Raw genomic sequence first — 107526 nt, 5'->3', positions numbered from 1 at the left:
TCTGGCTGACTCCGATGACGACAACGGTGGAGGAGGCCTGCGACAGCCTGTTCTTGTACCGATTCCTGTCCGTCATCACCAACGCTGAACACGTCGACAGCTCTTACTTAATCCCCCACTGAGATGGGGGATTTTTTATGACCATGCGCGGCTACCGGTACGGCCGCTCCTCAGCTCAGCTCACGTCGGCATGCGGAAGCAACGTGACTCTGGCCCCATCCCGGAACGTGAGCCGGCAACGGGTTTGTGGAGGATGCTCCTGATCAATCGGACAGTGGGCACGGACCAATACATCGGCGATTCGGATTCGGTATTCCCATGCATCGCCCAGAAATTCACGCCCCAGAACACTGGCCTCTCCTTCGGCATCAGCGATGACATTGATGTCGTGAGGGTCTACCAGAACACAACAATCACCGGATGCTCGGCGGTCAGCCAACACCATGGGCTTCGCTTCATCCAGATCGCCCAGCAGACAGGACAACTGCCCTCGCTCCCGCGACTGAACGGGAATCAAGTTGCGTTGAAGCACGAAGGACCCCACAAACGGCGTCGCCGGTGATCGCACAATGTCTTGTGGAGAGGCGCACTGATGCAAAACGCCATCCCTCATGACAGCGACGCGATCGCAGATCGCCAAGGCTTCTCCCGGATCATGGGTGACGATCACGCCGCTGGCGCCACAGGCGTCCAGCACAGAAGCGAGCTCACTTCGCAGCCGCAGCCTCACCTCCACATCCAGACTGGAAAAGGGCTCATCCAGGAGCACAACCCTTGGAGCTGGGGCCAGGGCCCGCGCCAAGGCCAGCCGTTGACGCTGACCACCGGATAGCTGGTGCGGATAGCGCTGCTCCAATCCATGCAACCCCAGCAACTCAAACAGCCAGGCCACCCGCTCAGGGTTGGGGTGCCGCTGGGGCAGACCAAAACTGGCGTTCTGCCAGGCATTCAGATGAGGAAACAGCGCATAGTCCTGAAAGACCATGCCAACACCCCTGCGTTCTGGCTCCATCCATGCCCCTTCCCCAGCCACGGTGCGCTGGGCCAGCTTCACCGTGCCCCGCTGGGGGCGTTCAAAGCCAGCAATTAATCGCAGCAAGGTGGTTTTACCGCAACCGGAGGGGCCGAGTAAACCCAGCAGCTCCCCTTGCGCCACTTGAAGATCGACCCCCTGAAGGGTCCAGCCCTCGGAAGCATTGCCGTAGCAATGCCAGACACCGTTCAACTCAACCGTCGGCTCCATCGGGAGCAGCTGTTCCACAGGTTCAGGCAGCTTGGGAACGGACAGAGCATATGAGTGTGCCAAATGATCGATGCTGGTGTGCGTTTTGCACGTCCTGGGCTGACCAGCCATCAACGCCTTGTCCGCCATCGGACGCACTGATCGCTGGGATGAATGGTTTGCTGATCGTCTGCTTGACCCACCCCCTTTATCGCCAGACTCACTTCAGGGCAATGTCGCAACGACGGTGTCCGGCCCATTGCTGAATTGACGTTGCTGACCAACCGGATTGTTCCAAGCCCGAGCCGGCTGGCCCTCTTTCTGCTCGCTTCGATCACAGCCCTGATTGCCATCTGGCCGGTGCTCACGTTGGTGCAGGAGGCCATCAAAACCCTGCAGAGCGGCTTCACCGATCTTGGCCCTGATGGGATGCGCCAGGTGCTGGGCACGATCAAGCTGCTCCTAGGAACAGCCACATTTGGCACCGTGCTGGGCACGACCAATGGATGGCTGCTGTGCAACTGCCGTTTTCCTGGCCGCCAATGGCTGCGGATTGCCCAGCTAATTCCGCTGGCAACACCGGCCTATCTGCTCTCAGCAACACTGATCGATCTGGGGAGTCGCCACAGCTGGACCATTCACGGCATGGGCTGGGGCATCACTGTCATGGCCTTGACGACCTACCCCTACGTGTTTCTGCTGAGCACAGAAAATTTCTCCGTCAGCGGCCGGCGTCAGCTGGAGGCGTGTCGCAGCCTGGGGGTCGGCCCGTGGTCAGCCTTCGGTCGCGTTGCCTTGCCGATCGCTCTTCCCGCGATCGGGGCCGGTGTCGCCCTGATGGGGATGGAAGTTGTCAATGAGCTCGGTGCTGTTCAGCTCCTCGGGATACCAAGCCTCTCCGCAGGCATCCTCGAAACCTGGCAATCCGACGGCAATCCTTCTGGAGCCATCAGCTTGGCCTTGATCACGTTGGTGATCGTGCTGGGTTTGGTGATCTGTGAACGCAGCCTGCGCAGCCGCAGTCGGCGCTGGTGTGATGGGGTGGCAGGTGGAGATTCAACGGCCTGGCCCCTGAATGGAACACGGGCAGTGGTGGCTCAACTGCTGGCGATCATCCCTCCTGTGTTGAGCCTGGGAACCCCACTGCTGTGGGCCGCCACAAACCTGGATCAGCTCCAAAACGGCTGGAACGACGATCTGATCAGCCTGAGTGCGCGCAGTCTCCTACTGGCCCTGGCTGCCGCCGTTCTGGCGGTTGCGGCAGCTCTGGTGCTGGCCATCGCCAAACGCTGGTCTGATGCCCGATGGCTGAAAAGCCTCACCTTCCTGGCGGGAACGGGCTACGCCATCCCCGGCACCGTGCTGGCTCTAGCCCTGCTGCTCACCGGAGCCCCCTGGCAGGTCGCCCCGTTGCTTCTGCTCCTATGGGGATACAGCGACCGTTTTCTGGCAGTAGCAAAAGGGGGGTTAGACGCTGCACTCGAGCGGATCAGCCCAAGCCTCGATGAAGCGGCCACGGGGATGGGTTCCCCGTGGCAAAGCGTGCTCCAACGGGTGCACTTGCCTCTGCTGCGCGGGCCTATCACCGTCGGCTTGTTGCTGGTCTTTGTTGACACAGTGAAAGAGCTTCCCCTGACCTTTGCCCTGCGGCCGTTCGACTTCGACACCCTCTCAGTGCGGGTGTTCCAATACGCCGGCGATGAACGGTTGGCCGAAGCACTGTTGCCGGCCCTGATGATCCTCGTGCTGGGGCTGATCGCCGCAATGGCTCTGGTGCCGACGCTGGATCACGCCTCCAGCAGGGACGGGTCGTCATCCCCGCAGCAACCTCTCTGAGGAATTGCGCTGGAGCTCCCCGGCACGGGTGTTGAGACGGAGAGGGAGTGTCGACCAGGACAGCGGCTGTCCCGTGGAAACGGCATAGGTGGTTTCTTTGATGTCACCCCTCAACCCATCCATCTCCAACAACGTGAAGGTCTGCTGAGCTGAAGTTCCACCGTCCAGCAAGCGCCGAGGGCCACTGCCGAGCGCACCGAGCTGGATGAGATCGAGCTGGCCACGGCGACCGGAGAACCAAGCGTGATGGTGACCACTGATGTAGCCCTGCACTCCTGCGTTCTCCATCAGGGCCTGGAGCGCGCTCCCCCTGTCCAATACCTCACCAGGGCGATCCTTACCCTGACCAACACCGACCAAGGGCAGATGACCAACCACGAACCGTGCACGAGCGGTTTGTGCCTTCGTACTGGCCAACTGTTGTTGTGCCCAAACCAGCTGGTCCTCAGGAACACGGGCTGAGCTGGCATCCCAGACCAGCCAGAAGATCCCGTCCTGCACCACCGTGTAGCGAAATGGGAACTGAGAGGCATCCACAAACGCCAATCCCAAGCGTGAACGGGTCGGGGTCCAGAACCGGGAAACAGCGGCACGATCAGCCGGAAAACCCGGTGAACCGTCATGGTTCCCGATCGCCGGCAGCAGCGGGATGCCTGCCATCTGAAGCGGCTGCAGCACAGCAGCCTCGAACCCCCGCCACATCGCATCGAGCTGAAGGCCCGTGAGGCCTCGCATCTGGCCCGCGACCATGTCCCCTGCACACACGACCAGATCCGGCTGAAGTGCAATCAACTGGTCCAGCCCCTGATGAACGGCAGGGATGTAGCTGGTGGCTCCATAACTGCTGTTGAGATCACTGATCAAACCGACCCGTAGCGCCGCCCGCCTGGCAGCGTTCAAGGGCAGGGCCACGGCACTGAGACCGGTTCCAAGCACTAGCTGCAGCATCCGGCGACGACTCAGCACCACAACAGCCAGGGGGTCAGCATGAACGTTTCAAACGTTGCTCCACCAGCCGATCCGCCACAAGTGCCGCGCTGGCAACAACATCCGCAAGGGTGGACAAGAGCCGATAACTGAGCACGACGGCCAGCAACTGCGCTTCCGGCACGGCAGGACCCAACCGAAGCAACAAGGTGGCTTCAAAGACCCCCAGACCACCAGGGGCACCGGGGACCACCAGCCCAACGGCATAGGCCAGTCCAAATGCTGCCAGCCAGGTGAATGGCGCCGGGCTGCGAAGGCCAAAAGCCTGCACGCTGCACCAGAACCCGGCAAAGCGGCAGAGCACAAACAGCAGCTGAAGGGTGAGTGGCCACCAGGGGTAGCCGCCGCGGCCGCTCCCCTCACTCTCCAGTGGCCCGCCGCCAGCAGACTGCAACTGCGCCGCCTTCGAACGCTCCAGCCGACGCAGGAGCGGCTCCCGCCACCGCGGAATCATCAGAAGCGCTGGCAAGGGAGCGAGCAGTGCGAGGCCCTGCTGCCATCCACCAGCAACCACAACAAGAACGGACGCCGCCACGATCAGGAGCGGATCAAGAATCACACCGGCCAGGGCCGGTCCACCGCCAATCACCGGGCGCAGCACCCGGACCCGCTCCACCAGATGCCAGATTCCACCTGGCAGGTACTTCAGCAGGTTGCTGCGCACAAACAGCGGCACCACCGCGAGGCCCTGGGGAGGGTGCTTCAACCAGACCAGCAGGTCGCGCCAGGCCAGACCATTGATCAGGATGCTGAGCCAAGTCAGGCCCAGACCCAACAACAGCCACCACCAACCATGGGCCACCAGGCTCAGCTGGCGAAGCTGGTCAGCCTGCTGGGCCATGGCCACAGCGATGAACACCAGGCTGGCAAGCGTGATCCAGAGCTTGGGTTGGCGGAGAATTCTGCCCATCAGGTCCAGTCTTCCGTGCTGACAAACGGTGCAGCAGCTGCGGCAGCCCTCAGCTCATCAAGACCACACCCAGTGCTGGTCTGAAGAGCCTCCAGGGCATCAGCTTCGGCTTTGACAGTGCAACGACCATCCGGGCGTCGCACTTGTTTGGCGGCGAGGGGACCCCAGGGGGTGTCGAGCACACCATGGCGCCTCGGTAACACCCAGCGTCCCTGGCACCGCTCCCGCAAACCAATGCTGCTGCCAGCACTGAGCCAAAGCCGACGCATCTCGTCGGCATCACCATCCCGCACCAACGCAGTGATGGCCTGACCACTGCGGCCCTTTTTCATCAACAACGGCTGCACCGCCACATCAATCGCCCCCGCATCTCGCAACCGATTGGCCAATGCAGCAACCTCCTCAGGGGTGGCGTCATCAATCCAGGCTTCCTGAACGACCAGCGACTCCCAGCGGGGACCTGCAACTGCATCCACCGACGGGGTGTTGAGCACCAAGCGCACCAGGTTGGGGCGATCCAGCTGGCGATGGCCGAGGCCGACGCCGATTTTTTCGGCCACCAGAACATCAGGGGCCACAAAGCGATCCGCCAGCACCGACACCAAGGCCAGACCCGTGGGAGTCACCAATTCCCCCGTGGGCAGGTCACCACCCTGTAGAAGCGGAATGCGGTGACGACGCGCCAGTTCAAGCACTGCAGGAACGGGGACGGGCAACAGGCCATGGGCTGTTGACACCGTCCCGCTCCCGGCAGGCAACGGGGAACAGACCACCTCTGCCGGGTTGAGATCTTGCATCGCGGCACAGACCCCCACCACATCCACAAGGGCATCGATGGCCCCCACTTCATGGAAGTGAACGGCCTCCGCCGAGGTCCCATGCACCGTGGCTTCGGCTTCCGCCAGGCGGGTGAACACGGCAAGAACGGTTTGCTTCAGCGATGGAGCCAAGGCAGCTGCATGGATCTGATCGCGGATCTCCGACCACTGGCGGTGGGGAGGCTGATCCTCGAGCCCCTGCACATCAACGCGGATCCCCCGTAGTCCGCCGCTGCGCGCCTCGTGCTGGATGAGGCGGTAGTGCCCTGCCAAACCGAGGGCCGCCAGAGGCGACTCCACAACGGCCTGATCCACACCGAGATCCAACAGGGCGGCAAGGAGCATGTCCCCCGCCAAACCCGTTGGCGCATCAATCCAGAGCGCGCTCATCGCCCCAGACGCGGGGCCGCCTCCAACAGCGCAACCGCCTCACGGTCAAGCGCCTGACGCTGCTGACGCAGTTGCTGCTCGATCTCCCGACGGGCCCGACGCTGCTCCCGCTGAGCGGTGGCAACGTCATGGCCGGACAGTCCCCAGAGCCGTCCCAGCAAAGCGCGGTCATCTGCACCACCACGGGCCTGACCGAAGACCACGGTCTCCGCCGCGATGCCGGCCTGGAGCACCCGGCTCCAACGCCGCAGATCCTCGAGGGGCATCCGAACACTATCCGGCACGGTGAACTCAGTGGCACCACTGCTGCGCAGCCCAGCACGCACACAGGCAAGGGTTCCAACCAGCACCTGCTGCACCGGAAGTTGCTCCTCTTCCGCAATCAGCACATGGCCCGCCTCATGCACCGCAATCCGACGCAGACGCTCCTGACCACCGGGCAAGGCTTCCGCCAGGATGTGGCCACCCATGCCCTGCCAGGTGGCGGCATCAACACTGAGGGTGACCAGAGCACCCCCGACAGCCACCACAATCCAAGCGGAGGACAGACCCAAGGCAGGGCCAAAGGCTCCGAGAACGGTGATGCCGGCAACAGCGACACCAGCGCGCAATACCCCCGTGGAGCCCTGCCCCTCCTCCGCCATCAGCTCCGAACGCGCGAGGTGGCACGACCGCGGCCTCCCTTGGATTTGCCACCACGCGTCGGCATCGGGGCAATCACCTCGTGCTGTTCCAGATGAAGTTCCTGTCCCTGCCGGCGCAGGTCGAGGCTGACGAAGTGGCGCAGGTTTTCCAGGGGAAGCTCGCCCTTGATCTGGAGCTTGAAGGGGAGCGGCCGGTGGCCGTCAGCCCGGGCCTGCTGCCGCACCTTCACCACCATTTCGCCGGTCTCGGGCTTGGTGAAGATCAACTCTCCTCTGATGGAGAAGTAGTCGTCTCCCTCGGGCAAGGTATCTGAGGCATCCGCTTGCTCCGGCGAAAGAGTGCTGGGTTCCCAGACACCAGCAATTTGAAGATGGAGATGATCACTTTCGCGGCTTCTGGGGTACACCACCCAGAGGTGCGGTTGGTCCAAAGGCAGATGCCGCCGGATCAGGGTGAGCACTCGACCGAGCACAACGGTTTCCAGGGGGACCCCCTGGGCATCGGTCAACGTGCCGCGGGTGAGTTGTTCGGGATCGGTAGGGGCGTAGGTGCCCCGAACGAGACCGATGGCCCGGTACTGCAACGGCTCTGTGACCGGGGGAATCGGATGGGCGCGCATTGATCCAGATCCGGGCGGAGTCAAAAGCCCTTGTGAAGACTGTAGCCAGCCCACCGCAATCCCCTCAGACTGAAATAGCTGATTCGTGATCGGATGCAGAGCCCGCGCCGGATCCTGTTGCTGCTGGTGTCCATGGTTGGGGCTGCACTGGTCGGTTGGATCACTGCTGCCTCCATGGCCCCTGAAACCCGCGCCCGCGGAAGTCGTCTGGCTGAAGATCCTCAGGTCGAATCGCTGATGCAGCAACTCCAGCTCCAGGAGGAGCTCAGCGAGGCAGAACGTGTTCTCCTTCTGGAACGTTTGATTGCTCTGGAACGCCTTCAGGAAGCCGAAGTGGCGCTGCAACCGTGGATCACGGCTCGTTCTACCCCCCGCGAACTCAGCTTGTTCAAAGCGGAGCTGCAACGCCTCAATGGCCAGCCCGAGGCAGCCCGACGCAGCCTCAATCAATTGATGCTCTTGCATCCGAATGATCCGCAGGTTTTGCAATTGCTGGTGCTGCTGGATCAGCAGCGGGGACGCCAAATTCAGGCCAAGACTGAACTCACCACCCGTTTCAAGGGCTTGGAACCGGGACAACGTCTGGAGATCGGTCTGCTTCTTGCCGATCTCTTACGTCAAAGCGGATCCCACAAGGAAGCGGTCAACCTGTATCGCCAACTGGCTTCAGAGGAGCCGAGCAACACAAGACCCTTGCTGGCCCTTGCGCTGTTGCAGCAGGACCAAGGCCATACAAATGATGTGGAAGCTCTGCTGAAGCAGGCCCGCCAACGGCGGGATTCAAACGGACAGATCGATCCATTGATCGATGTTCTGGCAGGACGGCTCGGATTGAGCGCTGCACGCTATGCCGCCTCGGAACAACCTGGACCTACGGCGATGCGGGCTGATTCTGGAAGGCCTTGAGGGCCTCATCAATGGCGTCGGAAGGTGGCGTGGCGTCATCCATGGCCGTCGACCGCCGGATCCTGTTCATCAGATCCATGGGGTTGGCGGCGTCGAGAACGGACCCGTTGTCATTGGTGTTTCCGTAAATCTCTCGTTCTTCGCGGTTCTGATAAGGCGCATCCACCTGGGCATTTGCGCCAACCGGGATGGCCGCTGCGATCAGGCAGGGCAGAACAAGTTGTGCGACAGCCGCAAGACGGGAGGACATCAGCGGATTTCGGGGTGGGCTGATGCTAAGGGTCTTTTTCACCACCGGATCAACCGTGCAGATCGCCACCTGGAACGTGAATTCCGTTCGCATGCGACTCGATCAGGTGCTCAGTTGGCTGGAGAACGAGCAACCGGATCTTCTCTGTCTGCAGGAAACCAAGGTTGATGACCCGCTGTTTCCTTTGCAGGACTTCAAAAATGCTGGCTGGCACGTGCACATCCATGGCCAGAAGGCTTACAACGGCGTCGCCCTGATCAGCCGCAACCCCTTGGAGGATGTGCGCTGCGGATTCGTTGGGGAGCTCCCTGACGAGGCTGAAGCTGCGGATCTCGGCGAACAGAAACGCGTGATCAGCGCACTGCTGAATGGCGTCCGCGTGCTCAACCTCTATGTGCCGAATGGATCAAGCTTGAAATCAGAAAAATATCCCTACAAACTGACCTGGCTTGGTTGCCTCAAGCGTTACCTCGAGGCCCAGCAGGAGCGCGGCGAACCGCTGTGCATGGTCGGCGACTTCAACATCGGGCTTGAAGCACGCGATCTTCCCGACCCAGACCGACAAACCGGCGGCATCATGGCCAGCGATGCTGAACGCAGTGCTCTTCGTGCCGCCCTTGGGGAGCGGCTTCAGGACGTGTTCAGGGTCTTCGAGCCAGATTCCGGCCACTGGAGCTGGTGGGATTACCGCAGCGGCGCCTGGGACCGGGACCGCGGCTGGCGCATCGATCACATTTATCTCTGCGAGGAACTGCTGGGCCTCGCCCGGAGCTGCATCATCCACAAAGGTATGCGCGGCAACCTGCAACCCAGTGACCACGCACCGGTCAGCGTTGACCTCGACTGGCCTCCATCCGATGACGACAACGATGACCTGCTGTTCTGATCGCAGTCAGTAGAGCTCCACGCCTGCTGGCAGCGTCACCATGCGTTTGGCCGATTCACCACAGGTGCGCGGCGTGGGAAGCACCTTGCCGGGATTGGCGCGGTTGTCGGGGTCGAAGGCAGAGCGCAATAGACCCATCGTTTCCAGATCATCCGGGCCGAACATCCAGTCGAGATAGCAACGCTTGTCGGCCCCGACGCCATGCTCACCGCTGATGCTGCCCCCGGCGTCGAGACACACCCGCAGAATGGCGGCACCGAGTTCCTTCACGCTCCGCTCCACATCCGGCTGGTCCAGGGAATAGAGGATCAGCGGATGAAGGTTGCCATCGCCGGCATGAAACACATTGGCCACGGGCAGGCCGTGCTCCTGGCTGAGCCGTTCAATCGCGGCCAGCACCGAGGGAAGGCTGCTGCGAGGCACCACACCGTCTTGCACGTAATAGGTCGGCGTGATTTTGCCCACCGCTGAAAAGGCAGATTTACGTCCTTTCCAAAGCACCGCGCACTCCGTGGGGTCTTGGGCCCGTCGCAGGCCACGGGCCCCTGCGGCACGACACAGCACATCGGCCCGTTCTGCGGATGCCTGAACTTCGGCATCCTGCCCATCCAGCTCGATCAACAGCACCGCCGCCGCATCGCGGGGGTATTCGTCGTAGCCGAAGAAATCATTCACGGCGTTGATGGTGACGTTGTCCATGATTTCCATCCCCGCCGGCAGCAGGCCGCTCGCGGTCACAGATCGCACCGCTTCCCCTGCCGCTTCCATCGTGGCGAAATCAGCCAACAGCACGTTCACGCACTCCGGCGCCCGGAGCAAGCGCAGGGTGATGGCGGTCGCGATGCCCAGGGTGCCTTCACTGCCGATGAAGGCACCACGAAGATCCAACTCGCACGATTCCGCCAGGCCATTCCCCAGCTGCGTGGTGGTTCCATCGGGCAACACCACCTCAAGCCCCAGCACGTGATTGCTGGTCACGCCGTACTTAAGGCAGTGCACCCCGCCTGAATTTTCCGCCACATTGCCGCCGATGCTGCAGACCACTTGACTGGACGGGTCCGGGGCGTAATAGAAGCCGTCACCGGCCACGGCCCGTGTCACCCAGCTGTTGATGACCCCGGGCTGGACCGTGACCCGTTGATTGGCCAGATCAAGCTCGAGCACGCGACGCATCCGACTGGTCACAACGAGGAGCGCCTGCTGATCCACAAGCGCTCCCCCCGAGAGGCCGGTGCCGCTACCGCGGGCCACGAAAGGCACACCGCGTTGATGACAGCACTGCAGCACCGCGGCGACCTGTTCAGTGGTTTCTGGCAGCACCGCGAGGGGTGGGCAATGACGCTCAAGCGTCAGTCCGTCACAGTCGTAACTCAGCAGTTCCTGACGCTTCGCCACGATGGCCCGAGGGGGCAGACAGCGGCGCAGATCCCTCTCCAGAACTGACCAGTCGTGGCTCACAGCGATCTCGATCTGACCCAAGACTACGCATCAAAAAGCTTGCGAAGTGGGCAATTAAGAAACACAGCAAACAGAACTGGACGTTCCTGAGTCAGGATGTTGCACGGTTTGCATCAGCCCTTTGGCGTCGGTTCCAGTGACAGCTCCCGCGTTGAACACCAGCCATTCCGAAGCCATCTTCGGAGCAGCACAGACCCTGATGCCAGGAGGTGTCAGCTCCCCTGTGCGGGCGTTCAAGTCGGTCGGCGGTCAGCCGATCGTGTTCGATCGGGTCAAGGGTCCCTACGCCTGGGACGTGGATGGGAATAAATACATCGACTACATCGGCAGCTGGGGGCCTGCAATCTGCGGCCACGCCCACCCCGAGGTGATCGCAGCACTGCAGGAGGCGGTCGAGAAGGGCACCAGCTTCGGAGCTCCCTGTGCCCTGGAGAACACCCTGGCCGAGATGGTGATCGACGCTGTTCCCAGCGTTGAGATGGTGCGGTTCGTTAACAGCGGCACGGAAGCCTGCATGGCTGTGCTGCGCCTGATGCGCGCCTACACCGGCCGCGACAAGGTGATCAAGTTCGAGGGCTGCTACCACGGCCATGCGGACATGTTCCTGGTGAAGGCTGGCTCCGGGGTGGCAACCCTTGGGCTGCCCGATTCTCCAGGCGTGCCCCGCAGCACCACCGCCAACACCCTGACGGCTCCATACAACGATCTAGAGGCCGTTAAAGCTCTGTTTGCTGAGAACCCCGACGCCATCTCGGGCGTCATTCTCGAGCCGATCGTCGGCAATGCTGGTTTCATTCAGCCGGAACCAGGCTTCCTCGAGGGGCTACGCGAACTCACCAAGGAGAACGGAGCTCTGCTCGTGTTCGACGAAGTGATGACGGGATTCCGGATCAGCTACGGCGGCGCCCAAGCCCACTTCGGTGTCACCCCAGACCTCACGACCATGGGCAAGGTGATTGGTGGTGGTCTGCCCGTTGGCGCCTATGGCGGCCGCGCCGACATCATGGGAATGGTCGCGCCTGCAGGCCCCATGTATCAGGCCGGAACCCTCAGCGGTAATCCCTTAGCGATGACTGCAGGCATCAAGACCCTTGAATTGCTGAAGCAGCCCGGTACCTACGACAAGCTGACCGCCACCACCCAGAAGCTCGTGGCGGGCATCAAGGAAGCAGCACAAGCCGCCGGCGTGCCGATTACAACCGCCAGCGTGAGCGCCATGTTCGGCTTCTTCCTCTGCGAAGGCCCGGTGCGTAACTTCGAGGAAGCCAAGGCCACGGATTCGGAACGCTTCGGCAGGCTGCACCGCGCCATGCTCGAGCGGGGCGTCTATCTCGCACCTTCCGCCTTCGAAGCCGGCTTCACCTCCCTGGCGCACTCCGACGCCGACATCGAAGCCACGATCAATGCCTTCCGCGAAAGCTTCGCGGCCGTGGCCTGATCCCGCCGTGCTGGCCTCAGCACCTCCTCCCCCTCCACTGGTCTGCACCATCCAGACCGTGGAGAGCCGGTGGTCAGGCCAACCCATTCCTGGCATTCGTCAGCTTGAACAACAGCAATTCCAGATTGATCGGGATGGTGGCAAACCCAGCATCGATCCGGCCACGGTGATCGAGAGCAGGCTCACACCTCTGGTGGAACGATTCAGCAGTTCCGGTGTTGAGCAGATTGAACGCTCAGGGATGACCTATCACTGGTCCTACGAAGCCCCCTTGGGTCCTCTCCAATTCAGCAATGGCGTGGGATCAACAAGCCCAGCCCGCGAAAGTCGTGTCGACGTGAGCGGCGATCTGATTATCGACGTGCAAAACGGTTTCAAACTCAGTCAGCAATCCCGCCTAACCCAATCCGGTGGGACACAAACCCTGAGCAGCCTTCTTGAAACAGCCCATGGCTCCTGTCGCGAACAACGCTGAGTCGCTTCTGGTGCAGGCTCGGCAAGCAGCCAAGCGTGCCCATTGCCCTTATTCGAACTTCCATGTGGGTGCCGCCGTGCGGTGTGAAGACGGAAGCGTGATCGACGGCTGCAACGTTGAAAATGCGAGCTATGGGCTGAGCATCTGCGCGGAGCGCGTCGCACTGTTTACCGCAATCAGTCTGGGCAAACGACCAATTGCACTGGCCGTGAGCTGTATCGACGCCCAGACCGATGCCTCGCCTAGCTCACGCATGCCATGCGGCGCATGCCGTCAGGTAATGCAAGAACTCCTGCCGAGCGATGCCCATGTCAGCATCGACGGGGTTGGCACGATGCAGCTTGACCAACTTCTCCCAGCACCATTTCAGCTTGGTGCGCCAAAAAGCAATCGATGATTACAGAAATAAATTCGAAACAACTGACCAACAGGGCAACATTTTGATCAAAATCATGAATCAGACAATTAAGCCATTGGCCTGATCACAGAGTGAGGGCACAGATCAGGGCATTGCATGTCAATACACACCCAAACAAGCCTCTCAAAGTCGAATCAAAAGACACATATAAACACCTCAACCAAAATCTCATCACTCCCATGAACACCACAACAAGCTTCCAGAAAAACAATATTTCCATTAATTTTTACCATCCAGCCAAAAAATAAAACACAGAGCTACGCTGTTGATTCGCAGACAAAAATCAAGATTGAGCCCAGCGCGCTAAGGCTTTCTTAGGATCACTAATTTCAGACAAGTCGCTATAAACGTACTGCGGCCATTCAACCTCTGGAAGACCTGCAAATAACATCAAATTGAGTGGATATTCTTCCGAATCCGTACAGCGACGAAAGTCATCCCGAAACAGGAATGTTGGCTTACCAAGAGCAATCGCGGCACCAAGCTCCACCATCACCCCTTCATCGGGTGGCGTTCCATTCACGATCGCGAATAGGGCATCGGCATCACGCACATCCTGCAAGTCCCGCTGGGCAACGCGATAGGCCCAACCGGGTTCCGCCAAATTCACCTGACCATTTCGAGCAAAGGGCTCCCACACCTCTAACCCCAGGGCTTCCAACGCCCCGATGAACTCTGGCAACAACAGCCGCTTCCACTGGGCGGAAAAGCCGTAAGGAGACGCCAAATAAATCGTGCGCAAGGACGTCATCACAGCCCACGCGAGGAGCGATAGGCCTGCTCATCCGCACGAGCCTTTTCGAGGTTTTCCCAGGGGAACACCACCCATTCCGATGACTCTGCAACAACGGCTGCCGTCCACCAGTCAGGACAGCTCTTGCTAACCCACACGGCAAAGGAGGCCTGAGGCACCTCAGCTTTCAACGCTTTCAACGTGCGCCCGGTTTCATAGACATCATCCACAATCAACGCCGATTGTTCTGGTGATGACAGCATGGGGCGATCCATGGCATGACTCAGTGCAACCGCGAGGCACAGCCCCCCTCTCGGGACCCCGTAAACCCCGGTCACCGTTGAATTTGCAAACCGTGAAGCCAACAGCTGCACAGCCTGATCAAACTGGGCCCAGCTAAGGATCTGCATAGCCGGAGAATGACACATCCACGCTATGTAGCCCCTTGAACCGAGACATCCCACCCCAAGAGCAAACCCGCAAATGGTTTCGCAGCCATCTGCTCAACCGGGAGCTGGAATTGCAGGAGCTGTATGACCTGCCACAGGGCGAACTGGATCTGTTGATGGCTGAAACCGCTGAGATCCGCTCGGATCCTGAAAACCGGTCCCGCAGTCACGGTCGCTGGTGCACAGCGGGCTATGTGCTTGAACTTGCCCGGATCATCGATACGCGACGCGCCCGAGACCATGACACTTTCAGATAAATCATTCGATCATGCCGTGAACGATGACTCTCACCACCAGGTTGAGATGCAGGCCTACAACCACAATTCAGGCTTACGAACCATCTCTAAACATCAACAACGAATCCCGAGCATTTTCAAAAAATCCAAGCCATGACCGACGAAATTCAAAATCACCACGAAGCAATTTCAGCACTCTTTTCTGATAGCTGACCTTATGTGGGCCAGAGGCAAGCAGCTGTTGCGTCGCCCTAATCTCTCGATCAATCGTGCGATGCCGATACACCTTTTGGATCTTCACAACGCTATCGCGAAGCTTTTGTTTGGCCGCCTCTGGGTCACCATCAACGTTGTCCCGAAGATGATCCAACATGGAACGGTCTAACGACATCCGGTAGGGGTCAGGCTGCTCAGGGATGGACTTGAGCACTTTCAAAAGGAACGCCACCCGGGCATGACGGCTAGGAAAATCCATCGAATCCGCTGCAGCGTCCAAATTCACCTGCTTCCGCCCTGAGCTCTGCGCCAAGGTTCGCTTCACCACACCACCCTCTTTCAGCAGCAGGTCATCGAGCCCGCGAAGGTAGTAGTGCTGAACAGGAAATTGTTGACCCTGATCAACACCAAGGCAACGACCTGATCCATGGGTGTTAGAGGCATGAAGACGAAGCCGCTTGAGTGCAGATGTTTTGACGATTGATTTCACCTGGGGGAAAACAAAAAATCTCTTTTGAGCAGACTCAAAGAAATCATCGTCCATGGATGCTGTCAGCCTCCATGGCATCAGGAGAGACTCAACATTTTCCTCTTCAAGGAATTGGAACAAACCTGGATGCAAATATTCATCAGCATCAATAACAGCAACATAATCCTCTCGAATCAAATCCTGAACACTGGAAATCCTCTGCCCTTCAGACTCATGGAATTGAATCGCATTTTTTGCAAATATCTCTCTGCACAATGGTGCCGCTCCTGGAGCAATCACAGGATAAAAAGCGTCAACACCCAGGCGACGATGATGATCAATAAAAGACTGGAGATAAGGGGCTTCACCATCAAAAACGCGAACTACGATGGCGAAACTGCTCACTCAATCCAGAGAATTTTATTCAAATTACCACAACATGTCCTTTAAAAACATGTTGCCTGCAGGGCTTGCAACAGAGAACACGACTAACACTGAAGCCAGTAATCTCTCCCTGCAATGGCCCATCTTCAACGGCGCGAGGTTTTGGGCCTGGGCGGGCTAAGCGCAGCGGGGTTGCTGCTGCAAGCCGCATCTACACCTCAGGGGCCCTCTTCCGTTCAACAGCAGCCCCTCAAAAAGATTGCCCTCGAGGAGCACTTTTCCATCAAAGCCCTGCTTCCCACAGAGCAGGAAGTGAGCTTCTTTGCGCCCGAAATCCTTGCCGCGATCGAACCGCGACTCCCCGAACTCGGGGAAGCCCGATTGAAAGCCATGGATGCCGCAGGCATCGACATCGCCGTGCTTTCACAAACAGCGCCTGGCATTCAAGGCATCAGCAGCCCAACAGAAGCATCAGGCCTTGCCATTGAGGCGAACAATGCACTGCACAGCGCCATTGCCATGCACATGACGCGATTCAAAGGCTTTGCAGCCCTGAATATGCAGAATGTCGACCATGCCTGCGACGAACTCAAGCGTTGCGTCCTTGAGCTCGGTTTTGTAGGCGCACTGGTCAACGGCAGCAGCCAAGGCATCTATCTCGACGACCCCTCTATGGCCCCACTGTGGTCATGCCTTGAGGATCTGGATGTTCCGCTCTACCTGCATCCAGGCATCCCGACGGATCAACCGTCGTCCATGGTGAAAGAGCTGGATGGCGCCATCTGGGGATGGTCCTTTGATACAGCCACCCATGCCCTGCGCTTGATCGTGAATGGAGTGTTTGAAAAGCACCCAGGCGCAAAAGTCATTCTCGGCCACATGGGCGAAAACCTTCCGTTCTATCTCTGGAGACTGGACAGTCGCTTCGCCACAACGCGTTATCGCGACAGCATCAGCATGTCCCCTGGTGATTGTTTCCGAAAGCACTTCTGGATCACAACATCGGGCGTTTGCGACAACGCTGCTTTGCAGTGTTCGATCGACTCCCTCGGGGACGATCGCGTCATGTTTTCAACAGACTATCCCTACGAAGACATTGAACTTGCGGGGCATTGGATTGAACAGGCCACCGTCAGCAATGCAATCAAAAAGAAAATATGCCGCGACAATGCTCGACAACTACTAAAGCTAACTTGAAAGATGATTACAACTCAAAATACCCTGAGATACGGGTACTTAGAACCTTGGCTTCTGATCAGCGATAATTCTCAAACTGGAGGGGAACATCGAGCTCATCTTCCTTACTCTTGACGAGCTGAATTGCGACCTGAAGATCATCCTTGCTTTTGCCCGTGATTCGCACACTTTCCCCCTGGATCGCCACCGTCACTTTCTTGAGTTCGTCACGCACCATCTTGCTTAGTTTTTTGGCAATCTCCTGACTCAGCCCCTTGCGCAGCTTCACCACCTGCCTGACTCGATTTCCCCCCGCCGTTTCAGGAGTTTGAAAATCAAAAATCTTGAGTGAAAGATTGCGTTTGGTCGCTTTGGTTCGAAGCACATCCTCCACAGCTTGAAGCGTCATATCACTGGCCGTGGTGATCACCAGCTCTGTTTCTTCCAGATCAATCTCAGTGTTGGAATCCTTGAGGTCATAACGGTTGCCCACATCGCGACGCACCTGATCGAGGGTGTTCACCAGCTCCTGACGGTCAAAGTCAGAGACCACGTCGAAGGAATACGTACTGGCCATGTCGCGAGCGTGTCGATCGTTCAGCTTAGAAAGCCACCGCCCCTTTCAAGGTTGCAGTCATCCCAGGCCCGTTATGGTCGCCGGACCTAATCGAAATCGATGACTCCTGCGTTTGCCTGGGCCCTCTGTCTGATGGGAGCCGTCGTGATGGTGAGCATCGTGCTTACCGGAGCCGGAAGGGCCAAAGCAGACTTCACCATGGCTGACCTGCAGGCACCACGGGCGATGTTTGAACGGCTGCCCGCCTTCGGTCAGCGCGCGGTCTGGGCACAGGAGAACAGCTGGGAAGCTCTAACCCTGGGGAGCCCCGCGATGCTGTTGTGTCTGATCAGTGGTGTCAGCAGCACCAGTGCCATCGTTGCAGCGTGGATCTGGCCAGGCATCCGTTTCGTCTATCTGTTCGCCTACGTCGGCAATGTGCCTCCCCTGAGGGGACTGTGTTGGGCAACTGGGGTGACGGCCGTCGGCGTCTGCTACGTCGAGGGGCTACGGGCCGTGATCAGCGCCGCTGGCTGATCAGTCGAAATAAAGAAGACTCACCACCTTCCCCATATCTTCTGCCGTTCGCGCACTTGCAAGCAGCGTTTCACTGTCATGAAACGCGAGGCAGATCAACTGATCACAGCGGTTGATGATCTCCTGATTGCACAAACTGCTGGCCATGGGCAAAGGCAGATCGTCCTGCTCGGGCTTATCAACAAGGTGCAGCACACGATCCAGGAGATCACGGATTTCAGGCACCTGCCGATCGAGGCTCTGGGGCAACAAGACCGTGAGCTTGGAGGGATCCACCTCCAGACATCCGCGAATCACCGCAGCGTTTACCCCTTGGGATCCTGATGTGACCAGGGAATGCCCTTCCTGAACGAGAGAGCGTGCCACCAACTCGATCAGATGAACCGCAACAACGGGGACATGGCGGCTACCAAGGATGGCGATCCTTCGCTGACTTTTGTCCTGCAACAGTGCAAGTTCCTGCGCCAGGGTGTCAACCCGATCGAGAGCTGGCAGATCCAGTGACTGACCCAAGGAAAACCCGCCGCCTGATTTCATCGGAAGCTAGCAACCATCAGGCGTGTTGAACCGTCAGATTCAATGCACTGAAGAGCTGATCCAGCTTGCAGTGCTCTTCCACAAGACGGAAGGCATAGGTCGCCTTCACGGCTTCATGCAGCCGCACATGTCCGAAGGCCTGCTCAATCACTTCCACCGTGGCGAGCGTGTCGTGCTCCACCTTGAGGAGGGGCACATCCAGCTCTTCAGCGCGGTTGATCAATTGAGGGAGAGGTTCCCCCGCTCCAGTCAGGATCAGGCACTGGGTTGAAGCCTCCAGAGCAGCCAACTGGATATCAGTGCGATCCGCACCCGTGACCACAGCCATGTTGCGTCGTTTGCGGAAGAACTCCATGGCTGAATTCACATTCATCGCGCCAATACTCAAGGTTTCCACCAGCAGTTCTTGCCGTTCTGGGCAGCAAATCACCCGCGCATTCAGCCGTCTTACCAACTCACCGACGGTGACGCTGCGCAGCAATGGGGAACGCGGCATGACCCCGAACACCTGCAAGCCAAGGCCCTGCAAGGCAGGAACCACCTGACGCTCCAAGCTCTCGACCTCCTCGGGGGTGACAGCATTCAGGACGACACCGACCAGGCGATCTCCAAGGGTCTGCTTGGCCGCCAGAAGAGCATCCACGCTGCGACTGTCCTGCCACAGGTGCACCAGCACGACCTTGGCATCAAGACCTGTCGCCAATTGCGGCAGGCTGAGGCCATACAGCAGCCCCTCCTGCAGGCTTCCCGCGCACTCCAAAAGGGTGAGTCCTTCGCCGGCCTCTATTTGCTGCCGCAGTTCATCGAAACCTTCGCCTGCATCCAGCTCGCCCAGGCCAAGGCGCTGGGCAGCTGTTGTCGGAGACAGCAGATGCATCGATGGAATCAGACGCTCCGACGGCAGATTCAGCGTTTCACCAACAAAGCGAACGTCATCGTCGATGAGGGGTTCAGGCAACGGCCCCTGGTTTGGATCCCAATCCAGGCTGGTGGCCAAGGGCTTTCCGAAGCGGATCTGCTGTCCGGCTCGCGCAAGCTGCTGGGCAATTCCCAGAACTAGGGCCGACTTTCCACTGAACGGCTCGCACGATCCGATCAACAGTGTCGTTCCCATAGAGGTGATGCCTGTCATCAATGAATCTAGGCCTGCTCAGGAGCATCACTGCGCTCAATCAACAGCCACTGCCAGAACCCATCGGGGAGGTCCGGCTCCGATCGCTGCGGATGAGAGCGATCCATCAACCAGGCCACCAGTTGATGAGTCACCAGAGAGAAATCAACGTCCCCCTCGGTATGACCAGGAAAACGGAGTTCGCATTCCAGCCTCTCCAGGGGCGCAGCGACCCCTTTCCAGCGGAGTTCATAGGGGTATCCATCCATTCCGGCAACGGGACGCCGCCCCTCCAATTCACCGCGACGCAGGATCTGCAGGGCTGCGGCCAGATCCTGCTCACGACTGACACCACCGCAATAGGGAGCAAACAGAACCAGTTGGGCAGCATCTGACACAGCTGTTGTTGGGTTCCTGGTTCAGTCGTTTCAAGGATGCCCCAAGCTGGCCCCATGGCCCAGTCCCCCTTCCACGGCCGAACCATCGGCATCACAGGCGCGCGCGGAGCTCTGGGCGTAGCCCTTTCCCGTTGCTTCCGTGGCGCAGGCGCCCACGTGATCGGTTTCACGCACGGTGCGACACCTCAAGAGCAAACGGATGGCCCCCACCGCTGGGTGAGCTGGAGCTGCGGCAACGAAGCCAGCCTGGACGCCGATCTGGCGGACATCGATGTTCTAGTTCTCAACCATGGAATCAATCCTCAGGGCGACCAAAGCCCTGACGTGATCAATCAAGCCCTGGAGATCAACACCCTGAGCAGCTGGCGGCTGATGCAGCGTTTTGAGGCCATCAGCAGAACCTCAACCCGGGGTTGTCCAAAAGAAGTGTGGATCAACACCTCGGAAGCGGAAATTCAGCCTGCCGTCAGTCCGGTGTACGAACTCACCAAACGAATGTTGGGTCAGCTGGTGAGCATCCGTGGTGCTGTGCTCGATCGATCAGGGCGCGAAGCCCTGATCCTGCGCAAGCTTGTGCTCGGCCCCTTCCGCTCATCGCTCAATCCCATTGGGGTCATGGGAGCCGATTTCGTTGCTGAACAGGTGCTGCGACAAGCCGGCTGGGGGTTTCGCCTCGTGATCGTGACCCCAAACCCACTGACCTATGTCTTAATGCCCCTGACCGAGCTCGGACGGAGGATCTACAGCCAGATCCTCAGTCGCCCCGATCCGTGAGGATCTCGCACCCGTCGCTGGTGACCAGAACAGTGTGTTCCCACTGCGCGGAAAGCGATCCGTCGCGGGTGACGACAGTCCACTGATCTCGGAGTGTGCGGCATGCCTTGCTGCCAGCATTGAGGATTGGCTCAATGGCCAGGGTCATGCCGGGACGCAGGGTGACGTTAGGAAGCTCATCGGTGCGGAAGTTGAACACGGAGGGTTCTTCGTGCAGGTTCCGGCCCACACCGTGGCCGGTGTAATCCTCCACGACACTGAAACCGTTGGCCTTGACGTGGTCTTCAACCGCTCCAGCGATATCCAGCAGGGTGTTCCCGGCTTTGACTTGGCTGAGACCAGCCATCAAGGACTCCTTGGCAACACGGCTCAACGTCTGAGCTTCCTCGGGGGCATCACCCACGCAGATCGTGATGCAGCTGTCTCCGTGGTAGCCCTCGAAGTACGCGCCGGTGTCAACTTTCAGCAGATCGCCCTGCCGGATCACCCGCTTCGCACTGGGAATGCCATGCACCACCTCGTTGTTGATGCTGGCGCAGATGCTCGCTGGAAACCCGTGATATCCCTTAAAGCTCGGGGTCGCGCCCATTTCCCGAATGCGTTTTTCAGCGTAGGCATCGATATCCCCAGTGGTCTGACCGGGCTCCACCATTCCCATCACTTCCCGGAGCACGGTTGCAACGATGTGACTGGCCTGGCGCATGATCTTCACCTCGCGCGCCGATTTGATCTCAACACCTCGACGCTTCTGGATCCGCGGCCCGGTTGCTGTCACCTGCCCCTGCGCAGCCTGGGTGGATGCCAGAAGATCAGCAAAGAGATTCATGGCTCAACCGAATATCCGTCACGCTATCAACAGCAACCGAATTGATGCCGGTCATGACGCTGCTTGTGCGCTTGCGCGAACTGCACCGAAGCGTTGCACCATTCGTTCTGGCGCCACTTCTAGTGACGGTGTTCTCCGGCGTCAGTTATCGCTTGGCCCGTGATTGGTTCGGAGCGAGCCGCGAGCAGGTGCACTGGTTGATGGTGGTGCATGAAGGGGAATGGCTTGGATCCACACTGGAACCGCTCGTCGTGCTTCTCAACGCAGTTGGCCTGTTGTGGATGCTGATCACAGGCGCGGTGCTCCTGATCGAACGATGGCGCCGGAAGGTACACTCATAGTTTGGCGATTCAACGCGGAGCTGGGATGGCAGCCGATTCGAAGGACACAGTGGTGACCGACGAGAACACCGAAGCGGCTGTGGATACAGCACCTGAGGCCTCAGAGGCAAAGCCCAACAAGGCTGCTAGCGCTCCTACAAAGAGGCTGAGCGCCGAGGCTCTAATTCGCAGCTTTGAGACGGCTCAGCAGAAGGATGATCTTCCTGAGATCTACGTGGGTGACACGGTTCGTGTTGGCGTGCGGATCAGTGAGGGCAACAAAGAACGTGTGCAGCCCTACGAGGGCGTGGTGATCTCCAAACGCCATGGAGGCCTCAATCAGACCATCACGGTGCGGCGGATTTTCCAAGGCATCGGTGTTGAGCGGGTGTTCATGGTTCATAGCCCCCAGGTGGCTTCCATCAAGGTGGAGCGGCGCGGTAAAGTGCGCAGGGCGAAGCTTTTCTATCTGCGGGAACGGGTGGGCAAGGCCACCCGCGTGAAGCAGCGCTTCGATCGCTGAGGTTTCGACCTCGTTCAATCAGTTGCCAACAACGTTGGCTTAGGGGTTCATCGCCTTGCGCCGTTAGTTCAGTTGGTAGAACGCAGGTCTCCAAAACCTGATGTCGGGGGTTCGAGTCCTCCACGGCGCGTCCGATGTTCCCCTCGTGCAGTTTCCCGGTTCTGAGCATGGAGTTGGATCTTCAACCTGGTGATGTTGTGAAGGTGTTGGAGTCAGCCGCCCTTGGCTGGGTCCGAGCCCGAGTGATACGCGTCAAATCTGGCGGCCGTGTGGTCGTTCAAAGTGATCAAGGTCGTGAGTTCACCGCTCGTGGCAATCAGGTTCGGCTGATTGAACCAGCTGGATTCCGCCCCTGAACTTTGTTCTGTCGGTTTTCAACCGATGTGAACTGCTTTGTCCCGACGACTGTGTCGTCGGGATTTTTTTAATGGCAGCGATCTGGTGACAAATCAAGCTTGTTCGTCGCTTCAGTTGTTGACGGAGGGCAGGGCGACGGTTGATACTGATCGGGTCGTCAAGGCGACACAGATCAAGCTGTTCTGAGGAACACTCCTAAAAGCTTGCTTTGATCTGGGACCGTAGTTCAACCGGTTAGAGCACCGCCCTGTCACGGCGGAAGTTGCGGGTTCGAATCCCGTCGGTCCCGTTCTCACCACCAAGAGCATCGATGGTGCGCGTTCGATTGGCCCCTAGCCCAACGGGCACGCTTCATATCGGAACGGCACGCACAGCTGTTTTCAACTGGCTTTACGCCAAGCATGAGCAGGGAAAATTCGTGCTCCGCATTGAAGACACCGATAAAGAGCGGTCAAAACCGGAGTTCACCCAGAACATCCTTGAGGGCTTGCAATGGCTCGGGCTCAACTGGGATGAGGAACCCGTCATCCAGAGCGAACGGGTCTCCCAGCATCGTGAGGCGATTCAGTCCCTGCTCGATCAAGGATTGGCCTACCGCTGCTACGCCAGCGAATCGGAACTCACGGCCATGCGCGATGCGCAAAAAGCCTCTAACCAGGCTCCGCGCTACGACAACCGTCACAGGAATCTGACACCGGATCAGGAGCAAGCCTTTCAGGCGGAAGGGCGTGAAGCGGTGATCCGCTTTCGGATTGATGACGCCGCCGAGATCCGCTGGAACGATCTGGTGCGTGGAGCCATGAGCTGGAGTGGCTCTGACCTCGGTGGTGACATGGTCATTGCCCGTCGCGCGCCGGCGGATCAGATCGGGGACCCTCTTTACAACCTTGTGGTGGTGGTGGATGACGCCGCAATGGAGATCACCCACGTGATCCGCGGTGAAGACCACATTGCCAACACGGCCAAGCAACTGCTCCTTTACGAGGCGCTGGGTCTGCCCTTACCCACCTTTGCCCACGCCCCTCTCATCCTCAATTCTGAGGGACGCAAACTCTCCAAACGAGATGGGGTGACGTCCATCAATGACTTCCGCGCCATGGGATACACCCCTGACGCCATTGCCAACTACATGACCCTTTTGGGTTGGTCCGTTCCGGAGGGCATGGAGGAACGATTCAGCTTGAGCGAGGCCGCTGCCGTCTTCAGCTTCGAGCGTGTCAACAAAGCAGGTGCCCGCTTCGACTGGGACAAGCTCAACTGGCTCAACGCCCAGGTTTTGCATGGCTGGACATCGGAGCATCTCCTGAAAGAGCTGACACCACTTTGGGCTGGGCGCGGTTGGGAGCAACCCAACAGCAACAGTTGGAGCCTCGACCTCTGTGCCTTGCTGGGCCCGTCGCTCACCCTGCTGAACGATGGCGTCGATCAGGCGGCACCGTTCTTTGAATGTCCGGAACTCCAGGAGGATGCTCTTGAGCAACTGGCTGTAGACGGAGCGAAAGCGGCCGTCACCAACCTGATTGAGCGCCTTGAGAGCAAACCATGGGATGGAATGGATACCGATCAAGCCAAGGCCTGGTTGGGGGATGCCGCCAAAGCAGCCGGTGTGAAAAAAGGAGTGGTGATGAAATCCCTGCGCGCCGCATTGCTTGGGCGTCTTCAAGGACCGGATTTGATCACAACATGGTCACTGCTGGCCCGAATCGGTGAGGACCTGCCGCGTCTGCGGCGCTGCCTCAGCTGACATTGGTTCAACGTCATCGCCTTTGACCAGACCGAGAGCCCGAGCTAACGGTTGAGCAGTAAGGCCCTGCAGACCAACGGTCATCAGGATTGTCAGAAACACCAGCCCCTGAAGACGTCCAGCCCCCAAGATGCCGGCCTGTTCGAGACGTATGGCGAACAGTGAGGCCACTGATGCAGTAACGATTCCTCGAGGAGCGAGCCAACCCAGAAACAGGCGTTGTTCAAGGTTGTAGGGCAGGCCAATTGTGGCCACACCTACGCCGATCGGGCGCACCACCAGCATCAACGACAGCACACACAGAATCCCGCCCCAACCGAGCGGACTGAGTTCAGCCCAAGACACGTCAGCCGCCAGAAGCGGAAAGAGCATGGTGATCGCCAACTGCGCCAGTTCCTGAATCAGACCATCCAGTTCGGCGGTGTGCGGTCCTGGACGGCGACCGACGACGATGCCTGCTGCCACCGAAGCGGGAAGGGCTGATTCAGGCAGCAGCCACTCACTGACGCCGTACATCAGAAACAGCAAACCCAGGCTGAGCTGAAGCGGTAACCCCTTCAACTGATCGGGATTGAGTCGTCTCAGGACCTCTGACAAGAGCCAGCCGACGCTCCCGCCGATCAGCACACCGCCACCCAATCGATACAACAGGCCGAGCATGACCTCACGCCAGCCATGCAGATTGCCAATGGCAAGCTCCAACAGCAACAGAGCTAAAACAGCACCGATGGGCTCAAGGACCAGTCCTTCAGCCTCAAGAACTTCACCCAGAGGCGGTGCGAGCCGAATCTGACGCACCAACGGGGTGACCACCGTTGGCCCCGTGGCCAGCACGATGGCGCTGAAAACGGCGGCAAGCGACCAGCTGAGGCCAGCAAGCCAATGGGCCGCCACCAGACCACCTCCAAGGGAGATCAACAGGCGTAGGGCTGCGATGCGCTGCACCGTGGCCTTGATCGTGTCACCGGGCAGGCGGAGATTGAGTCCGCCGTCGAACAGCACCAGGCTGACCAGCAGACCCACCACAGTCCCAAGCCCGGAGCCAAGGTCGAGGGGTTCCACCCAACCCAAACCCGAGCGACCGATCAGCAGCCCAGACAGGAGCAGCAAAACAACTCCAGGCAATCCAGACGTGGCCGCCAGAAGGCGCGCCGAAGCACCCGAGAACACAGTGACGCCCCAGAGGAGGCCCAGACGCTCAGGCGTCATCGACGGAGGAGAACTGAGGTTCCACGCGCACGCCAATCACAGCCTGGGGCCGAACGACCAGATATTCACCCTCCAGATCGCTGATGGGAACGTTGACGAAGCCGCCCTGCGTCTCGGCATTGACCAAACCTTGGTACCACTCCTGAAAGGTCTTGAGTTTCGGGAAGAACACGCGCTCGGTCTGCCCTCCCACAAGGTGGAGATGGACGGCATAACGGCGAGGCGTACGGGACATCAGTGCGGAAGGACATCCGTCATGGTTTTCACAGGATGACGGATCGGTTCAGGGTCTGCCCATAGAAAAGGGTGAAGACCTGCCCGTCGCGGGGCATAAAGCGGATGGCGTGGCTGTCCCGAGGCCGTCAACCCCAACATCAAAGGGTGAGGAGAATCGGGAACAGATCGTTTGCGCTCAGCAAGCAACTTTTGAATCCCGTCAAGAACGGCCTGAGCCCGATCCAGTCGCGCCCCATTCACCCCCCAACCGCACCAGAGATCGACCCCAGGCATCAGGGACCAGTGGTTGAGCCATCGCATCAGGAAGTAGTCGTTCCGAACACCAATTGGATCCTTCACCCTGAGCAGCGCCGCAGGCGATGGCGAGATGCGAGCAAACAAATTGAGAACGACCAATTCCCGATATCCCCATTCCCTTGTGAAGCCAATCAATCGACGCAGGGTCGGGTCATCGCGCTGTCCATCAGCCCTTGAGGGGTTCAGTCCGATGAAAAGCAGGCAACCCTCCCCAGCGCCCAGGCAACGCCTCAGCCACCAGCGATAGCAGCCATCGCTGCTCAGCAGCGCCTCAGACTCCGAGGTGGCGGCAACACCGCTCAAGAATGCGTTCGCTGGCGTGACCATCGCCGAAGGGATTAACGGCGCGGGACATCTCTTCATAGGCCGTGGGATCCCCAAGCAGGCGCGAGGTCTCTTCCACAATCACATCGGGATCGGTGCCCACCAGCCGAGCCGTTCCCGCATCAACGGCCTCCGGCCGCTCCGTGGTTCGCCGCAAAACCAGAACAGGTTTGCCGAGCGCAGGAGCTTCCTCCTGGAGACCGCCGGAATCGGTCAGCAGCAGGCAGCAGCCTTTCATCGCCGCAACAAGCCGGTCGTAATCCAAAGGTTCGGTCAGAACGACACGGGGATGACTCCCCAGAAGAGCCTGCAATGGCTCACGCACCGTCGGATTGCGATGCATGGGCAGCAGGAGGGCGGTGTCGGGGTATCGATCCAGCACCTGCAGCATGCCTGCAGCGATGTCATGGAGACGATCACCCCAATTCTCCCGCCGATGCACGGTGGCCAGGATCACCCTCTGTTGGGCCCAGTCGAGTCCATCGAACTGGATATCCGGCGCCGATTCCGCCATCAGCAACAACGCATCGATCACTGTGTTTCCAGTCACGGAGATCTCCCCGACAACACCGGATGCCTTCAAATTGGTTTCCGCCTTAGCCGTAGGCGCGAAGTGAAGTGTCGCAATCTGGGAGAGCAGTCGACGATTGGCTTCTTCAGGGAAGGGGTCCAGAAGATTGTCGGTCCGCAGACCAGCCTCCACATGCCCAACCGGGATCTGCTCGTAAAACGCTGCCAGGCCAGCGGCAAAGGCCGTGGTGGTATCCCCTTGAACCAGGACCAACTGCGGGGGATAGGCCTGAAAGTCTTCACGCAGCCCTTGAAGCGCTGCACAGGTGACGTGCGTCAGGGTTTGGCGGGGCGCCATCAGGTTGAGATCCTGATCAGCTTGGAGATGAAATAGATCCATCACCTGGGCCACCATTTCACGGTGCTGCCCGGTCAGGACGACCCGAGTCTTCAGCGCATTACAGGCCTGGAACATCCGGATCACCGGAGCAAGCTTGATCGCCTCCGGACGCGTTCCCAGAACGATCGTGACACGGGGCTGTTCAGCCATTCCATCCAGACGGACCGCTGGAGTTTACGGGCGTCAACCCGGAGAGAACAGTGAGAAAACCTTGCCAGCCTCAGCATCGGGACGATCCTGAAGGGGAATCTCTCGCCATCACCGTGGCTCAGCCGGTTTCCCCCCCCAGCTTCCCGCCGCGCCCGACGCCAGACCGGACCTCTAAGACGTCAGTACGGAGCCCTGCAGTGACTCCGGTCATCCAGAGCGCCGGGCCGAAAGCGGCAAAGGATGGTTCTCCAAGCCTGGAAGAGATCGTTCACATCGCCCATGAAGCCGGCCATTCCGATGTGCACCTGGGGGTTGGAGAAGTCCCGCGCTACCGAGCCCGAGGGGACATCCAGGGCACGGAATGGCCCGTGACCGATGCCGATGTTTTTCAAGGATGGCTCCATGAAATCCTGACGCCTCAGCAAATCGATGCCTTCATCAGCGACAAGGAATTTGACGGCTCCCATGCTTTTGCCTTCGTGCGCGTGCGAATCAACCTGATGGATTCGCTGCGGGGGCCGGCAATGGTGCTGCGCCTGATTCCGCAGACAATCCTCAGCATGGAGCAGCTGAATCTCCCAAGCGTGCTGGAAGGTCTCGCGGCCCGTCCGAAGGGACTGATCCTGGTGACTGGACCGACAGGGTCTGGCAAGAGCACAACGCTGGCGGCCATGATCGACTGGATCAACCGCAACGAAGCTCGACACATCCTCACGATCGAGGACCCCGTGGAATTCGTGCACGAAAGTCGTAAGTCCCTCATCCGCCATCGCGAAGTGGGGTTGCACACGCTGAAGTTCCACAACGCATTACGGGCTGCCTTACGGGAAGACCCGGATGTGATCTTGGTGGGCGAAATTAGGGATCAAGAAACACTATCCACAGCGCTCGAAGCCGCGCAGACCGGCCATTTGGTTTTCGGAACGCTGCACACCAATTCAGCGGTCAAGACCGTGGAACGGGTCCTTGGCATGTATCCCGCTGAAGAGCAAGAGAGCGTGCGCCGGTCGTTGTCAGAGGCACTGATCGGGGTGATTGCCCAGGGACTGATCAAGACCACCGATGGGAAGCGGGCGGCTTATCACGACATCCTGATCAACACAGACGCCTGCAAGGACTACATCCAGCGGGGGGCCCTCGATGAGGTGGAGGAAATCATGGAACGCAGCGGCTTCGACGGGATGGTGACGACCAATCAATCCCTTCTGGCCCTGGTGGAGTCGGATCGCATCGAGGGAGATCAGGCTGTTGCCGTGAGCCTCAAACCCAATGAGCTGGCTCAAGCCCTACGGGGCCGAAGCTGATCAGCCTCCGCTGAACACACGCACCAGCAGAACGACAGCGATCCCGGCAGACAGGCCGATCATCGCCAGGCGACCGTTCCAGATCTCAGCCTGAGGAGTGAAGCCCCGCTTCCAAGCATTCAGTTCTTCAGCCTCCACTGGCGCCGGGGAATCTGATCTGGATTCGAGTTGGTCCACGACGCTGGTGCCGAAGAGTGGGCACAAGCCTAAAAGGCTTTCTTAAAAGGGTGGATCTGTTGCGTAAAGAGCATTGGCCTGGTCCAAGGGCCAGCGAGGGGCGACCCCGGATTCAAGAGACGTCGAGCCTGTGTTCTGGCTCAGGCGCATCAAGGCCGCTGCACCGATCATCGCGGCGTTGTCTGTGCAGTACGCGAGAGGAGCGATTGAGACAGCAATTCCCCGCTCCTGCCCGCGTTCAAGCATGCACTGGCGCAGGCGGCGGTTCGCCGCGACGCCGCCCACCATCACCAGTTGGCCAACACCATGGTCTTCAGCACAGCGGAGGCTGCGCTGCACAAGAACATCGGCCACCACCTGTTCGAAGCTGGCGGCCAGGTCTGCAAGAGGCAGTGGATCCGTTGTCTGTCGGAGTGTTTCGACCGTGCGGAGCATGGCGGTCTTGAGCCCACTAAACGAAAAGTCGTAGGGATGGAACCCCCCGCCCGGCAATGAAATCCGACCCTTAGGCAACTTGAAACATGTTGGATCACCCGTTTCAGCAACGGCCTGAATAGCTGGGCCTCCGGGATAACCAAGATCCAGTAAGCGAGCCACCTTGTCGAAGGCTTCGCCAGCGGCATCGTCATGACTTCGACCAAGACGCTTCATGCCCCCGTCAACGGCCACAAAAATCAGTTCGGTGTGACCTCCACTGACCAGCAGCACCAGATAGGGAGCCTGAGGAGGGTCCTCTCCAAGCATCACCGAGGCCAGATGGCCCTCCAGATGGTGGATGCCAAGAAAGGGACGCCGGTGCAATGCCGCAAGAGTGCGGCCGGTCACCGACGCCACCATCAGAGCCCCGGCCAACCCCGGCGTGATCGTGGCTGCAATGGCATCCAGCTGACCCAAGGCCAGACCAGCCTCATCAACAACCGCCGCAATCAACCCAGGCAGGGCCTCAACATGGCGACGGGAGGCGATTTCTGGCACAACGCCACCCCAGCGAGCGTGCTCCTCCACCTGGGATGCAATCTGTGAGGCCAGCACTTCAATGCGACCGTGGTCATCACGACGAAGAACCGCAGCAGCGGACTCGTCACAACTTGTTTCGAGGGCAAGCACCGCATGCATCGAAGTGATGCCCCTCCCCTACTCTCCGACTTGTGACATCTTGCCCTTTCGGGGCACCGTTCAGAGGAATCGTTCCGATGCGTCGTCTCTTCGCCGTCGTGCTTTCAGCACTCCTGGTGTTCGGCTTCGCCCCCGTCGCGAAGGCGGATGTGGCTGGCCTCACACCTTGCTCAGAAAGTGCTCGCTTCCAGCAGCGTGCCGCTGCTGCCACAACGCCTCAGGCCAAAGCTCGCTTCGAGATGTACAGCAAAGCATCTTGTGGAGCAGATGGACTTCCCCATCTGATCGTTGATGGCCGCTGGAGCCATGCCGGGGATTTTGTCTATCCCGGGATCATGTTCCTGTACATCACCGGATGCATTGGTTGGGCTGGTCGTGAGTACCTGAAAGCCACCCGCGGCAAAAATGCCGCCAACTACGAAATTTTCATCGATCGCAGCATCGCCATCAAGAGCCTTTTGGCAGCAGCCACTTGGCCGCTGGCTGCTTTTGGTGAATTCACCAGCGGCAAGCTGCTCGAAGACGACAGCAAGGTGACTGTTTCACCTCGCTGATTAAGACGACTTCAAACATTGCCTTCTCAAGAATGAACAAATTTCTTACAGCCGCACCTGTTGTTGCAGCCATCTGGTTCACAGCCACTGCTGGAATCCTGATCGAGTGGAATCGCTTCTTCCCCGATCTTCTGTTTCACCCCATGTGATTCACCTGGTGAATTTCACCTACGCAGGGAACCTTCGGGTTCCCTTTTTTATTGCCAATCACAATCAATATCGCTAAAAGTAAGATCTCATCCTTGAACATCATGACGCCGTTCCCCTCACGTCCATATACCAAGTTGCTTGCCGGTTGTTTCTCTGTGTCTGCCGTTGCTCTTGGCAGCACGATTTCTCTACCGACAGCAGCCCAGGTAGAGGTTCAGTTTTTTGACAACCAAATCACAATTAAGGAAGTCAAAGCAGCTCAGAAGGGCTGGTGTGATGCACTGTTGACCATCAGCCAGGCATATCAAAAGGGTGGACATACTGCCGCAAAGGCCAAAGCATCAGCCATCATTGATGCCGCCTACGGCTACCAATACGGCCCAGTCGCATTCAAGCCGACCTATGCCGTAGGCGAAACGACCTTCCGCCCAACCCGCCAAGGAGCTTTGGCCTATTTTGTTGGGCCTGATCCAGACGTGAAGCAGTTTGGGCCCAAACAAGGTTTCGCGACCTATAGAAATTGGAAGACGTGCACGATTAAAAACGACACGATTCAGTTGATCGGAAATACAGCCAACACAATGGGCACTGTTACGTTGACTGACTCCAATGGAGTCCAAGGCTCGGTCGAAAAAACCTGGACGTTTTGGCAGCCAACACCCGGCACAGTGCGCATTGTTCTTCATCACTCATCTGCACCATTTGATGCGCGCTGAGTCCCCGTCTCAATTGAGATCCCCAGAGCTGAGCCCCATATAGCGCTCGAGCTGTTGCAGGGCCGAATCAAGGTTGTCGTTGACAACGACAACATCAAATTCGGCCTGGGCCTTGAGTTCATCCCGTGCTCGTGAAAGACGAAGTTGGATGGCTGCCTCAGAATCTGTTCCACGACCGCGGATCCGGCGCTCCAATTCCTCAAAACTGGGGGGAGCCAGAAAAATCTGAAAGCCATCCGGGAAACTTCGACGCACCTGGCGCGCACCTTCCAACTCGATCTCCAGGAGCACAGGACGGCCCCCGGCCAACTGTTCTTCAACTGGACGTCTGGGAGTGCCGTAGCAATTCCCCGCGAATTCCGCCCACTCCAAAAAACCCCCTTCAGCCACCAAGGCCTCAAAACCAGCACGGCTGTGGAAGAAGTAGTTGATGCCGTCCTGCTCGCCCTGACGCGGGGAACGCGTGGTTGCCGAGACAGACAACCAGATCTTGGGATGGCGTTCCAGAAGCTGGTTCACCAGCGTTCCCTTGCCGACACCGCTCGGCCCCGTGATCAAGGTGAGCTTTCCACTGGTGGACATCGCGGCGTCTGCGTGGGTCAGCAGAGTAGGAAGCTCCACTGCCGCACCCGGTGCACCCGGTGATCGCCTCCACCAGCCTTCAGCCCATGGATCTCACCACGCTTCGCGCGGTGCTCTGGGATCTGCGTCCAAGGCTGGTGCCCAGCCGTTTCGAAAAGGCCCAACAACCTGACCCGGGAACGATTCAACTGGGCTGTCGCAGCCTGAAAGGGATGGTATGGCTGGAACTCAGCTGGCAAGCCGAGGCCCCTCGGCTGGTCGAGGTCAACCCTCCCCCGCGCAGCGGCAGCGGCAGCACCTTCGCGCAACAGTTGCAGCACAGCCTCCGCCAGCTGGCTCTCGTCGAACTCCACCAAAGCGGATTTGAGCGAGTCGTGGAATTCCGTTTCGCCCAGCGGCCGGGTGAACCGATTCACAGGATCCTCGTGCTTGAGCTGATGGGACGGCACAGCAACCTGCTGCTCCTCGATGAGCAACGCCGCATCATTGCTCTGGGAAGACAGGTTCGTGAGCATCAATCCCGTGTGCGCCCTCTCTCAACCGGCGATTCCTACAGCCCACCACCGACCCTTCAGGGCTTGGCACCCGATCGAACGGAAAGCTTTGAACGCTGGCAGGCTCGACTCTCTCTCGTCCCGATCCCCCTCCGCAAGGCCTTTCAGCAGACCTACCAGGGCATAAGTCCAGCCCTGGCAGCACAGCTCGCCGGTGACAACCTGAACAAACCCGTGGACACCCTGGAGACCAACCAGTGGCGAGACCTCTATGAACGCTGGTGTCTCTGGTTGGACCAACTCCACCTTGAACAGTTCGTCCTCGTGGTTGAAAACGACGGGCGCTACAGGGTATGGGGATCTCCCGATGCTGGTGTCAACCCACAACCCTCCCTAGCTCTCAAGCTGGGTTGTCTCCACCAGCAGTGCCTGGAACATCGCGCCTTGGCCAGGGTCAGCCATGAGCTACGACAACGCTTAGAGCGATGGCGCAGCAAAGAACAAACTGCCCACGATGACCAACGCCATCGCCTCGAGGCCACCGACGGACACGGGGTCCTTCAGAGCCAGGCGGATGCTCTCCTCTGCCTTGGCAACCCAAGCCGAGACCAGGTGGATGAAGCCCAATCGCTGTATCGCCGTGCCAAAAAACTGCGACGATCACGCCCAATCCTCGAGCAACGGATTGAGCACCATCAGCAACGTCTTCAACTGATCACTGAGAGCGAAACGTTTATCGAGGATCAACTGAGCGCGGAATGGCAGGACTACAAAGCACGACTCTCCGCCCTGAATGATCTGCAGGAGGAGCTCGAACAACTGTTGAAGCCCAAGGAGCGCCGTCGCGACGCGCGACTGCAGCGTCGACAAGATCAGCCCAGTCCTCTGGAACTGATCACCCCAGGACGGCTCACGGTTCAGGTGGGGCGAAACCATCGCCAGAACGACTGGATTTCTCTTCGCCAGGCCCGAAGCGGTGACCTCTGGTTCCATGCCCAGGAATGTCCAGGGAGTCATGTGGTGCTGAAGAGCTCCAACGGACTTGCCGACGAAGCAGATCTGGCCATGGCGACGGATCTGGCCGCCTATTTCAGTCGAGCTCGTGGCAACAAGCAGGTGGCGGTGGTGATGGTTCCAACCGATCAACTGCAACGGATTCCCGGTGCCGCCCCAGGCACAGTGCGCCATGGTCAAGCTGAAATCCGCTGGGGTGAGCCCCAGCGAGCGGAACAACGGCTGCTTGCCCCTAGCCTGAGCCCACAATCGGGCTGACCTGTTGCGCCGCCCGACCCGCGTCCGTGTCTGAGCGCCCCGACGGTCCCCCAGCCTTGCAGCCACCACCACCCATTCGCATTGGGAGGGCTCCTGGTGATGCTGATCTGCCGAATGAGGTGGAGATGCCCCTGGTGGACCACCTGGAAGAACTGCGTCAACGCGTGCTGCGCAGCCTGTTGGCCGTAGTGATCGGTGCGCTGGCCTGCCTACTGGGCGTCAAGCCGCTGGTGCGGCTGCTCGAGGCGCCAGCCAGCGGCATTCATTTCCTCCAGCTCGCCCCAGGCGAGTTTCTGTTCGTCTCGCTCAAGGTGGCCGGTTATGCCGGACTCACCTTGGCCCTTCCCTATGTGCTGTTCCAAATCCTGGCTTTCGTTCTGCCAGGCCTGACAGTCCGGGAACGGCGCCTGATCGCCCCCGCCGTTGCTGGGTCAGCGGTTCTCTTCATGGCGGGCTTGGCTTTCGCCTGGTGGGCCCTCGTGCCGGCCGCACTGCGTTTTCTAGTGAGCTACGGCGCCGATGTCGTTGAGCCGCTTTGGTCGATCGAGCGCTACTTGGACTTTGTTCTTCTGCTGATGCTGGCGACCGGGCTGGCGTTTCAGCTGCCGGTGCTGCAGCTGCTCCTGGGTGCCCTGAGGCTGGTGCGCTGGCGGCCGATGCTTGGTGCCTGGCGCTGGGTTGTGCTGGGGTCCGCCCTTGCTGGAGCCGTGCTGACACCGTCCACGGATCCCATCACGATGTTGCTACTCGCTGGAGCCATCACGGCGCTGTTTCTAATCGGAGTTGGCCTGGTGGCTCTGACCGAATCGCTCAGACCAGAAACTCCTTGATCAGCGTTTCCGCCTCTGGTCCTGACGCCTGCAGCGGAAGACTCAGCGCCTTCCCCAGACGCGGCTTATCACGGGTGGAAGCGAGCCAATCCCGCACCTCACCCGCCAAACCAAGACGATTCACAACATCCAGCACTTCACCGAGATGCTGCCGATAGGCCTCGAGGTCCATTTGAAACGACTGTTGCTCCAGATAGGCCCACATCACCTGGAGGTACAAACGGCGGCGTCGAACCACCAGTTGAAGGTCGTAGGTAGCCCGCCAGCGCTGGCGTAGACAGCCAATCACCTCATCGACGCTGATTGGCGGCTGGGGCACGGCGTTGGTGATTTCAAGCACAGAAGCTGATGCGGCAGGTACAGGAAGACACCAGTCGTTGCAAAGCTTGACAGGCACTTAAGCATCCATAATGGTCGGCAATCCGAGCTGGATGAACGTCCGCCATGACCCAACTCTCCTCGAGCGATGTGCCCGGAATGGGTCGTCGGCAGTTCATGAATCTGCTGACGTTTGGCTCCGTGACCGGTGTGGCCCTTGGAGCCCTTTATCCGGTAGCGAACTACTTCATCCCCCCCAAGGCCGCTGGCAGCGGTGGTGGCACCAGCGCCAAGGATGAGCTGGGCAATGCAATCACAGCCAGTGGCTGGCTTGCCAGCCACCCCGAAGGTGATCGCAGCCTTGTTCAGGGACTGAAAGGCGATCCGACCTACCTCATTGTCGAAGGTGAAGACGCCATCGGCAGCTATGGCATCAATGCCATCTGCACCCACCTCGGCTGTGTCGTTCCTTGGAACAGTGGTGCAAATAAGTTCATGTGTCCATGCCATGGCAGCCAATACGACGCCACCGGCAAGGTGGTCCGTGGCCCTGCCCCTCTCTCCTTGGCCCTGGCCAACGTCAGCGTTGAGAACGACAACGTATTCATGAGCCAGTGGACCGAAACCGATTTCCGAACTGGTGATAAGCCCTGGTGGGCCTGATCTTTCCCTCCCCTACGCCTGCATCCCCTCACCGTCCCATGCGTCGTCACCTCTCGCTTCTCCTTGGATCGCTGGTCATCGGACTGGCTCTGCTAATTGCCCCGTCTGCCAGCTGGGCATATCCCTTCTGGGCTCAACAAAACTACGAAAGCCCCCGGGAAGCCACCGGTAAAATTGTTTGCGCCAACTGCCACCTGGCCAAAAAGCTGACCCAGGCCGAAGTTCCCCAATCAGTTCTGCCTGACAGCGTCTTCACCGCCAGCGTCAAGATTCCCTATGAGCAGGGTCTTCAGGAAATCGGAGCCGACGGAAGCGACGTAGGCCTCCAGGTCGGCGCCGTTGTGATGCTTCCCGATGGCTTCACCCTCGCCCCTCAGGACCGCTGGACCGATGAGATCAAGGAGGAAACGGAAGGGGTCTACTTCACTCAATACAGCGACGACCAGCCGAACATCCTGCTGGTGGGCCCGATTCCTGGTGACCAGCACCAGGAAGTTGTCTTCCCTGTTCTCTCTCCTGATCCAGCCACCGACAGCAACATCCACTTCGGTAAGTACCAGATCCACGTCGGTGGCAACCGCGGTCGCGGCCAGGTTTATCCCACCGGTGAAAAGAGCAACAACACCATCTTCACGGCACCAGCAACCGGCACTATCGCCTCTATCGAACCTGGTGACAACGGCGCGAGCGTGGTCAGCATCACCACGGCTGACGGTGAAAGCGTGAACGAAACCATTCCCGTCGGGCCCCAAGTTCTGGTCAAGGCTGGCGACAGCATCGAGGCCGGCGCTGCTCTGACCGATGACCCCAATGTGGGCGGCTTCGGTCAAGTGGATGCAGAAATTGTTCTCCAGAACCCCGTTCGCATCTACGGATTGCTTGCTTTCTTCGCCGCTGTGGCTCTCGCACAGATCATGTTGGTGCTGAAGAAAAGGCAGATTGAGAAAGTTCAGGCAGCTGAAGCCAACTTCTGATTTCTATGGCTGTTGAAGCCCTATTTCCCCTGGCGACATTTCAGTCGCCAGGGGAATTTTTGCCTCAAACCGAAAACTGGTTTCTGCCGCTTCGGTGGTACGGCGTGCTCATTGCCACGGCAGTGCTGATCGGCTTGAACCTCTCCAGTCGCCTGGCAAAGCTCCGACATCTTGAGAACGGCCTAATCAGCGATCTGCTGCCCGTGCTCGTGCTGTTTTCCGTCATCGGGGCACGCATCTACTACGTGGCATTTGAGTGGCACAACTACGCATCGCAGCCGCTCAAGGCCCTTGCCATTTGGGAGGGAGGGATCGCCATCCACGGCGCTTTGCTTGCAGGAACGCTCACGCTGATCCTGTTCTGCCGCTGGCGCAAGCAACCCTTCTGGGATGTCCTTGACGTTCTGGTTCCTTCTGTGGCCTTGGGGCAGGCCATCGGTCGCTGGGGGAACTTCTTCAATTCTGAGGCATTTGGCGTTCCAACAGATCTGCCGTGGAAGCTGTTCATACCAGCGCAGAGCCGACCGGTTACTTACAGCACTTCGGAATTTTTCCACCCGACATTTCTCTATGAATCGGTGTGGAATCTGCTGCTCTTCGCAGTCCTGCTGCTGCTCTTCCGCCGCGGATTGAAGTCCCCCGGGATCCTCCCGGCGGGAGCTATGAGCTGCGTTTACTTGGTCGGTTACAGCCTTGGCCGCGTCTGGATTGAAGGTCTTCGCATCGATCCCCTCTGCATCGGCTCACTTCCCCCCGCATGCGAAGGGGGCATCCGCATCGCCCAACTGATGAGTTGCACGTTGGTCGCTCTCGGCGGGATCGGGCTTTGGTGGCTATATGGACGAAAGCGATCCCTGCCTGATCCATCAGGCCAACGCAGTTGAGTCACGTTGTCAGTTTCGTTGGAGCAGGCCCAGGTGCTCCAGACCTGCTTACCCTTCGCGCTGCTGAACGGCTCAAACGGGCTGAGATTCTGGTCTGGACGGATTCCTTGGTCTGTCCTGCAATCACCGATCTAGCTCCAGCCGATTGCGAACGGATCCGCACCAGCACGACAACGCTCGAAGAGCTGATCCCTTTGCTCATCGATCGCTACCGCCAGGGCAAACGGGTGGTCCGGCTCCATGACGGCGATACGGCGCTCTACAGCGCCATCAATGAACAGATCTGTGCCTTGAGTGACGCGGACATCCCCGTGGAGGTGGTACCTGGAATCAGTGCCTACCAAGCCGCAGCAGCTGGACTCGCTAGCGAACTCACGCTTCCAGGAGTGGTGCAGACCATCGTGCTCAGTCGGGCCGGAGGACGCACCGGTGTGCCGGCACGGGAGGAGCTCGGCAGGTTGGCAACCCTGCGCGCCAGCCTTTGCATCTACCTCAGTGCAAGACATGTCGAGGAGGTGCAAACCACCCTTCTGGATCACTACCCAGACGACACTCCCGTGGCGATCGGACATCGGGTGAGCTGGCCTGATCAAATGCTCACGGTGGTCCCTTTGAGGGAGATGGCTGCGGCCAGTCGAGAACGCAATCTGATTCGAACCACGCTTTATGTGGTGAGTCCTGCTCTCGCCGGTGGCCCTCAACGCTCACGTCTGTACTCCCCTAACCACGACCACCTATTCCGTCCGAAAACCCAATAGGCGGTGGTTTAGGATCAATTTGTGCGGGCGATTAGCACAGTGGTAGCGCACTTCCTTCACACGGAAGGGGTCACTGGTTCGAATCCAGTATCGCCCATATTTTTTGGTGCCATCGACTCTTGGGGTTCACCAAGGGGGCTGACTGAATGATCAATTGGGCCTAAATTTCGACAGGTACTAGGTCGACTTACTCATCCATGCACGAGCGGAGTCTTACGGAAGACCAGAGCAAAGATGCGGGCCTGGTCCAAGTAGGGCGACAGTTGGCTGAAGCACGGGCTGGAGCCGGCCTGACAAGGGACCAGCTGGCCAGCCAGATGCACATGGGAGTGGAGCAACTCACCGCACTGGAACGAGGCGATCAAGACGCACTGCCAGAACCTGTCTTTATTAAAGCCATGGTGCGTCGGCTCAGCTCCCATCTTGGTTTAGATGCCGACGCCATGGTGCAGGCCATCGGCCCCCTCTCCACCAGCAAGACCAAACAGCCGGCTCCTGGACCCACAACTCGGGGAATCGCCCCGCAGAAACCGGCAAGACTCAACCCGCTCTCTCTTCTTGCCCTAGCCGGTTTGACAGGCCTGGGGGTGGTTGTATGGAGCAACGCTTCAGAACTTTCGCGCTTCGCCCAAGGGTTGAGACCTGCGAGCCGAACGCCCGTCATGAACGAGCCGGCTTCGCCTCCTGAAGCCAAAACAGATGTCGCATTGGCGGTTGAGCTGGAGTCACTCATCGTCCCAGCGCCGCCGACAGCACAAAAAGCTCTCACGATCAGCAGCAGCGAACCGAGCTGGATCGCCCTGCGTCGTGAGGGGATTGTGGAATTCGAAGGGCTTCTGAACGGTGAACGCAGGATTGAAGATCCAGAGCTGGTTGAGATCTACGCCGGCCGGCCCGATCTCGTGCAGCTGACGTCGCCAGACGCTGAAACAAGAACCCTTGGAGCTGTTGACGACATCCGCTGGATCCGACTCAATCCTGAACTCTGACGCGCAGATCGACTCCGACGGCCTCCCGTACGACCTCAGCGCAGCTCTGCAAACTCCACTGCTCAAGACTGACGTTCTGGTTCACCCGCTCGCGAACGATCTCCAGATGCAGGACTCCTCTCACTGCTTGAATGCGCAGTGCTGAGATCACTGGTTCTGGCCTGCGATCCAGAGCAGCGGCCAAGCGCAGCAAAATGGCCATCTGATGAACGCAACGACGATTTTCTCGGTTGGCCAGGAGCTGCCAGGACTCATGACGCTTCTTGGGCAAGCTGCGGCGGTGATAGCGAGCAATCGCCGCCACCATCAGATGTTCCGCTTCTGAATAGCCGAGCAGTTCGCCATGGCGAATCAAATACCAAGAATGCTTGTGGTACGCGCTGATGTTGATGTGCTGGCCACAGGTATGCAGCATTGCTGCAGCCCAAAGCAGTTCGCGACCTTCGCCACTGTCGTCATGCATCACCCCGTGCGTGGCGTCGAACAGCTGGAGGGCATGGCTGGCGACCCGTTCTGCCCTGCTCTGATTCACCGCAAACCGCTGCACCTGATGAATCACGGTGCGTTGTCGAATGCTGCTCTGAAAGCTGAAGCGATCCTCAAGAAGACCGTGGCGAAGCATCCAATCGACGATGAGACCTTCCCTGAGGGCCCGCTCACTGAGGACTAGCTCGTCAACACCAAGCATTTGCATAGTGGTTTGCAGAATCAGCGCACCGGGAACAATGATTTCGGCCCGCCGGTCATTGATGGGAGCCAAATTCCGCCGTTGAGCGGGGGTCATCGTGATTAAGCGATCGACCACCCGGTCCAGACGCTGCCGGGGGAGTCGATACCCGTGCAGCTTGCGCGGTGGACGCTCCTCTTCACTCGCCGCAAGAGAACCAATAGCCATCGCCGTGCCGCTGGTTGCCACCAGCACAGGTGTTTCACCGGGTTTGATCCTGCGACGCACTTTGTCGACCGCAGGTTCGAGCGATCCCTGAATGAACGCCTGCAGAAACGATCGACGTTTGGGGGGCATCGGATCGTCTTTGACGAAGTCCCGCTGGAGACGCACAGCACCGACACGGGTGCTGGTGAGGGCGCGGGCATCGCGACCATCCGCAAGGATCAGTTCAGTGGAGCCTCCGCCGATATCGAGCAAAAGATGCGGACGATCTCCAAAAGGCATTCCTGAAAGCACACCCAGATAGATCAGCCGGGCCTCTTCAGGGCCACTGACCAGATCCACCTCCATCTCGAGGTCATCCAGGATGGTTTGGAGAAAATCGCGGCCATTGGGGGCTTCTCGAACGGCACTCGTCGCCGCGGTAACGATCTGCTCAACTTGATGGCTAGCGGAGAGATCCTTGAACTGGCGAAGGGTTTCATACCCTCGTTGCATCGCCGCTGCGGTCAGTTCACCGGTCTCGGGATCACGCTCCCCCAGACGCGTGGTGACCTTTTCAGCCTGGATGATGCGGAAGGTGCGCAGCTTTGGATCAATGGCTGCGACCAGTAGATGGAAGGAATTCGTTCCGATATCGATCGCTGCAATCCGACGCAGATCTGGATTCGCCGGCTGGGGCAAACCGTTGTTCTGTTCCGTTGGCTTGGCTGGGGCCTCGGCATCCAGCATCAACGTCAGGAAGGGAGGTGAATCCACTCTGCCACTCACAGCCGGAGCCATAAGACCCTGACTAGGGTTCTTCAAATCTCGTTGATTGTGATCAGCAGCTCTGCCCGTCTTCAGCCCTGGATTGAACTGCTCCGCTGGAACAAACCCACCGGACGGCTGATCCTGTTGATCCCAGCGGGCTGGGCCCTCTGGCTGAATCCAACAGCCCCGCCCGGCCTTGGACTGATCCTGCAGATCCTTGTGGGAGGCCTGGCCGTGAGCGGTGCAGGCTGCATCGCCAATGACCTATGGGACCAGCGGTTCGACGGCAAAGTGGAACGCACGAAAAGCCGTCCTCTGGCCAGGGGTGCGCTGCAGCGAGGACCAGCCTTCGCTTTGCTGCTGACCTTGCTGGTCGTCAGCCTGGCTGTCGTGCTGAGTCTTCCGGCCGACAGTCTCAGGCTCTGTCTCGCGTTGGCCTGCACGGCCGTGCTGCCGATCCTCGGGTATCCATCAGCAAAGCGGTGGTTCGCCTTCCCCCAGGTGATCTTGGCGCTGTGCTGGGGCTTCGCGGTGCTGATCCCCTGGGCCGCCGCAACGGCCTCCTTGAGCTGGAGTCCTGCCCTGGTATGCAGTTGGCTCGCGACCGTGGTCTGGACCTTCGGTTTCGACACGGTCTATGCCATGGCCGATCGACGTGACGATGCCAGCCTCGGCCTGCACAGCAGCGCCTTGAGCCTCGGATCCCGCGTGGTGCCTGTGGTGCGTGGCTGCTACCTCGTGACAGCCATCACCCTTGCCATTGCGGCCTGGTCGGCTCAGATCCCAGCACCGTTCTGGCCTCTCTGGTTGCTTGCCACAGTCTTCATGCAGCTCAGCTGCAACCCCTTAAACAAGCAAGATGCCTCCATGGGCACCTACGGGAAGCACTTTGCCCAGCAGGTGCAGGCGGGGATACTGCTCTGGCTCGGCCTGGTTCTGGCCAGGGGATGGGGCGTCTGATGCGCATCACCCCGGCTCCACCGCTCCAGACTGAAGACCGTGTGGCCTGCGTGGCCGCCAGCTCAGCCCTGCAGGACGACATCAAGCTGCAACAGGGCATTGCTGTTCTGCAGAGCTGGGGCCTGGATGTTCAACCCCAGGCCTTGGCCACCCGACGTTGGGGCTACTTCGCAGGGCGCGATGACGCGCGCCATGCCGATCTGCATCCAGACGAACCCGCAGCGCTGCTCGCCTGTGCCCGCGGGGGATGGGGGGCTGCTCGGCTGCTGGAGCAGCCCATCCGCTGGCAGAGCGGCTGGTTGCTGGGCTTTTCCGACGTGACAGCTCTGCTCTGGGCCCGCCAGGCAGCAGGGTTCGCTGGCGGCATCCATGGTCCCTTGCTCACAACGCTTGCAGATGAGCCGCAATGGAGCCGTGACCGATTGCGCAACCTGCTCTTCGGTCAAACCGTCCCCTCACTACAAGGACGAGGTGGTGGTGGAGGGGTGGGGACAGGCCCCCTACTCGTGGCCAATCTGACCGTCGCCACCCACCTGCTGGGGAGCCGCTTCGTCCCCCCCCTCGAGGGAGCCATTTTGGTGCTGGAAGATGTCGGGGAGGCCCCCTACCGGATTGATCGGATGCTGACCCAATGGAGGCTCAATGGCAGTCTGCAAGGCTTGGCAGGTCTCGGGTTTGGCAATTTCGAAGGGTGCGGAGATGAACCGCGAGATGCCTCGGAATGCTTCAACCTCGAGCAGGTCCTTGAGGATCGAACTGCCGACCTCGGCATTCCCAGAGTGATGGACCTGCCCGTTGGTCACCGAGCAGGCAACGCTGCCCTGCCCATAGGAGAGATGGCACGCCTCGACGGCCAGACAGGCCTGCTCAGCTTGCTGACCTGAGGGCGAGCACCGCCTCTGCCACGGTCAAGTCAAACGGCGTTGTGACTTTGATGTTTGCAGGTCCAGCATCCAAGACCTGCACAGGCCAACCAAGGCGCTCGTACAACGACGCGTCGTCGGTCACCGTCCAGCCCTGAGCCACCGCCTCAGCGTGACCGCGACGCAGCTGGTCGACGGCAAAGCCCTGCGGTGTCTGCGCCGCCCAGAGCTCCGATCGGTCAGGCGTGTCTCGAATCAAACCATCGGATCCCACACGTTTGATCGTGTCACTGACCGGTGTTGCGGCAATCAGGGCCGTACCGGCCTCAACAGCAGCAGCACAACGGTCAAACAAATCCGGTTCAGCCAAACAGCGGGCTCCGTCATGAATCAAGACATGGCGGGCCTGCTCCGGCAGTCCCGCCAGACCACACAAAACCGACGCCTGCCGAGTGCTTCCCCCTTGAATCCACTGCACCGGCTTGCTGGGTGCATCCAGCACGGCCAGGATGGCGTCTCGATCGACCTCTTGGCCGACGATGCCGATCCACTCAATCCGCTCAGAGCGCAAGGCCGCCTCAAGGGTCCAGGCAATGACTGGGCGTCCGGCCAACGGCAAAAGCAGCTTGTTCCGATCCGCACCCATGCGCCGACCGCTTCCTGCCGCAGCAATCAACAGATGCACAAGCGACTCCTGCCCTAGGCAGGCGTAAACGACCTCCATAAAATCAGTTCGCACCATGGATGACGGCGCTGCATGCGAGTTCTTGCCCTAAGCCCGGGTTCGCTCGAAGACCAGCTGGACCGTCTACCAGCCCTGGCCGAGATCTGCCAGAAGCTCAACGCCACATTGCAGGTGGCGTGTGATCCCCAGCAGGCAGCCCCTTGGAAACTCCTGCCATGCCTAGAAAAGCTGTTGCCATTCAGCTTCGAGGCCAACCCCACCCTTGCGGACTGGGCCAATCTGCTCGGCTGTGTGCGGGAACCTGACTTCCAGGTGTGCATCAACTTTGCTGAAGGTCAGCAGGTCAACCTGATGCTGTCGATGAGTCATATCCCCAAACGGCTGGGATCTGAAGGCTTTGCCTGCACCGACAGGCTCAGCATCGACCAGGGCTGGACTGCGCAGCGTCTGGCTCCTTACCTCCAGGCCCTTGGTCTTGAACTCGAGGCCGAGCAGTTCCGCGTGCCCCTGGCGGCAGGTGTTCTCGATGAAGCCCGAGAAGCATTGCCCCGCGGCGATGGTCCTCTGCTGCTGCTGTCCCCGTCAGGCCAAGGTCATGACTGGCCTGCAGCCGAATGGCACAAGCTTCCTGAAACCATCAAAAGCCGCCTTCCGGCGCTGCGCAGCATGGTGCTTCCAGCAAAGCTCAGCCTGGCCAAACGTGCAGCCCTGATTGCCTGTGCCGATGTTGTGCTCAGCAGCTGCCCGATTTCACAACGTCTGGCGACCTATTGCGGCACCCCCTTAGTTGCCCTTGGAGCAGCGGCAATGGATCTCCCCGAGCGCGCCGAGATCCGCTGTCTCGGCCGCTCTGATGAGCTCGCCACGCTGAAGAGCAGTGAAGTGCTGACAGCCCTCGGTTTCTGAAGGACGTCCAATGAGGCGCCGCAGAGCCAGAGGACAGCTGAAGCTGATCACAGCTCCATGGCGGGGCCCCATCAGTGCCCTGAGTGCTGTGATCTTCGCCGGTGCCCTTGGATACCGAATCACGGAGGGCTGGGACTGGGGCGATTGCCTCTGGATGGTGCTGATCACGATCAGCACCATCGGCTACGGCGAGGTGGAAGTCCTGTCACCCCAAGGGCGCCTGGTCACCGTGCTGATCGTGGTTGGTGGATTGGTGGTTGTTCAACTGGCCATCCAACGCGTTCTCGGGCTGAAGGACTCGGGATATTTCCTCAGACTGCGTGAATTCCGCTTTCACCGCATGCTGGAAAGCCTGCACAACCATGTGATCCTTTGCGGCTATGGCCGAATCGGGCAGGAAATCGCGGCCCAACTCCAAAGCGATGGGGTACCTCTCGTGGTAATCGAGACGGATCCCAATCGAAGGGATGTCGCTGAAATGAAGGGGGTGCGTGTTCTGCAGGCGGATGCAACCTTGGACGAAACGTTGCTGGACGCAGGACTCGAACGCTGCTGCAGCCTCGTTGCAGCCCTTCCGAGCGATGCTTCCAATCTTTATGTGATCCTCAGCGCCAAGGATCTAAGGCCGGATTGCCGCTTAATTGCCCGCGCAAACAGCGATGAAGCGGCTTCAAAGCTGCGTCTGGCAGGGGCCACTGTCGTGGTCAGTCCCTATGTGGCTGGTGGCCGCGTGATGGCGGCTTCTGCTCTGCGGCCCCTGGCACTCAACTTCATGGAGCTTCTGGCTGGCTCTGATTACGAGATCGAGGAATTCCAGCTGAGTCACGACCCACTGCACCTCATGGAGATCCGTGGGCGCAGCCTGTCTGAACTGGAGCTGGGCCGCCGCAGTGGAGCCATGGTGCTGGCGATCCGAGAAAAGGGAAAGCTGATCGCCAATCCAGGCGGAGACACCCAGATGGCACCGGGACAACTCCTGATCGTGCTGGGGAGCAAGACCCAACTCGCGACCTTTCAAGCATTACTGGGGGAGGCCGTCGACACGATTGAAACCATGCCGGGTTGAGGTTGATGACGGCGGCTCCGTACGATCCTGCGATCAAAGGTTCCTCCATGTCTCCCAGCGCTTCTCTTGCCGGTCAGACCGCCCTGGTGACAGGAGGAGGTCGCGGCATCGGCCGTGCCATCGCCCTAGCCCTGGGCGAAGCAGGAGCAGAAGTCGTCGTGAACTACTCCAATTCCGCCGCCGCAGCGGACGACGTGGTCGCTGCGATCACTGCAGCTGGGGGCCAGGCCTACGCCCTGAAAGCCAATGTGTCTGTCGAGGCAGAGGTGGATGGCCTGATCAAACAGGTGCTTGAACGCAGCGGCCGTCTGGATGTGTTGGTGAACAACGCCGGCATCACACGGGACGGCCTGCTGATGCGAATGAAAACCGACGATTGGCAAGCGGTGATCGACCTCAATCTCAGTGGTGTGTTCCTCTGCACGAGAGCTGTGGCACGCCCGATGCTGAAGCAGAAGAGTGGCCGGATCATCAACATCACCTCTGTTGTGGGGCTGATGGGCAACGCTGGCCAGGCCAACTACGCCGCCGCCAAAGCCGGCGTCATCGGTCTGACCCGCAGCACCGCGAAGGAGCTCGCTAGCCGTGGCATCACCGTGAACGCGGTAGCTCCAGGCTTCATCGCCACGGACATGACCAAGGACCTCGATGCGGAGGCCATTCTCAAAGACATCCCGCTGGGGACCTTTGGAACCCAGGAGCAGGTGGCTGGTGCCGTGCGCTTCCTTGCCTCCGACCCAGCAGCGGCCTACATCACAGGCCAGGTGTTGCAGGTGGATGGCGGCATGGTGATGGCCTGAGAACGAGAATCAGGGATCAAGGGGTTGGGCCAATTGATCACGCAAGCGGCGGATGCGCTGGAGCAGGCGAAGGCGACGGCTGCGGGCTGTCGCTGTCAGAAAAATGCGCAAGGGGACGTAGACCAGGGCCATTGAACCGGCCAGCCCCGCCATCAGGACAAAAAAGAGCGCTCCCGATTCAGCCATGACCGGACCCTAATGAGTTCGTTTAAGGGGGGCATCCAGGCGACTCGAAACCATTCGGCTTTCCCCACCACAAGACCTCTCTACGAGTGCCACATCGCTATGGGACAGTGACGAACGGCGTCCCCGCGACTATGGCCAAACTCCTTTCTTTCTCTGACGAATCCCGCAGCGCCCTTGAGCGGGGTGTAGATGCACTCGCCGATGCAGTGCGCGTCACGATCGGCCCCCGGGGTCGCAACGTTGTGCTCGAAAAGAAATTCGGCGCACCCGACATCGTCAACGACGGCGACTCGATCGCACGCGAAATCGAACTGGATGATCCGTTCGAGAACCTCGGCGCCAAGCTGATGCAGCAGGTGTCGTCAAAGACCAAAGACAAAGCCGGAGACGGCACCACGACTGCAACAGTCCTGGCTCAGGCCATGGTGCGGGAAGGTCTTCGCAACACAGCTGCTGGCGCAAGCCCCGTGGAACTCCGCCGTGGCATGGAGAAAGCCGCCGCACAGATTGTTGCGGGACTGGGCGAGCGGAGCCAGGCCGTCGCCGGCGATGCCATTCGTCAGGTGGCCACGGTGAGCTCCGGAGGTGACGAAGAAGTCGGTCAGATGATTGCGGAGGCGATGGACAAGGTGAGCACCGATGGGGTGATCACTGTTGAGGAATCGAAATCCCTAGCAACGGAACTCGAAATCACTGAAGGCATGGCCTTCGACCGCGGCTACAGCTCCCCTTACTTCGTCACCGATGCCGATCGTCAGGTCTGTGAATTCGAAAACCCACTGATCCTGCTGACGGACCGCAAAATCAGCACGATCACTGACCTGGTCCCCGTGCTGGAGACCGTTCAGAAAAGTGGATCACCCTTGTTGATCCTCTCGGAGGAAGTGGAAGGCGAGGCTCTGGCAACGCTTGTGATGAACAAGAGCCGTGGGGTTCTGCAGGTGGCCGCTGTTCGGGCTCCCTCATTCGGAGAACGTCGCAAGGCAGCCCTCGCCGATATCGCCATCCTCACCGGCGGAACGCTGATCAGCGAGGACAAGGCGATGACCCTCGACAAGGTGACCCTCGAGGATCTCGGCAAAGCGCGCCGCGTCACCATCAGCAAGGAGAGCACCACGATTGTCGCCACGGACGACCATCGCCAGGCCGTGAGCGAACGCGTTGGCGCGATCCGACGTGAGCTGGAGGCCACCGAATCCGACTACGACCGCGAGAAGCTCAGCGAGCGGATCGCCAAGCTGGCCGGTGGCGTTGCCGTGATCAAGGTCGGTGCCCCGACGGAAACGGAATTGAAGAACCGCAAACTGAGAATCGAGGATGCCCTGAATGCAACCCGTGCCGCTATCGAAGAGGGCATTGTTGCCGGCGGCGGCAGCACATTGCTGCAACTCGCCGACAGCCTGAACTCGCTGGCGGCAAGCCTCAACGGCGACCAACGCACCGGTGTGGAGATTGTGCAACGGGCGCTGACCGCACCGATTCATCAGATCGCTACCAATGCCGGGCAGAACGGCGATGTTGTGATCGCTGGCATGCGCAGCAGTGGCCAGGGATTCAACGCCCTCAGTGGTGCTTATGAAGACCTGATGGCTGCAGGCATCGTCGACGCCGCAAAGGTGGTGCGTCTGGCTGTGCAGGATTCGATCTCAATCGCCTCTCTTCTCATCACGACCGAGGTTGTGATCGCCGACAAACCGGAACCTCCAGCACCTGCTCCGGCAGGAGACGGCGATCCCATGGGTGGCATGGGTGGAATGGGCGGCATGGGCATGCCGGGAATGGGTGGCATGGGCGGCATGGGCATGCCCGGAATGATGTGATCAGCTGATCATTTCCCTGCAATAGGCGATCACCTGGAGATCCACTCCGGTGATCGCCGTCCCAACGACCACGGTGTCTGCACCGGCCTGCAACGCTGAACGAGCATCGGCTGGTGAGGAAATTCCCCCCTCACAGATCAGGCGCACAGAGCTGGGAAGGTCTGCACGGAGCTGGGGAAGAAGACTTAAAGCAGGTGGGCGCTGCTGCGTTGTCGCCTCCGTATAGCCGTAGAGCGTGGTCCCAACCCAGTCACAGCCAAGTTCAGCCGCACGCAGTCCATTGTCGAGCGAATCCACATCAGCCATCAGGGGAGCACGAAGCTCATCACGGGTGCGCTGCACCAACGTGGCAAGATCCTGACCAGCAGGCCGCTTACGGGCTGTAGCGTCAATCGCGATCACATCGGCACCTGCAGACCACACAGCCTGGATCTCTTTCCATCCCGGGGTGATGTACACCGAACTATCGGGGAACGTGCACTTCCACAAGCCGATGATCAAGGCATCTGGGCAGCGACGACGCACAGCACCAATGTGTTCAGGGCTTTCCAAGCGCACACCGACTGCCCCATTTCGCAGGGAGGCTTCGGCCATGGCAGCGATCACATCAGGGTGGCGCATCGGCGAGCCTTGTGGTGCCTGCACCGAAACGATCAGCCCCTGATCAAGGGATTCAGGGTTCGGAATCATGGTGTTCAGGCAGCCTTCTGGAAATCGTCATCCTCTCGGCGCGGAAGCCAACGCCGAAGCGAACGCGGAGTAGTGATGGGGGGAGCCGGCACAGGACCAGTAGTGAAGGTCTGTTGAAGAGCCGTCCCTTCAACCAACAACTCTTCCTCGGCTACAACCTCTTCCTCGGCTACAACCTCTTCCTCGGCTACAACCTCTTCCTCAACCAACAACTCTTCCTCGGCTACAACCTCTTCCTCAACCAACAACTCTTCCTCGGCTACAACCTCTTCCTCAACCAACAACTCTTCCTCGGCTACAACCTCTTCCTCAACCAACAACTCTTCCTCCGCCAGGATCTCAGGAGCGAAGCAAGGCTCCTCAGCAACCGCAATCTGCAACGGTTCAACAGCAGGAGAAACGCTGGAGTCAGCCACTGTGGAACTGAACTCACGAGTGGAACTGAACTCACGATCCGAGACCGTCGGCTCAGGCAAGCTCAGGTCAAGATCACCAGCGCTTTTAAATCCGTAGCGGTGAACCCACTGACTAATCAGGCGAGACAGCAAGGCCTCATCGCTTGTGGTCCTGGCCTCCTGGATCTGAAGGGCCAGAGCGTTCTGTCGACGCGACGGCTGCTGAAACGGGGAAGAAAGCACGGATTCAGGAGAGTTTGCGGTTGAGCAGCGGGCGAATCACAAGAAACAGCCCGATGGTGAGGAGCAGCAGGATCAGCAGGCAAGTGGTGCCGGTGACATCCCCGTAGGGGGCCTCCAACAAAACTGCCGAGAGGTCAAGAGGACCTTGGTAGGCCGCTCGAATGGGTTCAATCGCGAAGGTAAGAGGATTCAAGGCCGCAAGCCACCCCAGCCAGGTCGGCATGAAGGACAAAGGAGCAAGGGCCGTGCTGGCGAAGAGCAAGGGCAAGTTGGCCACAAAAATCACGGCGATCAACTCGATGTGGCCCGGCAAAGCGAACGCCAACCCAAGGCTTAGGGCTGTCACGGCAAACACCAGGAGCAGCAGCGTCACCAGCACCAAAACAAGGCCGCTGACGCCAGGCCACCCGTAGCCGAGCACGGCCGCCGTGCCCATGATGACCAAACTCTGCAGCAGGCTGAGCGCGGTGATGTAGATCACCGACGCAAGCACGATGGAACTGCGGCTTCGCAGGGGTGCCACAAGTAAACGATTGAGGAAGCCGAATTCGCGGTCGAACATCACCGGTAGCCCGGCGTTCAGAGCACCGCTGAATGCCGTGAAGACAATGACTCCAGCACCAAGAAAACGGCCATAGCTCATCCCGCCTGGGAGCAGGCCCTCAGGGGCGTTAGCAAAGAGCGCGCCGAACAGAATCAACCAGATCAATGGTTGCAGAATCCCAGCGATCAAGGTCGAGGGACGACGCATTAACTGAAGAAACAAACGCCGGGTCAGGGCCCAAGTCTCCTGGCTGAGCTCAGCGAAGGCTCCGGATTGCTGCTGCTGGAGAGCAATTGATGCTGTGGGGGAGGTCATCATTGGCACTCAACGCATGGATTGACGCTTTTCCTTCTTGACGTCGCGCTGGCCTGCGATGGCCAGTTCAGCATCCATCAGGGTGCGTCCTGTTGCCTGAAGGTAGACATCATCGAGGCTTGGACGACTTTGGGCCAAGGCAAAGACAGGGAGGCCTGCACCATCAAGGGTTTGACGAAGTTGGTCGATCACGGGCCCACCTTCAATCACCAGGTTGAGGGAAAACCCCTGGGCTCGGTTCACCACCACCTCAAGAACCCCATTCAGCGGTTCAAGCAGCGCACGCACCTTGGCCGCCTCTTCAGCAGTGCTGAACTCTCGGACCCGGAGGGTGACGCGATCACCCCCAAGCCTTTGCTTGAGCTGGTCCGGAGTGCCTTCAGCTATCACCCGACCGTCATCGATGATCGCCATCTGATCAGCAAGTGCCTCCACCTCTTCCAGGTAGTGACTGCTCAGAAGAACAGTGGTGCCCTCCTGAACCAGCTGACGCAACAGTTGCCAGATGGCACTCCTGCTCTCGATGTCCAATCCAACGGTGGGTTCATCAAGCACGAGCAACCGGGGACGGTGCAGCAAACCGGCCGCCAGATCGAGCCGACGACGCATGCCACCGGAATAGGTACCGCAGCGGCGATCAATCCAGTCGCCCATGGCGAGGCGTTCAATCAGATCAGTAATTCGGGTTTCGCGATCCTTCCGCTGCAAGTGGTACAGATCACCTTGAAGCTGCAGCAGTTCTCGACCGCTCAGAATCTTGTCAATAGCTACCTCTTGGGCCACATAACCCATGAGTTGGCGGACGGCTCTTGGCTCCGCCAGCCCGTCCACACCGCCCACATGTACGGAACCGCCATCGGGGGCGAGCAAGGTGGCCAGAATGCGCATGGCCGTTGTTTTACCGGCACCATTCGGGCCAAGAAGCCCGTAGAGGCACCCTTCAGGAACGGTGAGATCAAGCTCACGTAGAGCCGTAACCGAGCCGTAGGACTTGGAAATCTTCCGCAGTTCAATCAACGCCATCAGGCACCGTCAGGGACATCCTCGGGCAATCCAGGGAATCTAAAGAGTGTTCATTGAATCCCCAGGAGCAGGTAGAGAAGCTGCATCACCTGGTAAGCAAAGCCTGATGCAAGATCCGTTCGACTGAGAATCAGCAGCAGGCACAGACCGAACAGGTAAAGAATCGACCAACGGAACAGAGCCTTGGCATTCAGAAGGCTGTCGGGATCAAGAGAAAGTCGGTCGACGAGCTGCAGCAGCCGACCGTTGTAGGGAAGCAGCATCAGACCGTAGAAGACACCACCGGAGGGCAGGGCGAACACTCCCAAACCGCTCAGCAGGACGGTGATCCAGCCATAGGTCTTGATCGCCCGCGCTGTCACCACAGGGCCTTTGACGACCGGCAGCATCGGAATACCAACAGCGCGGTAGTCCTCGCGCAACAAAAGTGCCAACGCCCAGAAGTGGGCTGGCGTCCAGACCATCACCAGAGCGAACAGCCACCAGCCCCCGAGGCCAACATGACCGGTGGCGGCAGCAGCTCCCACAAGGGGTGGAATCGCCCCGGCAACGCCACCAATAACGATGTTCTGTGACGTCCGCGGCTTGAGCAGAGCTGTATAGAGCAGGACGTAACTGCAAAGACCGAGCAGGGACAGTCCTGCAGCGAGACAGTTCGCGCCACTCACCAGCAACATCGCCGCTGCCAAAGTGCAGGCGATGGCTCCGGCGAACGCACTGGTGGGCGAAAGCCGACCGGAGGGAAGTGCCCGACCGCTGGTGCGGGCCATACGGCCATCGAGATCCTGTTCCCACAAACAGTTCAGAACACCAGCGGCAGCTGAAGCGAGAGCTCCTCCCCCCAGGGTGCACACCAGCCGCGGCGAGGAGAGGGGCCAGCCCTCACTGAGAGCCATTCCCCCTAGAGTGGTGGCAAGCAGCAGAGGGATGAGTCGCGGTTTGGCGACTTCCAGCCAGGCTGGAAGTTTCACCCGCTTGCGGGAGGGAACCACCTCCTCACGGGTCGGACGAACGATTGCTGTGAGTTCAGCCATGACAGGCCTCCAACGAGGTGTCGTCGAGAACGACGGAACAGGACGGTGAGGGGCGGCCCTCCGGAGATCGGACCAGAAGCGCCGCCATTAAGGCGATCAACAGGGCAGCCACGAGCTGGTGCGCAATGGTCACCGCGGGTTGCGACAGACCGAGGCGAAGGGTGAGGACACCCAGCGCCACCTGAGTCAGCACCAGGAGAACCACCCCAGCAAGCCAGGGCCACTGGCGGCGGGCCCAACCACCAGCCAGCAGTGCCGCTCCGGCGAAGACCAGCAGAACAACGGCCACCGGCATCGCCGTGACGCGATGGGAGAGAACCAGATGACAGGCCTCGCCCCCAGCGAGGCAACGCTGCCCTGCCCAAGAGGTGGCTAATCGACCACCGAGAAGACATTGGGTAAAGACCGACAACAGCCCAAGCAGTGCCGAGATGCGCCACCAGAGCGGAGCGGCGACGGCAGCGGGATGAAGCAGGCGTTGCGTCAACCCACTCAGCAGTGCAACAAGCGTGAGAGCAAGAGCCAAGTGGGCAGTCACGACACCCGATGGGAGCAGGTGGGTCACCGTCAAAGCACCCAGCCCTCCCTGCATGGCCACAAGAACCATCAGGCCAGCCGCCAGCCAGGGCAGCCATGAAGGAAGCTGACGCCGCCGAACCGTCGTCGTCACAGCCATCACCACCAGGGCGATGCCAACGACAAAAGCGTCAAGGCGATGGAACCACTCCAGAAACACCTGAACATTCATCTGGCGACCCGGCAGAAATGAGCCAAAACACAAAGGCCAGTCGGGACAGGCCAAGCCGGCCTCCATCACACGCGTCGCACCACCGATCACCACCAAAGCGATGACGGCGACTACCAAGTGCGCCGATAACAACCCAAGACGTCGACGAAGGGTCGACATTGAAGAAAGGATCATCGAACAAGCTCCATCCGATGCAACCCAGAAGGGATTGCTCGGACCGTAGCGATGCAGAACATGGCGTCATGCTTTATGGCCATCTGCGAAACAAACGGGGGAAAGATCATCCCCTTTCCCTGACAAAAATGAGGCCTTAACAATCACTTCATGGAGATACGCAGCCAGGCCCATACGCTGTTGAAAACCTGGGATTCATCGGGTGCAGATCCCATCCGCCATTCTCACGTTAGTAATTGGGATGGTCCTTGCTTTGGGCGGTCTTTGGATCGGTCAGAACATCAACCTCCTTCCCACCGACGCGAGCGCCAACGCGCCAATTTACGACGAACTGTTTAAGGTTCTGTTCACGATTGGCAGCATTCTATTTATTGGAATTACTGGTCTTCTCGTCTTCAGCTTGATTCGATTCCGACGGCGTAGCGGTCAACTTGGTGATGGTTTAGCCATTGAAGGCAATCTTCCCCTTGAAATTTTCTGGACAGCAGTTCCAGCTGTTGTCGTGCTTTTTGTTGGCCTATACAGCTACGACATCTACGACCGGATGGGTGGCATGGTGCCACTGGCCCATGACCACATGGGTGGGGCCCACGAGGAGCAGATATGGGGAGGCATCAGTTCCGGATCGATTGAATCAGCGGCAGCAACGAATGTCTTACCCGTTGAAGTGACGGCTATGCAATTTGCCTTTCTCTTTCATTACCCAGATGGGGATATCACTTCAGGCGAACTTCATGTTCCATCCGATCGACCAATCACCCTTCGCATGGAAGCAAAAGATGTGATTCATGCATTTTGGGTCCCTGAATTTCGCTTGAAACAGGATGTCATCCCAGGCCAACCAACCCAGTTGAGCTTTACGCCAACCCGCACGGGACGCTATCCGATCGTTTGCGCCGAACTCTGTGGCCCTTACCACGGCGGAATGCGCTCCACCGTCGTAGTGGAAAGCCCGGAAGACTGGAACAACTGGTACAAACAAAACGCCAAAGCAGCACCGGAAGACGAGCCCATCAACATCGCGAACGCCTGACATGACCATCAGCCTGCCCCCTGAAACATCCAGTCCCCCACGTCTTCAACCCAGCGGATGGTTGCGGTATTTCAGCTTCAGCGTTGATCACAAGGTGATCGGGCTGCAGTACCTCGTTTGTGGCTTTGCTTTTTATCTCATTGGCGGAGCACTGGCGGGTGCGATTCGAACGGAACTCACCAGCCCCGTTTCCGACTTCATGGCACGGGATGTCTACAACCAGGTTTTAACCCTCCACGGCACTGTGATGATCTTCCTCTGGATCGTCCCTGTGGTGAATGGTGCCTTTGGGAACTATTTAATCCCTTTTTATGTTGGAGCGCGGGACATGGCTTTCCCACGCCTTAATGCTGTTGCTTTTTGGTTGATTCCACCAGCCGGATTAATGCTGATTACCAGCTATTTCCTAACGGGTGCTGCACAATCTGGCTGGACCGCTTATCCACCACTCAGCATCACTACGCCAGCTACAGGACAAGTCATCTGGATCCTGAGCGTGCTGCTGCTTGGCGGAAGCTCGATCTTCGGAGGCATTAATTTCATCGCCACAATTCTCAAGCTGCGTCGCCCCGGCCTGAAGTTGATGCAGCTACCCATGTATTGCTGGGCGATGTTGGGAACCAGCATTCTTGTGGTTCTCTCAACACCAGTTCTCGCCGGAACATTGGTGTTACTGAGTTTTGATATTGTTGCCCACACAGGATTTTTCAATCCAACCCTTGGCGGAAATGTTGTCGTCTACCAGCATCTGTTCTGGTTCTATTCTCACCCAGCCGTTTACATCATGGTCTTGCCAGCCTTTGGCTTGGTGAGCGAAATCTTGCCGGTTCATGCCCGCAAGCCGCTTTTCGGCTACGTGACCATGGTGTACTCGATCATGGCCATTGTTGTTTTGGGCCTGATCGTGTGGGCCCACCACATGTTCACCAGCGGAACACCTCCCTGGATGCGACTGTTTTTCACTATTGCCACAGCCTTCATTGCTGTTCCAACCGGCATTAAATTCTTCAATTGGTTGGCAACACTCTGGGGCGGACGCATCAGCCTCAACAGCGCCATGCTGTTTTCTTGCGGCTTCATTGTGAACTTCGTGCTTGGAGGCATCACAGGCGTCGCCTTGGCACAGGTGCCTTTCGACATCCATGTCCACGACACCTACTTCGTCGTCGCTCATTTCCACTACATCGTCTTCGGTGGTTCGGTCTTTGTAATCTTCGCGTCGATTTACCACTGGTACCCCAAATTCACCGGCCGAATGCTGAATGAGGATCTTGGTCGGCTTCACTGTGCTCTCACCTTCATCGGTTTCAATCTGTGCTTCGGTCCGCAGCATTGGTTGGGCCTCAACGGCATGCCGCGACGTGTTGCTGAATACGACCCCCAATTCACCCTGATCAATCAGATCAGCTCCGTCGGAGCCCTGCTGATGGCCATCAGCACCCTGCCCTTCCTTTGGAATGTGATCCACAGCGCCCTGAGGGGTCCTGTCGCAGGAGACAACCCCTGGGAAGCGCTGACTCCCGAATGGCTGACCAGTTCTCCGCCCCCAGTTGAAAACTGGATCGGCGAAGCCCCTCTCGTGGAAGAGCCCTACGGATATGGCGTCCCACCGGACGAGCTTGACCTCACCGCAACCAGCGGTCGTGATCTCTGGAGCAGCGGCAAATGACCACCACAGTGACCACCAAAGATCAGGATCACGGCCCTACGGAGCATGCCGAGCATCCCGATCACCGCATGTTCGGCCTCGCCACTTTTCTAGTGGCGGACGCCATGACCTTCGCCGGCTTCTTTGCGGCCTACCTCACCTTTAAAGCGGTGAACCCACTCCCGGACGGGGCCATCTATGAACTCGAACTGCCCCTGCCAATCCTTAACACCATTCTTCTCTTGGTGAGCAGTGCAACGTTCCACCGTGCTGGCCAAGCGATCCGACAGGACGACCACAAGCGCTGTCGACGCTGGCTCCTGATCACCGCAGGCCTCGGACTGGCCTTTCTGGTGAGCCAGATGGTCGAATATTTCACCCTCCCCTTCGGCCTGACCGACAACCTTTTCGCCAGCACCTTTTTCGCCGCCACCGGATTTCATGGTCTCCATGTGACCCTCGGCGCCCTGATGACCCTGATTGTCTGGTGGCAGGCAAGGCAACCGGAGGGCCGTGTAACCGCAGCCGACCACTTCCCCCTGGAGGCAGCGGAGTTGTACTGGCACTTTGTGGATGGGATCTGGGTGGTTCTTTTCGTGATCCTTTATCTGCTCTGATCCCTTGCCTTGATTGGCGGGCGTGGCCAGAATTCAGTTGAATTAATTCCTGAAATGCTGGTCGGCAAGGAACTGCTCGACAAGGCCAGATCGCTCAGCAATCGGCCGGAAGACGACATCGCCCGCGGCTGTGGCTACGTGGGTCCGAGTGGACGTCTGCTGAAAAAAAGTTTCTATCGCGCCCTGGTAGAGGCCAAAGCAGCGGCCCAGGGGTGGCAGTTGCCGAAAAGCAGCAGCAGTTCTTCAGGCGGAAGCCGTGGTCGGCAGGCCGAGTTCCGAACCCGTGTTCATGGCAACGGCAACCTGTTGATCGGCCATGCCTATACCCGTCGGCTCGGCCTTGAGCCCGGACAGGAATTCAAGATCGAACTCCAACGGGACTCAGGAATGATCGTTCTTCAGCAGATGGATCAGGACCATCCGTGAGCGGCCAGCCAGTCGGATGTCAGCCCCTCCTCCGTGCTGCGGCCATCGGAAGGATCGGCATGCAGCAGACGCTCGGCATAACGAGCCAGTTGATCGGCCTCCAGATTCACGGTGTCTCCAATGGCCAGGTTCCTCAGGGTTGTTGCATCCCAGGTGTGGGGAATGACGGCGAGGGAGAAAGTCGTTCCATCCGCTGAACACTCCGCCACCGTGAGGCTGATGCCGTCCACAGCAATGCTGGCCTTCTCACAGACGTAGCGGCCAAATCGGGCTTCAGACCAGCGAATCGACAGAGCCCAGGAATGGGGGAGGGTCTCCACGCAGGTGACTTCACCGGTGGCATCCACATGGCCACTCACCAAATGTCCCCCAAGCCGGTCGCTCAGCCGAAGCGCCGGCTCGAGGTTCACTGCTCCACCTCGGTCCGCTTTTCGTCCGAGCGTGGTGCGGCGCAGGGTTTCCTCACTCACATCGGCGCGGAAGCCATCCGCGATCAGCTCAGCCGCCGTGAGGCAGACGCCATCAACGGCGACGCTATCGCCAAGCGCCAGGGGAGCAAAGGGAGCACAGCCCCAGACCAAAACAGCCCCGGCACGACGCTCAATCCTTCCCACTGACTGCACCAGCCCCGTGAACATCGCTCGCAGCGGCTACCTAGTCATAATCGGATAGAGCCACGCCGACGACATGGTCGAAATGAGCGTCGCCGGAATTGCCCTCGATGCCGCCAGCCGCACCCCCATGGTGCTCCTGCGGGATCCAAGCGGCCGACGTCAAGTTCCGATCTGGATCGACCAGGCCCAAGCCCACAACATCATGGCCGGCCTGCAGGGCGGAGCACCACCGCGGCCTCTGAGCCATGACCTAATGGCAGCTCTGCTGGTAGCTGGAGGGCTCGAGCTGGAGCGCGTGATTGTCCATGCGATCGAAGACAGCACCTTTCACGCAGTCTTGAAGCTGCGACCTGATCTGGACGAAGGGGAATTAGCCGAAGACGAAGCACTGGAACTCATTGAAGTGGATGCCCGACCCAGCGACGCCATCGCACTGGCGATCAGAACTGGGAGCAGCATTTGGATGCTGGAGGAAGTTGTAGCTGAAGCATCGATTCCGGTGGATGCGGAGGCCGATGCAGAAGATCAAAGTGCCTTCAGCCGTTTTGTCGACGACCTCAGCCCTGCCGCGCTGGTGCGCCATCTGCGCAACCAGGACAACGAAGCCCCCTCGGAGGAGTGAAAACCCGCGCCTTTGGTAGCGGGCGCCCCGTCAGCCTGTTCAGCCTGGGAACGATGCGAGCCCTCGACTCAGGGTCCCAGATGGCGGAGGTGCTCGACGCGGCAGCGGCAGCGGGGATCAACCACCTTGAAACCGCCCCTGCCTATGGACCTGCCGAACGTTTTCTGGGAGAGGCTCTTCGACAGAACACCCGGAGAGCTTCAGACCACTGGGTGATCACCAGCAAACTGCTGCCGGGATTGACCTTCGAGGAGGGACAACGTCGCCTTGACCAGATCCTGGAGCGCCTGGGCTGCCCACACCTCGACAACCTTGCCGTCCATGGCGTCAACCGGAAGGAGCACCTTGATTGGGCTCTGGTGGGGCACGGTTCCAAACTTCTCGACTGGGCCCTCAACAGCGGCCGCGTCACCCAGGTGGGCTTCAGCAGCCATGGCAGTAATCCGCTGATCGATCTGGCGCTGCGCAGCCAGCGATTCACCTTCTGCAGCCTGCACTTGCATTGGCTTGACCCCAAGCGGCTGCCCTTAGCCCACTGGGCATTGAGCCATGGGCTTGGCGTAATGGCGATCTCTCCCGCTGACAAAGGAGGGCGCCTGCAGGCACCGAGCCCAACGCTGGTGGAGGACTGCACCCCGTTTGCGCCCTTGCAACTGGCCTACAGATTCCTGCTGTCGCAAGGCATCAGCACCCTGACTGTTGGTGCTGCCGTTCCCGATGATCTCCAACTCGCTGCAAGGCTGGCGCAAGCAGATGGCCCCCTCAACGATGCAGAGCAACAGGCCTTATTCACGGCACAGGCGCGCCAGGAAGAACGGCTCGGCCAAGAGCAATGCAAACAGTGTCAGGCGTGCCTCCCCTGTCCCAAGCAGGTTCCGATTCCCGAACTGTTGCGTCTGCGCAACCTGGCCATCGGCCATGAGCTCAACGCTTTTGCGCAGGAGCGTTACAACCTGATCGGTCGTGCAGGCCACTGGTGGGAAGAGCACGATGCCTCTGCCTGTGAACGCTGTGGGGAGTGCCTGCCCCGATGCCCACATCAACTGCCCATCCCTGATCTGCTGGCGGACACCCACCAACGGTTGGTGGCTTCACCGCGACGGCGTCTATGGAGCTGACTCACTCCAGAGGCGTTCTAACTCCTCCCGCCCTTGGGGCGGCAGCGGCGGCAGCGACCAACAGCGTGACCAGGTGTCGGCGGGAGGAAACAGCAAGGGCTGAAGACGAGCAGGCAGAGCGTTTTGATCCGCCATTGCCCCTGGCATCGAATCTGAAGAGGTAATTGGGGCACGCCAGCCCAGCTGAACGAGGCGGCGGCGCAGGGGATCCCGCCAACCCTGTTCAACCCAGCCTTGGGGCACCGGCTCGCGGCTGGCTTCCGGTCGAAGCAGAACGGTCCAGTGCAAGGGTGCGCCGGATTCGGGCAGAACAGCCCGAAGACGCGGATCCCGTCTCAGCAGAGCGATGCAACGGTTGAGCGGGAGAACAACCACCCGGGCATCGCCCTTGAGGAGCCAATTGCTGGCCTGACGATCATCAAAGGTGAGCACCTGTCGACGGAGCTGGCTCAAAGCCTGCCCCCCACCCAAATGGTCCGCCAGGCTCAGCACCAGTCGGGGGCTGGCGGGCAGCACCACACGCCCTGCCAAGGCGGAATCCAGCAACAGGGGCCAACCCTCCTGCGCCACGGCCCCGTCATCCCGCAGCAACATCACCCAGGGACTAACGGCCAGCGGCAACACCCGACCCTGCAGCGCCCCCAGCGCTCCCAGCAAAGACTTGGCCTGGCCATCCAACTGACGGAAAAGCGGTTCAGAAGCAATGGGCTGCAGCGTGTCAGGTGAGTGGGCGTCGAGCCACCCATCCCCCATCACCAGCAGATCGGCGCGCGCCCGATCCTGCGTCGTCCAGTCCTGCGGCGATGGAGCAAGCGTCAACCGCCATGGCTTGGGCAAAGCATCAGCCCATGGTTTCGGCAGCACACCAGCAGGGGCCATCAGCGTTGGCGATACGGTCGCCTGACGACAGCCCGCCAGCACAACTGACCCCGTCGCCCCGATCATCTGGAGCACATGGCGCCGGCTCAGGGGACCCAACCGCTCACTCCAGACGTTCATGGCGTTGACGTTACGGGGCGGTTGAGCAGCTGCTCCAAAGCACGCTCACAATCCCGCACCAGGTCGGAACAAGTGCATCCGCGCAGCTGGGCAAGCAGCAACAGTGCACCGGCCCCCACACCTTCTTTCACGTATCCCCGCTCATAGTCCAGCAACGGCTGATGGGTGCTGCTGTGAAAGCGGACGCCACAGGCCAGGACGGACAGTGAAGTATCCACAAGGCCTGCGGTGGCATCCACAAGCCCCCCCAAAGGGGACTGGCTTGTGGCAGCGGCCCCTTCATCAGCGAGCCAACCGGTTGTGCCGATGAGCACTTGAGACGCCAGGCGTTCCCGCTGACTTGCAGGCAAGGCCTGCATCGCAAGAGCCAGAACAGCCAGCATCTGGCAACCGCCACCCAGCAACAGCGGTTGTCCCGCCGACACGGCTCCCACCAACACCCCTGAAGCAAAGGCCTGAAAGGGGTCACCGACAGCGGCAAGAATCTGCTCGGGGGCAGGATGCGCTCCGAGCGATGCGCTTTGCAGACCTCTTGTCACCAGCGCTTGCTTGAGCTGCTGAGGGGGGTGACGTGCACTGCCGCTGATCAGATGGGCGACCTCCACGCCGAGGGCCGTCAGCACCGCTTGAGCGGTTGTGGTCCCTCCAGGAACACATTCCGCGAGCACCAGGGGGCGTTGCAACCGCCTGCCCAAGAGCTCTCCACGTCGCCAAAGGTGCTGCACCCGCGGCAACGGCATCGCCGCTCCGCTCGACAGACACGCCGATGGCCCCTGATCCAGGGCTTCAATCTCCAGGTGGGGGAAATCGGGTCTCTGCGTTAGGCCGAGAGCCGCCACCTGCGGGTTCAACTTCAATCGACGCGCCGCAACATGGCTGAGCAGGGCGGGGGAGACACCAGCGGGCAGCGGCGGCAGAGGCCAAAGGCGCTGCCCAGCCGGCCCATGGATCAGGAGCTCCGCATCAGCGAGGGCCGTAAAACGACGCGAGGCCGCTGTCGAGCCTGCGGCAGAGATTCCCTCATGCTCCGCCGTCTGCGTGGCAGCCAGCACCAGTAACAGATCCACCGGTTGATCCCTGGACTTCCAAGGATGGAGGGACTCCTCATGAAGAGGGCTTGCTCCGCGACGTCCCAGCTGCTGACAGCCCTGGGGCAACACGGACGGATCAGAGGGGGTCGAGGGCAACGAGTCCATGCAGCAGCCTCGGAGGCTCCGGAATCGGTGATCGCAGGCGGGGAAAAATCCAGTACGCCAGAGCATGCAGCGAAAGGACGTAGATGACCTCCTGAACCACCACCAAGAGAAGCGCCATCAACTGAACCTGGGTGAGATCGGGGGTGATCGGAAGATGAAGCGCCAAGATCACTCGGTCGAGCAGAGCAGAACCTGCACGGGTGATGACGACCCAGAGGTTTTCTCCCACCAGCAACGAGAGCACAACAACTCTGACCATGAAGCCTGCTGTTCCAAGAACGACTCCGCCCGACCAGCTCAGCCACCAGCTGACACCCCGGCACCAGCTCCAGCCCAGCCACAGTGATAAGAGCCCGTAAGGGAACAGCAGAAGTGGGCCACGCAATGGACCCATCAGCGCTGTGAGCAGCAGCACAGAAAGCAGCAGACCCTCGGCACCGGAGCGGCTGCCACGGCGCAACTGCAGCAGGATCAGTGGAAGAGGCAGGGCCAGGCGGAAGAGAGCACCACCCACCGGGAGGTAGTAAAGAGCCAGCCAAATCAGACCCGTCGCAGCAGCGAGATAAGCCCCCTCAACCAGCCTCAGTGCCTGCTGGCGACTCAACCGGGGGGGTTCTGCGGTCATGGCTCGACCCGCTCAATCCGTTCAACCGCAAAGCCGACATCCGCCTCACGCAGAGCTCGGGTGACGGCCTCAGCAGGAGCCGCGGGATCGGCTCCTGCCAAACGGATAGTGATCCGGTAAGGCGCCTGGGGCAGACGTTGTGATGCGGTTCGCCGAGGTGTTGTCTCCGGTGTTGTCTCCGGCACTGTCTCCTGCGAATCCTGAGAAACAGGGGCAGAGATCGCTGGGGTTGGGGAGTTCGGCTCTGCAGGGGATGCAGCCTCAGGTGCCGATCCAGTGGAACGGTCCCCCGTTGGGCTGGTCTTGGACGCCTGAACTGGCGCAACCTGCATCGGCCTGTCTTCAGGCACCGCAAAGGACCGTTCCAACTGCTCGGCGACCGGTGTCCCTGCACAGGCCTGCAGAAGCCCAACGGGCAGCATCCAAAGCAGACGGGGCATCAGTTTTCAGCTGGCTTGATCACCCGCACCGCACTGGCCCTAAGACGACCGGTCTTTGTGGTGGCGGGGGGTTTTTTAGCCGCAGGCTTTTTGGCTGCTGGCTTCTTTGCCGCTGTTTTTTTGGCAGCGGTTTTGCGCGCGCCCTTTTTCGAGGCCGCCTTGGCGGCGAGCAGTTCTACCGCTTCCTCGAGGGTCACATCATCAGCACCCTTGCCTTCCGGCAGCGAAGCATTCACCTTGCCCTGCTTGACATAAAGGCCATAGGGGCCGTCATAGACCTGAATCGTTTCATCACTACCCTCCGGCTTGCCGAGGTCTTTAAGGGCGGTGCGTCCACCCCGCCCACGTTTGGGCATGGCCAGCAACTCGAGAGCACGGCTCAGTCCCACCCCCAGAACATCGTCATCGCCCTTCAGGGATCGGTAGTCCTTCTCGCCCTTGCCTTTATCCCAAACCACGTAGGGGCCAAAGCGGCCCAGCCCCGCCTGAATGCGCCCACCATCCGGGTGCTCGCCCAGAAGACGCGGCAACCGCAGTAGTCCAAGCGCATCCTCCAAGGTGAGGTCCTCAGGCTTCTGTCCCTTGGGAAGGGACGCGCGTTTGGGTTTGGGATTCTCATCACTCACCTGCCCCCGCTGCACATACGGGCCGTACTGACCGAAAAGCAGGTAGACCAGGTCACCCGTTTCCGGATCCTCGCCAATGGATTCGGGGCCGTCAGCCTTCTGTTTGAGGATCAGTTCGGCCTGATCTTCATCCAAATCAGCCGGGGTGATCTCCCGGGGCAAAGTGGCCTTGATCAGCTCCTCCTCACCATCGTCGCTGACGCGTTTGGCCTCCAAGTAGGCGCCAAAACGGCCGATGCGCACCACGGAGGACAAACCCTCGAGGTCGATGGTGCGGGATGCACCGGGATCGATGTCCCCTTCCCGCTGCTGAACCTGGGTTTCAAGACCCTCATCACCCTTATAAAAGCCCTCCAGATAGGGAAGCCACTGCACCTTGCCGTGGGAGATCTCATCCAGAGTGTTCTCCATCCGAGCGGTGAAACTGGTGTCGACCAGCTCGGGGAAATGCTCCTCCAGCAACGCCGTCACAGCAAAAGCGGTGAAGCTGGGGGTGAGTGCATTGCCCAGGAGCGTGGCGTAACCACGATCAACGATCGTTCCGATGATCGAGGCGTAGGTCGAGGGCCGGCCGATGCCCTCTTTTTCCAGCATCTTCACGAGGGAAGCCTCGCTAAACCGTGCCGGGGGTTGGGTCTGATGACCCAGCGGCTCAACAGCCTTCGGCTTTGGTGCATCCCCAACGCTCAGCGCCGGCAACAACACTTCCTGACCTTCAAGTGCTGCATCCGGATCATCACTTCCCTCCACGTAGGCACGGAAGAAACCGGGAAAGTCAATGCGCTTGCCGCTGGATCGGAAACTGGCTTCTCCTGAACTGAGATCCACCGACAGCATCGTCAGCCTTGCTTCGGCCATCTGACTGGCCACGGTGCGCTTCCAGATCAGTTCGTAGACCGCCAGGTCTCTCCCATCGAGGCCGGTTTCGCCGGGGGTGCGAAAGCTTTCGCCTGAGGGACGAATCGCTTCATGGGCCTCCTGGGCATTGCGGGCTTTGGTGCTGAACTGCCGCGGCCCCTTGCTCAGATACTCCTTGCCGTAAAGGTTCTCCACGCAGCTGCGCGATGCATTAATCGCTTGATCAGACAAATGCACCGAGTCGGTGCGCATGTAAGTGATAAATCCCCGTTCGTAGAGGCCCTGGGCACAGCGCATGGTTTCCCGGGCTGAGAGCCGCAGTTTGCGATTGGCCTCCTGTTGAAGAGTGCTCGTGGTGAAGGGAGGCACCGGCTTGCGCACGGTGGGCTTCTCCTCCACCGCATCCACCGTCCAGGCGTTCGATCGCACGGTTTCAGCCAAGGCCTTGGCCTCGCTCTCACTGAGCAGCCGAACGGCACTGCCCGCCTTCAGCCCCCCGGTGCTTTCATCAAAATCGTTGCCGGTGGCAATGCGCTGTCCACCCACGTGGGTGAGCTTGGCCTCAAAGGCACTGCCCGACTGCTCGAGCTGGGCCTTGAGGTCCCAGTAACTTCCGCTGCGGAAGGCCCTGCGGGCCCGCTCCCGTTGCACCAGAAGCCGAACCGCAACGGACTGCACACGTCCCGCGGAGAGCCCCCAGGCCACCTTTTTCCAGAGGAGAGGAGAAAGGGTGTAACCCACAAGGCGATCGAGGATGCGCCTGGTCTCCTGGGCGTGGACCAGCTCCATATCGAGATCGCGGGTCTGATCCAGCGCTTTGCCGATGGCTTCCTTGGTGATTTCGTGGAACACCATCCTCTTCACAGGCACCTTTGGAGCCAAAAGCTGCAGCAGATGCCAGCTAATGCTCTCTCCTTCCCGGTCTTCGTCCGTTGCCAGCAGCAACTGATCAGCACCCTTGAGGGCGTCTTTCAACTCCCGAACCACTTTTTTCTTGTCCTTCGGGACCACATAGAGCGGATCAAAATCCGCTTCCGTATTCACGCCAAGGTTGGCCCACTTCTGCCCTTTGGCAGATGCCGGAATCTCGCTGGCGTTGTTGGGAAGGTCGCGGACATGCCCCATAGAGGCTTCAACTTTGAATCCCTTGGGAAGGAAGCCACGGATGGTCTTGGCCTTCGTGGGGCTTTCAACGATGACGAGGGTGTGCGCCACTAGCGGCAAGTGAACCGTTCCCCTTCTTTATCGCACCAAGCATCTCTCTGCATGTCCGTCTGCGCGTCAAGCGCCGCTACAGTCGCCGCAGCGCAACGGTTCCAGGCTGCCATGCCCGACATGGGTGCATTCCTTCTCGCCACCCAGGCCATGGCCGCCCCTGGTGAGCTGCTGAATCTCTCTCTCAATGCCTCCGCTGTACTGCCTGAAGGTGCAGTGCTGCTGGCGATGATTGCCACCCTCTTGGTGGACCTGGCCGGTGAAAAGGTCGCCACACGTTGGGTACCCCCGATTTGCTACCTCGGCCTGGGCAGCGCCCTTGTCCTGCTGGCCTTGCAGTGGAATGCGCCCCTCGAGCCCTCGTTCCTCGGGGCCTTTCTCGCCGACAACCTTGCGGTGGCCTTCAGGGCTGTCATCGCCCTCTCCACCCTGCTGTCGCTGCTGATCAGCTGGCGCTATGCCGAGAAGAGCGGTACGCCTGTTGGCGAATACGCAGCCATCCTTCTCGCCGCCACACTCGGCGCGATGCTGCTTTGCGGCGCCACAGATCTGGTGAGTGTGTTCATTTCACTGGAGACGCTCTCCGTGGCCAGCTACCTGCTGTCGGGCTACATGAAGCGGGATGCCCGCAGCTCCGAAGCAGCGCTCAAATATTTACTGGTGGGTTCGGCAGCTGCGGCTGTTTTTCTCTATGGCTCCTCGTTGCTGTACGGCCTAAGCGGCAGCACAAGCCTCGACACCATCGGACTCGCCCTGCAGACCAGTACCACTCCTCTCGCCGCCTTGGCATTGGTGTTTGTACTGGCCACAGTTGCCTTCAAGATCGCTGCTGTTCCCTTCCACCAGTGGACTCCAGACGTCTACGAGGGCTCTCCAACCCCTGTGGTGGCTTTCCTGTCCGTGGGCTCCAAAGCTGCGGGTTTTGCTTTGGCTCTCCGCATCCTCGTTGGCTGTTTTGGTGCCTTCGATGGCCAGTGGAAGCTGTTGTTCACAGTGCTGGCCGTTCTGAGCATGACCCTCGGAAACGTGGTGGCTCTGGCACAGACCTCAATGAAGCGAATGCTGGCCTACAGCTCCATCGGCCAGGCCGGCTTCGTGATGATCGGCATGGTCTGCGGCACCGAAGACGGTTTCGCCGCGATGGTTCTGTATATGGCTGCGTACCTGTTTATGAACCTCGGGGCCTTTGCCTGCATCATTCTCTTCTCCATCCGTACGGGCAGTGATCGGATTTCGGATTACGCAGGCCTCTACCAAAAAGATCCCCTCATCACTCTTGGCCTGAGCCTCTGTTTGCTCTCCCTGGGTGGAATCCCACCGATGCTTGGTTTCTTCGGAAAGATCTATCTGTTCTTTGCCGGTTGGGCGAACCACCAATACCTGTTGGTGGTGGTCGGCCTGGTCACTTCTGTGGTCTCGATTTACTACTACATCTCCGTCATCAAGATGATGGTGGTGAAGGAGCCCCAAGAAGCTTCCGATGTCGTCAAGGCCTACCCAGAGGTCAACTGGTCCTTGATGGGCATGCAGCCTCTGCGTGTTGCTCTGATTGGGTGTGTAGCGATCACCGCTGTTGGCGGGATCCTCTCCAACCCCCTCTTCCAGTGGGCCAACACAGCAGTTTCAGGCACACCACTGCTGCAGCAAGCCATCGCTCTGTCCAGCTTGAAAGGCCTTGGCTAAGGGATCAAAAGCGGCAGTCGCTGAACTCAATGAAATCAGCAAGATCTATGGATCCGGTGATCTCGAGGTCAAAGCACTTGATCAACTGAATCTCACCGTCCGTGAGGGGGATTACCTCGCGGTGATGGGAGCCAGTGGATCCGGAAAAAGCACGGCGATGAATATTCTTGGCTGTCTCGACCGGCCCACTTGTGGGACTTACCGGCTGAATGGAGTGGCCGTTGAGCAGTTGGACGACGATGCCCTCGCGGACGTCCGTAACAACTCGCTTGGATTTGTCTTTCAGCAGTTCCATCTCCTCGGTCATGCCAGCGCCATGGAGAATGTGATGCTGCCGATGATCTACGCGGGAGTTCCGAAGGACGAACGCATTGAGCGCGCCCAAGCGGCCTTGAGCCGCGTTGGCCTGGCGCAGCGTCTTGAGAACAAGCCCAACCAGCTGTCCGGAGGGCAGCAACAACGGGTGGCCATCGCCAGAGCCATTATCAATCGCCCCAGCCTTCTGCTGGCGGACGAACCCACTGGCGCCCTTGATTCCAGCACCACCGCCGAGGTGCTGGAACTGTTTGATGAACTTCACCAGCAGGGCATCACCCTGGTGATGGTCACCCATGAAGACGACGTTGCGGCCCGAGCGCAGCGGATTGCGCAATTCCAGGATGGTCGGGTGCTCAGGTGATGACCACAATGAGTGCAATGCTGCAGTGGTAATGGAGGAGACCCCTAAGGCTCTTCGTGTTGCACTCGTTGAAGATGACCCACGCATTCAGCAGCTGATCTGCGCTGAAATCACCGATGAGGGGCACGACTGCACCAGCTTCGGTTCCGCAGAAGATTTCCTCAACGCAGCAGGCTCCGACAACTTTGATCTGGTGCTGTTGGACCTCATGCTGCCGGGCATGGACGGCTTGACCTGTCTGAAACAGCTGCAGCTGAAGGCAGCCTCAGGACCAGCCCAGAGGGTGGTGATCGTGACGGCTCTCAATGATGACGACAAGCGACGCGAGGCTCTCTCCAACGGAGCAGAGGCCTACGTGCTTAAGCCGGATCTGTTCGAACAGCTGCCGCAACTGCTCCGGATGCCTTCGATGCCCTGAGCCTGAGAAGCAACCGCACGATCGTGGATGTTCCTTGCGATGTGGGCTGCTGGTGGAGGGTCAGCATTCCTCCACACCCACTGACCAGTTCGCGCGCCAAGGCGAGCCCCAAACCAGGGCCCTCCACCTTGTCGCCATCCCGGTCAGGCTTGCCCCGGAAAAAAGGTGACGACCACCGTTCCAGATCCTTGGAAGCCACAGGGGCATCAAGGCTCTGACTGGTGAACTCCAGGATGCAGTGGTCCAGCCCATCGCCCCCAGCAAGGTTGAGCTCAATCGGCATGGATCGATCGCCGTGCTGGCGAGCATTGTCGAGCAACTGATCCAACGCCAGCATCAAGGCCCTTGGATCGGTTTGGACCACCACGTCATCCCCGCATTCCAAACCCTGCAGCGTGAGATTCGGAGCCAACTCCAGGGAGGCGTCATACCAGCGCTGGAGCAGAGGCCCCAAGGGGTGGTCGCCACAGCAGACCAGATCCGGATCCACCTCAAGGCGCGTGAGCAGCGAGAGATGACCGAGCAACTTCTGAATCCGGGCCATTTCCTCTCGGGCCATCGTGAGGCGGGAGCTCACTGCGTTGGGAAGGTTCTTCAACCGAGCCATCCGTTGCAGATTTCCGCTCACGATCGCCAGGGGCGTGCGCAGCTCATGGGTCAGATCAGTCATGAAGCGCTGCTGCTGAACCAGAGCCCGTTCCTCAGGGCTGAGGTCGCGCAACGACAGCAACAGGAACGACGACTGAATCAACTCGACCGGCCGCCAACGCAACAACTGCACCTGTGATCCATCTCCATCCCGAGACAGCACATGACAACGACTCTCTCCAGAGGTTCGCGGCAAAGGCATCTGAGGATCCAACAGCTGAAGAGCTGTTTTGGCGTGAGCATCCAAGGGCCTGAGCTTCAGAACATCAGCCAGGGTTTGATTCACCATCTGAATCGGAACCCCTCCCACGAACAGTTCAGCAGAGGCTTGATTGGCCCAGTGGATCCTGCGATCCACATCGACAATCACCATGGCTTCGCTGGCCGCATCGAAAGCGACCTGCAGCATTCCAAGGGACTGCCGCAGTTGCGCGATCAGTTCGCTGTCACTCGAGGATGACGAAGAGGAGGCTGAGCTGTTCATGCCAGACGGCTCATCTCAGCTCGATTCCATCAAGGGTCGCAGCGTTGCTGCAAACGACCAGCTGCCGTCATCGTGTTTCTCAGCAACGATGAAATGCTCACTCTCAATGGCATGGCCATCCGAGCAAAACGTTGCCAGTTTCAACGGGTGATTCAGCACCTTCGACACCTCCGTCAGTTTGAAACGAGCAAACCCGGCGTGATGGGAATCGCGAAAGCTTGGAGGCAGGATCAGACCGAGGGATTGACCGAGTAGAGCTGCTTCGGTCCAGCCGTAAACGGCCTTAAAAGGTTCGTTGATTTCCTGCACGATTCCCGAAGCATCAGCACGAACAAACGGGAGGTCTTCCTGCTCTCGGAGTGCTCGGATTCGATCCTCTGTCCAGGCTCCTGGTGACGACATAGCGAAAAGCAGCCAATTTCAATGTAGGGACAAAATCCTTGAAATTACTTTCTGTGCCTAGAGTGGAGTGAGGTTTTGAGGCCGGATGTCACTGGAATCCCAGCCCCGTCTCCGTGTCCTTCTTGTTGACGACGAACACAAACTGACCGATCTGCTTCGTCTAGAGCTTGATGTTGAGGGATACGACGTTGATGTCGCTTCTGATGGAGCGAGCGGCCTGATCCGCAGCCGCTCCGAACCTGCTCCCGACCTGATCATCCTTGATTGGAACTTGCCGGACTTCAGCGGCATCGACATCTGTCAGCGCATCCGAGCCGGGGGAATCACCATCCCAATCCTGATGCTCACGGGGCACGACGAAATCACCGATCGGGTCAAAGCTCTGGATGCCGGGGTTGATGATTACCTGGTCAAACCCTTTTCCATCGACGAATTGATGGCACGGCTGCGTGCCATGCACCGCCGCGCTGAAACGTTCTCAGGGCCTGCCAATGGATCCGACGTCAACGAAGTTCTCCAGGTCGCCGACCTCTCCATGAACACCCGGACCCGGGATGTGAAACGTGGAGATCGAGCCATCAAACTGTCCGTGAAGGAATACGACCTGCTCAATTTCCTGATGCGAGGTGCCGGCAGGGTGCTGGAACGTCAGGAGATCATGCATGGGGTCTGGGGAGAAAACTTTTATGGAGACGACAACCTCCTTGATGTCTACATCCGCTATCTGCGTCAAAAAGTCGAACTGGACGATGCTCCAGCCCTGATCCATACCGTCCGCGGCGTTGGATTCATCCTCAGGGAACAATCGAGCTGAGAACTTTGTTTCGCTCAGGTGCCCTTAGGGCTGCTGCCGTTCAAGGCTTCGCAACACCTGGCCAAGCAGCACCGAGACAGGATCATTTTCGAGACTCATCACAGAGGACAAATCCAAATCCCCTGGATCAACGGCCTGCCAACCAGCCCGCGATGGTGTGCGCAACTCGAAATGCAGATGCGGACCCGTGCTTAGGCCTGTGCTGCCAACGCGTCCAATCACCTCTCCCTGGCACACCTGCTGACCGGGGCGTACGTAGATCTCCGAGAGGTGGCCATAGAGCGTGCGACGCAATGGTTCGGCATGTTCCAGTTCGATGGCGACGCCATAGCCCCCCGCAAGACCACTGGTTAAAACCTGGCCGGAGAGAGCCGCCACGACTGGAGTCCCCTCAGGTGCCGCGAAATCCCGACCGGCATGCATCAGCCAACTCCCCAGGATCGGATGCAGACGCCAGCCAAACCCACTGCTCTTGAAGGCGTCTCCAGCAACAGGGAAGAGCAGTCGGCTATCGCCGTTTCCAGGGCTTGGCAGAGGACGCGGCGTGACCGCAAAGACGGATTCCAACCGGAATCTGCCGCCATCGCGGGCGAGAAGCGCTGACACGGGAATACGCAGCGGCTGCTTGGAGGGGATCAAGCGAACACGGGCAGAGGACGGTGCCCCAGGCGAACGCCTAGCCACACCGGAGGCACACTCACGACGCGACAGAGCCCCACTGCGACAGGCGTCTTCGAAACGACTGCGGCCCATGGGAACCGCTGGAGCACCACCACGCTGGAGCATCTTGCGCTCCTGGGGAGTGATCACCCGTTGGCGCTCCAGAGCATCAAGAGACTGGTCAAAACCCTGAGCAGCCGCTGGTGGGATCAGCATCCAGATCGCCGCTAACCAGCTCAGCACTGGATGAGACATCGTCTAGGACAAATCCTATGGACGGCGGCGCAACTCAGGGCCAGCGTCGCCAGCTTTCGGTCCTTGAACCCTGACGCAACCGAAGAGCACCATCGTTTTCAAGACCAGTGATTTGCCAGATCTGACCATCCTGAGGATGAAGGAGCTGATCCGACCAGAGACGGGCCTGAACTCCATCGATGCACCAGGCACCATCGCCTCCAAGGCCGTGGCAGTGATCCAAGGCAAGCAGGACCTCCGCTGTCCAACGGATCGGATCCGCAGCCTGCTGCCCTTCAAGCCTCCGCAGGGCAATGCCCTCGCCAGGAACAGGATTCCGCACATTCAGGCCCAGTCCGATGCGCAGCAAACGCAGCTGGGAACCACGCTGCACCACCCCCGGGAGAAGACCGGCCAATTTGCGGCCCTGAACCAACAGGTCATTGGGCCATTTGATCTGAATCGAAAGGCCCCGCCGCTCAAGCCGTTGCGTCACTGACAGTGCCAGCGCCAAGCCAAGGAGACCGGCTTGACCAGATGCATGACTCCTCCAGGGCAAAGCGGCACTGATCCAGACACCACCTTCAGGGGAAAGCCAGGTTCGACCCAACTGGCCAACTCCCCTGCGCTGGTGGGTGGCGATCACAGCGCGCGGCCCCGTCAACGAGGGCTGATCCCGCAACCAAACCGCCAGCAAGTCCTCTGTACTGCTGCACACAGGCACCCGACGAATGGTCCATGGGCGCGCTGATGCACCTGCGATACGGCGGTAGATCGCCATCAAACGACCACCACCCCGTTGAGGGCGTCGATGCTTGGTCATCCATCGATCAGCCATCCATTGCATCCGCAAGACGCGATGCGGCCTCCACCAGTTCGTTGACGGGCCGTACCAGCGCCATACGCAGCCACTGGCGGCCGCCGGCACCGAAACCCGACCCTGGGGTCAGCGCGACACCGCTGCGCTGGAGCAGTTCCCTGGCGGCATCCTCATCACTCCAGCCCTGACGACGGGCCGCAGCAGGCAAGGGGAACCAGAGGTACATCGCCATCTCTGGACAGGGAACCGACCATCCACGTGCCGTGAGGGTCTCCACCACACGATCCCTGCGCTCGCGATAGATCGGATGCAACTGCTGCGGCCAATCAGGGAAGGCTTGCAACGCCTGGATCGCACCCTGCTGCAGAGCCAGGCTCTGATTGAAATCGATGACAGCCTTGGTGCGACGCAATGCGGCAATCACTGGCGCTGCACCAACCGCAAAACCCAGCCTGAACCCTCCTAGGCACCAGCCCTTTGACAGGGAGAAAAATTCAATGCCGGACGTCCTCCAGTTCGGAGCCTGCAACAGGCAGGGAGGCTGCCCATCCAGGGCAAGATCGACATAGGGATTGTCGTGAGCAATCACCACATCGTGCCGGGCACCGGTGGCCATGATTTGGTTGAGGTCTTCCTGATCCCCGACCCTGGCTGAAGGGTTGTGGGGATAGCCCAGCACGAACAACTTGAGCTGATCCCAGAGCGAGGAGGTAAGTCCCGTCAGATCCGGTCGCCAGTCCTGTTCCGGGGAAAGCGGCAAGGCCTTGGTTCTTGCTGCCGCAAGATGCAGCCCACCGGTGTGGGACGGATAACAGGGGTCCAGATGCAGGGCAGCGTCACCTGCATCGAGCACCGCCAGCGGTAGATGGGCGGTTCCTTCCTGGGATCCCACCAGGAACTGAACCTCCTGCTCGGGATCCACAGCAACATCGAAGCGATGGCGACACCAGTCCGAGACGGCGGCATGCAGAGGCCTCAGACCGGTCTGAAGGCAATAGGAACCGCTGCTGGGGTCCATGACCGCTGAGGCCATCGTTTCCAGCAGGGCCGTGGGTGGCCGTAGATCGGACGATCCGATGGAGAGATCCACCAGATCTGGACGCGCAGATGACGACGCCTGGACCCGGTAAGCATGCTTGGCAGCATCAACGCGGGCGAAAACGGCGCTGCCCAGCGACGCGAGCCGCTTAGAGGTTGGCATCCAGGAAGGACTGCAGCTGCGCTTTGGCAATGGCACCTTCATGCCGCGCCACCACCTCACCGTCGCGGTAGAGGATCAGCGTGGGAATCCCTTGCACCTGATAGGCGTCACGGGTCTTCGGATTGGCATCAACTTCGATCTTGCCAACGCTCAGGCGATCGCCATAGGCATCAGCGACCCAATCCATAAGAGGGGCGATCAGTCGACAGGGACCACACCAGGCAGCCCAATAGTCCACAAGGACAGTGCCGGAAGCCTTCAGCACTTCACTTTCAAAACCAGCGTCGGTGAAATCGGCAACAGCTCCAGCCAAGGCACTCAAATGACTGAACCGATCCTATGGAAAACCGGATGACTTTCCCCGGATGGTCAGAGCTTGTCGATGGATCGCTTCAAATCTTCGAGCTCGGCATCCACTTCCTCCACCTGAACTGGCTTCACAGCCTCGGCCGCATCGGCCGCCGGCAGAGCGACCGCTTCAGGGCCTCCCTTCAGCTGAGCGCGCAACGCTTCGAGATCCTCATCAACGCCACCACCGCTTTCCAGGGCTGCGAACTGGCTCTCAAGATCAGATCCAGCCAGCTCAGCCGCGGCCTGACCGGTGGCCTCCATGGCCTCCACCTTTTCCTCCATCCGCTCGAAGGCAGCCATAGCTGAATCGGTGCCGATGTTGCCGACGGCGCTCTGCAGCTGCTGCTGAGCCTTGGCGGCCTGCGCTCGGGCCTTGAGCATGTCTTTTTTGGTCTTGGCCTCGGCGATTTTTCCTTCGAGGGCGACCAGACTTTTCTTGAGGGATTCCACCTGCCCGTCTTGGGCCTGCACCTGGGATGTCAGTGACGTCGCCGTCTCCTGGAAGGTCTTACGACGGGTGAGTGCTTCACGAGCGAGGGATTCCTCACCCTTTTTAAGAGCCAGCTCAGCACGCTCGTACCAGGTCTTCGATTGGGCAGCGGCCTGTTCAGCCTGGTTGGTCAAACGCTTTTGACTTGCAATCGCGAGAGCAACGGCCTGACGCAACTTGACCAGATCCGCCTGCATGTCGGAGACGGACTGGTCGAGGATCTTGGCCGGGTCCTCCATACCGCTGACAGCAGCGTTGGCATTGGCGCGAACCAGCCTGCTCAGCCGATCAAAGAAACCCATTACTTGGCCTCAGACGCGCTGAGATTAGCGAGGTTCTCGCAACGGTTCTGCCTAGGATTAACTGATGGCGGTTGCACCTGATTCCCAACGGCGGCGTCTCCCGGGCCTGGAACTGCTCCAATCAGCGCCCCCGCCGCCTGCAGAACCTTTGAAAACCTGTCTGGGCGCGCTTCAGAGGGAGTGGCGCAAAGACGATCATCTGGCCGCGTTGTGGCAGGACTGGCCCCGGGTGGCAGGCGCCCAACTGGCTCCTCACTGCCGCCCCTTATCGCTGCAACGTGGAGTGCTGACTGTGGGAGCCAGCCATCCCCAATGGCGCCAGGCTCTCCTCTACAACCGCCCCCAACTGATCAGCGCCCTGCATCAAGCCGGCCATGCGGTGCGTGATCTGCGCATCCAGCAACACCATTCGCTTCAAGCCACTGTCTTGGAGAGTGAAGCCAGCATTTGGGCCCAGCATCCGAGCCGAACCGATGTCCATGGCATGGGGGCCTGCCCCGACTGCGGTAGACCGGCACCCAACGGCGAAATGAAGCTCTGGGGGCACTGCGGGTTCTGCCACCGTCAGACGTTGTCTGAGTCATAGAGCTCTACAGCTCAGAAACGCTCAGGACGCGGCTCCCGCCAGTCGGCATCGACGCCGTCGGCCTTCAGGGTTTGTGCCCGTTGCTCAAGGCGACTGCGGTCCAGACGCCACACGTCGTAAATCCCAATGCGTCCCAGCCGCTCAGGTTGCAGGTCGCTCCAGTGATCACGTTGTGCCGTCCCGCGATCGATCAGCACCAGCACGGTGCTGGATGCACCCGGGCTGCCGAGGGGGTATCCCCGCCATCCCCGCCGCTGTTCATGGGCCAGGCGATCCGCAATGTTGACCAGGGCGCCATCGGATTGCCCCTCATACAAGATCACCTGTCTTGTGTAGAAGTGCAGCGAAGGCTTCATGGCGCCAACCATGGCCATTGGTTCTCCGCTGCGCTGTTGCGACAGCATTAATGCTGCAGCGTCGCGGACCGGACGCTGACGCAGACGGTCTGCAAGTTCGGCAATCGGCACCAGAGCCATGAGGTGAAAGCCCAGCATGCAGGCCTGCATGGCCAGCAACGCCTGACCAGCGGAGCGTCGCTGCAGCAGAAGCAACGCTCCAAGAGTTGCTGCTGCACTGAACCAGATGGCGGCATGTCCCAAAAGACCACTGGCCAACAGATCCACCGACAACGTCGGCATCTCTGGATCGTCGATCAGCGGAACCCAGAGCGATCCCAGCCAAAAGCCACCAGCCAGGACGGCGATCAGAGCCAGGCTGGTGCCCCAGGCCAGCCGTTGCCAACGCGATGAGCCCAGCGTGGCCTGGGCCACCAAGAGGGCCGCCGCAGGGGTGGCGGGCAACCAATAACTCGGCAATTTTGTGGCTGCTGTGGTGAACAGCAGCAGAACCGCCAACAGCCAACAGGCAGCGAATTGCTGCAATGAATCCTCCGGTGCAATCCGCGATCGAGGCACCCGCGCCAGCCCCAACAACAGGTATGGCGTGAAGGGCAGCGCAGCCACGAGCATTACCGGGCCGAAAAACCACCAAGGCTGGAGGTGATCATTCACCACGGACGTGAACCGTTGAAGATTGTGGTAGCCGAAAAAGCTGTCCCAGAAAGGCTGTCCTTCCACCAGCAGCTCTAGGACGTACCAGGGAAGACTGATCAGGGCCGTCAGCAGCAACCCAGGCAACGGTCGCAGCCTCTGCCAGGGTTGAACGAGATCCCGTCGCAACGCTGCGAACATCAGCAGAGCGAGTCCTGAAAGCACAACAGCGACCGGCCCCTTGGCCAGAACCGCGAAACCGAGGATCACCCAAGCCGGCCACCACGCCACCTCTTGAGGGGCGGCAAAACGACGCCACTGCAGCAACAGGCTGAGACCCAGCAGGCCACACAGCAGGGCATCACTCACCGCGGTGCGGCTCCAGACGAGCACCAGGGGCGAGAAGGCAAATGCCAGCGATGCAATCAGAGCTGTACAGCGGGGACGCGCATCACCGGGGAACGGCCAGCGCAGCAAGGTATCGGCGATGCCAAGCATCAGCCCGACCGAGGCCAAGGCGGAAGGAAGTCGTGCCGCCCAACTTCCGAGAGGATCCCAAACTTCACGTCCGGGGAGGGCGTAACCGAACCCCATCAGCCAGTACACCAGGGGCGGTTTATCGAAACGAGGCAAGCCGTTGACCCGAGGCGTCAGCCAGTCGCCGGTGTCGGCCATGGCCCGCCCCGCTGCGGCGAACAATGGCGGTGTTTCATCCACGACGCCGGTGGATCCCAGCCCCCAGAGCGTGATCACGAGTCCCAGGGCCAGAACAAGCGCCAGAACCTGGTGTCGCTGTCGTCCTGAAACATTGACCGACAAGAAACTCTCAGCGCCTGGGGGTGATGCTGACATCCGCCATCAGTCCTGTTCGAATCCAGGCTTCAACACGCTGGCTAAAGACCTCGCAGGAGGCATGGGCCTCAGCCCAGCTGCGGCAGGCGGAGCGCTCAATTCTGCCGACATGTCGCAAGGCCTCCGTAAGAGCGTCAACATCGTCAGGAGGCACCAGCCAGCCCGTGCGGCCTGAACAGATCAGTTCCCCCGGTCCGCCGCGGTCATAGGCGACAACCGGAACACCACAGGCCAGGGCCTCCACCACAACATTGCCGTAGGCCTCATTCCATTTCGGTGTGTTGACCAGAGCGCGGCAGCGCCCCAACTCCTGCTGAAGCTCTGTGGTCGATCGAAAACCGCGCCAATCGATCGTGCCTTCAGGAACACTCGCTTGCACCTGCCGGGCGTAGACCTCATCCTCTCGCAACCCCCAAACAAGAAGCTGTTCTCCCAGGGCAGCGGCCGCAGCAGCCGCATCCTCCAGCCCCTTTTCCGGAGCGATGCGCCCCGCCCAGCCCAGGGGGCCATTCGTCTGCGTCTGAAAGGTGTAGTTGGCCAAGTCAAATCCGTTGCCCACCACATTGGCGGGAGCTGGCAGCTGAAAATCAGCGGCCTGGCGTTGCGTATGGAAAGCGAGGCGGTGGGGGTCCCAGGCGGCGACGGCTTCGATCACATCGCGCATCACCGCAGCCACATCCCCCATGCTGATGAGATGAAAGAGCTTGGCGCTGACCCGTTGCGTCAGCCAGATCGGCAGCCAGTCGTAGCCACCGTTGATCACGGCATCGGCTGATTGACCTGCATCGAGGGCGGTCTCCCAAAGAGCAGGCAAAAGACCGTTGCGGGGAATCTCGACCGGTGCAAGCTCTGCGACGTGCTGCCAGCTCGGCTGATTCACACCCTCCACCTCCAGCAACTCAACACCGCTGCAGTCGTCGGGAAGAGTTGAGCCTTTGGCGGCCACAACGGTAAGCCTGTGACCACGCCGTACTAGCCCCTGAACCAGCGATCGCAGGGTGAGCTCCACACCACCTCCCTCGCCACTGCCGAGGGCCCCGATAGGCGTGTTGACAACGACGAGATGGAGCGGAGCAGCCGTCATGAAGAGGCGTCCGTGATCGACAGCGGCTCCCAGATTCTTCGCCTTTGACTCACGAAGATCACCGACACCAGCACCATCACAACACCAATCCACTGGAGCAGATCAAGGCGCTCGCCCAGCAACCAACCTCCGGTAGCCAGCGCGAAAACCGGTGTCAGGAATCCCAGGCTGCTGAAACTGGTGAGATCGCGTTGATTGGCGAACCAGAAGAACAGCCCATAGGCCAAAGCGCTTCCGAGAAGGCTCGCGTAGCCCATACGCGTCCAGTCTGTTGCCGTCCAGGCCAGACCAGCATCAGTTCGCTGCAGGGCATGGACCAAAAGCAGAGGAAGTCCCCCCAGCAACATGTGCCATGCCGTCACGGTGACCGGATCGCTGTGGCGTGAGGCAAAGCGAATCAACACCGTTCCAGCGGCCATGGCGACGGCCGCCAGCAACATCCAGCCCTCACCGGGCTGAAACAGCTGCTGCACCAATGGCGGGTCAGCCAGCAGCCACCAGTGACCCAGCAGCTCAGCGGGCAAACCGATGCAGACGATGCCTGCCAGACCAATGGCCAGCCCCATCCAGCCGATGGGATTGATCGACTCCGTGAACAGAACGCGAGCCATCAAGGCCACCAGCAGAGGCTGGCAATCAATCAAGACAGAACCGAGACCCGCACCAGTCCCCTCCAACCCCCGCGCCAAAAGCCCTTGAAACAAGGTGGCATCCACCAAGGTGAACAGGACGAACCAAACCAGGTCGCGCGAATCGATCGTCAGGCCACGACCGGTGCACTGCCCCCAGAGCAGAAGGGCCAAACCTGCTGGGACCAGTCGCAAGCCAGCGACAAGCCATGGGCCAGCGCTATCGAGCAAAGGAGCCATGGCAGTCATGGCGGTTCCCCAGAGCGCGAAGGGCAGCACCATCAGAAACCAGAGTCGCAGTGACGGCATGAATGGGCGCTTGGGTGCTCTTTTTAAGATCTGGAGTGATGCAGATGCGCAACATGTTCTGGCCCTGGCGGCGCAAATCCCGACGACGAATGGCTCGCATCGTTGTTGACGGCCCCATTACGGGTGCCACCCGGCAGCGGGTGTTGAAAGCTCTGCGGGAGGTGAAGCAGAGGGAATTTCCAGCCTTGTTGCTGCGAATTGACAGCCCAGGCGGCACGGTTGGAGACAGCCAGGAAATTCATGCGGCCCTCCTGCGGCTCAGAGAACAGGGCTGTCGCGTGGTGGCCAGCTTTGGCAACATCTCTGCCTCCGGTGGTGTCTACATCGGCGTCGCAGCGGAGAAGATCGTTGCCAATCCAGGCACGATCACCGGTTCAATCGGTGTGATCTTGCGGGGAAACGACCTCTCCAAGGTGTTCGAACGGATTGGAATTCGCTTCGACACAGTGAAGAGTGGTCCGTTCAAGGACATCCTTTCCCCTGATCGCCCGCTCAGCGATGCGGAACGCGCTCTGCTTCAGGAACTCATCGACAGCAGTTATGGCCAATTTGTGGGCGTTGTGGCGAAGGGGCGAAACCTTGAGGTGGAGACGGTGAAGCGTTTCGCCGATGGACGGGTGTTCAGCGGTGAACAGGCGCAGGCCCTGGGATTGGTTGATGAACTCGGGGACGAAGACCATGCCCGGCGCCTCGCGGCGCAGCTGGCAGAGCTCGACGAGGACGACATCCGTCCCGTCACCCTGGGCAAACAACGCCGAAAACTCAGCGGTCTGCTGCCGGGATCCCAGCTCTTGCATCAACTTCAGCAGCGCCTGTCGCTCGAGTTGATGGGAAGCGGTCAGGTGCTCTGGCTTTACCGCCCATGACCAGCTCTCCCCTCGTTCTGAGAGGCCTGCGTGGGGCCACCACCTGCACGGAGAACAGCACGGATGCCATCAAAGCGGCTGTGAGCGCGTTGATGGACGCCCTGGTGGATCGCAATGGGCTAACCCCAGACCAGTTGGTGTCAGTGACCTTCTCGGTTACGGCCGACCTGGACGCCTGCTTCCCAGCCGCCATCGCCCGGCGACGCCCCGGCTGGGACACGGTGGCCTTGCTCGACTGCCAACAAATGGCCGTCCAAGGAGATCTCCCTCGCTGCATCCGTGTTCTGGCCCACGCCTGGATCCCTCAGGACCAGACGCCCATGCACCCCTATCAAGGCGACGCACAGCGGCTACGACCAGATAGATCTGGTCACAACTGACAGATCACCCTCCGGCCCCTGAATTCACCGCCCAGCGATTGGACTCAGGAGAATCCCATTTAACGAGACGTTTCCTATGGCCCGTTCCACTACAAGACGTTTGCTCGCTGGAGCCGGCACTGCAGCGGCCCTGCTGATTGGATCAACACTGGCCGGCATTTCAGAGCAGACCGCCCGCGCCCAGGGCACTCCGGGACTGATGGAATTCCGCTGGGACACGGACCGCGACTACCGCAAGCTGTACTACTACCAGACCTCCAACATCGAGAGCGACCGCTCTGAATGGTTTCTGACCTTGCGTGAAAAGGACCGCAAGACAGCGATCCTCAAACTCACCGTCACCGTGCCGGACTACTTCGACTCCAAGCTGAAACCCCACCGCATGCGCCTGTGCCGTACCACCGTTGGCGGCATGATGAGCCGGAGCAAGTGCCTCGAAGAGATCCCAGCCGTCATCCAGGTCAACGAAGACCAGACAGCGATTGAAGTCTTCCCCGACACACCGCTGCCTTCAGACGGCGACTACTCGCTTTCCATCAAGTTGTTCAATCCCCAGGGGAAGCGCATGTATCAGTTCAACGCCCTGGTGCAGGCTCCCGGAGATGTGCCGATGTCCGGCTACCGCGGCAGCTGGCTGATTGATGTGGACTGACTGATAAAATCCCAGATTCAGATCGGCCGGTAGCCAGGAGACGTCCATGACTAAGCGCACCCTCGGAGGAACAAGCCGCAAGAGGAAGCGCGTCTCGGGTTTCCGTGTACGCATGCGCTCCCACACCGGCCGTCGCGTGATCCGTACACGTCGCAAACGCGGGCGCGCTCGTCTCGCAGCCTGATCGAAGACGGGATGAATCCAGGGGGTTCATCCCGTCTTCGATCCCACTCAACAGGATTGGTTGATGGTCCTTCCCGCCTCCATGCGATTGCGCGGGCATCGATGCTTCAACCGCTTGCACCGATCCTCAAAGCGCCAACACGGAACCTTGATGGTTCTGCGCGTTGCCGCAGGAGACTCCAATCTGCTTCGTCGAGAGATGCGGGGCATCCAGGATCAGTCCTGCCGCTGCGCTCTGGTGATCAGCAACAAGGTGAGCAAGCGCGCTGTCAAGCGGAACCGCCTCAGGCGACTTCTGCACACGCACCTGCGTCGACGTTTCGAACGACGTAGCGATCTGGCAGGGCGCTGGCTTTTGATCAGCCTTCGTCCAGAAGCCGCGGAAGCCGAACCCACACAGTTGCTCGAAGAATGCGACAGTCTTCTGAGAAGCGCCGGACTGGATCCATGACCAGCATTCAGGAAGATGTCCACTACGACGGTGGACCAGCCCGCGGAGACCTGATCTTCAACATTCTGCTCGGCTTCACGCTGATCGGTCTTCCCTTCACCATCGGCGCCGTTGTGCGTGCCCTGTGGCTGCGCTTCCGCATCACCAGTCGCCGGATCTCGGTGACGGGCGGCTGGATGGGAAAAGACAAAACCCAAGTGGTTTATTCCCAGATCACCGAGGTCCGCACCGTTCCCAGAGGCTTTGGCGCCTGGGGAGACATGGTGTTGGTTCTCCAGGATGGCGCCAGGCTCGAAATGCGCTCGATGCCTCGTTTCCGGGAGATGGAGGCCTACATCCTCGAGCGAATCAGCAGCCGGGCTGCAAATGCGCAGCAGAAATCGACTGAAGGTTTCGCCGCCTGAGTGCAGCTGTTCATGCACACTGGCCTCACAACGTCCCGCCCCCCCGTTTCTTCAACGTGATCGGATACATCTCCGACAACCTGCTGATTCCAATCCTGGACTTCTTCTATGGATTGGTGCCCAGCTATGGCTTGGCCATCGTCGCCCTCACTCTCGTCATTCGGATCGCGCTCTATCCCCTGAGCGCAGGATCGATTCGCAGCGCCCGGCGCATGCGTATCGCTCAGCCCGTGATTCAAAAACGCCAGGCTGAAATCAAGAGCCGGTTTGCCAACAACCCTCAGAAGCAGCAAGAGGAACTGGGCAATGTGATGAAGGAGTTCGGCAGCCCCCTGGCGGGATGTCTGCCGCTGTTGGTGCAGATGCCGATCCTGTTCGCTTTGTTTGCAACGCTGCGGGGTTCGCCGTTCGCGGACGTTCCGTACACCTTGAACATGAAGGTGATGCCGGCGGACCAGATCGCTGCGGTTGAACCCAAGCCGTTCAACAGCGCCAGCCATTCGATCTTCATTAGCGAAACCGACCACGTTCCGGTGATTGCCAGCCTGCCGAGGGGCACAAAGATCGGCGTTGGCGACAGTGCCACGGTGAACCTTCACACGAAGGATGGCCGAGCCTTCAGTGACGTTCTCACAGGTGTTGAAAACTCTGGACGCTTCGCGCCGAGGTGGGAAGTGACCAAGGGTGATGACATCGTGAGCGTCAGCGATGACGGAACGATCACCGCACTCGCGGCCGGCGATGCCACCGTTGAAGCAAAGATTCCAGGCCTGGCAGCCCGTAGCGGCTTCCTATTCATCAAAGCCCTGGGCCAGGTCGGCTTCTATGCCGATGGTGCGATCAATTGGGATATCGCCATTCTCGTCGCCGGCTTCGGCATCACCTTGTTCATCTCCCAACTGCTGTCGGGCATGGGAATGCCTGCGAACCCCCAGCAGTCCACAGCAAACAAAATCACCCCGGTAATGATCACGGGAATGTTCTTGTTCTTCCCCCTACCGGCCGGTGTTCTGCTCTACATGCTGATTGCCAACGTGTTCCAGGCACTGCAGACCTTCATCCTCAGCAAAGAGGCACTGCCCGAGAATCTCCAGAAAATCCTGGACCAACAAATGGCTCAGAAAACGGTGACGGTTTCGGCCACTTCGGGCGGTTCACGACTGCCGTTTGAACCGAAGGGCAAGTGATCGAGGCACTGGAGCCTGTTCCCCTCCAGGAGCTCCGGGCCTTGGGCACACCGAAGGTCTGGGAGGTTGAGGGAGAGCTCGATCAGCTCCCCTCTCTCACACCAGTGCGAGGCCATGTCTCTGCAGAGCACCGCGGCAACGTCTTGGCGGTTCAGGGGAAACTCAGCACGATCGTGACCCTCTGTTGCGATCGCTGTCTGAACCAGTTCAATCAAAACCTCAGCTGCGCCCCCTCTGAATTGATCTGGCTGGGCGCAGCCCCACCAACGGCCGACCAGCTAGAGCATTCTGGAGAGGTCGCCGAGATGGAAGGTCTGGTGGATGTTCTCGATCCACGCGGCGAATTCGATCCCCAGCAATGGGCGTTCGAGCAGCTCAATCTGATGCTGCCCGTCGTGAATCACTGCGGTGATCACTGTCCAGGACCACCTGGCTTAAACCTGAAGCCCGTGACCTCAGACTCCACATCGAAGGAGGTTGACCCGCGCTGGCAGGCCCTTCAACAGCTCCAACAGCGGCTGGAGCAGCAATGAGCAGTGCAGCCTGGGGACACCAGATCGACCTTCTGGTCCGTGCACGCACGCCACTGATCTGGGTCCGCAGCAACGAGGAAGCACGGGTTGAAAGCCTTTTGGGAGAAGCCGCTCAGCGACTTGCACGCCAGCTGGTCTGCTGGAATTTCATTGATGGCATCAGCGGGCCGGTGAATGCCGATGGCCAGGGAAGTCGTCAACCGATGGCCATGCTGCAGTGGCTCCAGCAACGGGATGCGGGCAGTCCGACCCTGCTGCTCGCCAAGGATTTTCATCGCTTTTGCGATGACCCTGGCGTCGCCCGGATGCTGCGCAATCTCGAAGGATCGCTACGCACTACCCCACACACGCTGGTGCTGTGTTGTGGGCAATGGACACCCCCAGGCGATCTCGAAGAAAGCCTCACCCTTCTGGATCTCCCCCTTCCCGACAACGACGACCTGCGCCGACTGATCATCAGCATCAGCACCAGCAGCGGCAGTCCCCTCCCAGCTCATGTGTTGGATGAACTGGCGCAGGCCTGCAGTGGGCTCAGTGAGATGCGGGTTCGCCAGGTCGCTGCCCGCTCCCTGGCCCGCCGCGGCCAGCTGGGGCCGGACGATCTTCAAGACGTGCTCGAGGAAAAACGCCAGACCATTGCCCGCAGTGAGGTGCTGGAGTTCTGCCGCAGCGACGCGGGCACGGAAGCCATTGGTGGCCTCGAGGGTCTCAAAACCTGGCTGCAACAACGGCACAGGGCATTCTCGGAAGATGCGCGGCGCTTCGGACTGCCTCTCCCCCGTGGGGTGCTGCTTGTTGGCCCCCAGGGAACAGGGAAGTCACTCACCGCCAAGGCGATCGCCTGCAGTTGGTCCATGCCCCTGCTTCGTCTGGATGTGGGGCGTCTGTTCGCAGGTCTGGTGGGGGCCAGCGAGGCACGCACCCGCGAAATGATCCAACGCGCTGAAGCGATGGCGCCCTGCGTGCTATGGATCGATGAAATCGACAAGGGCTTCGGGGGAGATGGCCGCAGCGATGGCGGCACAACCCAGCGGGTTCTGGCCAACGTGCTCACCTGGATGGCGGAGAAACAGTCACCGGTGTTCGTCGTCGCCACGGCCAACGGCGTCGAGAAACTTCCACCAGAGCTGCTGCGCAAGGGGCGTTTCGATGAGATTTTTATGCTTGATCTGCCCAGCAGCGCTGAACGCAACAGCATCCTTCAGCTGCATCTGGAACAGAGACGACCTGGGCTGAAGCTTCCCCTAGCGACCGTGGTGAGCCGTAGTGATGGGTTCTCTGGAGCCGAGCTGGAGCAAACCGTGATCGAGGCGATGCACCTGGCCTTTGCCGACAACCGTGAATTGACGGAACCGGATCTGATTGGTGCCGCCTCCCAGCTGATCCCTCTCTCACGCACAGCCAGCGAACAGCTGGAGAAGCTGAAACAGTGGGCGGCCGGCGGCCGCGCCCGCCCCGCTTCTGTTGCTGCAGGTAACGAAGCCTGACGCGGCGTAACGAACGTGGCGCTGGATCAAGGCGACAGCCAGCGCTCTCCCTACGGTCCAACCAATTGCCTGACTCCCGTGGAGCGCCACAACGACATCGCCACCCAGCTGTGTGTGGCCTGCCTCGGCGCTGGTGTGATCACCACCATGGCCGTTGCTCAGGGTCAGAGCCCCCTTACCGCCCTTGGCATCACCCTGTTTTCAGGCATCGCAGCGGTGATGGTTGGCCAGGTGCTCTGAAACGGCCTGCCATAGGCTGCCGGCGCTGACCCCCCTGAAACCGTGCTCGATCAGCGCCTTGTGCGTGACAACCCCGAAACGATCGCCCAGCAACTGGGGCGACGAGGCAAGGCGGTTGATCTCACCAAACTGCAGCTGATCGCTCAGCAGCAGCGTGATCTGGAGCAACAACGCAGCAGCCTTCAGGCGGAAGGCAACCAGATCGGCAAAGAGGTCGGCCAGCGGATCAAGGCAGGTGCCGATCCCAAAGGCGAGGACGTCGCCGAACTGCGCCAAAAGGGCAATGCCATCAAGCAGAAGGTGGCTGTTCTTGAGGACGAGGAAAAGCAGCTGTCGAGTGAGCTCAAGCAACAGCTGCTTGGTTTCCCCAACCTGCCGGCCGAAGCCTGCCCTGACGGCCGCAGTGAGGAGGACAACATTGAGGTGCGCCGCTGGGGCAGCCCACGGGTTGAAGACAACCTGGAAGAGCACTGGCAGATCGCTGAACGCCTGCAGCTGCTCGATACCGAACGATCCGTCCGCATCGCTCAGAGCCGGTTCGTCACCTTGCTGGGCCAGGGAGCACGCCTGGAGCGTGGCCTGATCAACTTCATGCTCGACCTCCATGGGAGCAAGGGGTACCGGGAAGTGCTGCCCCCGGTGCTTGTGAACAGCGCCAGCCTCACCGGATCGGGACAGCTGCCCAAGTTCGCTGAGGAGAGCTTCCGTTGCGCGGATGACGACCTCTGGCTGACACCGACCGCCGAGGTGCCGGTGACCTCCCTACACCGGGATGAAATCATCCCGGCGGATCAACTGCCGCTGCGCTACGCCGCCTACAGCCCCTGTTTCCGCCGTGAGGCCGGCAGCTACGGCCGCGACACCCGAGGTCTGATTCGCCTGCACCAGTTCAACAAGGTGGAGCTGTACTGGTTTGTACATCCGGATCACTCCCAGGAAGCCCACCAGCAGATCACCGCTGATGCAGAAGCTGTGCTGCAAGCCCTGGAGCTCCCCTATCGAGTCTTAGACCTGTGCACCGCCGACCTTGGCTTCTCAGCGCGCCGGACCTACGACCTCGAGGTCTGGCTGCCTGGGGCGGGTGCCTACCGGGAAATCTCGAGTTGCAGCGTCTGTGGCGATTTCCAGGCGCGACGTTCCTCCATCCGCACCAAAGAAGGCAAGGCAACGAAACTGGTCCACACCCTGAACGGCAGCGGTCTGGCCATCGGCAGAACCATGGCGGCCCTGCTGGAGACCGGCCAACAGGCAGACGGCAGCGTTCTGCTGCCCAAAGCCTTAGTGCCTTACGTCGGCCGCGAGCGACTCCAGCCAGAATGATCCGATCAGAATCCTGACGGGGATATGAACGTATTGGCGGCCCTCCTGGTCCTTGCTCTGCTGATCGTGGTGCATGAAGCAGGACATTTCCTTGCAGCCACGCTCCAGGGCATCCGCGTCAGCGGCTTCTCGATCGGCTTCGGTCCTGCACTGCTCAAAAGGCAACGTCGCGGTGTGACCTACGCCCTGCGGCTGTTTCCCCTTGGTGGCTTCGTCGCCTTCCCTGACGACGACGAAGACAGCTCGATCCCGGCGGATGATCCGGATCTGCTACGCAACCGGCCAATCCCCCAGCAAGCCCTGGTGGTTGCAGCGGGGGTGATGGCCAATCTGGCGTTGGCTCTGGTGGTGCTGTTGGGTCAGGCAGCTTTTGTCGGTGTTCCTGCCGCGCCGGAACCGGGGGTCCTGGTGGTTCAGGTGCAACCTGGTGGAGCCGCCGCCCGCTCCGGCCTCCGTGCCGGCGACCAGATCCTCAGTCTGAACACCAAACCCCTCACTGCAGGTCAACGCGGCGTCGAGGCAATGGTGCAGGATGTGAAAGCAGCACCGCAACAATCCATCCGTGTGGAGCGAAAACGGGGGGACGAGACGACCACCGTTCAACTGATCCCCGACGATCAGCAGGGCATGGGGAAAATCGGGGCCCAACTGCAAGCCAACATCAGCGGAACGATGCGCCCAGTGCGTCATCCCGGGGAACTCCTTCTCACCACAGGCTCCCAGTTCAGCCAACTGCTGCAGCAAACCGTGCGTGGCTACGCCGGTCTGTTCATCAACTTCAGAGCCACGGCAGGCCAGGTGAGTGGTCCGGTGAAGATCGTTGAAATGGGGGCTCAGCTCAGCCAGCAGGGGGGATCGGGGTTGGTGCTCTTCTCAGCACTCATTTCGATCAATCTGGCGGTGCTCAATTCGCTCCCGCTGCCACTGCTCGATGGCTGGCAGATGATGATGCTTGCGATCCAATCCGTTCGCGGTCGTCCTGTTTCGGAACGGATTCAAATGGCCTTTGCACAATCTGGTTTTCTTCTTCTGGTGGGTCTCACCCTTGTGCTGATCGTGCGTGACACCAGTCAGCTGCCCGTGGTTCAGCAATTGATGGGTCGCTGAGGCAGAGAGGGCGCCCGTGTATCGTTGACGATTCAATCGCTCGCTGCCCCCCGCTGCATGGCCAAGAAGTCGATGATCGCTCGCGATGTGAAGCGCAAGAAAATGGTTGAGCGCTATGCGGCGAAGCGCGCAGCACTGATGGCAGCGTTTAATGCAGCCGAAGATCCGATGGATCGTCTTGAGATCCACCGCAAGATTCAGGCTCTCCCCCGCAACAGTGCACGCATCCGTGTTCGCAACCGCTGCTGGGCCACAGGCAAGCCCCGCGGTGTTTACAGGGATTTCGGCCTTTGCCGCAACCAGCTTCGTGAGCGCGCCCACAAAGGAGAACTGCCCGGCGTGGTCAAGTCCAGCTGGTGATCCATTCCTCGCCATGGCGTTGTCACGGGGAGGTTTGACCTCCCCTTTCTTGTGAAGAGCAGCCATGAAATGTCAGACTTGGCATTGACAAAAGGACATAAGACGTCGTGCAAGGACAAACCCAGTCGATCTCCTTTGACGGACGTGAGATTCGACTGACCACCGGGCGCTTTGCCCCTCAGGCGGGAGGATCCGTCTTGGTGGAGTGTGGCGACACCGCCGTGCTTGTCACAGCAACCCGTTCCGGGGGCCGTGAGGGCATTGATTTCCTGCCACTGATTTGCGACTACGAAGAGCGCCTCTATGCGGCTGGGCGCATTCCCGGCAGCTACATGCGTCGTGAAAGCCGCCCACCAGAACGGGCCACCCTCACGGCTCGGCTGATTGACCGCCCCATGCGGCCCTTGTTCCCCAGCTGGATGCGTGATGACCTGCAGGTGGTGGCCACTTGCTTGTCTCTCGATGAAAGGGTCCCCGCCGATGTTCTGGCGGTAACGGGCGCTTCCATTGCCACCCTTCTGGCAGGCATCCCTTTCAACGGCCCCATGGCGGCGGTGCGCGTGGGTCTGCTGGGGGACGATTTCGTCCTCAATCCGAGTTACCGGGAAATTGAACGGGGTGATCTGGACCTCGTGGTCGCCGGAACCCCTGACGGCGTGGTGATGGTCGAGGCAGGTGCCAACCAGCTGCCGGAACAGGACGTGATCGAAGCGATTGATTTCGGCTACGAAGCGATCTGCGAACTCATCAAGGCTCAGGAACAACTCCTCAAGGATCTGGGCATCACCCAGGTGAAGCCGGAGACCCCCGAACAGGACAGCACAGTTCCCGCCTATCTGGAAAAGCAATGCACCAAAGCCATCAGTGCTGTCCTCAGCAAGTTTGATCAAAGCAAAGAGGAACGAGACACAGCCCTGGAGACCGTGAAGGGCGAGGTTTCAGAAGCCATCGCAGCCCTCAAGGACGACCATGCCGTCCGCCAGGCTCTGGCCAGCAGCTCGAAGTTGCTCGGCAACAGCTTCAAGGCGCTGACCAAAAAGTTGATGCGGCAACAGATCCTTAAGGACGGCAAGCGCGTTGATGGGCGTGGCCTCGACGAGGTGCGTCAGATCAGCGCTATGGCCGGCGTGCTTCCGCGGCGTGTGCATGGATCCGGTCTGTTCCAGCGCGGACTGACCCAAGTGCTGTCCACCGCAACGCTCGGCACTCCCAGCGATGCCCAGGAGATGGACGACCTCCATCCCAACACCGAGAAGCTGTACCTGCACCACTACAACTTCCCTCCCTACTCCGTCGGTGAGACCCGGCCGATGCGCTCACCCGGTCGTCGTGAAATCGGCCATGGCGCCCTGGCCGAGCGGGCCATTCTTCCGGTTCTACCTGAGAAGGACACCTTCCCCTATGTGGTGCGTGTGGTGAGCGAAGTGCTCAGCTCCAATGGCTCCACCTCCATGGGTTCTGTTTGCGGCAGCACCCTGTCCCTGATGGACGCTGGTGTGCCGTTGAAGGCCCCCGTGAGTGGCGCTGCAATGGGTCTGATCAAGGAGGGTGATGAGGTGCGGATCCTCACCGACATCCAGGGAATCGAGGATTTCCTCGGCGACATGGACTTCAAGGTGGCCGGAAGCGAAAAGGGCATCACAGCCCTGCAGATGGACATGAAGATCACCGGCCTGCCAGTGAAGACGGTGGCCGAAGCCGTCAACCAGGCGCGCCCGGCGCGACTCCACATCCTCGAGAAAATGCTCGAGGCGATCGACACTCCGCGGGACAACCTCTCTCCTCACGCCCCACGCCTGCTCAGCTTCAGGATTGATCCTGAGCTGATCGGCACCGTGATCGGTCCCGGCGGACGCACCATCAAGGGCATCACCGAACGCACGAACACCAAGATCGACATCGAGGACGGCGGCATCGTGACCATCGCGTCCCACGATGGTGCTGCAGCTGAAGAAGCCCAGAAGATCATCGAAGGCCTGACCCGCAAGGTCAACGAAGGCGAGGTGTTCTCCGGGTCGATCACCCGCATCATCCCCATTGGTGCCTTTGTGGAGATTCTTCCTGGCAAGGAAGGCATGATCCACATCTCGCAGCTGTCCGAAGCGCGGGTGGAAAAGGTCGAGGATGTCGTGAAGGTGGGCGACGAAGTCACCGTGCGGGTCCGAGAAATCGACAACCGCGGACGCATCAACCTCACCCTGCGCGGTGTTCCCCAGGCCGGTGAGACCTCCGAGGTGGAGCCTCAGCCCACCCCGGTAGCACCGCTCAGCTGATCAGGTCTCAGACCTGAAAGCCGGGATCGATCTCGGCCATGGCCCGCGTCGCACGCTCTCCGAGCTCGGCGTGGGCTTTTCCATGGCTGGCGATCAGACAGCCGGCCTGACGGACATCGCCGGTGTTGTAGGTGAGGTCGGCCTGATCCGCATGGGTGAAGCGACCACCGGCCGCCAGCAGCACCGCTTCCGGAGCCGCCATGTCCCAATCCTTGGGAGCACTCTTGCCGGATAGGGAGACGTAGAGGTCGGTCTCGCCCCTGAGGATCGTGGCCACCTTGAAGCCAACACTGCCCACTGCTTTGGAACCGCCGAGATTGAGGGCATCAATCAGCTTCACCAGACGGTCGTCGCGGTGGCTGCGGCTGGCCACCAGGATCAGATCCGAAACCGAGGTTCTGTCGCTGAAGCGAACCGGCGACCGCTCACCCTGGCGGTCTTCACACCATGCTCCTTCGCCGACGATGCCGATCCAAAGTTCGTCGGCTTCCGGCAACAGCACAACCCCAAGAACGGGGCGCCGCCCCCGCACCAGAGCCAGATGAACGGCATATTCACCTGTGCCCTGCAGGAAATCCTTGGTGCCGTCCAGGGGGTCGAGGATCCAGAGCCACTCTGCAGGCAGTGGTTGGCCTTCAGTGAGCTGCTCTCTAGCAGTCTCCTCACTCAACAGCGTCCAGTCGGCATCCGCAAAGGAGCTGGACAGACCATCCAGCAACCACTTGTTTACGGCCAGGTCAGCCGCAGACACCGGCCCCTCTCCGCCGTCATCAACACTCAAAGCTTTGGGAAAACCGTGAGGGGGCTGCTCACCGCGGGCATAGGCCCGCAAGATGTCGGCTGCTCCCCAGCTGAGGCGACGAAGTTCCGTCAGCAGAGCCTCCTGGTTGACGCCGGAGGGGAGAACGGCAGAGCTGGGCATCATGATCAATGCAGGCGCTCGCCATTGTGATGCAGCGGGATGAACCAAGCGGCGGCAGCCTCTATCTGGTGGGCACCCCCATTGGTCATCTGGGGGATCTATCCCCGCGAGCCCGCGATCTGCTGAAGAACGTCGATGTGATCGCCTGTGAGGACACCCGGCACAGCGGACAGCTGCTGAGCAACCTTGGCTCCAGCGCCCGCAAGGTGTCCTTTCATCAGCACAACACCCGCACACGCGTGCCCCAACTTCTGGATGTTCTGGCTGAAGGGCAAAGCCTCGCCGTGATCAGTGACGCAGGCCTGCCTGGCATCAGCGACCCCGGCGAAGAACTGGTGGCTGCTGCGCACCAGGCCGGCCATCCGGTGATCTGTATTCCAGGCCCCTGCGCAGCCACCACTGCTCTTGTGAGCAGTGGATTGCCCAGCGGACGGTTTTGCTTCGAAGGATTTCTGCCTGCCAAGGGGAAGGAGCGACGGGCCCGCCTCGAAGCCATCAGCAACGAAAGCCGAACCACCGTGCTGTACGAAGCACCACACCGACTGATCACGCTGCTCGAGGAACTTCAGCAACACTGCGGAGGAAGCCGTGCCCTTCAGGTGGCACGAGAACTGACCAAACGCCACGAAGAGCAGGTAGGGCCGACGGTGGAACAAGCCCTGCAGCACTTTCAGCATCACCCTCCGCAGGGTGAATGCACTGTTGTGCTGGGAGGAGCACAACCGGCAGAGCCGGAGGAACCCGACGACAGTGACCTGCTCAAGCAGCTGCAGGCGTTGCAGGATGCCGGCGCAACCGCCAGTGACGCGGCACGGCAATTGGCCCAGGCCACAGGTCTGTCAAGACGACGGCTGTATTCCCTCCTGCACCAGGGCACGTCAAACTGAGCCTGTCGACGGTTGTGCTGTGTTGATTCGCCTGCGTCTTCTGCTGATCAGCCTGGGGAGCGGCCTGCTGCTCCTGCTGCTGCTCTGCCTTGGAGCGCAGAACCTTCAGGATCGCCAAGCGCTCCAGCTTGGGGGGCAGCGCTCCGTTCCTCTTCCCACCGGTTTTCTCGTGGGGATAGCGCTGGTGATTGGCGTGATCAGTGGCGGAACAAGCACCGCTGTCTTGCTTCCCGATCAACGCGATCGATTCGATTAGTGGTGTTCAGCTGGATCGCTCAGGCGTCAAGCGCGATCAGCGTTCCATCCAACACCAGCCTTGTGATGCCTCGGGCAAGCAGATAGCTGCTGGTGCGCTGAAAGACAGCGGTATCGGGGACCTTGATCACTCTTTGGCTGCGACCGCACTGGCGTTTGGCCTCTCGAGGACTCGCAAACAGACACAGTCCCTGGCGTGTCTGCTCGGCGTCATCCAAGAAGCCCAACTCTGGAAACTCCTTGAGGGGCCGGGCATCCAGCTCGACCACCTTGTCGACGAGCATGTAGGCGCTGTCAGGGAGCAAATCGACACTGAACGGTTGCGCCTGATTCAGGGGTCGATCACTGAGGTCGCCAACACCGACGAGGGGCACGAGCTCTGTGAAGGTCTCAGTGATGCCGATGTCGTCGTCTTCGTTGAGCTCTTCTTCAGCGTCCTCGCCGAAATCATCAGCATCTTCGAGGGCCAGACTGCTTTCATCACCTGTGAGGGAGTCTTCCTCGGGCTCTTTCTGTGGGGATGCAACAGCAGGGGCCTCCGGTTCAGCCTGAATAACGGGCTTGACCGGGGTAGAGGCCGTCGATCCCTTGAGGCGAGTGGCTTTCAGCGCGGCATAAGCATCAGCTGGCAGCAGTGACTTCACCGTGCGGCTGACGGTATTGGGGCTGCAGCCGAAGGCCTCAGCCAAAGCAGCTGTTGACTCGCCGGCCTTGTAGCGACCGACCAGATCCTGCTTCTCGCTGTCGCTGAGACGACGCGGCGCCATTGATGCCGACCAACAGCTCATCACCTTAGGAGGCAAAAGGCATGGGAATCCAGCCCGCCTGAAGCAGCCTGCCAAAATGAGTTCGCTTGCTCCCTTAGCTCAGCTGGATAGAGCAACTGCCTTCTAAGCAGTCGGTCGATGGTTCGAATCCATCAGGGGGCGTTCAGTTCCAGCCTCAGGTGCCCAATCCATCTCCTTCTCCCACCTCGGTGCCCAGCGCTTGCATTGCTTCTTGAGGTGTTGGCGGTAGCTGCTTTCCACCAACTGGTTGATTTGTGAGGGCCGTCGCTATACAGCGATTAACTGCCGTCAAATGCTGATGAGCTGGCGTCTGAATGGTCTTGCGCCGTGGAAACCGGTCCGCGCTGTCGTCTTCGCAGATAAGAAGGTCTTCTTCTGGATCAAGGGAAAGCTCGGTCTCTCTGAGTACCAGATGGCTGCGCTGGTCTGGCTGAAAGGTCTGATAATCGGCGTGCTGTTGGGGGCCTGGTTGTTCTGACCTGACCGCGAAGAGATCGATCAGTTCAGTAACAAGACACGCGTTGAGCAGATCAAGCCCAGGGTTACGACCGACGTCATTGCCCCATGAACGACATGGTCAATTGACCGGTGGTTTCACCTGAGAGGAATCTCCGGAACGACTAACCAATGGACTCTTCTACCGATGGGATAGGAGCCGTTGAATAGCGACCGTCAGCTCCCCCCTTCGAGGAGGGGCGAATAGATCACCAGAGGAGGGAATAGGGAGCCTCCTTTTTTGTGGGTTCCTGACCTCAGTACTCTTTTGGTCGTCATGGCAACCACTAATAGGTATTTCTTACGTCAATGTGAACTCGCTCCCTTTTGGCGAGGGGGTGATGCGTCGTGCAGGGAGAGGGTGGGACCTCTCCTTTTTTTTGGCAGTTCGCAGACGAAGCCCACAGTCGCCCATACCTCTTAAGGAAGGTGGTTGCGCTGTCTGAAAATGACTTGGGGACCCGAATCTGACTGACGCTTTCATCGCGGAAGCAGCAACAACCCACGTATTGCCTTCCAGAAAAAAAACGCGATCCTTTAAGGAGTCATTAGTCGCTGCGTGATGTTCATCACTGTTTTTGGCCAAAAAGGTGGTGTTGCCAAAACGTGTAGCAGCGTTCACATAGCAGCAACCTGGAGCCATCAACAAAAACGGGTAGTCCTGGTTGATGCCGACCGCAATAGATCAGCCACTGCTTATGGCGCAAGAGGACTCTTGCCCTGCCCAGTCGTGCCGATTGAAGCGGCAGCCAAAGCCACTCGATTGGCAGAGATTATTGTCACAGATGGACAAGCAAGCAGCAACGAAGAAGAAATGAAAAATTTAGTAGAGGGAGCCGATTTCATTCTGCTGCCCACTACTACGCAGAGCAGATCAATCGAATTAACTGTTGAAATGTCACAGATGCTGAGGCAATACAAGATCCCCTACGCTGCACTACTCGTGAAAGTTGATTCACGCAAAGAAGCCGCAGCAGAAAAAGCCAAAGAATTGCTTCAAGGATTCGACATCAAGGTTCTAGACGCACAAATTCCATTGCTTAGCGCATTTGAACAAGCAGAAACAGAAGGAGTCACCGTTGACCAAGCGATTGACAAGCGTGGGCGAGCAAATCCACGAAGAATGACTGGTTGGGCGGCATACAGCACAGCCTGCAGGGAAATTGAAGATCTATTCGAAGAGCACCGAAAGCTGAATCAAATTCAGTCACCGATTGGATGGGACTTCACACCCATTGAACAGCGTATAGCCGCTTAAACATGGCTGCAAATTGACTGCAAAACCGACTGAATGCCGGGCCAGTGACGCCTTAGGAAAACACTTTCAACATGCCACTGGCATGAACCCTGGAGCGTCTTCTTGAATTCATCAACGTCGAACATTCGCTGCGAAGCTTTTGTTAGCAGCACATCGATAGCATCTTCTTAAGGTGATCTTCCACAGCATCCCTCCAGGGGGAGTCAATTCTGTGCCACTTGATGCAAGTCGCATTGTTCGGAGTTTTTAACTTGATAGCCATACCTAATAAATAGCTATGGCCTTTGACGAACTCGACCGGACGACGCGATACATCCGGGATGCCAAGTCTCGTGCCCTCGAAGTGCTCAATGAAACCTGTCCAAAACTCACGGCTCTTGAAAAGGCGATGTGGGTGAAGTTGAAGCGGGGTGAAAGCCCTTGCAAGCAGAGCAATGGCTAATGGTGCGGGCGCTTCAACCCAATTTTTTTTGGCGGGGGATAAGGCTGCAGCACATGCGACAGCATTTGGTTGACGTGGATGGGCTGCGGGTGAAGCTGGAGTGCATCTGCCAATGGCGAGCCGACAGCGTCTTCATGAGGAGCTGCCCCCCTCCTATGCACTTAAGGGCGTGATGGGTACCTCTGCGCTGGTTGGCAAGTGGCTGACAAAGCTTTTCCAGGCAAGAACCTGCTCTTAACCCGCAGGGGGTTAACGATCTGAGATTCTCTGAGCATGACAAGGACACAGCGAAAGCAAGCTCCCAAATGGTTGGGTTGGGAGTCAGCTCAACGGAAGCGTTACCTCCGTTCTGTTGAGCAAGATCTGGCCACAGAGCTGGGGCCTGATTGGCGCGACAAGATCGCAGATAACACTGAGAGTTCATTCGTCGGCCACCAGTAGAGAGCTCCCGGCCTTCGTCAAACAGAAAGAACAGCGCACCGTGATCGACATTGGTGAGCAGTTGGGAGTTCTCCCACTTATGGGTCGGCAGGCATCTCGTTAGTTGCCAGCGATAGCAATGGACTGACTACTAGCAGATTTTCCGGATACCGAAAACTGCCTGAAAAGTCGGTGCAAATTCCGTCGCTCCCCCCAACGAACTAAGGGCTCATAGCGAGCAACTTTCTTAGGCGACCTCGTCGCACCGGGATCGTGCAAGCGCCCCCCTTGACCAGCACCCGACCAAGGCAAACAGACGGAGGCCAACAGACCGACGCAAGTGTCGATAGCGTCATCCCACGCGGTTGGGCCGGAACGCCACCACGCGAGATCTGAATAACGACCAACGACAAATGAGCCGAAGAGGAATTCACCCCCTACTGATGGGGCTCGACAAACCTGCGCAGCAGGACGAGAAGAGCAGCACCAACACACCTAATCGCGAAACAGCAGAGACATCCGGCCTGGAATCGGCTCAACGCAAGAGGTTTCTGCGATCAGAGGAAGAGGAGGCAGACCAGCAGGGCTGATGGCCTGGACGAGTCAGCAGCTGTCCACTTTTGTTGTCACAGTGCCAGCAGCTTTGCCAGCTTGAAGTTGTGAGGAGGATCGCCTCACGGGAGTGGAAACAAGGTGACACTCCTGAAACGCGTTCCGTGGCCCCTGCCTTTGGCGGGGGCTTCTCATTGGAATGTGGTCCTGAATGGAGGATCTAGCTAGGGGTTGAGTACGAGCAGCCGATCTAGATGAACGCTGGATTTCCAGAAGTGACAGAGCAGGACCCTTCGCTGCCGGAGCAGCCAGGGAAGCGACAGGAACGACTCGCCAAGTTCGTGATGGAGTTGTGGGCGCAACATCGCCACGTTGCAGAAACTCGCCGCCACATCAACAAGAGGCTGGCCGACGAGACGGAACTCCTCAACTAATCGATCATCAGGCTGAGGGAGAAGACACGAACCAGCAGAGCGTCGGATGTCAGCCGATCAACAGGTTCATCTGCGCATGAGCCGGGGTGTGACAACCCAGCTTTTTTGTGCCGATCGGACTGGGGGTGAAAACCAACGCCACAACGTCGTTGCCGCTCATTTGGTCGCTGCCATCGCCTCATTCGAACGGCACCTAAACCATGACCGGGGTGATGGTGACTTTGGAGCTTCGAGCTCTCCATCCAATGGTTCCTCCAATAACCATTGGGCGCTGAGTGTCAGCTGACTCTTCTTCTCAACCGGAGGAGTCAGAACAGCGTCCTAAACGCCGACACAGCAATGCACAGCCTGACTCCTCTTATGAAGGGGAGGAGTCAGATCAGCGCAATCTCACTTCGCAACCTTGCCGTTGCTCATTTGAACCGCGTCTCCGCGTCATCTGAAGCCAACGCCCCCTTGCTTCAACCCAAGCTGCTAACGGAAGTTCCCGCCGCAGGAAACCTCCATCCAATGGCCTAACCCTTGCCATTGGGCGCCGAAGCAAAAGCTGACTCCTCTTCTGAACGGGGGGAGTCAGGTTGGCGTTATCGCACTTTGTAGTGAGCACTTTGCAGTGAGCACTTGCGCCAGGTTCAATCCTCTGGATCGTGCAGCTGTTCCCATCGGCCGAGGATGGGCTCCAACAAAGGCTCTGGATAGCCCTGGTCGTTAAGACGCCAGAACTCATCGTTGAACCTGTAGCCGTGGATCGCCGCCATGACGGGTTCATGCAGAGGGTTACCTCCCATTGGCTGACGCAGGCCCTCATGCCATGAATGCAGATCGTTGGTCTTGCCCATGCCGCCATTCTGACGCCGTGGAAGAGCTTTATCGCACTGGTGGTGAACACCGTCGCCAGCCTGTTCAACATCTTGTTCAACGCCTCAATGGCGTTGCGCTGCATCCACTCGACGCCCAATTAGGCGTTAATGCTTGGTACGCATGAGCACAAAAAAACCTAGGTTGGCCCTAGGTCTGTTCAGCGCTTCGTTGTGAAGCTGGCCTGATCTGTTGGGGGCCGCCGCCAAGCTCGCCCCCTCCCAACCTCAGGCTTTAGAGGGCTTGCTGGTTAAAGCTGCGGACATGGCAGTGGCTAAGAGCATGCAGCCTGCAACAGCGAGGAATCCCATCGGTTTGAGGTGACTGAGGGAATCATTCCCGTTCCCCGCCCCTACCGCCTGTCGCGGTTGCAACAGAACTGAAAGGAAGTCCTGCCACCCCGACGACGCCTCTCATTAGTGAGCGGCGCGATCACCTTCTTCAAGGATTGAAAGCGAGACATTGCTGTGGGGTTGACGAAGCTGGAGCATCTCTTGATATTCGGGCGCCTCATAGGCAGCTTTCGCTGCAGCCAGTGATTCGAACTCGATGATCACGGTCAGATGTCCTGCATTGCCTTCGCGAACATCCGTCTGGAGATCTCTGCAGAGAAATCGCGCTCCGCAATTAGCCAGATAGGGCTCGGCAGCTGAGATGTACGCCCCCATTCCTTCAGGGTTGGTGATTGCGCCAGAAACGCTCCAGTAGCCCTTGGCCATTTCGCTCAACAAGAGATGTCCGCAGCATTGCATGACTCAGGTCCGGCATCCCAGTGCTGCGCCAAGGCGTCAACATCGATGCGAGCTTGCTTACCCAGCTTCATGAAGGCAAGTCTCTCTCGCTGAACTTTTATACATTGATCAGTGTTAATTCGAGAAATCGCATAGCTTTGTTTTGGTCTATCGGGATCCATAGGGGAGCTGCCATCACAGCTCCTTTTAGTAATCATGACTGACTCAAAAAACAACCACAATCAATTACAAGTTGAGCAGGCAATAGTCCGACCTGCTCCAGCAGGATGGGGATTAAAACTATTGAAAGCTCTGAAGCTAGAAAAGCTTTTAAAACTGGGTAGTCGATGAGTTAAATGAAGATTTCACGGCATCAGCACTTGCCCACTCCAGGGTTTCCTCTGCGGTCGTGACGGGGTGTTTGCAGGATGCGAAGCGACGAACGCCTGAAAACGTTGCATTCACCACCCCAAGACGAGAGCCACCAAGGCCATGACACAAGAGCGTCTTAAGCAAGTCCGATGCCCCCAACAGATCTAATTGTGTAGACACCAAGAGGCTCAGCCATCAAAAAAGCTGAAGAAAGCCAATTCATGGTGTGCGATGCCGAAAACCGGTGCCACTTGACGCACAGCCTTTACCTGGCGGAGAAGAAACTCAAGGGGATGGAATGTGGATATGTCTTCCCCTACGCAACCAACTACCGCACCAGCGACAAAACAAGACCTGATCGATCTTGAATCGACAAATCAACTGTTTCGAGCCCGAAGCAAGACAGCGCAAGACAACCTGTAAGCAAGCCATCTTGCGTCAAGCGTGAAGCACGGTTACATGAGAACCATTCAGCAACTTGGCGCGATGCCGGAGCTTCTCAAGCGTCAGATTGACCGCCTGGAAACCGCCATCGACCTTTCGACAGACTGGCTTGAAATTCAATATCTGATGGTTGAGCTCGACCAACTCAAAGCGTTGTATGACGACAAGGCATCAGAGGCGGCATGAGCGGCGGCGCTTGACGTAAGACACAGGCCTGAATATCTGTAGAGATCAGCAACACATCAAGCCAATGCCCACAGATGGCTTGAGCAATCTCTGTCAGGTTGAGGATCGGGATGATGAGCCAAAACATAAACGACGAGCAGCAGAGCGAACTGGAACGCCTGAACCGTGTGCTTGCGGTAGCCAAGAAGAACGGAAACCAGCTTTTCATCCAGAACATCGAACGTGAGATCGCAGCCATTCAGCGTGGCGATTGCTCCCCCCTCATTGAGGAGTACCTCACAGAATCAGAACGGGCATCGATCAAGCGCTGAGAAGTCCAGCAGCTCAACAGGTCGAGCCCAGTGATGTGTCGAAGTCCAGACCGAGGTCTGTCGACAGCTTCTGCTCCATTGACTCCTTACTAGCGTTATGAAGATTCAGCCCTGTAGGCCCACTCAAGGCAGCCACGTGCACCGCGCAAGCTGCCTGGAACGCCAATCGATGACTGACCACAACCTGGACATCTCAGCAGCCTTGCGCGAAGCCCAACTGCAGCACCTCGAGGCCTCTCTCGCAGCCAAAGCTGCAACCAAACCAGGCAGCACGAACGCACGACAATCAAACTCGGATCAAACAAAAACAAGGGAACTGCTTTAAGCGACTGATCATTCGTCGACACCCAGTCCCTTGCTCAATCAGCCCTCGCCATGGCAGCTCAAGCTTGCTTGTGGTCTCGCGACAGAGCTTGAGGCGTCCCCGCCCCGACTGAAAAACCTAGGGAACGCCTGCTTAGGCACGCCACCCCAACAATCGATGGGCCAGGCCATCAAGGCAATGCGCCTTAATGCCGATGACTTTGTGCCGCAAAGGCACAAAACTGAGTTCATCGAGATCGGAGGCGTTCATGAAAGACGACGGTCCAACCGAGCAGTTTTAAGAAGCAGACTGACTTTCTGGCCCCTGCTCCAACAGTCTCACCCATGACCTGGGTTGGTCCTTTGGTAGGCGCGCAATGGTCCGCCACGCCAATCGACGCTCCACTTGCACCGCCTTAGGTGCCCTCGGAGAAAACGACCCAACACCTAGAGCACATGGCCCCAGGGCGCCACGAGCCAGAAGCTTCGACCCTCTCTCTTTTCTGAAGTGATGGGTTGAACCATGCACAAACGAGCGAGCTAGGCCGTCTTTCCATCGGGGAGGGCGGCCTTCCTCTTTGGAGACTTGAACCCTGGCTTTGACTTGGGAAGCCTGCAAGAAACGAGAGTCACCAGCTTTAGCTTTCATTCAGAGCCCTCAAACAACATCGAAAATCAATAAGTTTCCATGTTCACCTTGAAAGCAAGTTCACTGCGATCCAATCGCAGAAAGCATCAAGATTCAGCATCTTCAACGTCAGCCCCTGAGCCAACACCCTCAGCGACAGGATCTTGTCCCGGACGCCAGCCGCTTCTCCAGATCTCTCGTGTCTTGATGTTTAGATCTTCGCGAGAAAGCCCCCAAAGCGTGAGGCATTTCTGCAGGTCATCGCGGATGTCATCTGCTCCAGGAAAATCCGCATATCGAGAAAACAATGCGGCGATCGTTGTCAGCTGCTGAGGGCCTGGCTCGCCATCGTGGCCCAACACAGCATCGATCTGATCGCGATCAATGGCGTAGAGCGGATGCGTCTGTTGGGTGTTGTCGGTCATGCAACGATCATGCCCGAACAGATCGATCAAAGCGGCACATCAGATCGAAGTACTGATGACACCTAACAGCACCCGACAGCCTGAGGACGACGTCAGTCGAGCTCCCAGCACTCGGAACCGCGGCTGGTGAGCAGGCAAACAACATGCTTCTCCTCGCTGATCAATCGATACGTGTGCCCATCAGCATCACTACGGGCACGTGCATGCCAAAACGCATTGTCTTTGGAGGAATGCTCTGCACGATTCGACCAACCATCCACTGTCAACTCCTGAACCGCAAACATGGCATTCATTCGAACTTCACAAAGGTTCGAGGGCCATGCCGATCATGAGCAGGATCAACAGAAACTCGTTGGGATCGCTTGATCAGCTGTTGTAATCAACGCAAAGCAGAGATTTTGTCAACGCTTGAGCCAAGCTCCTCGATGGAGAGCCGTTCAGTAGTCGCATCATTGTGAAGGCGAAAAAGAAAACCATTGACCCACGCCGTCTCTTTGTTGTTCAGCTCATGGCCACGATCAACAAAACCGGGCTGTTGATGGAAAAGATGAAGAAGAATGGTCAGAACATCTTGCGGAGAGAGATTTTCGGGATCAATCGATGGCAATTGATCTCTGACATCCAGATAGGACAGTGATCCTGTGGTCGCGACATCAAATGACACTATCAACTTGAATTCGAAGTCTGACCATCCAAACAAAAAGCCCCGCCGAGGCGGGGCTTCATCCCTTGAATGAAACAAGGATCAAAGCCAATTGGCACGCATCGCTTCGTAAGACACCCCTCTGTATTTCAACTGGGGGGAGAAGACTTTCTCTTTAGCCAGCTTGACCGGAGAGAGATGAGCGGAGGTGTAATCACTTGATTCAGATCCGCGGGCCGCTGCCTTTTTGGAGTTGTTGCGGAGCTGCGCGCGCAGCTCGCGCTCTTTCAGGAGCTGAAGAGCATTCATGGTGTTCCTCGTAGAAAGCTCAGGCCCCGTTCCATGCCCTGAGTCGAACTGCGCTTCGCCATGCAGCGAAGTGAACGTCTGTAGCAGTAGCTACAAAAAAATATTAGGCCATGCAGGCTCTTTTCTGCTGTTCACGCTGTTACAGCTCTGGGCGATCAAATCAACTTCAAATGCAACGACTGCCCCAGCAACAGAGAATTGTGATCGTCTTCGTTGGTCGTTCTTAATTCGAGGTTGAAAAATAAAGCCGATCGCTCATGAATAAAGGGTCCGGCATGCCAAGTTCCCGGATGAAGCTTGAATGCTTCACCAGGTTGGAACTTGATCAGGGCAATGGAGGTCGCAGAAGGCGGACAGCCAGGATCCGTTGAGGGGGCCATCGCCAGCCACCAGGGTTGTGCATCTGCAGACCCCAAACACTGACTCACGCGATGATGTCGCGTCATCGCCTTGAGAACAGGAGGACGGCGGCGGATCCGCATCACATAAAAACGCGGCCGACCCACGGGATCGAAATACAGGTCAGCATCTGCTGAGCCAAACAATGCTGGATCGTCCTGAGGACACAAGAGAGTTCCACAGCGTTCCAACCAGGACGTATGCGATGGGATCGGCGTCAGGCTCGGGATTTCATCGTGATCCATGCCGTCAGAATATGAAAACCAGGTCCTTCCCCAGTGCCAGAAAGGGTGTCTTGAGCCACTGAAGCCAAGCACGGAACTCCCTATCACCTGAGAAACGTGAACTGATCATGCTGACCACGTCAACACGATTAAAACTTCAAGACATCTGCAGTCGATTGGCCCAGGGACAATTCGTGTCGCTCCAGGAACGTGTTTACCTTCAAAAATTTGCCGAGCGCGATCGCAGCGTGAGCACATGGGTGAACAGAGCGCAACGTTTTCAACGGGAAGGTGCACAACACGGGCTCGACGGTTTGATCGCCGACCTCGACCTGGGGCGACGCCATCCAGAGGATCCCGAGCACCCAGAAGATGATCTCGGAGACTGGTTCAGCAATGCTTCCCCTTGGCTGCGTCGCGACTGACGACCATCAACAGGAATCGTCCAGCGAGCCGAAATGATGGATAGCAACCTCCTGCAGAGTCTTCAACGATTGAAGAGCAGCAAGTCGTTGCTTGGCCTGAGCAAGCATCGGCTTGCCATGGGGAACGCAAGATTCGATCAGGGATGCTGCCTCTGATGCTTCAGCTTTAACCCAGCCTGTGCATCGCTCGAGTCGGGTCGTGAGATCGCCATCGCGCAAAGCACCGGAGTAGTTCGGCCCTGCGAAAACCTCGAGAAGTGTCGCCAGTGCGTCCCTGGCCTGCTCACGGTTCACCGTCATGGGGCTTGTGGAATACAGGCCCAGACTGACAGGGCAGACACAAAAAAGCCGCCTCGAACGGGCGGCCGGGTGATGGGGATATCCACAGCTTACCTGAACGACCTAGTGATTGCAGGCCATTTGAAGAAACGGCGACAACAAAGTTCTACAGGTTTTTCCACCGCCCTGTGGATAAGCCCCCAGGATGTGGCGCGCCGTGAGGTTGATCCCGCTAGGTGTGGTGGATCAGCTGCACAAACTTCACGAGAAGCACTACACTTATGGAAACGCCAGGTGATGGGGATTACTTGGCCTATTCCTCCGTTCAACGGAGGTTTTTTTATGGCTTGTTCAACGTCAAACCAACACAGTGTTAACGGCCTTCAAGACCAAGGAGCTTGTCCTGGCCAGCATGCAGGGTATTGAGATGATCACTATTTTCTGTGATCTGAGCTCAATGAAGCGGCTAACGCTTCAGCACTGACGCAATCCAGTGACATCCTGAGACAACTCCACCAGAAAGGAGTCATATCAATCCAGCTACACCCCATAGGCTCCATCCAGCCAACACAACATTCAGGCAAAATGCGTGCACTCGTCGGATTGCTACTGCTGTCGATTGCCCTAAGTGTTCTCTCGTCAGCCTCCCGCGCTCAGGAGCTGGGTCGTTGTGAACCCACCAAGGCGGTGAAGATCATCGATGGTGCGCTCGGAGAAGGAAAAACACTTCAGCAAGCCATGGAGATGATGATCAAAGCAAAAGTGTTTGACGGATCAAAGGCGTGCATCACATTCATCCGTGAAACCTCCATGACCATGCGCGATGCACATCCAAGCGCCTTCAAATCACTCTGGATGAACTAAGAAGCAGTCAGACACCAGGCCAATACTCGAGACAAATGGACTAGACCAGGCATTAAGTGCACCACCATCAGAGGCATCAAATTCAAATTCATCAAAGATACTGAACACATAGAGTGTTAATTGCACCATCAGAATCAGCACCAATATCACCAATCTCGAGTGTTTTCATCCTCTCCATATTTCTCCAGTCTTGGGAAGATTGATGACTCCATGAATCCTGCAAGTCAGTTCCAGACGGTGTCGATTCAGTGGAAAACCAGGCACTGAGACAACGGTGCACGCCCAAACCCGACATCATCAGAACAAGTACATGCCTAAGGATGCAAAGCCCTAGACGGATCAACGACCCCGCCAACAGCCTCGCCGTGCTGGTCGCCGTCGTTCTCAGCACATTGTTGTTGTTGGGACAGGCCCTGTTCATCGTTCCGGCCGGCAAAGTTGCCGTGGTCACCACCTTGGGCAAGGTGAGCGGAGGATCGCGTCTGCCTGGCCTCAATCTCAAGGTCCCGTTTGTTCAAGCGGTGTACCCCTTTGATGTGCGCACCCAGGTCAAACCAGAAGAATTCGCCACTCTCACCAAGGACCTTCAAGTCATTGAGGCCACCGCGACCGTGAAATATGCCGTCCGTCCCAATGAGGCCGGACGGATTTACCGGACAATCGCCGGTAACGACCGTGAGATCTACCCCCGCATTATCCAGCCGTCATTGCTGAAAGCACTGAAGTCAGTGTTTTCCCAATACGAGCTCGTCACCATTGCCACTGAATGGAACGACATCTCCGCATTGGTGGAGCGAACTGTGGCAGAAGAGCTCGACAAATTTGATTACGTGGAAGTCCGCGGTCTGGACCTCACAGGCCTGCAGATCGCCGAGGAATATCGCGCCGCCATTGAGCAGAAGCAGATTGCTGAGCAGCAACTGCTCCGCGCCCAGACCGAAGTCAAGATCGCTGAACAGGAAGCCCTCCGTTACGACACGCTCAATCGCAGCCTTGACGACCAAGTGCTCTACAAACTGTTCCTCGACAAATGGGATGGGCAAACGGAAGTGGTACCGGCACTTCCGGGCAGCAACAGCAGCACGCCTCCAGTAATTGTGGGGCGTCGCAGCTGATGGAACGACAGCCGTGGTTGTTGATCAACAATCGCTTCTCGAAGAGGAAGATCGTCTTGACGCACTGCACCGCAGTTACGACGGCGAAGCACTGCTGAACGAATCCTTCATCGTTCTAACCATTGGTGCCAGCCTGATTGCCACCTTGGGGGTGCTTGCCAACAATGCCGCCGTGGTCATCGGGGCCATGGTCGTTGCCCCCTGGATTCTGCCGCTGCGAGTGGCGGTATTTGCTGTTCTGATCGGACAAGCCAGGCTGCTGTCCCGATCCCTGATCACCCTTGCAGCTGGTGCAGGTATCACCCTGTTCCTGTCGATGGGATTGGGCCTCATCGCACGAAGCCAAGGCTTGCTTTTAGTGGAGGCCCTGCCTGAACAGGTCACAGCTCGACTGGAACCCAATATTCTCGATTTGGGGATCGCGCTGGCAGCGGGTGCTGTCGCCACTTACGCCAAGGTGAATCCTGGTGCTGTGAGCTCCATGGCGGGCACAGCCATCGCCGTAGCTCTGGTTCCACCGGTGTGCGTGATGGGATTGATGCTCTCCGCCCAGGATCTGAGCGGCGCTCAAGGGGCTGCACTTCTCTATGCCGCCAACCTGCTGGGAATTCTGATTGGTGGAATCAGCGTGCTGGCGATTCGAGAGCCGTATTTCCGCGAGAAACTCAGACGCCGGCGACGCTCACGCCTGCCAGTGCTATTAGCTGTGGGCTTGGCCGTTCTGGTGGGTCAAAAACTCTATGAGAGGTATGAGCGACACCTGTTCAAACTCAAGCAGGAGGCCGCCAAAGAACAGATTGAATCAGACATCCGCTACTACCTCAAGAATGAGACGTTGACCTTTGGTGCGAATGAAGCACTAGAACTCGAAAAAATCGTGTTCGACTGGCCTAATTATTGGGAACAAAACCAGGCCCCAACCCTTCAGGTGGTTGTGCGTGTGACCGATCCGACGACGCCGAGCTACAAACAGGTTCAGGAAATTCAAGACAACATCAACTCCAAGCTTTCATGGCAATTCCAGGGCCTTGAACTGCAGATGCAGGTGCAACGCATCAACGTAAGTGTGGTGCAAGGCAATGAGGTGGACGAAAGCCTCTTTGACCTGGAGCAGATTTTCAACGAAGCCGACACTGCACTTGCACCAATGCAAGTAGATGAGGAGGAACTGGAAGATCCCAGCGAAGCAGAGATCTGTTCAGAGCCAAACTGCTGACGACCTATTCACTTGCGGGTCAGGATCACAAACAAGGCATGGATCACAGCGGCTGGCCACATGCCGAACAAGACAGGGAAACCAAGGCCGCCCACAGCAAAGAGATAGATCACAAGGTTGATCCAGAAGGCCCGTGAAAGCCCCACCTGGGTAAACACCCCCAGAGGTGGGATGAACAGGGCAATGATGATCCGAAAGATATCGCCGCAGGTCATGGGAAGGATCATGCAAGTTCTCTTGTCTTAGCAATCACCACCGAGAGCGGAGCAGCTCGCGCTCCTGACTAACCACGCATGCCACACCAGGCATGGACAAAGACAACACAATGTTGAGCCTTAGGGTCCACTGCACAAGGAGTCCTAACCAGAAGACCCAGCGCTCAACAAAAAATCATCCTTCAAAACATCCTGCATCGCCAAACTCACTGGCAATAGAGGGAGTGATCGTGTCGTGCTTTCAGGCTGTTGGCCTGATCCTTTGACCGGTCAATGCCCAACAAAAAGCCCCCACCTTGCGGTGAGGGCTTTCCGATTCAGTTGATCTGAATCGTTTGTTGATTCCAGATCAACCGATGGCAGGAGCCTGCAGAGCCACAGGAGTGGACTCAGCAGCAGCCAGGT

Annotated in this window: 131 protein-coding genes and 4 tRNA genes (1 of these 135 only partly in view); 75 read left to right on the top strand and 60 right to left on the bottom strand. The window is 59.1% G+C overall.

From position 1 onward, the window contains the following. On the top strand, positions 1–88 hold the 3' end of the coding sequence (locus tag FZX13_RS10580) for a hypothetical protein (RefSeq protein WP_115024002.1). The gene continues 95 nt to the left of window position 1, outside the view; only the last 88 of its 183 coding nucleotides appear in the window; the start codon falls outside the window, past its left edge; it ends in the stop codon at positions 86–88. A gap of 87 nt (positions 89–175) precedes the next feature. Here FZX13_RS10580 and FZX13_RS10575 read toward each other — a convergent pair whose 3' ends face one another. Further along, complete coding sequence (locus FZX13_RS10575; protein WP_115024339.1) at positions 176–1243, bottom strand: ABC transporter ATP-binding protein; 1068 nt, start codon at positions 1241–1243, stop codon at positions 176–178. A gap of 246 nt (positions 1244–1489) precedes the next feature. Here FZX13_RS10575 and FZX13_RS10570 point away from each other — a divergent pair, with 246 nt between their 5' ends. Next, positions 1490–3058 (top strand): iron ABC transporter permease, encoded by a 1569-nt coding sequence (locus tag FZX13_RS10570; protein ID WP_226409530.1) that lies wholly within the window; start codon positions 1490–1492, stop codon positions 3056–3058. Here FZX13_RS10570 and FZX13_RS10565 read toward each other — a convergent pair. The 5 genes from FZX13_RS10565 to FZX13_RS10545 are packed head-to-tail and all read right to left on the bottom strand — an operon-like array spanning position 3035 to position 7427. Continuing rightward, the gene (locus FZX13_RS10565; RefSeq protein ID WP_255618153.1) at positions 3035–4006 is read right to left on the bottom strand and encodes a metallophosphoesterase; all 972 of its coding nucleotides are present in this window, start codon (positions 4004–4006) and stop codon (positions 3035–3037) included. The two genes, FZX13_RS10570 and FZX13_RS10565, sit on opposite strands and share 24 nt — an antisense overlap. Positions 4007–4040: 34 nt before the next feature. After that, a complete protein-coding gene (locus tag FZX13_RS10560) occupies positions 4041–4955 on the bottom strand; it encodes a lysylphosphatidylglycerol synthase domain-containing protein (RefSeq protein ID WP_226409528.1) in 915 nt (304 codons plus the stop codon). Beyond that, a complete protein-coding gene (gene larC, locus FZX13_RS10555; RefSeq protein ID WP_226409527.1) occupies positions 4955–6163 on the bottom strand; it encodes a nickel pincer cofactor biosynthesis protein LarC in 1209 nt (402 codons plus the stop codon). The genes FZX13_RS10560 and larC overlap by 1 nt, the downstream gene beginning before the upstream one ends. Further along, positions 6160–6807 (bottom strand): hypothetical protein, encoded by a 648-nt coding sequence (locus FZX13_RS10550; RefSeq protein ID WP_226409526.1) that lies wholly within the window; start codon positions 6805–6807, stop codon positions 6160–6162. Before FZX13_RS10550 ends, larC begins: the two co-directional genes overlap by 4 nt. Next, the gene (locus tag FZX13_RS10545; protein WP_226409525.1) at positions 6807–7427 is read right to left on the bottom strand and encodes a hypothetical protein; all 621 of its coding nucleotides are present in this window, start codon (positions 7425–7427) and stop codon (positions 6807–6809) included. The genes FZX13_RS10550 and FZX13_RS10545 overlap by 1 nt, the downstream gene beginning before the upstream one ends. Before the next feature lie 93 nt (positions 7428–7520). Here FZX13_RS10545 and FZX13_RS10540 point away from each other — a divergent pair, with 93 nt between their 5' ends. After that, positions 7521–8333 carry a tetratricopeptide repeat protein gene (locus FZX13_RS10540; RefSeq protein WP_226409524.1) on the top strand — a complete coding sequence of 271 codons (813 nt, stop codon included), beginning with the start codon at positions 7521–7523 and terminating at the stop codon, positions 8331–8333. On the opposite strand, the gene FZX13_RS10535 is transcribed toward FZX13_RS10540, so the two are convergent. After that, positions 8299–8583, bottom strand: coding sequence for a hypothetical protein (locus tag FZX13_RS10535; protein ID WP_226409523.1), 285 nt, complete (start codon positions 8581–8583; stop codon positions 8299–8301). The two genes, FZX13_RS10540 and FZX13_RS10535, sit on opposite strands and share 35 nt — an antisense overlap. 55 nt (positions 8584–8638) lie before the next feature. On the opposite strand from FZX13_RS10535, the gene xth reads away from it, so the two are divergent. Continuing rightward, entirely contained in the window at positions 8639–9469 is an 831-nt protein-coding gene (gene xth, locus FZX13_RS10530) for an exodeoxyribonuclease III (protein WP_226409522.1), read from the top strand. Positions 9470–9475: 6 nt separating this feature from the next. Here the strand turns inward: xth and FZX13_RS10525 are convergent, their stop codons facing one another. Then, positions 9476–10927: an FAD-linked oxidase C-terminal domain-containing protein gene (locus FZX13_RS10525; RefSeq protein ID WP_226409553.1), complete on the bottom strand. Its 1452-nt coding sequence runs from the start codon at positions 10925–10927 to the stop codon at positions 9476–9478. Positions 10928–11063: 136 nt separating this feature from the next. On the opposite strand from FZX13_RS10525, the gene hemL reads away from it, so the two are divergent. From hemL to FZX13_RS10510, 3 genes are read left to right on the top strand one after another with little or no spacing between them, the layout of a single operon-like run. Beyond that, entirely contained in the window at positions 11064–12365 is a 1302-nt protein-coding gene (hemL, locus tag FZX13_RS10520) for a glutamate-1-semialdehyde 2,1-aminomutase (RefSeq protein WP_226409552.1), read from the top strand. A 7-nt stretch (positions 12366–12372) separates the two neighbouring features. After that, positions 12373–12840, top strand: a complete 468-nt coding sequence (locus FZX13_RS10515) for a hypothetical protein (protein WP_226409521.1) — start codon at positions 12373–12375, stop codon at positions 12838–12840. Continuing rightward, on the top strand, positions 12815–13237 hold the full coding sequence (locus FZX13_RS10510) for a cytidine deaminase (protein WP_226409520.1): 423 nt from the start codon (positions 12815–12817) through the stop codon (positions 13235–13237). Before FZX13_RS10515 ends, FZX13_RS10510 begins: the two co-directional genes overlap by 26 nt. Before the next feature lie 304 nt (positions 13238–13541). Here the strand turns inward: FZX13_RS10510 and FZX13_RS10505 are convergent, their stop codons facing one another. Further along, positions 13542–14009: a nucleoside 2-deoxyribosyltransferase gene (locus tag FZX13_RS10505; protein ID WP_226409519.1), complete on the bottom strand. Its 468-nt coding sequence runs from the start codon at positions 14007–14009 to the stop codon at positions 13542–13544. Beyond that, entirely contained in the window at positions 14009–14266 is a 258-nt protein-coding gene (locus tag FZX13_RS10500; RefSeq protein ID WP_370630812.1) for a hypothetical protein, read from the bottom strand. The genes FZX13_RS10505 and FZX13_RS10500 overlap by 1 nt, the downstream gene beginning before the upstream one ends. Positions 14267–14436: 170 nt before the next feature. On the opposite strand from FZX13_RS10500, the gene FZX13_RS10495 reads away from it, so the two are divergent. Continuing rightward, positions 14437–14697, top strand: coding sequence for a hypothetical protein (locus FZX13_RS10495; RefSeq protein WP_226409517.1), 261 nt, complete (start codon positions 14437–14439; stop codon positions 14695–14697). Between the two features lie 73 nt (positions 14698–14770). On the opposite strand, the gene FZX13_RS10490 is transcribed toward FZX13_RS10495, so the two are convergent. After that, entirely contained in the window at positions 14771–15766 is a 996-nt protein-coding gene (locus FZX13_RS10490) for a glycosyltransferase family 2 protein (protein ID WP_226409516.1), read from the bottom strand. A gap of 114 nt (positions 15767–15880) precedes the next feature. On the opposite strand from FZX13_RS10490, the gene FZX13_RS10485 reads away from it, so the two are divergent. After that, positions 15881–16942, top strand: coding sequence for an amidohydrolase family protein (locus FZX13_RS10485; protein WP_226409515.1), 1062 nt, complete (start codon positions 15881–15883; stop codon positions 16940–16942). 58 nt (positions 16943–17000) lie between these two features. Here FZX13_RS10485 and FZX13_RS10480 read toward each other — a convergent pair whose 3' ends face one another. Next, a complete protein-coding gene (locus FZX13_RS10480; protein ID WP_115095090.1) occupies positions 17001–17498 on the bottom strand; it encodes a YajQ family cyclic di-GMP-binding protein in 498 nt (165 codons plus the stop codon). Positions 17499–17597: 99 nt separating this feature from the next. Between FZX13_RS10480 and FZX13_RS10475 the strand changes: the two genes are divergently transcribed. Further along, positions 17598–18014: an MAPEG family protein gene (locus FZX13_RS10475; protein WP_226409514.1), complete on the top strand. Its 417-nt coding sequence runs from the start codon at positions 17598–17600 to the stop codon at positions 18012–18014. Here the strand turns inward: FZX13_RS10475 and FZX13_RS10470 are convergent, their stop codons facing one another. The 3 genes from FZX13_RS10470 to ebsA are packed head-to-tail and all read right to left on the bottom strand — an operon-like array spanning position 18015 to position 20060. Beyond that, positions 18015–18551 (bottom strand): DNA recombination-mediator protein A, encoded by a 537-nt coding sequence (locus tag FZX13_RS10470; protein ID WP_038556374.1) that lies wholly within the window; start codon positions 18549–18551, stop codon positions 18015–18017. It lies immediately after the preceding gene. A gap of 16 nt (positions 18552–18567) precedes the next feature. Next, entirely contained in the window at positions 18568–19665 is a 1098-nt protein-coding gene (locus tag FZX13_RS10465) for a phosphotransacetylase family protein (RefSeq protein WP_115024027.1), read from the bottom strand. 26 nt (positions 19666–19691) lie between these two features. After that, a complete protein-coding gene (gene ebsA, locus FZX13_RS10460; protein WP_226409513.1) occupies positions 19692–20060 on the bottom strand; it encodes a type IV pilus biogenesis protein EbsA in 369 nt (122 codons plus the stop codon). Positions 20061–20096: 36 nt separating this feature from the next. Between ebsA and FZX13_RS10455 the strand changes: the two genes are divergently transcribed. Further along, a complete protein-coding gene (locus tag FZX13_RS10455; protein ID WP_226409512.1) occupies positions 20097–20834 on the top strand; it encodes an SDR family oxidoreductase in 738 nt (245 codons plus the stop codon). On the opposite strand, the gene map is transcribed toward FZX13_RS10455, so the two are convergent. Continuing rightward, positions 20815–21660: a type I methionyl aminopeptidase gene (gene map, locus FZX13_RS10450; RefSeq protein WP_115024032.1), complete on the bottom strand. Its 846-nt coding sequence runs from the start codon at positions 21658–21660 to the stop codon at positions 20815–20817. The genes FZX13_RS10455 and map overlap by 20 nt on opposite strands. Positions 21661–21713: 53 nt before the next feature. Here map and FZX13_RS10445 point away from each other — a divergent pair, with 53 nt between their 5' ends. The 6 genes from FZX13_RS10445 to gltX all read left to right on the top strand — a co-directional run bounded on the left by FZX13_RS10445 (position 21714) and on the right by gltX (position 24604). Beyond that, positions 21714–22001, top strand: coding sequence for a PepSY domain-containing protein (locus tag FZX13_RS10445; RefSeq protein ID WP_226409511.1), 288 nt, complete (start codon positions 21714–21716; stop codon positions 21999–22001). 25 nt (positions 22002–22026) lie between these two features. Beyond that, positions 22027–22503, top strand: a complete 477-nt coding sequence (gene rplS, locus FZX13_RS10440; RefSeq protein ID WP_226409510.1) for a 50S ribosomal protein L19 — start codon at positions 22027–22029, stop codon at positions 22501–22503. A gap of 57 nt (positions 22504–22560) precedes the next feature. Beyond that, a tRNA-Trp gene (locus tag FZX13_RS10435) sits at positions 22561–22633 on the top strand. A 37-nt stretch (positions 22634–22670) separates the two neighbouring features. After that, positions 22671–22859, top strand: a complete 189-nt coding sequence (locus tag FZX13_RS10430; RefSeq protein ID WP_006043540.1) for a hyperconserved protein Hcp — start codon at positions 22671–22673, stop codon at positions 22857–22859. Positions 22860–23075: 216 nt separating this feature from the next. Further along, positions 23076–23149: transfer RNA gene (locus FZX13_RS10425), tRNA-Asp, on the top strand. Positions 23150–23170: 21 nt separating this feature from the next. Next, entirely contained in the window at positions 23171–24604 is a 1434-nt protein-coding gene (gene gltX, locus FZX13_RS10420; protein WP_226409509.1) for a glutamate--tRNA ligase, read from the top strand. On the opposite strand, the gene FZX13_RS10415 is transcribed toward gltX, so the two are convergent. Genes FZX13_RS10415 through wecB form a run of 4 tightly spaced genes read right to left on the bottom strand, consistent with a single transcriptional unit; the run spans position 24548 to position 27731 of the window. After that, positions 24548–25813, bottom strand: coding sequence for a sodium:proton antiporter (locus FZX13_RS10415; protein WP_226398282.1), 1266 nt, complete (start codon positions 25811–25813; stop codon positions 24548–24550). The two genes, gltX and FZX13_RS10415, sit on opposite strands and share 57 nt — an antisense overlap. Then, positions 25803–26048, bottom strand: a complete 246-nt coding sequence (locus FZX13_RS10410; RefSeq protein ID WP_226409508.1) for a hypothetical protein — start codon at positions 26046–26048, stop codon at positions 25803–25805. Before FZX13_RS10410 ends, FZX13_RS10415 begins: the two co-directional genes overlap by 11 nt. Then, positions 26048–26650, bottom strand: coding sequence for a DUF1643 domain-containing protein (locus FZX13_RS10405; protein ID WP_226409507.1), 603 nt, complete (start codon positions 26648–26650; stop codon positions 26048–26050). The genes FZX13_RS10410 and FZX13_RS10405 overlap by 1 nt, the downstream gene beginning before the upstream one ends. Beyond that, positions 26619–27731: a non-hydrolyzing UDP-N-acetylglucosamine 2-epimerase gene (wecB, locus tag FZX13_RS10400; RefSeq protein WP_226409506.1), complete on the bottom strand. Its 1113-nt coding sequence runs from the start codon at positions 27729–27731 to the stop codon at positions 26619–26621. The genes FZX13_RS10405 and wecB overlap by 32 nt, the downstream gene beginning before the upstream one ends. A 197-nt stretch (positions 27732–27928) precedes the next feature. On the opposite strand from wecB, the gene FZX13_RS10395 reads away from it, so the two are divergent. Continuing rightward, on the top strand, positions 27929–29035 hold the full coding sequence (locus FZX13_RS10395; protein WP_370630811.1) for a type IV pilus twitching motility protein PilT: 1107 nt from the start codon (positions 27929–27931) through the stop codon (positions 29033–29035). Here FZX13_RS10395 and FZX13_RS10390 read toward each other — a convergent pair whose 3' ends face one another. After that, entirely contained in the window at positions 29036–29212 is a 177-nt protein-coding gene (locus tag FZX13_RS10390) for a high light inducible protein (RefSeq protein ID WP_226398286.1), read from the bottom strand. It abuts the gene before it with no gap. 42 nt (positions 29213–29254) lie between these two features. Continuing rightward, on the bottom strand, positions 29255–30328 hold the full coding sequence (gene tsaD, locus FZX13_RS10385) for a tRNA (adenosine(37)-N6)-threonylcarbamoyltransferase complex transferase subunit TsaD (RefSeq protein ID WP_226409504.1): 1074 nt from the start codon (positions 30326–30328) through the stop codon (positions 29255–29257). A gap of 77 nt (positions 30329–30405) precedes the next feature. On the opposite strand from tsaD, the gene FZX13_RS10380 reads away from it, so the two are divergent. From FZX13_RS10380 to FZX13_RS10370, 3 genes are all read left to right on the top strand, one after another. Then, positions 30406–30882 carry a Photosystem I reaction center subunit III gene (locus FZX13_RS10380; RefSeq protein WP_115024045.1) on the top strand — a complete coding sequence of 159 codons (477 nt, stop codon included), beginning with the start codon at positions 30406–30408 and terminating at the stop codon, positions 30880–30882. 32 nt (positions 30883–30914) lie between these two features. After that, the gene (gene psaJ, locus FZX13_RS10375) at positions 30915–31031 is read left to right on the top strand and encodes a photosystem I reaction center subunit IX (protein ID WP_006850741.1); all 117 of its coding nucleotides are present in this window, start codon (positions 30915–30917) and stop codon (positions 31029–31031) included. Between the two features lie 102 nt (positions 31032–31133). After that, positions 31134–31748 (top strand): hypothetical protein, encoded by a 615-nt coding sequence (locus tag FZX13_RS10370; protein WP_226409503.1) that lies wholly within the window; start codon positions 31134–31136, stop codon positions 31746–31748. Between the two features lie 9 nt (positions 31749–31757). On the opposite strand, the gene gmk is transcribed toward FZX13_RS10370, so the two are convergent. Then, the gene (gene gmk, locus FZX13_RS10365) at positions 31758–32330 is read right to left on the bottom strand and encodes a guanylate kinase (RefSeq protein ID WP_226409551.1); all 573 of its coding nucleotides are present in this window, start codon (positions 32328–32330) and stop codon (positions 31758–31760) included. Positions 32331–32416: 86 nt separating this feature from the next. On the opposite strand from gmk, the gene FZX13_RS10360 reads away from it, so the two are divergent. Both FZX13_RS10360 and tatC read left to right on the top strand, forming a co-directional pair. Beyond that, positions 32417–34096: an NFACT family protein gene (locus tag FZX13_RS10360; protein WP_226409550.1), complete on the top strand. Its 1680-nt coding sequence runs from the start codon at positions 32417–32419 to the stop codon at positions 34094–34096. A 125-nt stretch (positions 34097–34221) separates the two neighbouring features. Then, positions 34222–34926 (top strand): twin-arginine translocase subunit TatC, encoded by a 705-nt coding sequence (gene tatC / locus FZX13_RS10355; protein ID WP_206339220.1) that lies wholly within the window; start codon positions 34222–34224, stop codon positions 34924–34926. Here the strand turns inward: tatC and FZX13_RS10350 are convergent. Next, positions 34907–35323, bottom strand: coding sequence for a DUF3067 family protein (locus FZX13_RS10350; RefSeq protein WP_115024048.1), 417 nt, complete (start codon positions 35321–35323; stop codon positions 34907–34909). The genes tatC and FZX13_RS10350 overlap by 20 nt on opposite strands. 47 nt (positions 35324–35370) lie before the next feature. Here FZX13_RS10350 and petC point away from each other — a divergent pair, with 47 nt between their 5' ends. The 6 genes from petC to FZX13_RS10320 all read left to right on the top strand — a co-directional run bounded on the left by petC (position 35371) and on the right by FZX13_RS10320 (position 39512). Then, complete coding sequence (petC, locus tag FZX13_RS10345; protein WP_115024049.1) at positions 35371–35907, top strand: cytochrome b6-f complex iron-sulfur subunit; 537 nt, start codon at positions 35371–35373, stop codon at positions 35905–35907. Positions 35908–35945: 38 nt separating this feature from the next. Beyond that, positions 35946–36881 (top strand): cytochrome f, encoded by a 936-nt coding sequence (gene petA / locus FZX13_RS10340; RefSeq protein ID WP_115024051.1) that lies wholly within the window; start codon positions 35946–35948, stop codon positions 36879–36881. A gap of 5 nt (positions 36882–36886) precedes the next feature. Further along, positions 36887–37765, top strand: a complete 879-nt coding sequence (gene lgt / locus FZX13_RS10335) for a prolipoprotein diacylglyceryl transferase (RefSeq protein ID WP_226409502.1) — start codon at positions 36887–36889, stop codon at positions 37763–37765. After that, on the top strand, positions 37762–38523 hold the full coding sequence (cobM, locus tag FZX13_RS10330; protein WP_226409501.1) for a precorrin-4 C(11)-methyltransferase: 762 nt from the start codon (positions 37762–37764) through the stop codon (positions 38521–38523). Before lgt ends, cobM begins: the two co-directional genes overlap by 4 nt. 25 nt (positions 38524–38548) lie before the next feature. Next, positions 38549–38620: transfer RNA gene (locus FZX13_RS10325), tRNA-Val, on the top strand. A 100-nt stretch (positions 38621–38720) separates the two neighbouring features. Then, positions 38721–39512: a RodZ family helix-turn-helix domain-containing protein gene (locus FZX13_RS10320; protein ID WP_226409500.1), complete on the top strand. Its 792-nt coding sequence runs from the start codon at positions 38721–38723 to the stop codon at positions 39510–39512. Here the strand turns inward: FZX13_RS10320 and FZX13_RS10315 are convergent. Then, positions 39496–41184 carry a Ppx/GppA phosphatase family protein gene (locus FZX13_RS10315; protein ID WP_226409499.1) on the bottom strand — a complete coding sequence of 563 codons (1689 nt, stop codon included), beginning with the start codon at positions 41182–41184 and terminating at the stop codon, positions 39496–39498. The genes FZX13_RS10320 and FZX13_RS10315 overlap by 17 nt on opposite strands. Before the next feature lie 36 nt (positions 41185–41220). Here FZX13_RS10315 and FZX13_RS10310 point away from each other — a divergent pair, with 36 nt between their 5' ends. Both FZX13_RS10310 and FZX13_RS10305 read left to right on the top strand, forming a co-directional pair. Then, complete coding sequence (locus tag FZX13_RS10310) at positions 41221–42114, top strand: 4-hydroxybenzoate polyprenyltransferase (RefSeq protein WP_226409498.1); 894 nt, start codon at positions 41221–41223, stop codon at positions 42112–42114. Continuing rightward, a complete protein-coding gene (locus FZX13_RS10305) occupies positions 42114–42998 on the top strand; it encodes an LD-carboxypeptidase (protein ID WP_226409497.1) in 885 nt (294 codons plus the stop codon). Before FZX13_RS10310 ends, FZX13_RS10305 begins: the two co-directional genes overlap by 1 nt. Here the strand turns inward: FZX13_RS10305 and ispD are convergent. Next, positions 42982–43662, bottom strand: coding sequence for a 2-C-methyl-D-erythritol 4-phosphate cytidylyltransferase (gene ispD, locus FZX13_RS10300; RefSeq protein WP_226409549.1), 681 nt, complete (start codon positions 43660–43662; stop codon positions 42982–42984). The genes FZX13_RS10305 and ispD overlap by 17 nt on opposite strands. A gap of 72 nt (positions 43663–43734) precedes the next feature. Between ispD and FZX13_RS10295 the strand changes: the two genes are divergently transcribed. From FZX13_RS10295 to fabG, 3 genes are read left to right on the top strand one after another with little or no spacing between them, the layout of a single operon-like run. Further along, positions 43735–44568, top strand: a complete 834-nt coding sequence (locus tag FZX13_RS10295) for a glycosyltransferase family 9 protein (protein ID WP_226409496.1) — start codon at positions 43735–43737, stop codon at positions 44566–44568. Positions 44569–44578: 10 nt separating this feature from the next. Next, positions 44579–45634, top strand: a complete 1056-nt coding sequence (locus FZX13_RS10290) for a TrkA family potassium uptake protein (protein ID WP_226409495.1) — start codon at positions 44579–44581, stop codon at positions 45632–45634. Positions 45635–45681: 47 nt separating this feature from the next. Further along, positions 45682–46434 carry a 3-oxoacyl-[acyl-carrier-protein] reductase gene (gene fabG, locus FZX13_RS10285; RefSeq protein WP_115024366.1) on the top strand — a complete coding sequence of 251 codons (753 nt, stop codon included), beginning with the start codon at positions 45682–45684 and terminating at the stop codon, positions 46432–46434. A gap of 9 nt (positions 46435–46443) precedes the next feature. On the opposite strand, the gene FZX13_RS10280 is transcribed toward fabG, so the two are convergent. Beyond that, a complete protein-coding gene (locus FZX13_RS10280; RefSeq protein ID WP_166017435.1) occupies positions 46444–46620 on the bottom strand; it encodes a hypothetical protein in 177 nt (58 codons plus the stop codon). 131 nt (positions 46621–46751) lie between these two features. On the opposite strand from FZX13_RS10280, the gene groL reads away from it, so the two are divergent. Next, the gene (gene groL, locus FZX13_RS10275; RefSeq protein WP_226409494.1) at positions 46752–48440 is read left to right on the top strand and encodes a chaperonin GroEL; all 1689 of its coding nucleotides are present in this window, start codon (positions 46752–46754) and stop codon (positions 48438–48440) included. Here the strand turns inward: groL and FZX13_RS10270 are convergent, their stop codons facing one another. Genes FZX13_RS10270 through FZX13_RS10245 form a run of 6 tightly spaced genes read right to left on the bottom strand, consistent with a single transcriptional unit; the run spans position 48441 to position 53606 of the window. Beyond that, on the bottom strand, positions 48441–49130 hold the full coding sequence (locus FZX13_RS10270) for an N-acetylmannosamine-6-phosphate 2-epimerase (RefSeq protein ID WP_226409493.1): 690 nt from the start codon (positions 49128–49130) through the stop codon (positions 48441–48443). 5 nt (positions 49131–49135) lie between these two features. After that, a complete protein-coding gene (locus FZX13_RS10265; RefSeq protein WP_226409492.1) occupies positions 49136–49768 on the bottom strand; it encodes a hypothetical protein in 633 nt (210 codons plus the stop codon). A 4-nt stretch (positions 49769–49772) separates the two neighbouring features. Continuing rightward, a complete protein-coding gene (locus tag FZX13_RS10260; protein WP_115024066.1) occupies positions 49773–50627 on the bottom strand; it encodes an ABC transporter permease in 855 nt (284 codons plus the stop codon). A 9-nt stretch (positions 50628–50636) separates the two neighbouring features. Further along, a complete protein-coding gene (locus tag FZX13_RS10255) occupies positions 50637–51650 on the bottom strand; it encodes an ABC transporter ATP-binding protein (protein WP_226409491.1) in 1014 nt (337 codons plus the stop codon). Between the two features lie 50 nt (positions 51651–51700). Next, on the bottom strand, positions 51701–52684 hold the full coding sequence (locus FZX13_RS10250) for a heme o synthase (protein WP_226409490.1): 984 nt from the start codon (positions 52682–52684) through the stop codon (positions 51701–51703). Further along, positions 52677–53606 (bottom strand): heme A synthase, encoded by a 930-nt coding sequence (locus FZX13_RS10245; protein ID WP_370630810.1) that lies wholly within the window; start codon positions 53604–53606, stop codon positions 52677–52679. Before FZX13_RS10245 ends, FZX13_RS10250 begins: the two co-directional genes overlap by 8 nt. A 202-nt stretch (positions 53607–53808) precedes the next feature. On the opposite strand from FZX13_RS10245, the gene FZX13_RS10240 reads away from it, so the two are divergent. The 4 genes from FZX13_RS10240 to FZX13_RS10225 are packed head-to-tail and all read left to right on the top strand — an operon-like array spanning position 53809 to position 57330. Beyond that, positions 53809–54639: a cytochrome c oxidase subunit II gene (locus FZX13_RS10240; RefSeq protein ID WP_226409488.1), complete on the top strand. Its 831-nt coding sequence runs from the start codon at positions 53809–53811 to the stop codon at positions 54637–54639. Between the two features lies 1 nt (position 54640). After that, positions 54641–56308, top strand: coding sequence for a cytochrome c oxidase subunit I (gene ctaD / locus FZX13_RS10235; RefSeq protein WP_226409487.1), 1668 nt, complete (start codon positions 54641–54643; stop codon positions 56306–56308). After that, positions 56305–56904: a cytochrome c oxidase subunit 3 gene (locus tag FZX13_RS10230; RefSeq protein ID WP_226409486.1), complete on the top strand. Its 600-nt coding sequence runs from the start codon at positions 56305–56307 to the stop codon at positions 56902–56904. The genes ctaD and FZX13_RS10230 overlap by 4 nt, the downstream gene beginning before the upstream one ends. A gap of 54 nt (positions 56905–56958) precedes the next feature. Then, complete coding sequence (locus FZX13_RS10225) at positions 56959–57330, top strand: AbrB family transcriptional regulator (RefSeq protein ID WP_226409485.1); 372 nt, start codon at positions 56959–56961, stop codon at positions 57328–57330. Here FZX13_RS10225 and FZX13_RS10220 read toward each other — a convergent pair. After that, a complete protein-coding gene (locus FZX13_RS10220; RefSeq protein WP_226409484.1) occupies positions 57315–57968 on the bottom strand; it encodes a riboflavin synthase in 654 nt (217 codons plus the stop codon). The two genes, FZX13_RS10225 and FZX13_RS10220, sit on opposite strands and share 16 nt — an antisense overlap. A gap of 49 nt (positions 57969–58017) precedes the next feature. Here FZX13_RS10220 and FZX13_RS10215 point away from each other — a divergent pair, with 49 nt between their 5' ends. Together FZX13_RS10215 and FZX13_RS10210 are read left to right on the top strand one after the other, a co-directional pair. Further along, a complete protein-coding gene (locus FZX13_RS10215; protein WP_115024079.1) occupies positions 58018–58566 on the top strand; it encodes a bifunctional nuclease family protein in 549 nt (182 codons plus the stop codon). Continuing rightward, on the top strand, positions 58563–59684 hold the full coding sequence (locus tag FZX13_RS10210) for an aldo/keto reductase (protein WP_226409483.1): 1122 nt from the start codon (positions 58563–58565) through the stop codon (positions 59682–59684). Before FZX13_RS10215 ends, FZX13_RS10210 begins: the two co-directional genes overlap by 4 nt. Here the strand turns inward: FZX13_RS10210 and FZX13_RS10205 are convergent. From FZX13_RS10205 to topA, 5 genes are read right to left on the bottom strand one after another with little or no spacing between them, the layout of a single operon-like run. Then, entirely contained in the window at positions 59673–60683 is a 1011-nt protein-coding gene (locus tag FZX13_RS10205) for an ABC transporter substrate-binding protein (RefSeq protein ID WP_226409482.1), read from the bottom strand. The genes FZX13_RS10210 and FZX13_RS10205 overlap by 12 nt on opposite strands. Beyond that, positions 60680–61879, bottom strand: a complete 1200-nt coding sequence (locus FZX13_RS10200; RefSeq protein ID WP_226409481.1) for a nicotinate-nucleotide--dimethylbenzimidazole phosphoribosyltransferase — start codon at positions 61877–61879, stop codon at positions 60680–60682. The genes FZX13_RS10205 and FZX13_RS10200 overlap by 4 nt, the downstream gene beginning before the upstream one ends. Further along, positions 61851–62504 carry a DUF2232 domain-containing protein gene (locus tag FZX13_RS10195; protein WP_226409480.1) on the bottom strand — a complete coding sequence of 218 codons (654 nt, stop codon included), beginning with the start codon at positions 62502–62504 and terminating at the stop codon, positions 61851–61853. Before FZX13_RS10195 ends, FZX13_RS10200 begins: the two co-directional genes overlap by 29 nt. Then, complete coding sequence (locus FZX13_RS10190) at positions 62501–62944, bottom strand: hypothetical protein (protein WP_226409479.1); 444 nt, start codon at positions 62942–62944, stop codon at positions 62501–62503. The genes FZX13_RS10195 and FZX13_RS10190 overlap by 4 nt, the downstream gene beginning before the upstream one ends. After that, positions 62944–65643 carry a type I DNA topoisomerase gene (gene topA / locus FZX13_RS10185; protein ID WP_226409548.1) on the bottom strand — a complete coding sequence of 900 codons (2700 nt, stop codon included), beginning with the start codon at positions 65641–65643 and terminating at the stop codon, positions 62944–62946. Before topA ends, FZX13_RS10190 begins: the two co-directional genes overlap by 1 nt. A gap of 111 nt (positions 65644–65754) precedes the next feature. On the opposite strand from topA, the gene FZX13_RS10180 reads away from it, so the two are divergent. The 3 genes from FZX13_RS10180 to FZX13_RS10170 are packed head-to-tail and all read left to right on the top strand — an operon-like array spanning position 65755 to position 68423. Next, entirely contained in the window at positions 65755–67326 is a 1572-nt protein-coding gene (locus FZX13_RS10180) for an NAD(P)H-quinone oxidoreductase subunit N (protein WP_226409547.1), read from the top strand. After that, a complete protein-coding gene (locus tag FZX13_RS10175) occupies positions 67319–68005 on the top strand; it encodes an ABC transporter ATP-binding protein (RefSeq protein WP_226409478.1) in 687 nt (228 codons plus the stop codon). Before FZX13_RS10180 ends, FZX13_RS10175 begins: the two co-directional genes overlap by 8 nt. A 31-nt stretch (positions 68006–68036) precedes the next feature. After that, positions 68037–68423 carry a response regulator gene (locus tag FZX13_RS10170; protein ID WP_226409477.1) on the top strand — a complete coding sequence of 129 codons (387 nt, stop codon included), beginning with the start codon at positions 68037–68039 and terminating at the stop codon, positions 68421–68423. On the opposite strand, the gene FZX13_RS10165 is transcribed toward FZX13_RS10170, so the two are convergent. Together FZX13_RS10165 and FZX13_RS10160 are read right to left on the bottom strand one after the other, a co-directional pair. Next, positions 68365–69555: a PAS domain-containing sensor histidine kinase gene (locus tag FZX13_RS10165; RefSeq protein ID WP_226409476.1), complete on the bottom strand. Its 1191-nt coding sequence runs from the start codon at positions 69553–69555 to the stop codon at positions 68365–68367. The genes FZX13_RS10170 and FZX13_RS10165 overlap by 59 nt on opposite strands. A 15-nt stretch (positions 69556–69570) precedes the next feature. After that, positions 69571–69957 (bottom strand): PAS domain-containing protein, encoded by a 387-nt coding sequence (locus tag FZX13_RS10160; RefSeq protein ID WP_226398315.1) that lies wholly within the window; start codon positions 69955–69957, stop codon positions 69571–69573. 85 nt (positions 69958–70042) lie between these two features. Here FZX13_RS10160 and FZX13_RS10155 point away from each other — a divergent pair, with 85 nt between their 5' ends. Next, positions 70043–70771, top strand: a complete 729-nt coding sequence (locus tag FZX13_RS10155) for a response regulator transcription factor (protein WP_226398316.1) — start codon at positions 70043–70045, stop codon at positions 70769–70771. A gap of 24 nt (positions 70772–70795) precedes the next feature. On the opposite strand, the gene FZX13_RS10150 is transcribed toward FZX13_RS10155, so the two are convergent. Genes FZX13_RS10150 through FZX13_RS10130 form a run of 5 tightly spaced genes read right to left on the bottom strand, consistent with a single transcriptional unit; the run spans position 70796 to position 74829 of the window. Then, a complete protein-coding gene (locus FZX13_RS10150; protein ID WP_370630809.1) occupies positions 70796–71686 on the bottom strand; it encodes a M23 family metallopeptidase in 891 nt (296 codons plus the stop codon). A 34-nt stretch (positions 71687–71720) separates the two neighbouring features. After that, complete coding sequence (locus tag FZX13_RS10145; RefSeq protein WP_226398317.1) at positions 71721–72488, bottom strand: biotin--[acetyl-CoA-carboxylase] ligase; 768 nt, start codon at positions 72486–72488, stop codon at positions 71721–71723. A gap of 7 nt (positions 72489–72495) precedes the next feature. Then, positions 72496–73686 (bottom strand): aminotransferase class I/II-fold pyridoxal phosphate-dependent enzyme, encoded by a 1191-nt coding sequence (locus tag FZX13_RS10140; protein WP_226409475.1) that lies wholly within the window; start codon positions 73684–73686, stop codon positions 72496–72498. Beyond that, positions 73673–73999, bottom strand: a complete 327-nt coding sequence (gene trxA / locus FZX13_RS10135) for a thioredoxin (protein WP_170952152.1) — start codon at positions 73997–73999, stop codon at positions 73673–73675. Before trxA ends, FZX13_RS10140 begins: the two co-directional genes overlap by 14 nt. Positions 74000–74055: 56 nt before the next feature. Next, positions 74056–74829: a PspA/IM30 family protein gene (locus FZX13_RS10130; RefSeq protein WP_115024103.1), complete on the bottom strand. Its 774-nt coding sequence runs from the start codon at positions 74827–74829 to the stop codon at positions 74056–74058. A gap of 64 nt (positions 74830–74893) precedes the next feature. Between FZX13_RS10130 and FZX13_RS10125 the strand changes: the two genes are divergently transcribed. After that, positions 74894–75415: a DUF721 domain-containing protein gene (locus tag FZX13_RS10125; protein ID WP_226409474.1), complete on the top strand. Its 522-nt coding sequence runs from the start codon at positions 74894–74896 to the stop codon at positions 75413–75415. 11 nt (positions 75416–75426) lie between these two features. On the opposite strand, the gene FZX13_RS10120 is transcribed toward FZX13_RS10125, so the two are convergent. The 3 genes from FZX13_RS10120 to FZX13_RS10110 are packed head-to-tail and all read right to left on the bottom strand — an operon-like array spanning position 75427 to position 79278. Further along, a complete protein-coding gene (locus FZX13_RS10120; protein ID WP_226409473.1) occupies positions 75427–77256 on the bottom strand; it encodes a glycosyltransferase family 39 protein in 1830 nt (609 codons plus the stop codon). Beyond that, on the bottom strand, positions 77231–78340 hold the full coding sequence (locus FZX13_RS10115) for a glycosyltransferase (RefSeq protein ID WP_226409472.1): 1110 nt from the start codon (positions 78338–78340) through the stop codon (positions 77231–77233). The genes FZX13_RS10120 and FZX13_RS10115 overlap by 26 nt, the downstream gene beginning before the upstream one ends. Next, entirely contained in the window at positions 78337–79278 is a 942-nt protein-coding gene (locus FZX13_RS10110) for a DMT family transporter (protein ID WP_226398322.1), read from the bottom strand. Before FZX13_RS10110 ends, FZX13_RS10115 begins: the two co-directional genes overlap by 4 nt. A gap of 53 nt (positions 79279–79331) precedes the next feature. On the opposite strand from FZX13_RS10110, the gene sppA reads away from it, so the two are divergent. The 14 genes from sppA (at position 79332) to FZX13_RS10040 (ending at position 90721) form a co-directional block, all read left to right on the top strand. After that, positions 79332–80144, top strand: a complete 813-nt coding sequence (sppA, locus tag FZX13_RS10105; RefSeq protein ID WP_226409545.1) for a signal peptide peptidase SppA — start codon at positions 79332–79334, stop codon at positions 80142–80144. Continuing rightward, the gene (gene aroH, locus FZX13_RS10100) at positions 80141–80524 is read left to right on the top strand and encodes a chorismate mutase (protein WP_115024111.1); all 384 of its coding nucleotides are present in this window, start codon (positions 80141–80143) and stop codon (positions 80522–80524) included. The genes sppA and aroH overlap by 4 nt, the downstream gene beginning before the upstream one ends. 76 nt (positions 80525–80600) lie before the next feature. After that, positions 80601–81176, top strand: coding sequence for a DUF2808 domain-containing protein (locus tag FZX13_RS10095; protein ID WP_226409471.1), 576 nt, complete (start codon positions 80601–80603; stop codon positions 81174–81176). Positions 81177–81222: 46 nt separating this feature from the next. After that, entirely contained in the window at positions 81223–81360 is a 138-nt protein-coding gene (gene rpmH, locus FZX13_RS10090; protein ID WP_115024114.1) for a 50S ribosomal protein L34, read from the top strand. A 63-nt stretch (positions 81361–81423) separates the two neighbouring features. After that, positions 81424–81810 carry a ribonuclease P protein component gene (locus FZX13_RS10085; RefSeq protein ID WP_226409470.1) on the top strand — a complete coding sequence of 129 codons (387 nt, stop codon included), beginning with the start codon at positions 81424–81426 and terminating at the stop codon, positions 81808–81810. Next, positions 81807–82214, top strand: coding sequence for a PH domain-containing protein (locus FZX13_RS10080; RefSeq protein ID WP_166017471.1), 408 nt, complete (start codon positions 81807–81809; stop codon positions 82212–82214). The genes FZX13_RS10085 and FZX13_RS10080 overlap by 4 nt, the downstream gene beginning before the upstream one ends. Before the next feature lie 56 nt (positions 82215–82270). After that, entirely contained in the window at positions 82271–83401 is a 1131-nt protein-coding gene (yidC, locus tag FZX13_RS10075) for a membrane protein insertase YidC (RefSeq protein WP_226409469.1), read from the top strand. Then, on the top strand, positions 83398–83934 hold the full coding sequence (locus tag FZX13_RS10070; protein ID WP_226409468.1) for a DUF177 domain-containing protein: 537 nt from the start codon (positions 83398–83400) through the stop codon (positions 83932–83934). Before yidC ends, FZX13_RS10070 begins: the two co-directional genes overlap by 4 nt. Continuing rightward, positions 83931–85421 (top strand): AAA family ATPase, encoded by a 1491-nt coding sequence (locus tag FZX13_RS10065; protein ID WP_226409467.1) that lies wholly within the window; start codon positions 83931–83933, stop codon positions 85419–85421. The genes FZX13_RS10070 and FZX13_RS10065 overlap by 4 nt, the downstream gene beginning before the upstream one ends. A gap of 15 nt (positions 85422–85436) precedes the next feature. Continuing rightward, on the top strand, positions 85437–85661 hold the full coding sequence (locus FZX13_RS10060) for a hypothetical protein (protein WP_115024124.1): 225 nt from the start codon (positions 85437–85439) through the stop codon (positions 85659–85661). 42 nt (positions 85662–85703) lie between these two features. Further along, entirely contained in the window at positions 85704–86981 is a 1278-nt protein-coding gene (gene serS / locus FZX13_RS10055) for a serine--tRNA ligase (RefSeq protein WP_226409466.1), read from the top strand. 24 nt (positions 86982–87005) lie between these two features. Beyond that, positions 87006–88088: an RIP metalloprotease gene (locus FZX13_RS10050; RefSeq protein WP_226409465.1), complete on the top strand. Its 1083-nt coding sequence runs from the start codon at positions 87006–87008 to the stop codon at positions 88086–88088. A gap of 57 nt (positions 88089–88145) precedes the next feature. After that, positions 88146–88448, top strand: a complete 303-nt coding sequence (gene rpsN, locus FZX13_RS10045) for a 30S ribosomal protein S14 (RefSeq protein WP_115024129.1) — start codon at positions 88146–88148, stop codon at positions 88446–88448. A gap of 107 nt (positions 88449–88555) precedes the next feature. After that, the gene (locus FZX13_RS10040) at positions 88556–90721 is read left to right on the top strand and encodes a polyribonucleotide nucleotidyltransferase (RefSeq protein WP_226409464.1); all 2166 of its coding nucleotides are present in this window, start codon (positions 88556–88558) and stop codon (positions 90719–90721) included. 7 nt (positions 90722–90728) lie between these two features. Here the strand turns inward: FZX13_RS10040 and FZX13_RS10035 are convergent, their stop codons facing one another. Further along, positions 90729–91646: a 3'(2'),5'-bisphosphate nucleotidase CysQ gene (locus tag FZX13_RS10035; protein WP_226409463.1), complete on the bottom strand. Its 918-nt coding sequence runs from the start codon at positions 91644–91646 to the stop codon at positions 90729–90731. Positions 91647–91672: 26 nt separating this feature from the next. Between FZX13_RS10035 and rsmI the strand changes: the two genes are divergently transcribed. Both rsmI and FZX13_RS10025 read left to right on the top strand, forming a co-directional pair. Beyond that, a complete protein-coding gene (gene rsmI / locus FZX13_RS10030) occupies positions 91673–92530 on the top strand; it encodes a 16S rRNA (cytidine(1402)-2'-O)-methyltransferase (protein WP_226409544.1) in 858 nt (285 codons plus the stop codon). A gap of 19 nt (positions 92531–92549) precedes the next feature. Next, positions 92550–92786: a hypothetical protein gene (locus tag FZX13_RS10025; RefSeq protein ID WP_115095031.1), complete on the top strand. Its 237-nt coding sequence runs from the start codon at positions 92550–92552 to the stop codon at positions 92784–92786. Positions 92787–92805: 19 nt separating this feature from the next. On the opposite strand, the gene FZX13_RS10020 is transcribed toward FZX13_RS10025, so the two are convergent. Further along, positions 92806–93552, bottom strand: coding sequence for a helix-turn-helix domain-containing protein (locus tag FZX13_RS10020; protein ID WP_226409462.1), 747 nt, complete (start codon positions 93550–93552; stop codon positions 92806–92808). Positions 93553–93640: 88 nt separating this feature from the next. On the opposite strand from FZX13_RS10020, the gene FZX13_RS10015 reads away from it, so the two are divergent. From FZX13_RS10015 to FZX13_RS09990, 6 genes are all read left to right on the top strand, one after another. Beyond that, a tRNA-Arg gene (locus tag FZX13_RS10015) sits at positions 93641–93714 on the top strand. 157 nt (positions 93715–93871) lie between these two features. Further along, positions 93872–94051: a hypothetical protein gene (locus FZX13_RS10010; RefSeq protein WP_226409461.1), complete on the top strand. Its 180-nt coding sequence runs from the start codon at positions 93872–93874 to the stop codon at positions 94049–94051. Positions 94052–94630: 579 nt separating this feature from the next. Continuing rightward, positions 94631–95326 (top strand): ParA family protein, encoded by a 696-nt coding sequence (locus FZX13_RS10005; protein WP_226409460.1) that lies wholly within the window; start codon positions 94631–94633, stop codon positions 95324–95326. A 277-nt stretch (positions 95327–95603) separates the two neighbouring features. After that, positions 95604–95768: a hypothetical protein gene (locus tag FZX13_RS10000; RefSeq protein ID WP_170952153.1), complete on the top strand. Its 165-nt coding sequence runs from the start codon at positions 95604–95606 to the stop codon at positions 95766–95768. A gap of 833 nt (positions 95769–96601) precedes the next feature. Further along, entirely contained in the window at positions 96602–96778 is a 177-nt protein-coding gene (locus FZX13_RS09995) for a hypothetical protein (protein WP_170952154.1), read from the top strand. Between the two features lie 216 nt (positions 96779–96994). Continuing rightward, complete coding sequence (locus FZX13_RS09990; RefSeq protein WP_115024138.1) at positions 96995–97174, top strand: hypothetical protein; 180 nt, start codon at positions 96995–96997, stop codon at positions 97172–97174. Between the two features lie 632 nt (positions 97175–97806). Here FZX13_RS09990 and FZX13_RS09985 read toward each other — a convergent pair. Beyond that, on the bottom strand, positions 97807–97962 hold the full coding sequence (locus FZX13_RS09985; RefSeq protein ID WP_226409459.1) for a hypothetical protein: 156 nt from the start codon (positions 97960–97962) through the stop codon (positions 97807–97809). A 27-nt stretch (positions 97963–97989) separates the two neighbouring features. On the opposite strand from FZX13_RS09985, the gene FZX13_RS09980 reads away from it, so the two are divergent. Next, positions 97990–98136, top strand: coding sequence for a hypothetical protein (locus tag FZX13_RS09980; RefSeq protein ID WP_226409458.1), 147 nt, complete (start codon positions 97990–97992; stop codon positions 98134–98136). Between the two features lie 312 nt (positions 98137–98448). Here the strand turns inward: FZX13_RS09980 and FZX13_RS09975 are convergent, their stop codons facing one another. After that, positions 98449–98751: a DUF1330 domain-containing protein gene (locus FZX13_RS09975; protein WP_115095185.1), complete on the bottom strand. Its 303-nt coding sequence runs from the start codon at positions 98749–98751 to the stop codon at positions 98449–98451. A gap of 828 nt (positions 98752–99579) precedes the next feature. On the opposite strand from FZX13_RS09975, the gene FZX13_RS09970 reads away from it, so the two are divergent. Then, positions 99580–99765 carry a hypothetical protein gene (locus FZX13_RS09970; protein ID WP_226409457.1) on the top strand — a complete coding sequence of 62 codons (186 nt, stop codon included), beginning with the start codon at positions 99580–99582 and terminating at the stop codon, positions 99763–99765. Positions 99766–99878: 113 nt separating this feature from the next. After that, positions 99879–100076, top strand: a complete 198-nt coding sequence (locus FZX13_RS09965; RefSeq protein WP_226409456.1) for a hypothetical protein — start codon at positions 99879–99881, stop codon at positions 100074–100076. A gap of 1038 nt (positions 100077–101114) precedes the next feature. Here FZX13_RS09965 and FZX13_RS09960 read toward each other — a convergent pair. The 4 genes from FZX13_RS09960 to FZX13_RS09945 form a co-directional block, all read right to left on the bottom strand. After that, the gene (locus tag FZX13_RS09960) at positions 101115–101432 is read right to left on the bottom strand and encodes a DUF3288 family protein (RefSeq protein WP_226409455.1); all 318 of its coding nucleotides are present in this window, start codon (positions 101430–101432) and stop codon (positions 101115–101117) included. A 379-nt stretch (positions 101433–101811) separates the two neighbouring features. Further along, positions 101812–102096: a hypothetical protein gene (locus tag FZX13_RS09955; RefSeq protein WP_226409454.1), complete on the bottom strand. Its 285-nt coding sequence runs from the start codon at positions 102094–102096 to the stop codon at positions 101812–101814. Positions 102097–102177: 81 nt separating this feature from the next. Continuing rightward, the gene (locus FZX13_RS09950) at positions 102178–102384 is read right to left on the bottom strand and encodes a hypothetical protein (protein WP_226409453.1); all 207 of its coding nucleotides are present in this window, start codon (positions 102382–102384) and stop codon (positions 102178–102180) included. Between the two features lie 155 nt (positions 102385–102539). Then, positions 102540–103028, bottom strand: coding sequence for a hypothetical protein (locus FZX13_RS09945; protein WP_226409452.1), 489 nt, complete (start codon positions 103026–103028; stop codon positions 102540–102542). A gap of 107 nt (positions 103029–103135) precedes the next feature. Here FZX13_RS09945 and FZX13_RS09940 point away from each other — a divergent pair, with 107 nt between their 5' ends. After that, the gene (locus FZX13_RS09940; protein ID WP_115024151.1) at positions 103136–103432 is read left to right on the top strand and encodes a hypothetical protein; all 297 of its coding nucleotides are present in this window, start codon (positions 103136–103138) and stop codon (positions 103430–103432) included. A gap of 6 nt (positions 103433–103438) precedes the next feature. On the opposite strand, the gene FZX13_RS09935 is transcribed toward FZX13_RS09940, so the two are convergent. Next, positions 103439–103732: a hypothetical protein gene (locus FZX13_RS09935; RefSeq protein ID WP_115095007.1), complete on the bottom strand. Its 294-nt coding sequence runs from the start codon at positions 103730–103732 to the stop codon at positions 103439–103441. A gap of 564 nt (positions 103733–104296) precedes the next feature. On the opposite strand from FZX13_RS09935, the gene FZX13_RS09930 reads away from it, so the two are divergent. Further along, positions 104297–104575 carry a hypothetical protein gene (locus FZX13_RS09930; RefSeq protein ID WP_166017501.1) on the top strand — a complete coding sequence of 93 codons (279 nt, stop codon included), beginning with the start codon at positions 104297–104299 and terminating at the stop codon, positions 104573–104575. Here FZX13_RS09930 and FZX13_RS09925 read toward each other — a convergent pair. Continuing rightward, positions 104558–104719: a hypothetical protein gene (locus FZX13_RS09925; protein WP_226409451.1), complete on the bottom strand. Its 162-nt coding sequence runs from the start codon at positions 104717–104719 to the stop codon at positions 104558–104560. The two genes, FZX13_RS09930 and FZX13_RS09925, sit on opposite strands and share 18 nt — an antisense overlap. Before the next feature lie 176 nt (positions 104720–104895). On the opposite strand from FZX13_RS09925, the gene FZX13_RS09920 reads away from it, so the two are divergent. After that, complete coding sequence (locus tag FZX13_RS09920; RefSeq protein ID WP_226409450.1) at positions 104896–105690, top strand: prohibitin family protein; 795 nt, start codon at positions 104896–104898, stop codon at positions 105688–105690. A 13-nt stretch (positions 105691–105703) separates the two neighbouring features. Further along, positions 105704–106906, top strand: coding sequence for a DUF389 domain-containing protein (locus tag FZX13_RS09915; protein WP_226409449.1), 1203 nt, complete (start codon positions 105704–105706; stop codon positions 106904–106906). An 8-nt stretch (positions 106907–106914) separates the two neighbouring features. Here the strand turns inward: FZX13_RS09915 and FZX13_RS09910 are convergent, their stop codons facing one another. Next, positions 106915–107121 carry a YqaE/Pmp3 family membrane protein gene (locus tag FZX13_RS09910; protein WP_115024159.1) on the bottom strand — a complete coding sequence of 69 codons (207 nt, stop codon included), beginning with the start codon at positions 107119–107121 and terminating at the stop codon, positions 106915–106917. Between the last annotated feature and the right edge of the window lie 405 nt (positions 107122–107526).

Origin of the sequence: Synechococcus sp. MU1625 (assembly GCF_020514205.1) — a bacterium.
In the GTDB taxonomy this organism is placed as follows: domain Bacteria; phylum Cyanobacteriota; class Cyanobacteriia; order PCC-6307; family Cyanobiaceae; genus Parasynechococcus.
The sequence above is the reverse complement of the archived record's forward strand: the minus strand, read 5'-3'. Positions and strand labels throughout refer to the sequence as shown.

Bases quoted from the DNA above. Each gene is read 5' to 3' on its own strand.
- FZX13_RS10575 (WP_115024339.1), bottom strand. From the start codon at position 1,243: ATGGAGCCGACGGTTGAGTTGAACGGTGTCTGGCATTGCTACGGCAAT.
- FZX13_RS10565 (WP_255618153.1), bottom strand. From the start codon at position 4,006: ATGCTGCAGCTAGTGCTTGGAACCGGTCTCAGTGCCGTGGCCCTGCCC.
- FZX13_RS10560 (WP_226409528.1), bottom strand. From the start codon at position 4,955: ATGGGCAGAATTCTCCGCCAACCCAAGCTCTGGATCACGCTTGCCAGC.
- larC (WP_226409527.1), bottom strand. From the start codon at position 6,163: ATGAGCGCGCTCTGGATTGATGCGCCAACGGGTTTGGCGGGGGACATG.
- FZX13_RS10550 (WP_226409526.1), bottom strand. From the start codon at position 6,807: ATGGCGGAGGAGGGGCAGGGCTCCACGGGGGTATTGCGCGCTGGTGTC.
- FZX13_RS10545 (WP_226409525.1), bottom strand. From the start codon at position 7,427: ATGCGCGCCCATCCGATTCCCCCGGTCACAGAGCCGTTGCAGTACCGG.
- FZX13_RS10540 (WP_226409524.1), top strand. From the start codon at position 7,521: ATGCAGAGCCCGCGCCGGATCCTGTTGCTGCTGGTGTCCATGGTTGGG.
- FZX13_RS10535 (WP_226409523.1), bottom strand. From the start codon at position 8,583: ATGTCCTCCCGTCTTGCGGCTGTCGCACAACTTGTTCTGCCCTGCCTG.
- FZX13_RS10510 (WP_226409520.1), top strand. From the start codon at position 12,815: ATGGCTCCTGTCGCGAACAACGCTGAGTCGCTTCTGGTGCAGGCTCGG.
- FZX13_RS10505 (WP_226409519.1), bottom strand. From the start codon at position 14,009: ATGACGTCCTTGCGCACGATTTATTTGGCGTCTCCTTACGGCTTTTCC.
- FZX13_RS10500 (WP_370630812.1), bottom strand. From the start codon at position 14,266: ATGGATCGCCCCATGCTGTCATCACCAGAACAATCGGCGTTGATTGTG.
- FZX13_RS10485 (WP_226409515.1), top strand. From the start codon at position 15,881: ATGGCCCATCTTCAACGGCGCGAGGTTTTGGGCCTGGGCGGGCTAAGC.
- FZX13_RS10480 (WP_115095090.1), bottom strand. From the start codon at position 17,498: ATGGCCAGTACGTATTCCTTCGACGTGGTCTCTGACTTTGACCGTCAG.
- FZX13_RS10475 (WP_226409514.1), top strand. From the start codon at position 17,598: ATGACTCCTGCGTTTGCCTGGGCCCTCTGTCTGATGGGAGCCGTCGTG.
- FZX13_RS10470 (WP_038556374.1), bottom strand. From the start codon at position 18,551: ATGAAATCAGGCGGCGGGTTTTCCTTGGGTCAGTCACTGGATCTGCCA.
- FZX13_RS10465 (WP_115024027.1), bottom strand. From the start codon at position 19,665: ATGGGAACGACACTGTTGATCGGATCGTGCGAGCCGTTCAGTGGAAAG.
- FZX13_RS10455 (WP_226409512.1), top strand. From the start codon at position 20,097: ATGCCCCAAGCTGGCCCCATGGCCCAGTCCCCCTTCCACGGCCGAACC.
- map (WP_115024032.1), bottom strand. From the start codon at position 21,660: ATGAATCTCTTTGCTGATCTTCTGGCATCCACCCAGGCTGCGCAGGGG.
- FZX13_RS10445 (WP_226409511.1), top strand. From the start codon at position 21,714: ATGACGCTGCTTGTGCGCTTGCGCGAACTGCACCGAAGCGTTGCACCA.
- rplS (WP_226409510.1), top strand. From the start codon at position 22,027: ATGGCAGCCGATTCGAAGGACACAGTGGTGACCGACGAGAACACCGAA.
- FZX13_RS10430 (WP_006043540.1), top strand. From the start codon at position 22,671: ATGGAGTTGGATCTTCAACCTGGTGATGTTGTGAAGGTGTTGGAGTCA.
- gltX (WP_226409509.1), top strand. From the start codon at position 23,171: ATGGTGCGCGTTCGATTGGCCCCTAGCCCAACGGGCACGCTTCATATC.
- FZX13_RS10415 (WP_226398282.1), bottom strand. From the start codon at position 25,813: ATGACGCCTGAGCGTCTGGGCCTCCTCTGGGGCGTCACTGTGTTCTCG.
- FZX13_RS10410 (WP_226409508.1), bottom strand. From the start codon at position 26,048: ATGTCCCGTACGCCTCGCCGTTATGCCGTCCATCTCCACCTTGTGGGA.
- wecB (WP_226409506.1), bottom strand. From the start codon at position 27,731: ATGGCTGAACAGCCCCGTGTCACGATCGTTCTGGGAACGCGTCCGGAG.
- tsaD (WP_226409504.1), bottom strand. From the start codon at position 30,328: ATGCATGCGGTGCTTGCCCTCGAAACAAGTTGTGACGAGTCCGCTGCT.
- FZX13_RS10380 (WP_115024045.1), top strand. From the start codon at position 30,406: ATGCGTCGTCTCTTCGCCGTCGTGCTTTCAGCACTCCTGGTGTTCGGC.
- psaJ (WP_006850741.1), top strand. From the start codon at position 30,915: ATGAACAAATTTCTTACAGCCGCACCTGTTGTTGCAGCCATCTGGTTC.
- FZX13_RS10370 (WP_226409503.1), top strand. From the start codon at position 31,134: ATGACGCCGTTCCCCTCACGTCCATATACCAAGTTGCTTGCCGGTTGT.
- gmk (WP_226409551.1), bottom strand. From the start codon at position 32,330: ATGTCCACCAGTGGAAAGCTCACCTTGATCACGGGGCCGAGCGGTGTC.
- FZX13_RS10360 (WP_226409550.1), top strand. From the start codon at position 32,417: ATGGATCTCACCACGCTTCGCGCGGTGCTCTGGGATCTGCGTCCAAGG.
- tatC (WP_206339220.1), top strand. From the start codon at position 34,222: ATGCCCCTGGTGGACCACCTGGAAGAACTGCGTCAACGCGTGCTGCGC.
- petC (WP_115024049.1), top strand. From the start codon at position 35,371: ATGACCCAACTCTCCTCGAGCGATGTGCCCGGAATGGGTCGTCGGCAG.
- petA (WP_115024051.1), top strand. From the start codon at position 35,946: ATGCGTCGTCACCTCTCGCTTCTCCTTGGATCGCTGGTCATCGGACTG.
- lgt (WP_226409502.1), top strand. From the start codon at position 36,887: ATGGCTGTTGAAGCCCTATTTCCCCTGGCGACATTTCAGTCGCCAGGG.
- FZX13_RS10320 (WP_226409500.1), top strand. From the start codon at position 38,721: ATGCACGAGCGGAGTCTTACGGAAGACCAGAGCAAAGATGCGGGCCTG.
- FZX13_RS10315 (WP_226409499.1), bottom strand. From the start codon at position 41,184: ATGGCTCCGGCTGTGAGTGGCAGAGTGGATTCACCTCCCTTCCTGACG.
- FZX13_RS10305 (WP_226409497.1), top strand. From the start codon at position 42,114: ATGCGCATCACCCCGGCTCCACCGCTCCAGACTGAAGACCGTGTGGCC.
- FZX13_RS10295 (WP_226409496.1), top strand. From the start codon at position 43,735: ATGCGAGTTCTTGCCCTAAGCCCGGGTTCGCTCGAAGACCAGCTGGAC.
- FZX13_RS10290 (WP_226409495.1), top strand. From the start codon at position 44,579: ATGAGGCGCCGCAGAGCCAGAGGACAGCTGAAGCTGATCACAGCTCCA.
- fabG (WP_115024366.1), top strand. From the start codon at position 45,682: ATGTCTCCCAGCGCTTCTCTTGCCGGTCAGACCGCCCTGGTGACAGGA.
- FZX13_RS10280 (WP_166017435.1), bottom strand. From the start codon at position 46,620: ATGGCTGAATCGGGAGCGCTCTTTTTTGTCCTGATGGCGGGGCTGGCC.
- groL (WP_226409494.1), top strand. From the start codon at position 46,752: ATGGCCAAACTCCTTTCTTTCTCTGACGAATCCCGCAGCGCCCTTGAG.
- FZX13_RS10270 (WP_226409493.1), bottom strand. From the start codon at position 49,130: ATGATTCCGAACCCTGAATCCCTTGATCAGGGGCTGATCGTTTCGGTG.
- FZX13_RS10260 (WP_115024066.1), bottom strand. From the start codon at position 50,627: ATGACCTCCCCCACAGCATCAATTGCTCTCCAGCAGCAGCAATCCGGA.
- FZX13_RS10255 (WP_226409491.1), bottom strand. From the start codon at position 51,650: ATGGCGTTGATTGAACTGCGGAAGATTTCCAAGTCCTACGGCTCGGTT.
- FZX13_RS10250 (WP_226409490.1), bottom strand. From the start codon at position 52,684: ATGGCTGAACTCACAGCAATCGTTCGTCCGACCCGTGAGGAGGTGGTT.
- FZX13_RS10245 (WP_370630810.1), bottom strand. From the start codon at position 53,606: ATGATCCTTTCTTCAATGTCGACCCTTCGTCGACGTCTTGGGTTGTTA.
- ctaD (WP_226409487.1), top strand. From the start codon at position 54,641: ATGACCATCAGCCTGCCCCCTGAAACATCCAGTCCCCCACGTCTTCAA.
- FZX13_RS10230 (WP_226409486.1), top strand. From the start codon at position 56,305: ATGACCACCACAGTGACCACCAAAGATCAGGATCACGGCCCTACGGAG.
- FZX13_RS10225 (WP_226409485.1), top strand. From the start codon at position 56,959: ATGCTGGTCGGCAAGGAACTGCTCGACAAGGCCAGATCGCTCAGCAAT.
- FZX13_RS10220 (WP_226409484.1), bottom strand. From the start codon at position 57,968: ATGTTCACGGGGCTGGTGCAGTCAGTGGGAAGGATTGAGCGTCGTGCC.
- FZX13_RS10215 (WP_115024079.1), top strand. From the start codon at position 58,018: ATGGTCGAAATGAGCGTCGCCGGAATTGCCCTCGATGCCGCCAGCCGC.
- FZX13_RS10205 (WP_226409482.1), bottom strand. From the start codon at position 60,683: ATGAACGTCTGGAGTGAGCGGTTGGGTCCCCTGAGCCGGCGCCATGTG.
- FZX13_RS10200 (WP_226409481.1), bottom strand. From the start codon at position 61,879: ATGGACTCGTTGCCCTCGACCCCCTCTGATCCGTCCGTGTTGCCCCAG.
- FZX13_RS10195 (WP_226409480.1), bottom strand. From the start codon at position 62,504: ATGACCGCAGAACCCCCCCGGTTGAGTCGCCAGCAGGCACTGAGGCTG.
- FZX13_RS10190 (WP_226409479.1), bottom strand. From the start codon at position 62,944: ATGCCCCGTCTGCTTTGGATGCTGCCCGTTGGGCTTCTGCAGGCCTGT.
- FZX13_RS10180 (WP_226409547.1), top strand. From the start codon at position 65,755: ATGCCCGACATGGGTGCATTCCTTCTCGCCACCCAGGCCATGGCCGCC.
- FZX13_RS10170 (WP_226409477.1), top strand. From the start codon at position 68,037: ATGGAGGAGACCCCTAAGGCTCTTCGTGTTGCACTCGTTGAAGATGAC.
- FZX13_RS10165 (WP_226409476.1), bottom strand. From the start codon at position 69,555: ATGAACAGCTCAGCCTCCTCTTCGTCATCCTCGAGTGACAGCGAACTG.
- FZX13_RS10160 (WP_226398315.1), bottom strand. From the start codon at position 69,957: ATGTCGTCACCAGGAGCCTGGACAGAGGATCGAATCCGAGCACTCCGA.
- FZX13_RS10155 (WP_226398316.1), top strand. From the start codon at position 70,043: ATGTCACTGGAATCCCAGCCCCGTCTCCGTGTCCTTCTTGTTGACGAC.
- FZX13_RS10150 (WP_370630809.1), bottom strand. From the start codon at position 71,686: ATGTCTCATCCAGTGCTGAGCTGGTTAGCGGCGATCTGGATGCTGATC.
- FZX13_RS10145 (WP_226398317.1), bottom strand. From the start codon at position 72,488: ATGACCAAGCATCGACGCCCTCAACGGGGTGGTGGTCGTTTGATGGCG.
- FZX13_RS10140 (WP_226409475.1), bottom strand. From the start codon at position 73,686: ATGCCAACCTCTAAGCGGCTCGCGTCGCTGGGCAGCGCCGTTTTCGCC.
- FZX13_RS10130 (WP_115024103.1), bottom strand. From the start codon at position 74,829: ATGGGTTTCTTTGATCGGCTGAGCAGGCTGGTTCGCGCCAATGCCAAC.
- FZX13_RS10125 (WP_226409474.1), top strand. From the start codon at position 74,894: ATGGCGGTTGCACCTGATTCCCAACGGCGGCGTCTCCCGGGCCTGGAA.
- FZX13_RS10120 (WP_226409473.1), bottom strand. From the start codon at position 77,256: ATGTCAGCATCACCCCCAGGCGCTGAGAGTTTCTTGTCGGTCAATGTT.
- FZX13_RS10115 (WP_226409472.1), bottom strand. From the start codon at position 78,340: ATGACGGCTGCTCCGCTCCATCTCGTCGTTGTCAACACGCCTATCGGG.
- FZX13_RS10110 (WP_226398322.1), bottom strand. From the start codon at position 79,278: ATGCCGTCACTGCGACTCTGGTTTCTGATGGTGCTGCCCTTCGCGCTC.
- sppA (WP_226409545.1), top strand. From the start codon at position 79,332: ATGTTCTGGCCCTGGCGGCGCAAATCCCGACGACGAATGGCTCGCATC.
- aroH (WP_115024111.1), top strand. From the start codon at position 80,141: ATGACCAGCTCTCCCCTCGTTCTGAGAGGCCTGCGTGGGGCCACCACC.
- FZX13_RS10095 (WP_226409471.1), top strand. From the start codon at position 80,601: ATGGCCCGTTCCACTACAAGACGTTTGCTCGCTGGAGCCGGCACTGCA.
- rpmH (WP_115024114.1), top strand. From the start codon at position 81,223: ATGACTAAGCGCACCCTCGGAGGAACAAGCCGCAAGAGGAAGCGCGTC.
- FZX13_RS10085 (WP_226409470.1), top strand. From the start codon at position 81,424: ATGGTCCTTCCCGCCTCCATGCGATTGCGCGGGCATCGATGCTTCAAC.
- FZX13_RS10080 (WP_166017471.1), top strand. From the start codon at position 81,807: ATGACCAGCATTCAGGAAGATGTCCACTACGACGGTGGACCAGCCCGC.
- FZX13_RS10065 (WP_226409467.1), top strand. From the start codon at position 83,931: ATGAGCAGTGCAGCCTGGGGACACCAGATCGACCTTCTGGTCCGTGCA.
- FZX13_RS10050 (WP_226409465.1), top strand. From the start codon at position 87,006: ATGAACGTATTGGCGGCCCTCCTGGTCCTTGCTCTGCTGATCGTGGTG.
- rpsN (WP_115024129.1), top strand. From the start codon at position 88,146: ATGGCCAAGAAGTCGATGATCGCTCGCGATGTGAAGCGCAAGAAAATG.
- FZX13_RS10035 (WP_226409463.1), bottom strand. From the start codon at position 91,646: ATGATGCCCAGCTCTGCCGTTCTCCCCTCCGGCGTCAACCAGGAGGCT.
- rsmI (WP_226409544.1), top strand. From the start codon at position 91,673: ATGCAGCGGGATGAACCAAGCGGCGGCAGCCTCTATCTGGTGGGCACC.
- FZX13_RS10020 (WP_226409462.1), bottom strand. From the start codon at position 93,552: ATGGCGCCGCGTCGTCTCAGCGACAGCGAGAAGCAGGATCTGGTCGGT.
- FZX13_RS10010 (WP_226409461.1), top strand. From the start codon at position 93,872: ATGAGCTGGCGTCTGAATGGTCTTGCGCCGTGGAAACCGGTCCGCGCT.
- FZX13_RS10005 (WP_226409460.1), top strand. From the start codon at position 94,631: ATGTTCATCACTGTTTTTGGCCAAAAAGGTGGTGTTGCCAAAACGTGT.
- FZX13_RS10000 (WP_170952153.1), top strand. From the start codon at position 95,604: ATGGCCTTTGACGAACTCGACCGGACGACGCGATACATCCGGGATGCC.
- FZX13_RS09995 (WP_170952154.1), top strand. From the start codon at position 96,602: ATGAGCCGAAGAGGAATTCACCCCCTACTGATGGGGCTCGACAAACCT.
- FZX13_RS09990 (WP_115024138.1), top strand. From the start codon at position 96,995: ATGAACGCTGGATTTCCAGAAGTGACAGAGCAGGACCCTTCGCTGCCG.
- FZX13_RS09985 (WP_226409459.1), bottom strand. From the start codon at position 97,962: ATGGGAGGTAACCCTCTGCATGAACCCGTCATGGCGGCGATCCACGGC.
- FZX13_RS09980 (WP_226409458.1), top strand. From the start codon at position 97,990: ATGCAGATCGTTGGTCTTGCCCATGCCGCCATTCTGACGCCGTGGAAG.
- FZX13_RS09975 (WP_115095185.1), bottom strand. From the start codon at position 98,751: ATGGCCAAGGGCTACTGGAGCGTTTCTGGCGCAATCACCAACCCTGAA.
- FZX13_RS09965 (WP_226409456.1), top strand. From the start codon at position 99,879: ATGAGCCAAAACATAAACGACGAGCAGCAGAGCGAACTGGAACGCCTG.
- FZX13_RS09960 (WP_226409455.1), bottom strand. From the start codon at position 101,432: ATGACCGACAACACCCAACAGACGCATCCGCTCTACGCCATTGATCGC.
- FZX13_RS09950 (WP_226409453.1), bottom strand. From the start codon at position 102,384: ATGAATGCTCTTCAGCTCCTGAAAGAGCGCGAGCTGCGCGCGCAGCTC.
- FZX13_RS09945 (WP_226409452.1), bottom strand. From the start codon at position 103,028: ATGGATCACGATGAAATCCCGAGCCTGACGCCGATCCCATCGCATACG.
- FZX13_RS09940 (WP_115024151.1), top strand. From the start codon at position 103,136: ATGCTGACCACGTCAACACGATTAAAACTTCAAGACATCTGCAGTCGA.
- FZX13_RS09935 (WP_115095007.1), bottom strand. From the start codon at position 103,732: ATGACGGTGAACCGTGAGCAGGCCAGGGACGCACTGGCGACACTTCTC.
- FZX13_RS09930 (WP_166017501.1), top strand. From the start codon at position 104,297: ATGCGTGCACTCGTCGGATTGCTACTGCTGTCGATTGCCCTAAGTGTT.
- FZX13_RS09920 (WP_226409450.1), top strand. From the start codon at position 104,896: ATGCAAAGCCCTAGACGGATCAACGACCCCGCCAACAGCCTCGCCGTG.
- FZX13_RS09910 (WP_115024159.1), bottom strand. From the start codon at position 107,121: ATGACCTGCGGCGATATCTTTCGGATCATCATTGCCCTGTTCATCCCA.